This is a genomic window from Enterovirga sp. CN4-39, from assembly GCF_049446235.1.
Taxonomy (GTDB): Bacteria; Pseudomonadota; Alphaproteobacteria; order Rhizobiales; family Beijerinckiaceae; genus Enterovirga.
The window spans coordinates 1-92974 of sequence record NZ_JBMSEF010000019.1 but is presented as its reverse complement, the minus strand read 5'-3'; the positions used below and the strand labels follow the sequence as shown (position 1 = coordinate 92974).

General features: G+C 68.5%; 90 protein-coding genes and 1 pseudogene. 30 read left to right on the top strand and 61 right to left on the bottom strand.

Annotation, left to right across the window (positions count from 1 at the left end; genetic code table 11):
• The 3 genes from ACO2SS_RS23815 to ACO2SS_RS23805 all read left to right on the top strand — a co-directional run.
• Positions 1-972: biotin-dependent carboxyltransferase family protein (locus tag ACO2SS_RS23815; RefSeq protein WP_423280337.1), on the top strand; the 972-nt coding region annotated here is incomplete at its 5' end.
• An 86-nt stretch (positions 973-1058) separates the two neighbouring features.
• A complete protein-coding gene (locus ACO2SS_RS23810) occupies positions 1059-1922 on the top strand; it encodes a D-amino-acid transaminase (RefSeq protein WP_423280336.1) in 864 nt (287 codons plus the stop codon).
• Positions 1923-2027: 105 nt separating this feature from the next.
• Positions 2028-2369, top strand: a complete 342-nt coding sequence (locus ACO2SS_RS23805; protein WP_423280335.1) for a hypothetical protein — start codon at positions 2028-2030, stop codon at positions 2367-2369.
• A gap of 38 nt (positions 2370-2407) precedes the next feature.
• On the opposite strand, the gene ACO2SS_RS23800 is transcribed toward ACO2SS_RS23805, so the two are convergent.
• The 3 genes from ACO2SS_RS23800 to ACO2SS_RS23790 all read right to left on the bottom strand — a co-directional run bounded on the left by ACO2SS_RS23800 (position 2408) and on the right by ACO2SS_RS23790 (position 4247).
• The gene (locus ACO2SS_RS23800; protein ID WP_423280334.1) at positions 2408-3193 is read right to left on the bottom strand and encodes an SDR family oxidoreductase; all 786 of its coding nucleotides are present in this window, start codon (positions 3191-3193) and stop codon (positions 2408-2410) included.
• A gap of 90 nt (positions 3194-3283) precedes the next feature.
• Positions 3284-3595, bottom strand: a complete 312-nt coding sequence (locus ACO2SS_RS23795) for a hypothetical protein (protein ID WP_423280333.1) — start codon at positions 3593-3595, stop codon at positions 3284-3286.
• Between the two features lie 73 nt (positions 3596-3668).
• The gene (locus ACO2SS_RS23790; protein ID WP_423280332.1) at positions 3669-4247 is read right to left on the bottom strand and encodes a DUF1134 domain-containing protein; all 579 of its coding nucleotides are present in this window, start codon (positions 4245-4247) and stop codon (positions 3669-3671) included.
• 118 nt (positions 4248-4365) lie between these two features.
• On the opposite strand from ACO2SS_RS23790, the gene ACO2SS_RS23785 reads away from it, so the two are divergent.
• On the top strand, positions 4366-4872 hold the full coding sequence (locus tag ACO2SS_RS23785) for a YHS domain-containing (seleno)protein (protein WP_423280331.1): 507 nt from the start codon (positions 4366-4368) through the stop codon (positions 4870-4872).
• A gap of 6 nt (positions 4873-4878) precedes the next feature.
• Here ACO2SS_RS23785 and ACO2SS_RS23780 read toward each other — a convergent pair whose 3' ends face one another.
• Positions 4879-5700 carry a 3'(2'),5'-bisphosphate nucleotidase CysQ family protein gene (locus ACO2SS_RS23780; protein WP_423280330.1) on the bottom strand — a complete coding sequence of 274 codons (822 nt, stop codon included), beginning with the start codon at positions 5698-5700 and terminating at the stop codon, positions 4879-4881.
• Positions 5701-5820: 120 nt separating this feature from the next.
• Here ACO2SS_RS23780 and chpT point away from each other — a divergent pair, with 120 nt between their 5' ends.
• The 6 genes from chpT (at position 5821) to ACO2SS_RS23750 (ending at position 12020) form a co-directional block, all read left to right on the top strand.
• Positions 5821-6471, top strand: a complete 651-nt coding sequence (chpT, locus tag ACO2SS_RS23775; RefSeq protein ID WP_423280329.1) for a histidine phosphotransferase ChpT — start codon at positions 5821-5823, stop codon at positions 6469-6471.
• Between the two features lie 99 nt (positions 6472-6570).
• Positions 6571-9192 (top strand): hybrid sensor histidine kinase/response regulator, encoded by a 2622-nt coding sequence (locus ACO2SS_RS23770; protein WP_423280328.1) that lies wholly within the window; start codon positions 6571-6573, stop codon positions 9190-9192.
• Positions 9189-9698 carry a chemotaxis protein CheW gene (locus ACO2SS_RS23765; RefSeq protein ID WP_423280327.1) on the top strand — a complete coding sequence of 170 codons (510 nt, stop codon included), beginning with the start codon at positions 9189-9191 and terminating at the stop codon, positions 9696-9698. The genes ACO2SS_RS23770 and ACO2SS_RS23765 overlap by 4 nt, the downstream gene beginning before the upstream one ends.
• A complete protein-coding gene (locus tag ACO2SS_RS23760) occupies positions 9695-10060 on the top strand; it encodes a response regulator (RefSeq protein ID WP_423280326.1) in 366 nt (121 codons plus the stop codon). The genes ACO2SS_RS23765 and ACO2SS_RS23760 overlap by 4 nt, the downstream gene beginning before the upstream one ends.
• A 20-nt stretch (positions 10061-10080) precedes the next feature.
• On the top strand, positions 10081-11178 hold the full coding sequence (locus tag ACO2SS_RS23755; RefSeq protein ID WP_423280325.1) for a protein-glutamate methylesterase/protein-glutamine glutaminase: 1098 nt from the start codon (positions 10081-10083) through the stop codon (positions 11176-11178).
• Positions 11175-12020, top strand: coding sequence for a CheR family methyltransferase (locus tag ACO2SS_RS23750; RefSeq protein ID WP_423280340.1), 846 nt, complete (start codon positions 11175-11177; stop codon positions 12018-12020). The genes ACO2SS_RS23755 and ACO2SS_RS23750 overlap by 4 nt, the downstream gene beginning before the upstream one ends.
• A gap of 2 nt (positions 12021-12022) precedes the next feature.
• Here the strand turns inward: ACO2SS_RS23750 and ACO2SS_RS23745 are convergent, their stop codons facing one another.
• The 4 genes from ACO2SS_RS23745 to ACO2SS_RS23730 all read right to left on the bottom strand — a co-directional run bounded on the left by ACO2SS_RS23745 (position 12023) and on the right by ACO2SS_RS23730 (position 14782).
• Positions 12023-12487 carry a tRNA (cytidine(34)-2'-O)-methyltransferase gene (locus ACO2SS_RS23745; protein ID WP_423280324.1) on the bottom strand — a complete coding sequence of 155 codons (465 nt, stop codon included), beginning with the start codon at positions 12485-12487 and terminating at the stop codon, positions 12023-12025.
• A gap of 13 nt (positions 12488-12500) precedes the next feature.
• Complete coding sequence (locus ACO2SS_RS23740) at positions 12501-12914, bottom strand: hypothetical protein (protein ID WP_423280323.1); 414 nt, start codon at positions 12912-12914, stop codon at positions 12501-12503.
• Positions 12914-13360 carry a DUF4112 domain-containing protein gene (locus tag ACO2SS_RS23735; protein WP_423280322.1) on the bottom strand — a complete coding sequence of 149 codons (447 nt, stop codon included), beginning with the start codon at positions 13358-13360 and terminating at the stop codon, positions 12914-12916. Before ACO2SS_RS23735 ends, ACO2SS_RS23740 begins: the two co-directional genes overlap by 1 nt.
• A gap of 111 nt (positions 13361-13471) precedes the next feature.
• Positions 13472-14782, bottom strand: coding sequence for a TadE/TadG family type IV pilus assembly protein (locus ACO2SS_RS23730; protein ID WP_423280321.1), 1311 nt, complete (start codon positions 14780-14782; stop codon positions 13472-13474).
• A gap of 178 nt (positions 14783-14960) precedes the next feature.
• Here ACO2SS_RS23730 and purL point away from each other — a divergent pair, with 178 nt between their 5' ends.
• Together purL and ACO2SS_RS23720 are read left to right on the top strand one after the other, a co-directional pair.
• Positions 14961-17198, top strand: a complete 2238-nt coding sequence (purL, locus tag ACO2SS_RS23725) for a phosphoribosylformylglycinamidine synthase subunit PurL (RefSeq protein WP_423280320.1) — start codon at positions 14961-14963, stop codon at positions 17196-17198.
• A gap of 17 nt (positions 17199-17215) precedes the next feature.
• The gene (locus ACO2SS_RS23720) at positions 17216-17452 is read left to right on the top strand and encodes a BolA family protein (protein ID WP_423280319.1); all 237 of its coding nucleotides are present in this window, start codon (positions 17216-17218) and stop codon (positions 17450-17452) included.
• A 9-nt stretch (positions 17453-17461) separates the two neighbouring features.
• Here the strand turns inward: ACO2SS_RS23720 and ACO2SS_RS23715 are convergent, their stop codons facing one another.
• The 3 genes from ACO2SS_RS23715 to ACO2SS_RS23705 form a co-directional block, all read right to left on the bottom strand.
• Positions 17462-19039 (bottom strand): DHA2 family efflux MFS transporter permease subunit, encoded by a 1578-nt coding sequence (locus tag ACO2SS_RS23715; RefSeq protein WP_423280318.1) that lies wholly within the window; start codon positions 19037-19039, stop codon positions 17462-17464.
• Complete coding sequence (locus tag ACO2SS_RS23710) at positions 19036-20223, bottom strand: HlyD family secretion protein (protein ID WP_423280317.1); 1188 nt, start codon at positions 20221-20223, stop codon at positions 19036-19038. Before ACO2SS_RS23710 ends, ACO2SS_RS23715 begins: the two co-directional genes overlap by 4 nt.
• A gap of 146 nt (positions 20224-20369) precedes the next feature.
• On the bottom strand, positions 20370-22103 hold the full coding sequence (locus tag ACO2SS_RS23705; protein WP_423280316.1) for a carbamoyltransferase: 1734 nt from the start codon (positions 22101-22103) through the stop codon (positions 20370-20372).
• A gap of 123 nt (positions 22104-22226) precedes the next feature.
• On the opposite strand from ACO2SS_RS23705, the gene ACO2SS_RS23700 reads away from it, so the two are divergent.
• Together ACO2SS_RS23700 and grxD are read left to right on the top strand one after the other, a co-directional pair.
• Positions 22227-22736 (top strand): DUF29 family protein, encoded by a 510-nt coding sequence (locus tag ACO2SS_RS23700; protein WP_423280315.1) that lies wholly within the window; start codon positions 22227-22229, stop codon positions 22734-22736.
• Positions 22733-23068, top strand: a complete 336-nt coding sequence (gene grxD, locus ACO2SS_RS23695) for a Grx4 family monothiol glutaredoxin (RefSeq protein ID WP_423280314.1) — start codon at positions 22733-22735, stop codon at positions 23066-23068. Before ACO2SS_RS23700 ends, grxD begins: the two co-directional genes overlap by 4 nt.
• 9 nt (positions 23069-23077) lie before the next feature.
• On the opposite strand, the gene ACO2SS_RS23690 is transcribed toward grxD, so the two are convergent.
• Entirely contained in the window at positions 23078-24901 is a 1824-nt protein-coding gene (locus ACO2SS_RS23690) for an ABC transporter transmembrane domain-containing protein (protein ID WP_423280313.1), read from the bottom strand.
• Positions 24902-25067: 166 nt separating this feature from the next.
• On the opposite strand from ACO2SS_RS23690, the gene rpmE reads away from it, so the two are divergent.
• Positions 25068-25352 carry a 50S ribosomal protein L31 gene (gene rpmE, locus ACO2SS_RS23685; protein WP_423280312.1) on the top strand — a complete coding sequence of 95 codons (285 nt, stop codon included), beginning with the start codon at positions 25068-25070 and terminating at the stop codon, positions 25350-25352.
• A gap of 72 nt (positions 25353-25424) precedes the next feature.
• Here the strand turns inward: rpmE and ACO2SS_RS23680 are convergent, their stop codons facing one another.
• The 5 genes from ACO2SS_RS23680 to acs form a co-directional block, all read right to left on the bottom strand.
• The gene (locus ACO2SS_RS23680) at positions 25425-26402 is read right to left on the bottom strand and encodes a DUF1775 domain-containing protein (RefSeq protein WP_423280311.1); all 978 of its coding nucleotides are present in this window, start codon (positions 26400-26402) and stop codon (positions 25425-25427) included.
• A 37-nt stretch (positions 26403-26439) separates the two neighbouring features.
• On the bottom strand, positions 26440-26808 hold the full coding sequence (locus ACO2SS_RS23675; RefSeq protein WP_423280310.1) for a hypothetical protein: 369 nt from the start codon (positions 26806-26808) through the stop codon (positions 26440-26442).
• 79 nt (positions 26809-26887) lie between these two features.
• Entirely contained in the window at positions 26888-27469 is a 582-nt protein-coding gene (locus ACO2SS_RS23670) for a L,D-transpeptidase (protein WP_423280309.1), read from the bottom strand.
• A gap of 143 nt (positions 27470-27612) precedes the next feature.
• A complete protein-coding gene (locus ACO2SS_RS23665; RefSeq protein WP_423280308.1) occupies positions 27613-27918 on the bottom strand; it encodes a DUF6356 family protein in 306 nt (101 codons plus the stop codon).
• 188 nt (positions 27919-28106) lie between these two features.
• Complete coding sequence (acs, locus tag ACO2SS_RS23660; RefSeq protein ID WP_423280307.1) at positions 28107-30098, bottom strand: acetate--CoA ligase; 1992 nt, start codon at positions 30096-30098, stop codon at positions 28107-28109.
• Between the two features lie 158 nt (positions 30099-30256).
• On the opposite strand from acs, the gene ACO2SS_RS23655 reads away from it, so the two are divergent.
• A complete protein-coding gene (locus tag ACO2SS_RS23655; protein ID WP_423280306.1) occupies positions 30257-31459 on the top strand; it encodes a Zn-dependent hydrolase in 1203 nt (400 codons plus the stop codon).
• Positions 31460-31477: 18 nt separating this feature from the next.
• On the opposite strand, the gene ACO2SS_RS23650 is transcribed toward ACO2SS_RS23655, so the two are convergent.
• Positions 31478-31807 carry a hypothetical protein gene (locus tag ACO2SS_RS23650; protein ID WP_423280305.1) on the bottom strand — a complete coding sequence of 110 codons (330 nt, stop codon included), beginning with the start codon at positions 31805-31807 and terminating at the stop codon, positions 31478-31480.
• 70 nt (positions 31808-31877) lie between these two features.
• Positions 31878-32354 (bottom strand): DUF1036 domain-containing protein, encoded by a 477-nt coding sequence (locus tag ACO2SS_RS23645; RefSeq protein ID WP_423280339.1) that lies wholly within the window; start codon positions 32352-32354, stop codon positions 31878-31880.
• Between the two features lie 118 nt (positions 32355-32472).
• Here ACO2SS_RS23645 and ACO2SS_RS23640 point away from each other — a divergent pair, with 118 nt between their 5' ends.
• Positions 32473-32778, top strand: a complete 306-nt coding sequence (locus ACO2SS_RS23640; protein WP_423280304.1) for a DUF1244 domain-containing protein — start codon at positions 32473-32475, stop codon at positions 32776-32778.
• Positions 32779-32808: 30 nt separating this feature from the next.
• On the opposite strand, the gene ACO2SS_RS23635 is transcribed toward ACO2SS_RS23640, so the two are convergent.
• Positions 32809-33309 (bottom strand): hypothetical protein, encoded by a 501-nt coding sequence (locus tag ACO2SS_RS23635; protein WP_423280303.1) that lies wholly within the window; start codon positions 33307-33309, stop codon positions 32809-32811.
• 178 nt (positions 33310-33487) lie between these two features.
• Positions 33488-35167: an EAL domain-containing protein gene (locus tag ACO2SS_RS23630; RefSeq protein WP_423280302.1), complete on the bottom strand. Its 1680-nt coding sequence runs from the start codon at positions 35165-35167 to the stop codon at positions 33488-33490.
• Between the two features lie 172 nt (positions 35168-35339).
• Here ACO2SS_RS23630 and ACO2SS_RS23625 point away from each other — a divergent pair, with 172 nt between their 5' ends.
• On the top strand, positions 35340-35588 hold the full coding sequence (locus tag ACO2SS_RS23625; RefSeq protein ID WP_423280301.1) for a hypothetical protein: 249 nt from the start codon (positions 35340-35342) through the stop codon (positions 35586-35588).
• 42 nt (positions 35589-35630) lie between these two features.
• Here ACO2SS_RS23625 and rpmF read toward each other — a convergent pair whose 3' ends face one another.
• The 4 genes from rpmF to ispG form a co-directional block, all read right to left on the bottom strand.
• The gene (gene rpmF, locus ACO2SS_RS23620) at positions 35631-35816 is read right to left on the bottom strand and encodes a 50S ribosomal protein L32 (RefSeq protein WP_423280300.1); all 186 of its coding nucleotides are present in this window, start codon (positions 35814-35816) and stop codon (positions 35631-35633) included.
• 116 nt (positions 35817-35932) lie between these two features.
• Positions 35933-36586: a monofunctional biosynthetic peptidoglycan transglycosylase gene (gene mtgA / locus ACO2SS_RS23615; RefSeq protein WP_423280299.1), complete on the bottom strand. Its 654-nt coding sequence runs from the start codon at positions 36584-36586 to the stop codon at positions 35933-35935.
• 25 nt (positions 36587-36611) lie between these two features.
• Positions 36612-38543 (bottom strand): potassium transporter Kup, encoded by a 1932-nt coding sequence (locus ACO2SS_RS23610; RefSeq protein ID WP_423280298.1) that lies wholly within the window; start codon positions 38541-38543, stop codon positions 36612-36614.
• 149 nt (positions 38544-38692) lie between these two features.
• The gene (gene ispG / locus ACO2SS_RS23605) at positions 38693-39943 is read right to left on the bottom strand and encodes a flavodoxin-dependent (E)-4-hydroxy-3-methylbut-2-enyl-diphosphate synthase (RefSeq protein WP_423280297.1); all 1251 of its coding nucleotides are present in this window, start codon (positions 39941-39943) and stop codon (positions 38693-38695) included.
• 216 nt (positions 39944-40159) lie between these two features.
• On the opposite strand from ispG, the gene ACO2SS_RS23600 reads away from it, so the two are divergent.
• Positions 40160-41446: an amidohydrolase family protein gene (locus ACO2SS_RS23600; RefSeq protein WP_423280296.1), complete on the top strand. Its 1287-nt coding sequence runs from the start codon at positions 40160-40162 to the stop codon at positions 41444-41446.
• 48 nt (positions 41447-41494) lie between these two features.
• Here ACO2SS_RS23600 and ACO2SS_RS23595 read toward each other — a convergent pair whose 3' ends face one another.
• The gene (locus tag ACO2SS_RS23595) at positions 41495-41944 is read right to left on the bottom strand and encodes a DUF2852 domain-containing protein (RefSeq protein ID WP_423280295.1); all 450 of its coding nucleotides are present in this window, start codon (positions 41942-41944) and stop codon (positions 41495-41497) included.
• 175 nt (positions 41945-42119) lie between these two features.
• On the bottom strand, positions 42120-43013 hold the full coding sequence (locus tag ACO2SS_RS23590) for a LysR family transcriptional regulator (protein WP_423280294.1): 894 nt from the start codon (positions 43011-43013) through the stop codon (positions 42120-42122).
• 102 nt (positions 43014-43115) lie between these two features.
• On the opposite strand from ACO2SS_RS23590, the gene ACO2SS_RS23585 reads away from it, so the two are divergent.
• From ACO2SS_RS23585 to ACO2SS_RS23570, 4 genes are all read left to right on the top strand, one after another.
• Positions 43116-43931: an SDR family NAD(P)-dependent oxidoreductase gene (locus ACO2SS_RS23585; RefSeq protein ID WP_423280293.1), complete on the top strand. Its 816-nt coding sequence runs from the start codon at positions 43116-43118 to the stop codon at positions 43929-43931.
• A gap of 207 nt (positions 43932-44138) precedes the next feature.
• A complete protein-coding gene (locus ACO2SS_RS23580; RefSeq protein WP_423280292.1) occupies positions 44139-46337 on the top strand; it encodes a TonB-dependent receptor in 2199 nt (732 codons plus the stop codon).
• Between the two features lie 33 nt (positions 46338-46370).
• The gene (locus tag ACO2SS_RS23575) at positions 46371-46658 is read left to right on the top strand and encodes a hypothetical protein (protein WP_423280291.1); all 288 of its coding nucleotides are present in this window, start codon (positions 46371-46373) and stop codon (positions 46656-46658) included.
• 584 nt (positions 46659-47242) lie between these two features.
• Positions 47243-48886 carry an arylsulfatase gene (locus tag ACO2SS_RS23570; RefSeq protein WP_423280290.1) on the top strand — a complete coding sequence of 548 codons (1644 nt, stop codon included), beginning with the start codon at positions 47243-47245 and terminating at the stop codon, positions 48884-48886.
• 114 nt (positions 48887-49000) lie between these two features.
• Here ACO2SS_RS23570 and ACO2SS_RS23565 read toward each other — a convergent pair whose 3' ends face one another.
• Positions 49001-49510 carry an Lrp/AsnC family transcriptional regulator gene (locus ACO2SS_RS23565; protein WP_423280289.1) on the bottom strand — a complete coding sequence of 170 codons (510 nt, stop codon included), beginning with the start codon at positions 49508-49510 and terminating at the stop codon, positions 49001-49003.
• Positions 49511-49660: 150 nt separating this feature from the next.
• On the opposite strand from ACO2SS_RS23565, the gene ACO2SS_RS23560 reads away from it, so the two are divergent.
• From ACO2SS_RS23560 to ACO2SS_RS23550, 3 genes are all read left to right on the top strand, one after another.
• A complete protein-coding gene (locus ACO2SS_RS23560; RefSeq protein ID WP_423280288.1) occupies positions 49661-50599 on the top strand; it encodes a DMT family transporter in 939 nt (312 codons plus the stop codon).
• A gap of 194 nt (positions 50600-50793) precedes the next feature.
• On the top strand, positions 50794-51189 hold the full coding sequence (locus ACO2SS_RS23555; protein WP_423280287.1) for an EF-hand domain-containing protein: 396 nt from the start codon (positions 50794-50796) through the stop codon (positions 51187-51189).
• Between the two features lie 250 nt (positions 51190-51439).
• Positions 51440-51985: a GNAT family N-acetyltransferase gene (locus tag ACO2SS_RS23550; RefSeq protein WP_423280286.1), complete on the top strand. Its 546-nt coding sequence runs from the start codon at positions 51440-51442 to the stop codon at positions 51983-51985.
• A 160-nt stretch (positions 51986-52145) separates the two neighbouring features.
• On the opposite strand, the gene ACO2SS_RS23545 is transcribed toward ACO2SS_RS23550, so the two are convergent.
• The 4 genes from ACO2SS_RS23545 to ACO2SS_RS23530 all read right to left on the bottom strand — a co-directional run bounded on the left by ACO2SS_RS23545 (position 52146) and on the right by ACO2SS_RS23530 (position 56466).
• Complete coding sequence (locus tag ACO2SS_RS23545; RefSeq protein WP_423280285.1) at positions 52146-52457, bottom strand: c-type cytochrome; 312 nt, start codon at positions 52455-52457, stop codon at positions 52146-52148.
• A gap of 102 nt (positions 52458-52559) precedes the next feature.
• Complete coding sequence (locus ACO2SS_RS23540) at positions 52560-53840, bottom strand: PQQ-dependent sugar dehydrogenase (RefSeq protein ID WP_423280284.1); 1281 nt, start codon at positions 53838-53840, stop codon at positions 52560-52562.
• 855 nt (positions 53841-54695) lie between these two features.
• On the bottom strand, positions 54696-55322 hold the full coding sequence (locus ACO2SS_RS23535) for a TetR/AcrR family transcriptional regulator (protein WP_423280283.1): 627 nt from the start codon (positions 55320-55322) through the stop codon (positions 54696-54698).
• A 100-nt stretch (positions 55323-55422) separates the two neighbouring features.
• Positions 55423-56466 (bottom strand): GSCFA domain-containing protein, encoded by a 1044-nt coding sequence (locus tag ACO2SS_RS23530; protein WP_423280282.1) that lies wholly within the window; start codon positions 56464-56466, stop codon positions 55423-55425.
• Between the two features lie 34 nt (positions 56467-56500).
• Here ACO2SS_RS23530 and ACO2SS_RS23525 point away from each other — a divergent pair, with 34 nt between their 5' ends.
• Complete coding sequence (locus ACO2SS_RS23525; RefSeq protein WP_423280281.1) at positions 56501-57514, top strand: WcbI family polysaccharide biosynthesis putative acetyltransferase; 1014 nt, start codon at positions 56501-56503, stop codon at positions 57512-57514.
• A gap of 3 nt (positions 57515-57517) precedes the next feature.
• Here the strand turns inward: ACO2SS_RS23525 and ACO2SS_RS23520 are convergent, their stop codons facing one another.
• Both ACO2SS_RS23520 and ACO2SS_RS23515 read right to left on the bottom strand, forming a co-directional pair.
• Complete coding sequence (locus ACO2SS_RS23520) at positions 57518-58780, bottom strand: aminopeptidase (RefSeq protein WP_423280280.1); 1263 nt, start codon at positions 58778-58780, stop codon at positions 57518-57520.
• Positions 58781-58840: 60 nt separating this feature from the next.
• Positions 58841-59884: an MBL fold metallo-hydrolase gene (locus tag ACO2SS_RS23515; protein ID WP_423280279.1), complete on the bottom strand. Its 1044-nt coding sequence runs from the start codon at positions 59882-59884 to the stop codon at positions 58841-58843.
• A gap of 188 nt (positions 59885-60072) precedes the next feature.
• Between ACO2SS_RS23515 and ACO2SS_RS23510 the strand changes: the two genes are divergently transcribed.
• Positions 60073-62559, top strand: a complete 2487-nt coding sequence (locus ACO2SS_RS23510; protein WP_423280278.1) for a glycogen/starch/alpha-glucan phosphorylase — start codon at positions 60073-60075, stop codon at positions 62557-62559.
• Positions 62560-62568: 9 nt separating this feature from the next.
• Here ACO2SS_RS23510 and ACO2SS_RS23505 read toward each other — a convergent pair whose 3' ends face one another.
• From ACO2SS_RS23505 to ACO2SS_RS23375, 27 genes are all read right to left on the bottom strand, one after another.
• Positions 62569-63975 carry an adenylate/guanylate cyclase domain-containing protein gene (locus ACO2SS_RS23505; protein WP_423280277.1) on the bottom strand — a complete coding sequence of 469 codons (1407 nt, stop codon included), beginning with the start codon at positions 63973-63975 and terminating at the stop codon, positions 62569-62571.
• A 55-nt stretch (positions 63976-64030) separates the two neighbouring features.
• Positions 64031-64852 (bottom strand): alpha/beta fold hydrolase, encoded by an 822-nt coding sequence (locus ACO2SS_RS23500; RefSeq protein WP_423280276.1) that lies wholly within the window; start codon positions 64850-64852, stop codon positions 64031-64033.
• Between the two features lie 89 nt (positions 64853-64941).
• Positions 64942-65667, bottom strand: a complete 726-nt coding sequence (locus ACO2SS_RS23495; RefSeq protein WP_423280275.1) for a pyrimidine 5'-nucleotidase — start codon at positions 65665-65667, stop codon at positions 64942-64944.
• 81 nt (positions 65668-65748) lie between these two features.
• Positions 65749-66642 (bottom strand): acetylglutamate kinase, encoded by an 894-nt coding sequence (argB, locus tag ACO2SS_RS23490; protein WP_423280274.1) that lies wholly within the window; start codon positions 66640-66642, stop codon positions 65749-65751.
• A gap of 40 nt (positions 66643-66682) precedes the next feature.
• A complete protein-coding gene (locus ACO2SS_RS23485) occupies positions 66683-67768 on the bottom strand; it encodes a sensor histidine kinase (protein WP_423280273.1) in 1086 nt (361 codons plus the stop codon).
• Positions 67765-68202: a response regulator gene (locus ACO2SS_RS23480; RefSeq protein WP_423280272.1), complete on the bottom strand. Its 438-nt coding sequence runs from the start codon at positions 68200-68202 to the stop codon at positions 67765-67767. The genes ACO2SS_RS23485 and ACO2SS_RS23480 overlap by 4 nt, the downstream gene beginning before the upstream one ends.
• A complete protein-coding gene (locus ACO2SS_RS23475) occupies positions 68199-70004 on the bottom strand; it encodes a sensor histidine kinase (protein WP_423280271.1) in 1806 nt (601 codons plus the stop codon). Before ACO2SS_RS23475 ends, ACO2SS_RS23480 begins: the two co-directional genes overlap by 4 nt.
• A gap of 128 nt (positions 70005-70132) precedes the next feature.
• Complete coding sequence (locus tag ACO2SS_RS23470) at positions 70133-70423, bottom strand: hypothetical protein (RefSeq protein ID WP_423280270.1); 291 nt, start codon at positions 70421-70423, stop codon at positions 70133-70135.
• Positions 70424-70431: 8 nt separating this feature from the next.
• Complete coding sequence (locus ACO2SS_RS23465) at positions 70432-70626, bottom strand: hypothetical protein (protein WP_423280269.1); 195 nt, start codon at positions 70624-70626, stop codon at positions 70432-70434.
• Between the two features lie 175 nt (positions 70627-70801).
• On the bottom strand, positions 70802-71155 hold the full coding sequence (locus tag ACO2SS_RS23460; protein ID WP_423280268.1) for a DUF423 domain-containing protein: 354 nt from the start codon (positions 71153-71155) through the stop codon (positions 70802-70804).
• Positions 71156-71224: 69 nt separating this feature from the next.
• Entirely contained in the window at positions 71225-72952 is a 1728-nt protein-coding gene (ureC, locus tag ACO2SS_RS23455; RefSeq protein ID WP_423280267.1) for an urease subunit alpha, read from the bottom strand.
• A 13-nt stretch (positions 72953-72965) separates the two neighbouring features.
• A complete protein-coding gene (locus ACO2SS_RS23450; RefSeq protein WP_423280266.1) occupies positions 72966-73403 on the bottom strand; it encodes a PIN domain-containing protein in 438 nt (145 codons plus the stop codon).
• Positions 73382-73645 carry an AbrB/MazE/SpoVT family DNA-binding domain-containing protein gene (locus tag ACO2SS_RS23445; RefSeq protein WP_423280265.1) on the bottom strand — a complete coding sequence of 88 codons (264 nt, stop codon included), beginning with the start codon at positions 73643-73645 and terminating at the stop codon, positions 73382-73384. Before ACO2SS_RS23445 ends, ACO2SS_RS23450 begins: the two co-directional genes overlap by 22 nt.
• A 116-nt stretch (positions 73646-73761) precedes the next feature.
• Positions 73762-74520 (bottom strand): SDR family oxidoreductase, encoded by a 759-nt coding sequence (locus ACO2SS_RS23440; protein ID WP_423280264.1) that lies wholly within the window; start codon positions 74518-74520, stop codon positions 73762-73764.
• A 113-nt stretch (positions 74521-74633) separates the two neighbouring features.
• On the bottom strand, positions 74634-75653 hold the full coding sequence (locus ACO2SS_RS23435) for a lysozyme inhibitor LprI family protein (protein ID WP_423280263.1): 1020 nt from the start codon (positions 75651-75653) through the stop codon (positions 74634-74636).
• Between the two features lie 8 nt (positions 75654-75661).
• Positions 75662-76282 (bottom strand): urease subunit gamma, encoded by a 621-nt coding sequence (locus ACO2SS_RS23430; RefSeq protein ID WP_423280262.1) that lies wholly within the window; start codon positions 76280-76282, stop codon positions 75662-75664.
• 11 nt (positions 76283-76293) lie between these two features.
• Positions 76294-77163 (bottom strand): urease accessory protein UreD, encoded by an 870-nt coding sequence (locus ACO2SS_RS23425; RefSeq protein ID WP_423280261.1) that lies wholly within the window; start codon positions 77161-77163, stop codon positions 76294-76296.
• Positions 77164-77272: 109 nt separating this feature from the next.
• Complete coding sequence (gene urtE / locus ACO2SS_RS23420; protein WP_423280260.1) at positions 77273-77968, bottom strand: urea ABC transporter ATP-binding subunit UrtE; 696 nt, start codon at positions 77966-77968, stop codon at positions 77273-77275.
• 121 nt (positions 77969-78089) lie between these two features.
• A complete protein-coding gene (gene urtD, locus ACO2SS_RS23415; protein WP_423280259.1) occupies positions 78090-78845 on the bottom strand; it encodes an urea ABC transporter ATP-binding protein UrtD in 756 nt (251 codons plus the stop codon).
• A 5-nt stretch (positions 78846-78850) separates the two neighbouring features.
• On the bottom strand, positions 78851-80020 hold the full coding sequence (gene urtC / locus ACO2SS_RS23410; RefSeq protein WP_423280258.1) for an urea ABC transporter permease subunit UrtC: 1170 nt from the start codon (positions 80018-80020) through the stop codon (positions 78851-78853).
• Between the two features lie 190 nt (positions 80021-80210).
• On the bottom strand, positions 80211-81815 hold the full coding sequence (urtB, locus tag ACO2SS_RS23405; RefSeq protein ID WP_423280257.1) for an urea ABC transporter permease subunit UrtB: 1605 nt from the start codon (positions 81813-81815) through the stop codon (positions 80211-80213).
• A gap of 252 nt (positions 81816-82067) precedes the next feature.
• Positions 82068-83300: an urea ABC transporter substrate-binding protein gene (gene urtA, locus ACO2SS_RS23400; protein ID WP_423280338.1), complete on the bottom strand. Its 1233-nt coding sequence runs from the start codon at positions 83298-83300 to the stop codon at positions 82068-82070.
• A gap of 227 nt (positions 83301-83527) precedes the next feature.
• Positions 83528-84925, bottom strand: a complete 1398-nt coding sequence (locus ACO2SS_RS23395; RefSeq protein ID WP_423280256.1) for a M20 family metallopeptidase — start codon at positions 84923-84925, stop codon at positions 83528-83530.
• Complete coding sequence (locus tag ACO2SS_RS23390) at positions 84922-85818, bottom strand: ABC transporter permease (protein ID WP_423280254.1); 897 nt, start codon at positions 85816-85818, stop codon at positions 84922-84924. The genes ACO2SS_RS23395 and ACO2SS_RS23390 overlap by 4 nt, the downstream gene beginning before the upstream one ends.
• Positions 85815-86735 (bottom strand): ABC transporter permease, encoded by a 921-nt coding sequence (locus tag ACO2SS_RS23385; RefSeq protein ID WP_423280253.1) that lies wholly within the window; start codon positions 86733-86735, stop codon positions 85815-85817. Before ACO2SS_RS23385 ends, ACO2SS_RS23390 begins: the two co-directional genes overlap by 4 nt.
• Positions 86736-86829: 94 nt before the next feature.
• On the bottom strand, positions 86830-88344 hold the full coding sequence (locus tag ACO2SS_RS23380) for an ABC transporter substrate-binding protein (RefSeq protein WP_423280252.1): 1515 nt from the start codon (positions 88342-88344) through the stop codon (positions 86830-86832).
• A gap of 83 nt (positions 88345-88427) precedes the next feature.
• Positions 88428-89480, bottom strand: a complete 1053-nt coding sequence (locus tag ACO2SS_RS23375; RefSeq protein ID WP_423280250.1) for a YihY/virulence factor BrkB family protein — start codon at positions 89478-89480, stop codon at positions 88428-88430.
• A gap of 230 nt (positions 89481-89710) precedes the next feature.
• Between ACO2SS_RS23375 and ACO2SS_RS23370 the strand changes: the two genes are divergently transcribed.
• Positions 89711-91705: an autotransporter assembly complex protein TamA gene (locus ACO2SS_RS23370; RefSeq protein ID WP_423280249.1), complete on the top strand. Its 1995-nt coding sequence runs from the start codon at positions 89711-89713 to the stop codon at positions 91703-91705.
• Positions 91705-92974 (top strand): annotated as a pseudogene (locus ACO2SS_RS23365) (hypothetical protein); the annotation flags it as partial. The gene ACO2SS_RS23370 and the pseudogene ACO2SS_RS23365, both read left to right, overlap by 1 nt.

Sequence of the window (92974 nt, the reverse complement as noted above, 5' to 3'; positions counted from 1 at the left end):
GATGCCGGCCGGGTGGGCTGGCGGAGATTCGGCGTATCCGATTCCGGCGCCATGGACCGGCTCGCCCTCGCCCACGCGAACGTGCTCGTGGGCAACGGCCCGGGCGCAGCCGCGATCGAGTTCACGCTGATGGGCGGCACCTTCGAGGCCGCGGAAGGCCCCGTCCGGATCGCCGTGTCGGGCGCGCCGGCGAACGTGACCGTGGCTGGCCGGCCTCTCCCGTCCGGCCAATCGGCCACGCTGCAGCCCGGGGACGCCGTCACGGTCGGGCCGAGCCAGGCCGGCGTGTTCATGTACCTGGCGATCGCCGGCGGGTTCGCGGTCCCGCCCGCCCTCGGCAGCCTGTCCCTGCATCCCCGTGCCGGAATCGGCGGGCTCGGCGGCCGCCCCCTCCAGGCGGGAGACGAACTCCCCCTCCCCGGGATCGAGCCGGCCGGACCGGAACTCGCCCTCGAGCCTCCGCCGCTCCAGCCCGCCGCCCCGGTCCGGGTCGTGCTCGGGCCGCAGGCCGACCATTTCGGCGAGGAGGCGGTGGCGACCTTCCTGTCCTCGACCTACACGATCTCTCCCGAGGCCGACCGGATGGGCTACCGGCTCGCCGGCCCGGTCATCCCGCATCTGCACGGCTTCAACATCGTGTCGGACGGCATCGTGGCGGGCTCGGTCCAGGTGCCCGGATCGGGCGTGCCGATCGTCATGATGGCCGATCACCAGACGACGGGCGGCTACCCCAAGATCGCGACGGTCATCTCGCCGGACCTGCGCGTGCTCGCGCAGCGCCGGCCGGGCGAGACGGTCAGCTTCCAGGCCATCTCCATGGGCGAGGCGCATGAACTCGCGCGGGAGCGGGCGGCCCTCGTCCAGGGCCTGGCCGCCAAGGCTCGCCCCCTGAGCGGCGAGCCCGACCTGGAGACCCTGTTGGGCGCGAACCTCGCCGGCCACGCGACCGACGCGCTCGCGGCCGAGCACTGACGGGCGGCTTCGGGCTTGCGGCCGGACGCCGCTTTGGGCACCTCTCTTGCGTGGTCTCGCGCCTCCGCGCCTTCAGGAGTTTTGCAATGTCCCGCACCGTGTTCGTCGACGGGTCCTTCGTGCCTTTCGAGGATGCCAAGATCTCCGTGATGGACCGGGGCTTCCTGTTCGCGGACGGGATCTACGAGGTGGCTGCCGTCCTGAACGGTCGGCTCGTCGACAACGAGGCCCATCTGGCCCGGCTCGACCGATCGCTCGGCGAGATCCGGATCCCGAACCCCTACTCGGCCGCCGAATGGACGCGGCTGCAGGAGGAGCTCGTCCGCCGCAACAACCTGAACGAGGGCCTCGTCTACATGGAGGTCACCCGCGGCGTGGCGGAGCGCGACTTCGGCTTTCCGGTATCGGGCACCAGGCCGACCGTGGTGATGTTCACGCAGGCCAAGACCATCCGGCATGCGCCCCAGGCCGAGATCGGCATTGCCGTGGTCACGGTGCCGGACCTCCGCTGGAAACGCCGCGACATCAAGTCCGTCGGGCTCCTCGGCCAGGTCCTGGCCAAGCAGGCCGCCATCGAGGCGGGCGCCGGTGACGCCTGGATGATCGAGGACGGCTACGTGACCGAAGGTTCGTCCTCGACGGCCTTCATCATCACGGCCGACAAGCGCATCGTCACCCGCCCGCTCTCCAACTCGATCCTGCCCGGGATCACCCGGGTCGCCGTCATGAAGCTCGCCCGGGAGGCCGGGCTCACGGTCGAGGAGCGTCTCTTCACCATCGAGGAGGCACATGCGGCCGCCGAGGCCTTCATCACCAGCGCCTCGTCGATCGTGATGCCGGTCGTCCAGATCGACGGCAAGCCGCTCGGGTCGGGGAAGCCGGGGCCGCTCGCGCTGCGGCTGCGCGCCCTCTATTTCGAGCTGGCCGAGCTTCCGGCCGCCGCGGCATAGACGATCCTTCTCTGCCCGGAACCCGGCCGCCTCGCGGCCGGTTGACCCACCAACGCAATCGGTGCGCTACCGGACCTGCCGGTGCGCCCTGGCGAGGTGGATCACATGACCGCACGAGCCATCATCAGCATCGGCCTGGCGGCGGCATTCGCCGCCGGATTGGCGAATGCAGCCGCAGCCCAGACCACCGCACCGACGAACCCGGTGCAGCAGCAGCCGCGCGACCCCAACATGCCGGCGCCGCACAACACCGTGCCGGAGAAGCTCGATTCCACGGGCTCGACCAACAACCTGAGCGAGAAGCTCGACCGTACCGACGGCGTGATCAAGCCGCCGGATGTCGGCACGGGGATGACGGTCACGCCGCCCGTCCCGAATCCCGGGACGACGCCCGTCATCCCGCCGCCCGGGAGCCCGGGCGTGAACCCCCGCCTCGACCCCAAATAGCGGCGGGACAGCAGCGGGGGCGAGGATGTCAGGCGGCGTCAGACCGACTTGATGGCGCCGCCGTCCACGCGCACCAGGCTGCCGGTGACGTAGCTCGCGCGTTCGGACACGAGGAAGCACGCGACGTCGCCGAATTCCTCGACGCGGCCGTAGCGGCCGGCCGGGATCGCGGCGCGGGCATTCGCGGCGATCTCCTCGACAGTCTTCGACTGCTTCTTGGCGTTGGCGGCGTCGAGCTCGGCCGTGCGATCGGTCTCGATCCGGCCGGGCAGGATCATGTTCACGGTCACGCCGTCCGCCGCGACTTCGTTCGACATCGTCTTCGCCCAGCCCACCAGGGAGGAGCGCAGCGTGTTCGACATGACGAGGTTCGGGATCGGCTGGATCACGCCCGAGGAGGCGACGATCAGGATGCGGCCGAACTTCCGCTCGCGCATCCCCTCGATCACGAGGCCGGAGAGCTTGATGACCGGAAGGATCATCGCCTCGAACTGCGCCGTCCACTGGTCCGCCGCGACCCCGAGGGCGGTCCCGGCCGGCGGGCCGCCGGTATTGGCGACGAGGATGTCGATGGGGCCGCCGAGCACCTCCACGGCCTTCGCGTGGATGGTCTCGAGGTCCGTCTTGAGGTCGGCCGCCAGATAGGCGGCGCGTCCAGCCCCGCGCGCATTGATCGCCTCGGCGGCGGCCTTCAGCTTGTCCTCGCTGCGCGCCGTGAGGAACACGTTCGCGCCCTCGGCGGCGATCGCCTCCGCGATGCCCCGTCCGAGCCCCCGGCTCGACGACAGCACGAGCGCACGCTTGCCCTTCAGACCCAGATCCATCGCTTCCTCCGATTTGGTCAGCCCGCTTAGCGCATCATCGGCCGCGGTGGGAACCGCCCCGGCGCCGGGATCATGCGCGGGGGTTGCAGGTCAGGAGGGATCGGGCGTCGGGCCGGCCTGAGGCGGCGGCATCTCGCGCGCCAGGATCTGGTCGGCGAGTTCGTCCATGCGCCGGCGGAGCTCGGCGTTCTCGGCCGCGATGGCCGCGTCCTGCTCCTCCACGGCCCGCCTGGCGGTCTCGAGCTCGGCCGTCAGCCCATTCCTCTCGCTGCGCGCGGCAGCCAGTTCCGCCTCGATGACCTGGAGGGTCGCGCGTGCCTTCCGGAGCTTCGGAAGCAGGAAGGCGAGGGTTGCGAGGACGCCGGCCAGGAGGCCGGCCGTCAGCAGCAGGAGGTCGAACACGGGGCGGGATACCGGACGCGGAACTTCGGCGGCAATCCTGGCATCCGCGGCCGGCAGGTGCCAGCCCGCTCGCTCAGAACGGGTTCCAGGTCGGGCTATCGGTAAATTTCAGGTAGCCGACATTCACGCCGAGCCGCAGCCCGACGCCGGTCCGGATGGGCACGACGACCGTGTTGTCCGCGCGGGCGGCCGTGAGGCCGACGCCCGCCACCAGATAGGCCGAGCCGTCGATCTCGGCGAAGCGCTTGTAGAGATCCGGCACGCTGTCGAGGTTATAGACCAGCATCATCGTGCGGGCACCTTCCCCGCCCACGTCGAAGCCGAGCGTCGGGCCCTGCCAGAAGATGCGCTCGCCCGGGCCGCGGCGCCGGTAGAGGCGTCCCTCGCCGTAGCGCAGGCCGCCGAAGAAGGCGCCGGAGCCTTCCTGGCCGAGGATGTAGCCGTCCGGCTCGCCCCAGCGGCGGACCGCCTCCCGGATGGTGAGCGCGAGCCCGCGCGAGACGTTGCCGAAGAAATTGTGCCCTGAATCGAGCAGTTCGTTCGTCGAGAAGGTGTCCGGGCGTTCAGAACGGGGGCCGCGCGCGAGGGCAGGATCGGCCAGGACCATCAGGCAGAGTGCCAGGATCAATCCGGGGATAAGGCTGCGGCGCATGTCTTCTCTCCTCGGCGGCGACCGTTCGGTCGAGCGGGCCGCCTTTACGAGTCCTTGAATGGGGCTCCGGTAAGGGGAGCTTGGGTCAGGCGCCCGCGAAACTATTCCATCAACCTTAATGAAATCTGTTCCCATCCCGCCGGCGGCCCTCCTGGTGATCGCCGGGCTCCTGTCCGCCGCCGCGCAGGCGATGCCGGGCGATGCCGGGCTTCTTCCCGGCGCGATCGGGGTGACGCAGCTCCATGCGACGGATGCGAGATCCGGCCTCGCGCTCGGCGGGCGCGATCCCGTCAGCTACCAGATGGACGGGATCGCCCGGGCGGGCCATCCGGAGCACGAGACCCTGTGGGAGGGCGCAGGCTGGCGCTTCGCCAGCGCGGCGAACCGCGCCGCCTTTCTGCGCGCGCCGGACGCCTTCGCGCCGCGGATCGGCGGCCACGATGCGGTCGCGGCCGCCGAGGGCAGGCTGGTGGAGGCGGATCCGGAGATCTTCGCGGTCCGGTCGGGACGCCTGTACCTGTTCCGCACGCCAGAGGCCCGGGCGCGGTTCGAGGCCGATCCCGGCCTCGCGGCCCGCGCCGAGGCGGGCTGGGCCCGGTTGCGGGGCTCCGTCGTCAGGGGCTAGGCCGGCTCAGGCGCAGCTCTCGGGAAGCCTCAGCCGCGCCGCGACGCTGCGGTCCCCGCAGGCCGCGAAGGGGCCGTTGCGGAAGCCGCGGTCGGACCGCCCGTACCGGGGCATTCCGCCGGAAGCCTCCACCACGATCCCGCCCGCACGCTCGACCAGATGGTCGCCGGCGGCCGTGTCCCATTCCATGGTCGGCCCACAGCGCACGTAGATGTCGGCCTCCCCGGCCGCGATGAGGCAGAACTTGTAGGCCGAGGACGCGACGCGCCGCTCCGCGATCGGCAAGGCGGCGAGGCAGGCTTCCGTCGCGTCGTCGCCATGGCGGCGGCTCACCAGGGCGACGAGGCCGGATTCCGGCGCGGCGCGCGCCCTCGCGGGAGCCCATTGCCCGCAACCCTCGGACGACATGGACGCGATCCGCACGGCCGTTCCGGCCACGAATACGCGCGAGACGCTCGGGGCCGCGACCGCGGCGGCGATCGGGCGGGAGCCCGCGACCAGCGCAATGTTGACCGAGTATTCGCCGGCGCCGGTCAGGTAGTCCTTCGTCCCGTCGAGCGGATCCACCAGGAAGAACAGGTCCGAGGCAGGCGGCGCGCCGAAGCTCTCCTCGGCGATCACCGGGATGTCCGGCCAGCGCTCCGCCAGCCGCCGCAGGATCAGCTCCTCCGAGGCGAGATCGGCCCCCGTGGTGGGGGAGCCGTCATCCTTCAGCCGGCGGCCGCCCGCCCGGTCCGCCACCGCGGCCAGGAGGCATCCCGCCTCCGCCGCAATGGCGCCGAGCTGCTCGGCGGTCGCATTCGTGTCCTGTCGAGGGTCGCCACTCATCCACATATCGTGCGGGAGGGAGCGCAGCCGCTCGCCTCGGCCCGCTTTTCAAGCCGCAGGGCGGCGTTTATCCCAGGTTGGATTCGCGGCGGCAACCGCCGCTGCCCCTGGAGCCCGCTCATGGCAACGGTCACGCTCGACCCTCTCGACCTTGCAGCCCTGCTCTGCTCGCGCGTCTGTCACGACGTGATCAGCCCGGTCGGCGCCATCGTGAACGGGCTCGAGGTGCTGGAGGAGGACAACGACGCCTCCATGCAGGATTTCGCCCTCGACCTGATCCGCAAGAGCGCGGGCCAGGCCTCCGCGCGGCTGCAATTCGCCCGCCTCGCCTTCGGGGCCGCCGGCTCCGCAGGCGCGGCGATCGACCTCGGCGATGCCGAATCCGTCGCCAAGGGCATGTTCAACGACGACAAGATCTCGCTGACCTGGTCGGCGCCGCGCGTCCTCATGCCGAAGAACCAGGTGAAGCTTCTCCTGAACCTCGTCATGCTGGCCACCAACGCCATTCCGCGCGGCGGCTCCATCCATGTCGACGTGAAGGCGGGCGAGACCGAAGGGGACGTGCCGACCTTCATCCTGTCCGCCCGGGGGACGAACGCCCGCATCCCTGCCCATGCCGAAGCCCTCATCCGCGGCGAGCCGGAAAGCGGCACCGTGGACGCTCATGCGATCCAGCCCTTCTATACGGGGCTCGTCGCGCAGGCGGCCGGCATGGGCGTGAGCATGACGCTCGATGGCGACACGGTCGTGATCCGCGCCGAGAAGCCGTAGGCGCCGCCCGCGCCCCTGCCGGCGCAACGGATCGTCAACCTTCCGTGACCATGGTCGACGCTGCTCAACTTCCTGAGCGGCGTCGGGTCGCCGATCGTCATGGACGATCTTCTGCGAGAGTTCTTGGCCGAGGCCGGCGAACACCTGGACACGGTGGACGTCGAGCTCGTTCGCCTGGAGCGTGATCCCGGCGACGAGGCCATCCTCCGGAACATCTTCCGGCTCGTCCACACCATCAAGGGGACGTGCGGCTTCCTCGGCCTGCCGCGGCTCGAGGCGCTCGCCCACGCGGCCGAGACCCTGATGGGCCAGGTCCGCTCGGGCAAGCCGCTGACGAGCGATCTCGTCACCCTCATCCTGGCGACCATCGACCGGATCAAGCTCATCATCGCGGAGCTGGAGCGGCTCGGCGGCGAGCCGGTCGGCTCGGATTCGGAGCTGATCGTGGCGCTGGACCGGGCCGCGCGCGACGGCACCGGCGACGGCACGGCGATCCCACAGGACCGCCAGGAACCCGGGCTGGACCAGGTGCTGCTGCGGCCCCTGCGGTCCGACGAGGTGCCGCTCGACGTCCTGGAACAGGCCTTTCGGGATGCGCCCGGCCCCGGTGCCGAGCCGCAGGCGCCGCCTTTCCCGGTCCCTCCCGCCTCGGCGGAGCGCCGGGTCGAGCCGGACATCGAGGCCGTCCCGGCGCGCCAGCAATCGGTCCGGGTCGGGCTCGACACGCTCGAGCACCTCATGACCACGGTCTCGGAGCTCGTCCTCACCCGCAACCAGCTGCTCGAAGCCTCGCGCCGCCTCAGCCACGATGCCGCGCTGAAGATCCCGCTGCAGCGGCTCTCGCAGGTCACGGCCGAGCTGCAGGACGGGATCATGAAGACCCGGATGCAGCCGATCGGCTCGGCCTGGGCCAAGGTGCCGCGCCTGCTGCGCGACCTCGCGGCCGAGCTCGGCATCGGGATCGAGCTCGTGACCCGCGGCGCCGACACCGAGCTCGATCGCCACGTGCTCGAGGTCATGCGCGACCCGCTGATCCACATGGTGCGCAACTGCGCCGCGCATGGGATCGAGCCCCCGGCCGAGAGGCTCGCGGCCGGCAAGCCCGCCCACGGCACCATCACGCTCTCGGCCGCCCAGGAGGGCGGCGCGATCTCGATCGAGATCGCCGACGATGGCCGCGGCCTCGACATCGAGGCGATCCGCCGGCGTGCCGTCGAGACGGCGCTCCTCGCGCCCGCGGATGCCGCGCGCCTGAGCGACGCGGAGGTCGCCGACCTCATCTTCCACCCGGGCTTCTCGACCACGTCGGTGGCGAATGCGGTCTCCGGCCGTGGCGTCGGCATGGACGTGGTCCGGACGAATGTCGAGCTGATCGGCGGGAGCATCGAGATCCTGTCCGAACCGGGCCGCGGGGCGACGTTCAGGATCAAGCTGCCCCTCACGCTCGCCATCGCGGCGGCCCTGATCGTCGAGACCTCCAGCCAGCGCTTCGCGATTCCGCAAGTCGCCATCCAGGAGCTCGTCAAGGTCGGGGACGGCTCGGCGCATGTGCTGGAGCGGATCAGCGGAGCGCAGCTCCTGCGCCTGCGCGGCGGCCTCCTGCCCGTGATGGACCTCGCCTCCCTGCTCGGCCTTCCGACGCCCCGGCATGATGCAGGCGGCTACGTGGTGGTGGCCGAGAGCGGAAACCTGACATTCGGGATCCGGGTCGATGCCGTGCTCGAGACGGAGGAGATCGTCGTCAAGCCGATGTGCCGGCGGCTGAAGCATCTCCACGCCTTCGCGGGCAACACGATCCTGGGCGACGGCTCGGTCGCCCTGATCCTCGATCCCGGCGGAATCGCCCGCCAGGCCGGGGCGGAGTTCGCGCGCCCGCAGGAGGCGGCGACCGCCCCGCAGCCCGAGATCGAGGAGACCGCCGACCTCACGACGCTTCTCGTCTTCCGCGGCGGCGACGGCGCCTACAAGGCGGTGCCGCTCGGCCTCGTGGCCCGGCTGGAGGAGATCGAGGCGAGCGCGATCGAGCAGGCGGGCTCGCGCGCCCAGGTCCAGTATCGCGGCCGCCTGATGCCGCTCGTCTGCGTCGACGAGCGCACGCGGTTCCGGACCGAGGGCCTGCAGCCCGTGATCGTGCTGTCCGGCCAGGACCTGCTCCTCGGCCTCGCCGTGGAGGAGATCCTGGACGTCGTCGAGGAGCACCTGGACCTGCGGCAGGCACCCGGGCGGCCGGACCTCGTCGGCACGGCGATCGTGCGCGGCAGGGCGACGGAGATCATCGACGTCGCCGATTTCGTGCCGCGGGCGGCGGCCTGCTGGTCGGGCCAGCGCGATGCCGGCGGGGCAACGGTCCTGCTCGTCGAGCACAATGCGTTCTTCCGGGAGATGCTGATTCCCGTTCTGAAGGCCGCCGGCCATGGCGTGCGCACGGCTTCAAGCGCCGACGAGGCGCTTCGGACCCTCGTCGGGCGGCCCGTCGATGCCGTCGTGACGGATCTCGACGTTCCGGACCGGTCCGGCCTCGACTTCCTGGCCGAACTTCGCCGGCAGCCCGAGACGGCGGACATGCCGGTCATCGCAATCGCATCGCGACCGGACGGGGATCTCTCCCGCAAGGCGGCCGAGATGGGCGTGATCCGGACGGTATCGAAATTCGACCGGAGCAGCCTCCTGGCCTCGCTGTCGGGCATCGAGCGACGCGAATTCCGGGAGCTCGCCGCATGAGCGGGCTCGACGGCGCGAGCAGCGGCCTCGAACCCGAGGCGGCCCGCCTCGCCTTCGTGACGGCGACCATCGCCGGCCAGCTCTTCGGGCTCCCGATCCAGCGCGTGCACGACGTCTTCACGCTCGGCGCCTTGACGCCCGTCCCGCTCGCACCGCCCGACATCCGCGGCCTGATGAACCTGCGCGGCCGGATCGTCACGGCGATCGACCTGCGGCATCGGCTGGGCGTCGAGCCGGCCCCGATCGAGGCGGGCGGCATGGCGATCGGGCTCGACGCCGACGAGGACGGTTTCGGGCTCGTCGTCGACCAGATCGGCGAGATCGTCACCGTCGCCCCCGAGGCGGTCGCGGCCAATCCCATCCACCTCGACCCGGCCTGGGCCGAGCTCTCCCAGGGCGTCTGCCAGCTCGATGGCGATCTGCTCGTCATCCTGGACGCCGACACCATCCTCGATCCCCGGCCCGCACGGCCGCACCCATCGCGCTCACTGGAAAGCCCGCAATGAAGCACTGTCTCGTGGTCGACGATTCCGCCGTCATCCGGAAGGTCGCCTGCCGCATCATGGAAGGGCTGTCGCTCCGCACCAGCGAGGCCGAGGACGGCGAGCAGGCGCTCCTCGCCTGCCGCCGCGAGATGCCGGACATGATCCTCCTCGACTGGAACATGCCCGTCATGGACGGCTACGAGTTCCTGAAGGCGCTGAGGAAGATGCCGGGCGGGAAGGCCCCGAAGGTCGTGTTCTGCACGACCGAGAACGACGTCGCCTGCATCGCGCGCGCCATGCATGCCGGGGCGGACGAATACGTCATGAAGCCCTTCGACCGCGAGACGATGACGGCGAAGCTGCAGGAGGTCGGGGTCGTCTGAGGCGAGATTCCGCCAGCCCGATGGCCCTCCGTTCGGCCGCAGCCGCGATCGCCCCGGCCTTGCTCCGGGTGATGCTGGTCGAGGATTCGGCCGTCGTGCGGGGCGTGATGTCGCGCTGGATTGCGGCGGAGCCCGGCTTCAGCGTCGTCGGCGCGGCGGGCGACGGCCGCGAGGCGCTGGACCTCGTCGATGCACTGCGCCCCGACATCGTGCTCCTCGACCTCGAAATGCCCGTGCTCGACGGGCTCTCGGCCCTGCCGCAGCTTCTCGCCCGCCGCCCGGGCCTCTCCGTGATCGTTGTTTCCACGCTGACGCGGCGGAATGCCGGCCTGACGCTCGCCTGCATGGCGGCCGGGGCGGTCGAGTGCCTCACCAAGCCCGAGATGCGGCGCGATCCGTCGAGCCTCGCCGGGTTCCGGGACGAGCTGCTGCGCAAGCTGAGGGGGCTCGCGCCCCGCCATCTTGCCCGCCAGGCGCCGCCCCTCGCGATCCCATCGCCGCCGCCCCGGATGCGTCCGGCCGCCCTGCCGGCCATTCGGCCCCGTGCGATCGGGATCGGAGCCTCCACGGGAGGACCGACCGCGCTCGTCGAGCTCCTGCGCGATCTCGCGGCAGCGAACCGGCTGGTCCCGATCCTCGTCGTGCAGCACATGCCGGAGCTCTTCACGGCCGTCTTCGCCGACCAGCTCCGCGCGAAGACGGGCCTCGCCATCGCGGAAGGGCGCGACGGCGAGCCGCTGCGGCCCGGGCGCATCTACATCGCCCCGGGCGGCCGCCACATGGGGATCGCATCCCCGGACGGAACGCCGGCGATCCGCCTGGACGGCGGGCCGCCCGTGAATCATTGCCGCCCGGCCGTGGACGTCCTCTTCGCCGATCTCGCTCGGATCTACGGCCCGGCCTCGCTCGGCATCGTGCTGACCGGGATGGGCCACGACGGCACCGACGGGGCGGAGGCCCTCGGCCGCGCGGCCGCACGGGTCTTCGTTCAGGACGAGGCGACGAGCGTCATCTGGGGCATGCCCGGGAGCATCGCCCGGGCGGGCCTCGCCACGCAGGTCCTGCCGCTGGATCGCCTCGGGAAGGCCGTGTCCGAAGCCCTGGGGCTTCCATGCTGAGCGAGGCCGATTTCGCCTTCCTGCGTCGCTTCCTGAAAGGGCGCTCCGGCCTCGATCTCGGGGCGGAGAAACGCTACCTCGCAGAAAGCCGCCTGGGCCCCGTCTGGCGCGATGCGGGGCTGTCGTCCCTCGCCGAACTGATCGCGCGCCTGCGCACCGCCGAGGAGCGGGATCTCGCCGACGCGACCGTCTTCGCGATGGCGACGCACGAGACGATGTTCTTCCGCGACCGGCAGCCCTTCGAGGACCTTCGCACGACGATCCTCCCCCGCCTGCTCGAAGCGCGTGCGGACAGGCGGCGCCTGCGCATCTGGTCGGCGGCGGCCTCGACCGGCCAGGAGGCCTATTCGGTCGCCATGATCCTGCGGGAGATGGGCGCGGCGCTCGATGGCTGGACGGTGGAGATCCTGGGCACCGACATATCCCCGGCCGCGATCGAGCGGGCGCGCGCCGGGAGCTATTCGAGCTTCGAGGTGCAGCGCGGGCTTCCGGTGCGCTGCCTGCTCGCCCATTTCAGCCCCGACGGGCTCGCCTGGACGATCTCGCCGGAACTGCGGGAGGCGGTCCAGTTCCGCGTCCTGAACCTCCTGGGCTTCTTCGGGCATCTCGGCCGGTTCGACCTGATCCTCTGCCGGAACCTCGCCATCTATCTCGACGGGCCCACCAAGACCTCGCTGTTCGAGCGGCTGGCGGGCGCGCTCCTGCCCGGCGGGCTGCTCTGCCTCGGCGGGACCGAGACGATCCTCGGCTACACGCGTGCGCTCGAGCCCGACCCGAACCACCGCGGCTTCTTCGTCCTGCCCGGCACGGGGCGGACGGCCTCGGTCGCCCGGCAGGCGTGAGGTCAGCCCGCGCGGCCCGGAAACCCGGTCTGACGCAGGGCCTCGCCGAGAATCATGGCGGCCGATACCGCCACGTTGAGTGACCGCAGCCCCGCCCGCATCGGGATCGTAATGCCGGCATCGACGGCGGCGTGCACCGCATCCGGCACGCCTGCGGATTCCCGCCCGACCATGACGATGTCCGTCGGCCGATAGGCCAGCGCCGTGTAGGGCACGGCCGCGCGCGTCGTGGCCAGGATCAGCCGCGCGCCCGCGGCGCGGCGCGCCTCGTCGAAGGCCGCGAAGGACACGTGCCGGGTGAGTTCGAGCGCGTCGAGGTAGTCGAGCCCGGCGCGCCGGAGATTTCGGTCCGAGGCGTCGAAGCCGGCCGGCTCGATCAGGTCGACGGCGACGCCGAGGCACGCGGCGGTCCGCATCATGGTGCCGGCATTCTGCGGAATGTCCGGTTGGTAGAGCGCCAGCCGCATCGCGCGGTCCAGGTCAGGCGCGCGGGCCGATCCGCGGTGCCGGACCGGGCCGCCCGGCCTCGGGGTCACGGACCGTGTAGTCGTTCGGCCCGAGATCGATCACGCCGTCGCGCCGCGGTGGCGGCGGCGCGCTCTGGTACGGCCCCGCCTGGATGGTCGAGGAGGCCAGGCGATCGAACAGCCACGGCACGGCCAGGATGGCGAGCGAGACGAGACCCCAGATCACCAGGATCGCAGAGGTCGAGAAGCCGCGCAGCCAGCTGAAGACGTTGAACAGCCACTCCACGGTTCCAGGGTCGGCCGAGAACACGTCGGCGTTGCGCATGAAGGCGCCGCCGATCAGTTCCACGAGGCCGTAGGCGGCGAAGGCGAAGATCGACCAGAAGAAGACCCCGACCCAACCTGCCGCCCAAAGTAGGCGCCTCATCAACCTCTCCGCACCACCGTGTATTCGGCGTCGATCACGCCATCCGCGCCCGGGCGCCGCCGCTCCTGCTCGAGGTGATCGCGCAGGATCTTCAGGTTGCGGCGGTTGGACTTGTAGAACACGTCCAGGAAGTCGCCCACAACCGGGATGACGCCGATCGTCGTGTCGACCGCGACATTGCCCATCATGCGGGCGACCTTCCACCGGGGCAGCCCGAGCCGCCGCGCCTCCCAGACGATGTAGCTGGAGATCAGGGCGGAGGCGAGGTCGCCGATGCCCGGCACGAGGCCGATCACGGAATCGAGCCCGAGTCTCAATCGCGTACCCGGGACCGTGATGGCGCTGTCCATCAGGGTCGCGAGCGCATCCAGCCGGGCGAGCGTCTCGGCCCGGGTCGGCCCGGTCGCCTTGATCGCCTCGAACATCGCCGTGTGGGTGACCGCCATCTCCTCCTCCAGGGACGCCATGCGCCCGCACGGGAAATGTGGCCCCTGCTCAGCTCCACACAAGAAGGCCCGCCCCGCAAAGCGGAACGGGCCTTCCCGCGCGGTGCAACCTCAATGCGTCAGGCGCGTCCCGGAGATGGCGTCGAAGATCAGGCCGAAGACCTGGGACAGCTGGCCGGAATTCTGGACGTCGAAATAGTTGCCCGCCTGGGACGCGCAGCTCTTCAGCATGGTCTCGTTCCCCTTGAGGAGCTTGATCGTGAAGACCTCCACGCCGGCATCCTTCGCGGTCGAGCAGGCGGACAGCGTCTTGGAATCCATGGCGGCGACCATCTTGGTCCTCTTCGAGCCGCCTTCCCAATCGGCGTTCTCGAACTCGCCGTCGATGTGGCTCGCCGTGTTGTCGCCGTCCGTGAGGACGATCATGTACTTCTTGACGCCCCTGGTGCCGGCCTGGGCGCCTTCCGTGAAGGGCTCGGACCGCGACAGGGTGGCGGCACCCCAGATCGCGCCGAGCGCGATGTTGGTGTAGCCCCGCGGCTGCATCCCGTTCACGACGCCGACCAGCTGCGAATAGTCCGAATAGCTGTTGAGGGGTGTCAGGGCCCGGATCGGCTGGAGGTCCGTGCGCATGTAGCTCGCGAAGCGGCTGTCCGTCTTGTACTGCGTCTCCTTCTGGGCCGGGAACAGGCTGTTGCCGGAGGACGGAGGCGCATCCGAGGTCGCGAAGCTGCCGTAGCGGTCGACGACGTAGCCGGTCCAGGCCGGCTTGTCCTTCTTCTCGTTGCTCCAGCGGAACCAGGGCTTGTAGCGGTTCGTGTTGGCGTCGAGCCGGACCTCGGTGTCGAAGGGCACGATGGAGACCTTCACCGAATCCGGCTGGGTGGCGAGGGTGCGCAGGTTGTCCAGCAGGCCCTTCGCGGCCGACTTGAGCTCGTCCATCTTCCGCTTGCCGCCGATGCTGTCGTTCATCGACCAGGTGTTGTCGAGGACGAGCGCGACCTCGACCTTCTCCGTGCCGGTGCCCCAGACGGCCTCGGACCGGGCGCTGACCGGCACCGTCCTGATGCCCAGCACCTTCATGATCGACGTATCCATCGTGGCGGCCGTGGCGACCTTCACGGTGTTGCCGACGCGGGTGACGGAGACGGAGTCGAGCCGCGTCGCAGGCCCGCCCCGGAGGGTGGCGGCCAGGTACTGCTCGCCCTTCTGCTGGATCTCGCGGGCCGAAAGCGTCGCGGGCTCCCGCACGATGGCGAGGGCCGTCGCGTCGACCGCGCGCTGCATCTGGGTGTGGTAGTTCGCGGCCTGGCTGTAATCGACCGCCGCCCCGACCGCTCCCATGAGCGGGAGCGCAGCGAGACCGAACAGCATCGCGGTCGCACCGCGCTGATCCGCCTTGAAACGCCGAAGCACCTGCATCTGCCGCCTCCCGGGCCGTTTTCCGCCTGCGGGCCGGTAAGAGCGATGCGCGTGCCAGCCGATTCCGTGCCGTTTCGGCACAGATCCGGCATCGTGCCAGTTCGGGCCGCGCGGGAGGGCGCGTTGCCAGCCGGAGCTCTAGGCCTTAAGCGGCCGGGGAAAGGTCAGACGGAACTCCATGGCGGCCAAGACTGTGCGGATCACGCCCGAACTCGTTCGCGAGCACGGGCTGACCGAGGACGAGTACAAGCGATTCTGCGGCCTGATCGGGCGCGAGCCGACGATCGTCGAGCTCGGCATCGTGTCGGCGATGTGGAACGAGCACTGCTCGTACAAGTCGTCGCGCATGCATCTGCGCACGCTGCCGACCTCGGCCCCCTGGGTGATCCAGGGGCCGGGCGAGAATGCCGGCGTCATCGACATCGGGGACGGTCAGGCCTGCGTCTTCAAGATGGAGAGCCACAACCACCCGTCCTTCATCGAGCCCTACCAGGGCGCGGCGACGGGCGTGGGCGGCATCCTGCGCGACGTCTTCACCATGGGGGCGCGGCCGATCGCGGCCCTGAACGCGCTCCGCTTCGGCTCACCGGACAACCCGCGCACGCGCCATCTGGTGGCGGGCGTCGTGGCCGGCATCGGCGGCTACGGCAATTCCTTCGGCGTGCCGACCGTGGGCGGCTCGGTCGGCTTCCACTCCCGCTATGACGGCAACATCCTGGTCAACGCGATGGCGGTCGGCCTCGCGAAGACCGACGCGATCTTCTACGCGGCCGCGACGGGCGTCGGGAACCCGATCGTCTATCTCGGCTCTAAGACGGGGCGCGACGGCATCCACGGCGCCACGATGGCGTCCGCGGCCTTCGACGAATCCTCGGAAGAGAAGCGCCCGACCGTCCAGGTCGGCGATCCCTTTGCGGAAAAGCTGCTTCTCGAAGCCTGTCTCGAATTGATGCAGTCGGGATCCGTCATCGCGATCCAGGACATGGGCGCGGCGGGCCTCACCTGCTCGGCGGTCGAGATGGGCGCCAAGGGGAATCTGGGCGTCGAGCTCGACCTTGACGCCGTGCCGACCCGCGAGGCCGGCATGACGGCCTACGAGATGATGCTGTCGGAGAGCCAGGAGCGCATGCTCATGGTGCTCAAGCCCGGGATGGAGGAGGTCGCCGAGGGGATCTTCCGCAAGTGGGGCCTCGATTTCGCGATCATCGGGCAGACCACCGACACGCTGCGCTTCGTCGTGAAGCATGGCGGCGAGACGGTGGCGGACCTGCCGATCAAGGAACTCGGCGACGAGGCGCCGGTCTATGACCGCCCTCATCTCGCCAACACCTACCAGCCCGCGATCGCGCCCGAGAGCGTCGAGCCGCCCGTCTCGAATGCCGAGGCGCTGCGTCGGCTCATCGGCTCGCCCGACCTCTGCTCCAAGCGCTGGGTCTGGGAGCAGTATGACAGCCTGATCCTCGGCAACACCGTGGACGGCCCCGGCGGCGACGCCGCGCTCGTCCGGGTCGAGGACGGGCCGAAGGGCCTCGCGCTCACCACGGACGTGACGCCGCGCTATTGCGACGCGGATCCGGTCGAGGGCGGCCGGCAGGCCGTGGCGGAGGCCTGGCGCAACATCACGGCGGTCGGCGGGCTGCCGCTCGCGCTGACCGACAACCTGAACTTCGGCAATCCGGAGCGGCCCGAATATATGGGCCAGCTGGTCGGCTGCATCCGGGGCATCGGCGAGGCCGCGCGCGCGCTCGACTTCCCGATCGTGTCCGGGAACGTCTCCCTCTACAACGAGACCAACGGGACGGGCATCCTGCCGACCCCGACGATCGGCGGCGTGGGTGTCGTCGACGACGTGTCCGTCCGGGCCTCCATTCCCTTCAAGCGCGCCGGCGAGGCCGTGCTGCTGCTGGGGAGCACGGAGGGCTGGCTCGGGCAGTCGGTCTATCTGCGCGACATCTGCGGCCGCGAAGAGGGCGCCCCGCCGCCCGTCGACCTCGCGGCGGAGCGGAAGGTCGGCGATTTCGTTCGCGGCCTGATCCGGGCCGGACGGACCGACACGGTCCACGACCTCTCGGATGGCGGGCTCGCGGTGGCGCTGGCCGAGATGGCGATCGGCCTCGGGATCGGCATCGCCGTCCAGCCGAGGGACCTGCCCTCGACGCTGCCGGCCCATGCCTTCTTCTTCGGCGAGGACCAGGCCCGCTACCTCGTCACGCTCTCGACCGCCGAGCTTCACCAGGTCCGGCAGGAGGCGCATGGCCTCGGCATCCCGACCTGGTATCTCGGCACGACCGGCGGCGACGTGGTCTCGCTCGGCGACGAAGAGCAGATCGCGGTCGCGGACCTGAAGAGCGCACACGAATCCTGGCTGCCCACCTACATGGCCGGGCCCGCGCCCGAGCTCGAGATGGCGGCCTGACCCGGAGGACATGACCCATGGCCATGGATGCGGCCGAGATCGAGCGGATGATCAAGGAGGCGCTGCCCGACGCCGTGGTCGAGATCAAGGATCTGGCCGGCGACGGCGACCATTACGCGGCGAGCGTCACCTCCGCGGCCTTCCGCGGCAAGAGCCGGGTGCAGCAGCACCAGATGGTCTACGGGGCGCTGCAGGGCCGCATGGGCGGCGTCCTCCACGCTCTCGCCCTGACGACGAGCGCGCCGGCGGAATAAGGCTCGGCGTCAGCGTCCCCCCGCCGGGCTGCCGCCGACCGACGAGCGGAGCAGGAAGGCGAGCGGCACCATGGCGAGCGACATCAGGGCCAGCACGAAGAAGACGTCGATATAGCTCAGGAAGGCGGCCTGGAGCTGCACTTCCTTCGCGATCCAGGCGAAGGCCTGCGCCTTGGCCTCGGCGATGGAGCCGGCGTGCGAGAAGTACTCCGTCACCTGGCGGAGAGCCTCCTGGTATTGCGGGTTCGACGGGACGGCGTTCTCCACGAGCCGGCTCTGGTGGAATTGCTGCCGATCCGCGAGCACGTTCTGGGCGATGGCGACCCCGATGGAGCCGCCCGTGTTCCGGGCGACGTTGATCATCGCGGAGGCCTGGTCGGTCTTCTCGGGCGGGATGCCGTCGTATGACGCGCTGGTGATCGCCAGGAAGATCATCGGCAGGCCGACCCCGAGATAAACGCGCTGCCAGACGAACCAGTCGAAATCCAGCCCCCCATAGATCTTCGTCAGGTTGTACATGGCCCCCGCGACGATGAGCGCGCCGCCCGCGATCAGGTACTTGCCGGGCACGTAGCGGCTGATCCGCGCGATGACGGCCATCATGACGGCCGTCACGAGGCCGCCCGGCGAGAGCGCGAGGCCGGCCAGCATGGCCGTGTAGCCGTAATAATCCTGGAGGAGCTGCGGCATGAACTGGGTGGTGGCCATCAGGACCCCGCCCGTCGCCAGCATGATGACGAAGCAGGAGCCGAACTGGCGGGTCCCCAGCATGCGCATGTCGATCAGCGGCTTCTCGCGGCTCAGCTCCCACGGGATGGAGAGCACGAGGCAGGCCGCCGAAAGGGTTGCGAAGACGCGGATGAAGTCGGACGCGAACCAGGCCTTGCGCTGCCCCTCCGCCAGGCAGACCTGGAGGCACGCGAGAAAGCCGGCGACGAGGATGAACCCGATCCAGTCGAACCCGATGCCCTTCCGCCAGTGCTCCGCCCGCTGCCGCACCGCCTCCGGAGTTTCCTTCAGCAGAACCCAGATCAGCACGAAGCAGAGGATTCCGACCGGTCCGTTGATGAAGAAGCACCAGTGCCAGGAGAGCGAGTCGGTGAGCCACCCGCCCAGCGTCGGCCCGACGACCGGGGCGACCACCACCGCCACGCCGTAGAGGGCGAAGCCCTGGGCGCGCTTCTCCGGCGGGAAGGTCACGGCCAGGATCGACAGCGCGACCGGCGTCATGCCGCCGCCCGCCAGTCCCTGCACGATGCGGAAGAACAGGAGCGAGTTGAGGCTCCAGGACAGGCCGGACAGGATGGACGAGACGGTGAAGATCGCCACGCAGGTCAGGAAGAAGAGCCGGCGCCCGATCGCCTGCGAGATCCAGCTCGACGCACACAGGACGATCGCATTGGCCACGAGATACGACGTGACCACCCAGGACGCCTCGTCCGGTCCGACCGCGAGCCCTCCCGCGATGTAGCGCAGCGACACGTTCACGATCGTCGAATCGAGCACCTCCATGAAGGTCGCGATGGAGATGGCGACCGTGACGAGCCAGGGATTGCTGACCTGCAGAGCCTGCGGCTCGGAGCTCACCGGACCCGAACCCAGGGGACGACGGACATGCCCGGCCCGATCGTGACGTCCTGCGGCAGGTCGTCGAAGACGAGCTTCACGGGGACGCGCTGGACCACCTTGACGTAGTTGCCCGTCGCATTCTGGGCCGGGAGCAGGCTGAAGGCGGTTCCGGACCCGGGCTGGATCGACTGGACATGACCGTGGAAAGTCCGGCCCGGATAGGCGTCGATGGTCATCTCCGCCTTCTGGCCCGGGCGGATGAGGTCCAGCTGCGTCTCCTTGAAGTTCGCCGTGACCCACATGTCGTCCGGAACGAACATGGAGAGGGACTGCCCGGCCTGGGCGAGCTCTCCCTTCGCGGCGGTCAGGCGCGCGATGCGGCCGGCCTGCTGGGCGGTGACGTTCGTGTAGGCGAGGTTCAGCTTGGCTTGGTCGAGCTCCGCGCGGGCTTCCGCGAGGCTCGCCTCGGCCCGCTTGCGCTGCGCCTCGATCACGGCGACCTGCGTGGCGGCCGCGTTCAGGGCCGCCTGGGACCCCGCGAGGGTCGCCTGCGCCCGGATCAGCGTGGAGGCGGTCTGCTGGGCCCGTTCCACGGTGCCGACCCCGCGCCGGAGCAGATCCTGAGCGCGCTCGTTCTCGTCGCGCGCATAGGAGACCGCCGCGTCGCTCTGCTTCACCTGCGCCTGCGCTTCCCGGACCTGGCTTTCCTGCTCCTTGATCTGAGCGACCGCAGACTGGATCGCCGCCTCCGCGGACTGGATGTCGGCTTCGGCCTTGCTGACTCCCACCTTGAAGTCACGCTCGTCGATCCGGACGATCGGGGCACCCGCCGCGACGTGCTGGTTGTCCTGGACGTACACCTCGGCGATGTAGCCGGAGACTTTCGGCGCGACGGAGAACGAGCGCGCCGCGATGAAGGCGTCGTTCGTCGTCTCGAACTGACGCGCCTCCAGGTACCAGAGGCCGCCGCCCACGATGGCTGCCAGCAGGGCGAGGGCGCCGATCGCCACCCCGATCGGGTGCCGCCGCATGAAGCCGCGCGCCCGCTTCCCGGTGGATGTCTCGGCGGCCGCCTGGCCCGGCGCGCCCGATTTATCGTCCTTCGACCCGCCGGATCCTTCGAGACGCTGCTGCGGGGCTGGCCCGGGCGCAACCGGGGAAAGCCCCTGGTCTGCGGAGGCTGCCGCCCTCGCCGGGGTCATGCCCTCCGAGGCAGGATCTTCGATCGGCCCCGGCCTGGACGAGGACGAGAGATCGTTGGATCTCAGCATGGCGGGCCCAGCAGCGGAACATCCTGGCAACCGCGGGCTGCGGGCGGCTGTTCCTGGCGGGCCGGGCTTGGTGCGCTTTAGGTCTTTGTCAGGAGCCAGTCTTCCACGACGATGGCGTCGAGCCCGGTCGTGTAGAACATCAGGATCGCGTCCTCGGCCGTGTGCAGGATCGGCTTGCCCATCACGTTGAAGCTCGTGTTGAGCAGGATCGGCACCCCGCTGCGCTCCGCGAAGGCGCGGATCAGCGCCGCGTAGCGCGGGTTGCGCTCGGCCGTGACCGATTGCAGCCGGCCCGTCCCGTCCTCGTGCACGACGGCCGGCACCCGGGCGCGGACGTCCTCGCGCCAGACCAGCGTCCGCTCCATGTACGGGCTGTCCTGGTAATCCTCGAACCAGGCGGGCCCATGCTCGGCCAGGATTGAGGGCGCGAAGGGCCGGAAGGCCTCGCGATACTTTACCTTGGCGTTAAGGAGCTCCTTCGCGTCCGCCGGACGGGGATCGGCCAGGATGGAGCGGTTGCCGAGGGCGCGCGGACCGAACTCGGCGCGGCCCTGGACCCAGCCGACCAGCTTGCCGTCCGCCAGGATGTCGGCGGCCGCCTCCGTCACACCCTCGTGCCCAAGACGGCGGAGGCGCGGCTCCCAGGCCGTCATGCGCTCCAGCGGCTCCGTCGAGACGGTCGAGCCGAGATAGGGCGTCGCGGGACCTGGCGGGGCGCGCCAGGCCGGATCGTCCTGCGCCAGCGCGAGCCAGGCGGCCCCGATGGCATTGCCGTCATCGGCCGGCGCGGAGGGGACGTGCAGGTGGCCGAAGCCGTACCGGCCGGCGATCTTGCCGTTGAAGGAGGAATTCAGCGCGCACCCGCCCGCGAGGACGAGGTTCTGCGAGCCGGAGAGCGCCCGCGCCTCGGCCAGATAGGCGGCCATCATTTCCTCGAACGCGTCCTGGCCGCAGCGTGCGAGGTCTGCCCAGCCTTCTGTCGTCGCCTCAGGCGGGCGGCGGCCCAGGATCTCTGCCGCGACCGCCCGGATCGTGTCCGCATCCGCGAAGGTCAGCCGCTCGCCCTCGACGCGATAGAGCCGCCGCAGGAGCGCCATGAGGTCCGGGTCGCGCCGCCCATAGGGCGCCAGACCCATGATCTTCCATTCCTCGCCGGCCGCCTGGTCGAAACCCGCGAGATCCGTCACGAGCCCGAAGAAGAAGCCCACGGAGCCGCGGCCGCGATGGCGCTTCAGCTCGCGCAGCCGTCCGCCCTCATGGGCGAAGAGCGCCGCGGCGCCGGTCTCGCCCATGCCGTCCACGACGAGGCAGGCCGCCTCCTCGAACGGGCTCGTGCCGCAGGCATAGGCGGCATGGCTGAGATGGTGGCCGTAGCGGCGCAGCTCCGCGAAGCGGCGCCCGCCTCCGGCGCGATCGAGGCCGAGCAGCGTTCCGAGCCCGGCCCGGCGCTGCTGCAGGTGAAGCGAGGCGACCAGCGCCCGCTCGGAGCGCTCCGGCACGAAGGAGCGGTTCAGCTCCGGGGACAGCGCCGCGAGCGTCGCGAGGTCGAACGCGCCCGTCCGGGCCGAACCGTCGAGGAAGGCGGAAAAATCCTCGCCCCAGGAGGTCGCGACGACGACCTCCGCTCCGTCCGGCACCCAGCGCCGGAGCAGGGCACCCATGCGGGGCGCGAGGTCAGGCTCGCAATTCGGGGCGCGCTTGTATTGAAGGAAACGCTCGGCCGCTTCCGCGAACAGGACCTCGCCGTCCGGGGCCACAATGGCGATGGCCGGGTCATGGAAGGTGGTGGCGAGCCCGATATAGTAGCGCAAGACTGGTCCTTGTTGGCCGGTGCGGCTTAGCAATCCTGTCCGCCGCTGTCAGCCGATGTCGGCTTTCTCGGCTGACGCCTTGTGCTGGTCCGGATCCTGCCCGACATTCACCGGCGTAGCGCCATGACCGATACCTCGCTCTACGAGACCGACATCGTCGCCTGGGCGGACCGCCAGGTCGAGGAACTGCGTCGCCTGGCCGAGGCCGGCATCACCAACAGCGTCGACTGGGCCAACGTGATCGAGGAGATCGAAAGCGTGGGGCGGAGCGAATGGGGCGGCGTGCGGTCGCAACTGGTTCATGCGCTCGCACACATCATCAAGGGCGTCTGCGACCCGGACTCGCTGTCTAGCGAGGCGTGGGGCGGAGAAGTGAAGGTCGCCCTGGCCGAAGCCCGAGAGGATTACCGACGCTCCATGCGGCCGCACCTCGAGATGGACACGATCTGGCGCCGAGCCTTCGCCAGGGCAACGGCCGCATTGGAGGTTCACCACGTATCCGTTCCGCCGCGGATCCCCGCAACGAGCCCGTTCACGCTCGAGGAGGTCCTCGACCCCTCCTTTGATTACGAGCGCGGACGCCGTAGATTACGTGCCATCATCCTGGCACGAGACTCCGGAGATACACTTTGACCGACGCACACAGCCAGATCGACACCGAGGTGAAGTCGAACGACGTCGTCCTCTTCATGAAGGGCACGCCGCAATTCCCGCAATGCGGGTTCTCGGGCCAGGTCGTGCAGATCCTGAACTACCTCGGCGTCCCCTATAAGGGCGTCAACGTGCTCGAGGATCCCGCGCTCCGCGACGGCATCAAGGCCTATTCCAACTGGCCGACCATCCCGCAGCTCTACGTCAAGGGCGAGTTCGTCGGCGGCTGCGACATCACGCGCGAGATGTTCCAGGCCGGTGAGCTGCAGCAGCTCTTCACCGAGAAGGGCATCGCGGCGAAGAGCGCCGCGTAAGCACTCTCCCTACTCGGCCGCTTCGCTGCGGAGCGGCTCCGCGTCGAATTGCAGGGCGGCCAGCCTCGCATAGAGGCCGCCTTGCCGCACGAGCTGCTCGTGCGAGCCCTGCTCGACGATCCGTCCCGCCTCCATCACCAGGATGCGGTCCGCGCTGCGCACGGTCGCGAGCCGGTGCGCGATGACCAGCGTCGTGCGGTCGCGCATCAGCCTGTCGAGCGCCTCCTGCACGGCGCGCTCGCTCTCCGCGTCCAGCGCCGACGTCGCCTCGTCCAGCAGCAGGATCGGCGCATCCTTCAGGATGGCGCGCGCGATCGCGATGCGCTGGCGCTGGCCGCCCGACAGGGTCACCCCGCGCTCGCCGATCTGCGTCTCGTAGCCCTGCGGCATCGCCTCGATGAAGCCCGCCGCGGAGGCGAGGCCCGCGGCCCGCCGCACCTCGGCCTCGCTCGCCTCGGGGCGGCCGTAGCGGATGTTCTCGGCAACGGTGCCCATGAAGATCACCGGGTCCTGCGGCACGAGCGCGATGCGGCGCCTGAGCTCCGCGGGATCGATCTCGCGCAGGTCGTGCCCGTCGATGAGCACGCGCCCGGCCTGCGGGTCGTAGAAGCGCAGCAGCAGCTGGAACACCGTCGACTTGCCGCCGCCGGACGGGCCGACCAGCGCCACGCGCTCGCCCGCCCCGACCCGCAGCGTCACGCCCTGGAGCGACTGCGTGTCGCGCGTCGGGTAGGAGAAATGCACGTCTTCGAGGGCGATCGTGCCGGCATCGCGATCCGACATCGGAACGGGCGAGGCGGGCGCCGCGATGGCGGGCTTGGAGGCCAGGATCTCGCCGAGGCGCTCCGCCGCTCCGGCGGCGGCCGAGAGCTCGCCATAGACCTCGGAGAGCTGGCCGAGCGCGCTTGCCGCGAAGACCGCGTAGAGCACGAATTGCGACAGCCGGCCCGACGTCATGCGGCCGGCCAGCACGTCCTGCGCGCCCCACCAGAGGATTCCGACGATGGAGGCCGAGATCAGGAAGATGACGGCGCCCGTGAGCCAGGCCCGGGCGGCGCTCGAGGCTCGGGCGGCGTCATAGGCCTCCTCGGCCGCGTTCGCGAAGCGCTGCGCCGTGGCGCGCTCCATGCCGAAGGCCTGCATGGTCCTGACCGCCCCGACGGCCTCGGCCGCATAGGCCGAGGCATCCGCCAGACGGTCCTGCGCGGCCCGGGAGCGGCGCTGCACCGCCCGGCCGGAGAAGACGAGGGGCAGGACCACCAGGGGAATGGCCGCGATCACCAGACCCGAGAGCTTCGGGCTCGTGATCACCATCATGCCGAGCGCGCCGACGAAGAGCAGGCTGTTGCGCAGCGCCATCGAGACCGAGACCCCGAAGGCCGATTTCACCTGCGTGGCGTCGGCCGTCAGCCGGGAGACGATCTCGCCGGATTTCGACCGGTCGAAGAAGGCGGGGTCGAGCTCCGTCAGGTGGCGGAACACGGCGGCCCGGAGATCGGCCACGATGCGCTCGCCGAGCGTGACGACCGTGTAGAACCGGGCCGCGCTCGCCAGCGCGATGGTGGCCACCACGGCGATCATGACGCCGAAATAGGCGTCGATCAGGCCGCCATTCTGGTCGGAGAAGCCGTTGTCGATCACGCGGCGCGCCGCGACGGGCAGCGCCAGCGTCGCGGCCGAGGCGACCGTCAGGGCGATCAGCGCGGCCGCGATCCGGCCCTTGTAGCGCAGGGCGAATGGGATCAGCGGCTTCAGCGATCGCAGGGATGGGCGCGGGCCCGCGCTCTCCTCCGAGGACGGCCTGCCCCGCCTCGATCTTCTCATGCCCGCCATGCCAACCCGATCACAATGCAAAAACCCGCCGCCGCCGCGATGCGGCGTCGCTTGTTTAGAATGCCTCTCTGGGTTATAGCGCGCCGATCCGAGACATGAATATGGTCGGTTGTCGCCGCGGGCTGGTCACGCGGGCGCTCCGGCGCTGCACCGAGGAGCCTTTGAGATGGCCGAGAACGCCGCCCAGAACAATTCGAAGTCCGTCAAGGTCGAGAAGCGCGACAAGGGCCCGACGGTCCATCCCGATTATCACTTCATCCGCGTCGTGATGACGAACGGGACGGAGTTCCAGACCCGCTCGACGATGGGCAAGGCCGGCGACACGCTGAACCTCGACATCGACCCGAACACGCACCCGGCCTGGACGGGCGGCACGCAGCAGCTGATGGACCGCGGCGGTCGCCTGTCGCGCTTCAACTCGCGCTTCGGCAATCTCGGCCTGAAGAAGTAAGTCCCGGCCGCGCCGCGCGGCCGCAGAGTTTTCGAAAAGGGCGCAGGCCGGAAGGTCTGCGCCCTTTTTGCGTCAGTGGTGCTGATGGCCCGCAGGCGCGCCGCGCGAGCCGAGGCCGCCGACCCGGAAGGTCACGGGCACCGTGCCGGCCTTCTCGAAGACGAGCGTGCCGCGGACCGTGTCGCCCTCCTTGAGGCCGCCCTTCAGGTCCATGAACATCAGGTGCAGGCCGCCGGGCTTCAGCTCGACCGTCTGCCCGGGCCGGATCTCGATCCCGCTCGCGAGCTCGCGCATCTTCATGACGCCGTTCTCGACCGACATCTCGTGCACCTCGCCGCGGCCGGCGACCTCCGCCGATGCGCTGACGAGGCGGTCGGGCTCCGTGCCCGTGTTGGTGATCCGGACATAGCCGCCCGCGACCTTTGCGCCCGAGGGCGTCGCGCGCGCCCAGGGCGCCTCGATCCTGAGGGCGCCGGCCTGGATGGGCCCCTGGCCGGCGGGCTGCGCCTGCGCCTCCTTGGCGGCCGCGGCAATGATCCGCACGCCGGGCGCGGGGCTCTTCAGCGCATGCGCGTCCTGGCCGTCGGCCGGGATCTCGACCCAGCGATGCTCGCCCTGCTCGCATTCCTGCACCACCGGGAAGCGGAGGGTCGAGCCGGGCGCGTAGTCATCGGTGATCCGGGCGGAAAAGACGAACTCGTCGAACTGGTCGTCCGGCAGCGACCCGGCCGACCAGGCGATCTCGCGCACGCCCTCCGTCAGGGTCTTGCCGTGGTAGAACGGATAGGCCTTGGCGTAGGAGCCCTTCGTGGTCGCGAGCGTCCAGCCGGGCTTGGGCATCGGGCGGGCGGCGATCACGCCCTCCGGCACCGTCACCCGCACGGCCCTTGTGGGCGAGCCGTCGCAGCCGTGGTTGATCTGCACGACGGCCCGGTAGGTCGAATCCGGGGCGGCTTCGCGCACCGCCAGGGTGGCATGCGCGAAGGCGGGTGCGGACAGGCTCAGGAATGCGACGGCGCCCACGGCCGCGCTGGAGAAATGCGAATTCATCTTGTCCTCGTGTCTGACTGGAGTGCGGAAGCGGCAGTCAGGCGAGAGGCGGACCTCGCACGCGGGTGTCGCGGGGGATTGCCAGCGACGATCCCGCAGGGTTTCGCGGGACCCAGCCTACGGGCGAATGCGCGGGCGGAGACACCGTCTCGAACGCACCGCCGGGCGGCACCAGCGAGGCTCCGTTAAGGCACGCCGCCGTGCAGCAATCGCGATGCTCGGGCGCCGGGAGGGCCGGACCGGACGGGTCCGAGGCCTCCTGCGACGAGCAGAGGATATGCGTCGCCGGAAGGGCGGCCGGGCTCGGCGCGAGCGCGCCGAGATAGGTGCCGAGGACGAGCGCGTACAAAGCCGCCATGGCCAGGGCCGGGCGGCTGAGGCGGGCGATCTTGAGCCACGCGCGCATTGCGCGACGGGTCTAAGGCGGCATGGCGGCGCCCGTCAAACGACGACGAGGCGGCCTGCTCCTTATGAAGGGCGGCCGGTCAGCGCGTGACCAGGACCGGCGTTCCGACCCGCACCCGCTCGTAGAGGTCGATGATGTCGCGGTTGTGCATCCGGATGCAGCCATAGGACGCGAAGGTGCCGATCGAGCCCGGCCGGTTCGTCCCGTGGATGGCGATCTCGTCCCGGTCCAGCGTCAGGGCGCGCTTGCCCATCGGGTTGCGGGGCGATCCGCCCGGGATCACGTCCGGCAGGCGCGGGTTGTCGCGCCTCACCTCGGCGGGCGGCGACCAGGCCGGCTCGACATGCTTCCCGTCGATCCTGGCCCAGCCGTACCATTGCTTGCCGGGCTTCCCGACCGCGACCGGATAGCTGACCTGCGGGCCGTCCCAGCCCATCAGGTAGAGCCGACGCTGCGAGGTGGAGATGACGATGGTCCCGGGCTGCACGCCCGCAGGAACGTCGAACGCCGCAAAGGCGGGTCCGCGTCCGGCGAGATACAGCGCAAGGCCGATCAGGAACGCGATCGCCAGCCGGCGCAGATGACCTCCGCGCAACGGCTCCGCCTGGGCGATCGTAATCGTGATGGCCGCTGCGGCACGGCCACTCTGCTTGATGTCCATCCCGAGGTCCTTCTGTGTGAACCTTCGAGTGGAGATTGGCGCGCCAACCCTGACGAAGCGGTTGGCAAAGATGGCTGACGGGAGGTGAAAACCCGGCGGAGGCCGGGTCGCCTCGGGCGAGGGTTAAGGCTTAACCCGTGCGGTCAGATCACCGGGTCCCAGGCCAGCATGCGCTCGCGCGGGCCGGCCGGTGCGGCGCCGAGGAAGAGGTCCGGCCGATGGGACGGACCGGCCGCGCAGGAGGCGCAGCGGCGGGTCATGCGGTCGTAGAGCCCTTTCACGATCCCGCTCGCCGTGGTGGTGAACAGGAAGGGCAGGAAGGCGTGGACATAGGCGGCCGCCGCAGCGCGCGTCAGCGGCAACGCGAAGGAGAGGGCCACCTGCATGTGCTGGCCGTAGGTCTCCCCGACGGAAGCCGGATGGTCGGTGAAGCACCGTCTCAGGTCCATGACATCCCTCCTCTCGCTCCTCGCGAAGATGCATGTCGGGCAAGGCCCGCGATGTGACCTGCCTCACACGGCCCCAAGCACGTCCGGTGCCATCGCGCCGGCCGGAGCGGCGGGATCGTCTTGCCGGGGAAGACGGGATCCAGGCGGAGGGAGCCGGGCGGGACCGCCCGGCTCGGCCCGATAGGCGCTCAGAAGGCCTTGGCGACGCTCTCCTTCGAGCGGTTCTGCCGGTTCTCGATGAGGTCGTCGACGACGGCCGGATCGGCCAGGGTCGAGGTGTCGCCGAGCGCGGAGAACTCGTCCTCGGCGATCTTGCGCAGGATGCGGCGCATGATCTTGCCCGAGCGGGTCTTCGGCAGGCCCGGCGCGAACTGGATCAGGTCCGGGGACGCGATCGGGCCGATTTCCTTCCGGACCCAGGAGACGAGCTCCTTGCGCAGTTCCTCCGAGGAGGCCTCGCCCTGCATCAGGGTGACATAGGCGTAGATGCCCTGCCCCTTGATGTCGTGCGGGTAGCCGACGACGGCGGCCTCGGACACCTTCGGGTGCGCGACGAGCGCGGATTCGACTTCCGCCGTGCCCATGCGGTGGCCCGAGACGTTGATCACGTCGTCGACGCGCCCGGTGATCCAGTAATAGCCGTCCGCGTCACGCCGGCAGCCGTCGCCCGTGAAGTACTTGCCCTTGTAGGCCGAGAAATAGGTATCGACGAAGCGCTGGTGGTCGCCGAAGACGGTCCGCATCTGCCCGGGCCAGCTCTCCGCGATGACGAGGTTGCCCTCGCAGGCACCCTCCAGGACCTTGCCTTCCGCATCCACGATCTGCGGCACCACGCCGAAGAAGGGTCGGGTGGCCGAGCCCGGCTTCAGCTTGGTGGCGCCGGGCAGCGGCGTGATCATGATCCCGCCCGTCTCCGTCTGCCACCAGGTGTCGACGATCGGGCAGCGCCCGTCGCCGACGACCTGATGATACCACTCCCAGGCCTCCGGATTGATCGGCTCGCCGACCGAACCCAGGAGGCGGAGCGAGGCGCGGGAGGTCTTCTTCACGGCCTCGTTGCCGGCCCCCATCAGGGACCGGATCGCGGTCGGCGCCGTGTAGAAGGTATTGACCTTGTGCTTGTCGATCACCTCCCAAAAGCGGGAGATGGTCGGGTAGTTGGGCACGCCCTCGAACATCAGCGTGGTCGCGCCGTTAGCGAGCGGGCCGTACAGGATGTAGCTGTGGCCCGTCACCCAGCCGACATCGGCCGTGCACCAGTAGATGTCGCCCTCGTGGTAGTCGAAGACGTATTGGTGCGTCATCGACGCGAAGATGAGGTAGCCGGCGGTCGTGTGCAGCACGCCCTTCGGCTTGCCGGTCGAGCCTGACGTGTAGAGGATGAACAGCGGATCTTCCGCGTTCATGTGCTCCGCCGGGCACTCGTCCGTCACCTGCTCGGCCGCCGCGTGGTAGTAGACGTCGCGGCCCGCCTGCATGGCCACGGGCGCGCCCGTGCGGCGGACCACGACCACATGGTCGACCCCGCCGGCCTTGGCGATCGCGGCATCGACATTGGCCTTCAGGGGCACCTTGCGGCCGCCGCGCAGGCCCTCGTCCGCCGTGATCACCATCTTGGAGCCGCAGCCCTGGATGCGGTCGGCGAGCGAATCCGGCGAGAAGCCCCCGAACACGACCGAGTGGACTGCGCCGAGCCGCGCGCAGGCCAGCATCGCGTAGGCGGCCTCCGGTATCATCGGCATGTAGATCGTGACCGTGGAGCCCTTCTCGACCCCGCGGTTGCGCAGCACGTTCGCGAAGCGGCAGACCTCCGCATGGAGCTCGCGATAGGTGATGCGCTTGGACTCGGACGGGTCGTCGCCCTCCCAGATGATCGCGACCTGGTCGCCGCGCGTCTCGAGATGCCGGTCGACGCAATTGTAGGCGACATTGGTGACGCCGTCCTCGTACCAGCGGATATCCACCTCGCCGGACGTGCCCGGCCCGCCGAAGCTCGCGTTCTTGGCCAGCGTATAGGTCCGGAACCAGTCGATGCGGTTCCCCTGCTCGAACCAGAAGGCCTCGGGATCGCGGATCGAGCGCTCGTACATCTCCCGGTACTTCGCATCGTCCACATAGGCGCGCGCCGACCATTCGGGCGAGACGTCATGCAGGTGCGGGTTCTGGGTCATGTGCTCCATGGCGCGTCCTCGCAGGTCAGGTTCCGGCCGCTCCCGGCCCCCGTTTGAGGCGGACCATACGGGCTCGCGCCTCGGCCTCGCAAGAAATGTTCGCTCGGACTTTGGTCGCCGCCAGCATCGTTCCGCGCTAAGGATCGCCCGACCAGGAAGGGGCGAAGATGGCCAGGATCGACGGCGAGCGCGTGCTCAGGGACCTGCGGGAGCTTGCGACGTTCGGGGCGTACAAGACGGGCGTGCACCGCCCGACCTTCTCCGACGACGACATCGCCGCGCGCCGCTGGTTCGTCCGCAAGCTGGAGGAGGCCGGCCTGAACGGCGAGATCGACGGCATCGGCAACGTCTTCGGTACCTCCGATGCGCCCGGGCCGAAGATCCTGACCGGCTCGCATATCGAGAGCCAGAACCATGCGGGCTGGCTCGATGGCGCGCTCGGGATGATTTACGGGCTCGAGGCCGCGCGGACGGTCGGACGCGGCGTCGAGGTGGCCGGCTGGTGCGACGAGGAGGGCCATTTCGGCTCCTTCATCGGCTCGCGGTCCTTCACGGGCCTGCTCGACGAGGCCGAGATCGACCGTCTGGCCAACAAGTACGATGGCATCCCGCTGCGGCAGGCCCTGGACAGGGCGGGCCTCTCGGGCGTGCCGCGCCGGCAGGTCGAGCCCGGCCGCTACAAGGGCTTCGTCGAGGCGCATATCGAGCAGGGGGACACCCTGATCTCCTCCGGCCTCAAGATCGGGGTCGTCACGGCCATCGTGGCCATCTGGCAGTACCGCATCACGGCGACCGGCGAGCAGAACCACGCCGGCACCACCTCCATGGCACGGCGCCGCGACGCGGGCCTCGCGCTGGTGCGTCTCCTCGCGGAGATCGATCGCATCTTCCCCGAGATCTGCGGCCCGCGCACGGTCTGGACCACGGGCCGGATCGCGCTCGATCCCGGCGCCCCCTCCATCATCCCGGGGCGCGCCGAGGCGCTGTTCCAGTTCCGCGACGCCGACCAGGACGTGCTCGACCGGCTCGATGCCGAGTTGCGGCGCCTGGTGGACGAGGCGAACCGGACCGGACGCTGCCCGATGGAGATCGACGTGATGGGCCAGAGCCGGCCCGCCCTGATGGATGACGGCCTCCAGGCCGCGCTCGAAGCCGCCGGCGAGGCGCATGCGCCGGGGCAGGTGACGCGCCTGCCGAGCGGAGCCGGGCACGACGCCCAGTACCTGGCGCGCGTGATGCCCGCCGCCATGATGTTCGTGCCGTCCATCGGCGGCATCAGCCACCATTGGACGGAAAACACATCGGACGAGGACCTCGTGCTCGGCGCGCAGGTCTATTGCGACGCCGTCGAGCGGGCGCTCAACGCCTGAACGGGCGGCGCGCCTGCGCTAGCAGCCGGAGCAGATTCCCGTCCTGATCCGCCGGTCGATCTGCCGGCTCTTCACCTCGAGGTCGGGACGGGTGCCGTCCGCGGCCGCGCCCGGCGGCTTGGTGCGTCCGACCGAGCTGGTCGAGGCCGCCCGCGCGGCCGGAGCGCCCCCGACCGTGGACCCGACCGAGCCGCCCGGGGCGGCGCCCGGAACCGGCCCTGGCGTGGCAAGGCCCGGAGCGGCCATGCTGGGAGCCGTGCCCGGCGTGGTGGCGGTGCCCTGTGAGGCGGCCGGAAACGCCGCCCAGGATCCAGCGACGGCTAGGACGACAACGGAAAGGCGCGCCATCGCATATCTCCCCTGCTGACGGGGGACTAACGCCTCCGAATGGCCACGGTTGCGTCCGGGCCGCGCGAAGTCAGCGGGGCGTGGTGGCGGTCGGGGCAGCCGGCGCGGCCCTGCCGGGGTCGGTCAGCTGCACCGTCCAGCTCCGCTGTTCGCCCGTATCGATCTCGAAGAAGCTTGACCGGTCGAAGCCGCGGGCGAGGCAATCCTCCACGCCGCGGATCGTGAACTCGCGATCGCGCGTGCACATCAGCGAGCGGCCGCTCCAGTCGCCGCCGCGATCGTAGTCGACCGCATAGATGTAGTAGTAGCGCGCCGCGAGGTCGCCCCGGAGCAGGGTCTCGCAGCCGCGGGCCGCCAGGTTCCACCAGCCTTCCGTCACCCAGCCCCCGGCATCGCGATAGCCGAGCGAGACGCCCACCCGGCTGTCGGTGATGTTGCACAGGCGGAGATCCGCGCGGGCGGGGCTCGCCCCGGCGACCGCGGCGCAAACGACCGCGGCGGCCGAAAGCAGGGCGAGCGGGATGCGGAAGCGGCGGGGTGGTGGCATATCTGGGGAGGAGAGAGCGACGGGACGAGATCCGATGCTGAGCGGCCGAATGGGGCGATCCCGTGGCGCTTCGGCGACGGACAGCGTCCGGCCGGCCGCAACGGGGTTGGAACCGAACATGACCGAACTCGACGACACGACACGCACCGAACTCGAGGCGGCCGCCTTCCGCCGGCTCGTCTCGCATCTGAGGAACCGCACGGACGTGCAGAACCTCGACCTCATGAACCTCGCGGGGTTCTGCCGCAACTGCCTGTCGAACTGGCTGAAGGACGCAGCCGACGAGCGCGGCCTCGGCCTCTCGAAGGAGGACATGCGCCTTGCCGTCTACGGCATGCCCTACGAGGAGTGGAAGGCGCGCTACCAGACGGAGGCCCGCCCGGAGCAGCTCGCGGCCTTCGAAGCCGCGAAGCCGCAGCACTAGGCCCGGCGGCTCCCGGAGCCGTCCGCGGCATCACGCCTCCAGGCGCTCCCGGATCATCGTCTGCAGCGTGACGAGGTATTCCTCGGCGAGCGAGGCGCGCTTCTCGGAAGCCGTGAGCCGCTCGCTGGCGTCGCTGAGCATGGCCTGCGTACGGTCGAGCATCTCGGCCGAGCGGCGCTCGAGCTCCTCGTTGCGGCGGCGCTCGCGGTCGAGCTGATCGAGCGCGGCGGAGAGACGGTCCTCCGTGTCGATCAGGTGGCGCTTCAGGGCCTCGACCTTGTCCTCGGCATCCTGGGCCCGGCGCTCGGCGATCTGCACCTGCTCGCGCCGGGCGATCATCGACTCGCTCGCCTTCATGATGGCGTTGATGGCGGCCACCTGGTCGGGCCGCGGCACCGGCGTGCGGTGGAAATTCGGCCTCAGGATGTTCTCGGGCCCGCTCGGATCGTTCTTCAGCTGCGAGGCGATCTGTCGGGCGAGGTCCCCGAGCTCGTCCTGTCTTTCCTGGCGGGCTGTCGATTCGGAGCGCATGGCGATTCCTTTCGGGCGAATTAAGCCCGACCACACCGGATCGCAGTTAACGGAAGGTTAACCGCCACGCGCTCGACTTAAGAATTCGGTAACCACCGACAGAAAAATCTGAATTCGTGTCCCGTCGGCAAGTATCGCCGAGACGACTTCCCCCGTCCGCTTGGATTAGCGGGCTGAATCAGGCCACCTTGGCGGCCTTGTGGAGGGGTTCCTCGAGGAGGCGCGGGGTGCCGCAGCAATCTCCCTGGAGGAAGTCGACGCCCCAGCGGGTCAGAAGCTGGGCCGTCTCCTCGTCCTCGACCCATTCGGCGACCGTCGAGAGCCCGAGATGATGGGCGAGATCGATCAGGGTCTGGACGAAGAAGCGGTCGTTGGTGGACCGGGCGAGATTCTGGATGAACGCCCCGTCGAGCTTCACGATGTCGACCGGGAAGTTGCGCAGATGCCGGAAGGACGTGTGGCCCGCGCCGAAATCGTCGATCGCGATCGAGACGCCCAGCGCCTTCATGGCGTCGAGCTTCCGCCGCGCCATCTCGGGATCGCGGATCGCGAGCGTCTCCGTCACCTCCACGATGAGGCGCGACGCGATGTCCGACCGCCGGCCGAGATGGGCCGCCAGCGTCGCGAGCCAGTCGGGGCTCTCCAGCGTCAGGGGCGAGACGTTGATCGAGAGCCGCTCCTCGGGGTGGAGCGCGAGCTGCTCCGTCGCGAGTTCGAGGATGCGCATGTCGACGAGCGGCACGAGGCCGCTCCGCTCCATGGCCGGCACCACATCGGCCGCCGAGACGATCCGGCCGCCCTCCCCTGACACGCGCAGGAGCGCCTCGCTGAAGGCGACCTTGCGGCTGGCGGCCTCCACGACGGGCTGCCGTGCGAAGACGATGCGGCGGGCGTTGAGGAGGCCGATCACGTCGACCGCCCCCTGGCTGCCGACCGGGCGCTCGGTCGCGCGGAAGATCTCGGGATCGTAATGGACGAAGCCCGCGCCGTTGCGGCGCTTGGCCACGGCGAGGCTCTGCTCGGCGCGGCGCAGCAGCCCTGCCGGATCGAGCGCGTGGTCCGGTGCCGTCGCGGCCCCGATCAGGAGCCTGACCGTCACGGGCCCGCTCCCGGTCTCGATCGGGATGGAGGCCACCGCCTGCGACAGCCTCTCCGCGGCGATGCCCGCCTGCTCCGGCGGGCACGCGCGCAAGGCGAGGGCGAAGCGGTTGCCGGAATAGCGGGTGAAGCCGTCGCGGCGGCGCATGACGACCCGCATGCGCGACAGGACCTCCCCGACGACCCGGTCGGCTCCGTCGAAACCGAGCTCGTCGTTGAGGCTCTGCAGGTTCTCGATCGCGATGGCGAACAGGGTCAGGGGCCGCTTGGACCGGCCAGCCTCCGCGACCTCGCTCGCGATCTGGCGCAGGAAGGCGGTCCGCTCGCGCTGGCCCGGCCCCTCATGCGTCTGCCCCGCGGCGTCGCCGGGCGAGATCCGCAGCATCCCGTGGGCGATCGCGGGCTGCCCGTCGGCGCCCGCATACCAGCGGCCGGTATCCTCCACGAGGATCAGGCGGTCCGGCGTCGGCCGGATGGCATAGCGGGTGGAGTAGGGAACGCCGGAGCCTTCGTCGCGCGCCTGGCTGCCCAGGATCGCGTCGCTGCGGGTGGTGCCGGATCCCGGCTCGAGGACATTGGCGTAAGCCCGGCCGCTCCCCAGGGCGGCGAGATCCTTCAGGCCGATCACCTCGGCGGCGTTCGGAGCCCAGGAAAGCCGGTCGCCGCGGATGTCCCAGTCATAGACGGCGACCCCGATGGAGGTCAGGATCCCCCGCGGATCCGGCGGGCCATTGTCTCTCTGCGGGGAGAAGCCCGGCATCGCACGGTCCTGGGGTCAGGCCGGTCGAGGTCCTCGAGTCCGGAACGAATCGGACGAATCGGGGTTCGTTCGGCGTGGAAAACGTGCCGAAACGATGCGGTCTGCCCCGTTAAGGTCTCGTAAAACTTGGCAGAACGGTTGCTTAAAGAGGGTGGCAGTCGGAGAGCGTCCCATGACGGACCAGCACAAAGCCGAGCCCGTCACGTCCACCCCTCAGGGCCGGGCCCTGGCCGTCGTCGGGCCCAGGCGTCCCAATCCCGCGGCGGAGAGGCCCGAAGCCGTCTTTCTCGCCCAGCTCATCGCCTGCGAGCGCCGCCTCCCGGCCTATCGCCAGGCGCGCAACGCCGAGCCCGAGGCCGCGAGCGCAGCCTATTCACGCCTTCCGGGAGCCGAGCCGGCACGGCTCGACCGCGTCATCTGAAAAGGCGCGTCGCGCGGCTCCTGTGGGGCCGCGCGAGCCGTCTCAATCGTCGGACTTGACGTTCAGAACCTGACGGCCGCCATACATGCCGGTCTTCAGGTCGACGTGGTGCGGACGGCGCAGCTCGCCCGAATCCTTGTCCTCGACATAGGTCGGCGCCTTGAGGGCATCCGCCGAGCGGCGCATACCGCGCTTCATCGGCGACGTCTTTCGCTTCGGAACGGCCACGTGCTTGTCTCCAAACGCAAACGCCCCCGCGCAGGCAGGAGGCGTGCAACATCTCGTCGAGGTTTGCCGGGCTTATACCGTCGCGATGGCGACCTGGCTAGCCCCTCCTTCGCCAACTAGCCCAGGCAGTCGAGCGGGGTCCCGTCCATCCTGGCCTGGACGCGGCCCGCGAGGGCGCGAAGCCGCACCGAGGGCCGGCCGGGATTGCGCACGAGCGGGTTCGGGAGGCTCGCGGCCAGGAGCGCCGCCTCCCGGCGGGTCAGGTCGCGGGCGGATTTGTTGAAGTGGCGCCGGGCAGCCGCCTCCGCCCCGAAGGTCCCCTCGCCCCATTCGGCGATGTTGAGATAGATCTCGATCATGCGCCGCTTGGACCAGACGAGGTCGAGCACGAGCGCGAGCGGGATCTCGACCGCCTTCCGGACATAGGAGCGCGACGGCCAGAGGAAGAGGTTCTTGGCGACCTGCATGGAGATGGTCGAGGCGCCGCGGCTCGGGCCGTCGTCATCCGTGATCACCTGGTGCAGCGCCCCCCAATCGACGCCGCCGTGCTGGCAGAAGCGTGCATCCTCCGACGCGATCACGGCCGCGGGCAGCTGACGCGAGATCGCCGAGAGCGGGACATAGGTCCGGTCGACGCTCTCGCCGGTGAGCCAGCGGCCCAGCATCAGGGTCGAGACGGGCGGCACGGCGAGGTAGAGCAGCGCCAGCAGCAGGACCAGCGCCGGGTAGGCCAGCAGGAGCAGCACGACGAGACGGATCAGCCGCCTCATCGGCCCCCCTCTCCGCCCCGCGCGATCAGACGGTGACCTGCGTGCCGACCTCGACGACGCGGCCGGTCGGGATCTGGAAGAAGTCGGTCGCGTCGGACGCGCTGCGCGCCAGCGCGATGAACAGCTTGTCCTGCCAGAGCGGCATCGACGAGCGCAGGGCCGGGCGGATCGAGCGCCGCGACAGGAAGAACGACGTTCCCATGATGTCGAACTTGAAGCCGAGCTTGCGCAGAAGAGCCATGCTGCGTGGGATGTTGGGCGTTTCCATGTACCCGAACATCATCTGCACGCGCCAGAACCCGTCGCCCAGCGGCTCGAGCGTGATGCGCTCCTCGATCGGCACGCGGGGCGTGTCCATCGAGCGGATCGTGAGCACCACGTTGCGCTCGTGCAGGACCTTGTTGTGCTTGAGGTTGTGCAGGAGGGCGGAGGGCGCCGTCGCGGGGTCGCTCGTCAGGAAGACCGCCGTGCCCTTCACGCGGTGCGGCGGGCTCCGCTCCAGCATGCCGACGAGTTCGACGAGGGGCACGTCCGTCTTGCGTGTCTTCTCGAACAGGATGCGGGTGCCCTTCATCCAGGTCGCCATGAGGAGCACCAGGAAGGCCGCCAGGAGCAGGGGCACGTAGCCGCCGTCCAGCACCTTCAGGAGGTTCGCGCCCAGGAAGGTCAGCTCGATGACCAGGAAGGGCACGATGACGAGCACGGCCTTCCAGGTCGACCAGCCCCAGACCTGCCGCGCCACGATGAAGGCGAGCGTGCCGGTGATCAGCATCGTGCCCGTCACGGCCACCCCGTAAGCGTTGGCGAGCGACGTGGAGGAGCGGAAGCTGAGGACGAGGATCAGCACGCCCACGAGCAGCAGCGAGTTGATCTGCGGCAGGTAGATCTGGCCCGAATGCGCCTCGGAGGTGTGGCGGATCTCCAGCCGCGGCAGGAGGCCGAGCTGCACCGCCTGGCGCGAGAGCGAATAGGCGCCCGTGATGTTGGCCTGCCCGGCGATCACGGTGGCGCAGGTGGCCAGGATGACGAGCGGCAGCAGCCCCCATTCGGGCACGAGCTTGAAGAAGGGATCGGACGCCGCGTCGCCGTCATGCAGCACCAGCGCGCCCTGGCCGAGATAGTTGAGGGCGAGGCAGGGGAAGACGAGGAAGAGCCAGGCCCGCTGGATGGGCTTGCGGCCGAAATGGCCGAGATCGGCGAAGAGCGCCTCCGCGCCCGTCACCGCCAGGAACACGGCCCCGAGCGCGATCAGCGCCCCGTGCCCGTGCTCCACCAGGTACTCGATGGCGTAATAGGGGTTGAAGGCGTGGACGATCTTCGGCTCGACCGCGATATGCGGCAGCGCCGCGGCCGCGATCGTCAGGAAGAACAGCACCATGACGGGGCCGAAGAAGCTCGCGACCCGCGCGGTGCCATGGCTCTGGACGAGAAACATCGCGACCAGGATCGCGATGGTGATCGGCAGGATGTAGGGCTCGAAGGTGGGGGTGACGAGCTTCAGGCCCTCCACGGCCGAGAGGACCGAGATCGCCGGCGTGATGATGGCGTCGCCATAGAACAGGGCCGCGCCGATCACGCCGAGGCAGAGCACGATGAAGCTGCCGCCCGTCGCCTTCCGGGCGAGGGCCATCAGCGAAAGCGTGCCGCCCTCGCCGTTATTGTCCATCCGGAGCACGATCGTGACGTACTTGATCGTCACGATCAGGGTGAGCGTCCAGATGATCAGCGAGACGACGCCATAGACCTCGACGGGCGTGATGATCCCGTCCGAATTCGCGGTCCGCAGCGCCTCGCGGAAGGCGTAGAGCGGGCTCGTGCCGATGTCGCCATAGACGACCCCGACCGAGCCCAGCGCCAGCGTCCAGAAGCCCGCCTTGCCGTGCGCCCCCGGGAGGGCGCTCTCGGGCGGTGCGGGAGAATCCGGATGGCCGTTCGCGACCGTCGCCTCCTGCGCCATCGTCAGCCCCGACCGGCCCTGCGCGACGCCGCCCGCCCACCGGGCGCGCGCATGCCGCTTGCCCGCGCGCGAAGCCCGAGGCGGGCTTCACGGCCGGGCCTCACCACAAGACTCGGACGCATGGGGATGTTCCCGACGGGAGTGCCCGGTTATTCGGCCGCGTCTCTGGCCGGCGTACCGTAGCGCCGCTCGATGTAGTCCGCCACGAGGGTCTTGAACTCGCCGGCGATGCCGGCGCCGCGGAGCGTCATGGCCTTCTTGCCGTCGATGAAGACGGGAGCAGCCGGGCTCTCGCCCGTTCCGGGGAGGGAGATGCCGATATCGGCATGCTTCGATTCGCCCGGCCCGTTCACGATGCAGCCCATCACGGCGACGTTCAGGTTCTCGACGCCCGGATAGGTGCGCTTCCAGTCCGGCATCGAGACCTGGATCCAGTCCTGGATGTCGCGCGCAAGTTCCTGGAACACCGTGGAGGTGGTGCGGCCGCAGCCCGGGCAGGCCGCCACGAGCGGCACGAAGGTGCGGAAGCCCATGGTCTGCAGGATCTCCTGCGCGACCTTCACCTCGAGCGTGCGGTCGCCGCCCGGCTCGGGCGTGAGCGAGACGCGGATCGTGTCGCCGATACCCTGCTGCAGGAGGATGCCGAGCGCCGCCGAGGAGGCGACGATGCCCTTCGACCCCATGCCGGCCTCGGTGAGGCCGAGATGGATGGCGTAGTTCGAGCGCCGCGCGAGGTCCTGGTAGCAGGCGATCAGGTCCTGCACGTTCGAGACCTTGGCGGACAGGATGATGCGGTCGCGCGGAAGCCCCATCTCCTCGGCCCGGGCGGCCGAGATGAGCGCCGACTGGATCAGCGCCTCGCGGGTGATCGCGCGCGCATCGACCGGGTTCGGCAGCTTCGCGTTCTCGTCCATGAGATGCGTCAGCAGCTCCTGGTCGAGCGAGCCCCAGTTCGCGCCGATCCGCACCGCCTTGCCGTGCTTGGCGGCGAGCTCGATGATGGCGCCGAACTGCCGGTCCTTCTTCTCCTTGAAGCCGACATTGCCGGGATTGATCCGGTACTTCGCCAGCGCCTCGGCGCAGGCCGGATGGTCGGCCAGCAGCTTGTGCCCGATATAGTGGAAGTCGCCGACCAGCGGCACGTTGATGCCGAGGCGATCGAGCCGCTCGCGAATCTTCGGGACGCCGGCCGCGGCCTCGTCCCGGTCGACCGTGATGCGGACGATTTCCGACCCGGCGCGCGCCAGCGCCGAAACCTGGGCGACGGTGGAATCGACATCCGCCGTGTCGGTGTTCGTCATCGACTGCACGACGATCGGAGCGCCGCCGCCCACCATGACGGAGCCGACCCGAACACCGATTGTGGGATGACGCGTCGCGGGACCCGCGATTTCGGACATGAGCGACCCTTGACCGGGGGGACCTTGGGCCCGCCGAGAGGAGGCGATTTATCGCCGAAGCGGGGAAGGCGTCAAATGTGACGGGCGCATGGCGGTCAGCCTGAAGCCGGCCGTCCGGGAAAGCCCCGGCTCGACCGCGTTCCCGACGGGTGCAATCATCCGGTCGGCCCGACAGGGGTGCGGGGACAGCACCCGAGAGGCCACCGGAGGAACGCGATGGGAGATGTCTCGAGGCGGGACCTGCTCTGCGGGGCGGGAGCGGCTGCGCTGGCGGTGGGCTTGGGCGGGCGCCCTGCGGGCGCCGCCATGGGCCCGAACGACAAGTTCGACCTCGTGCTGCGCGGCGGCGAGGTGCTGGACCCGAGCCAGTCGCTCAGGGCGCGGCGCGACATCGGCATCCGGTTCGGCCGGATCGAGGCGATCGAGGCGGAGATCCCTGCGGCACAGGCGATCCAGAGCATCGATGCCGGCGGCCGCCTGGTCCTGCCGGGCCTCATCGACCTCCATGCCCACGTCTACCCCTACGGCTCCGCGATCGGCCTTCCGGCGGACGAATCGGTCGCCCTGACGGGCGTGACGACCGTGGTCTCCGCCGGGGATGCGGGCGCGAACAACATCGCGGCGCTCGCCCGGCACGTCGCAGCCCAGACCCGCACGCGCATGTACGCCTTCGTGCACATCGCCAATATGGGCCTTGCGGCCTTCCCGGTCCCCGAGCTCTACAACATCGACTTCGCCCAGGTTCAGGCCTGCGCGAAGGCGATCGCCGAGAACCCGGACTTCGTGCTCGGCGCCAAGGTGCGGATGTCCGAGAACGTCATCGCCAAGCACGGAATCGAGCCGCTGCGGCGCGCCATCCAGGCCTGCGAGATGTCCGGCCGGCCCGCCAAGGTGATGGCGCATATCGGCGGGGTGGAGACCCCGGCCCTGATGAGCCAGATCCTCGATACGCTACGGCCGGGAGACATCCTGACCCACGCCTATTCGGGCGCGCCGAACCTCGCGGGCGCCTTCACGAACATCGTCCAGGACGGGAAGCTCCTCCCCGCCGCGCTCGCCGCGAAGCAGCGGGGCGTCGTCTTCGATGTCGGCCATGGCGGCGGCAGCTTCGACTTCACGGTGCTGGAGGCCGCGACCGAGCAGGGCTGCCCGCCGGACGTGATCTCGTCCGATCTCCATGCCGTGTCGGGGAATACGCCGGGCATGCCGTTCCTGCCCTGGGTGATGAGCAAGTTCCTGGCCAAGGGCGTGCCGCTGGAGCGCGTGGTCGCGATGGCGACGGAGGTGCCCGCGCGGGTGATCGGGCGCGACCCGAAGCTCGGCACCCTGCAGGTGGGTGCGCCCGCCGACATCTCGATCGTGGAGATGGCCGAGGGCCCGGTCGAGTTCGTCGACACCCGCGGCAACAAGCGGAGCGGCACGCAGGTACTCAAGCCCGTGCAGACCGTCACGGCGGGCGTGCCCTTCGGGCGTCCCTATCCGACGCCCTTCGCGGTCCGATAACAAAAAAGGCCGGGCGGATGCCGCCCGGCCCTGTCGTCCGGTGGTTGCTTACGCGACCGTCGGGCCGGAATTCCGGCGCCGCGCCATATAGGCGTCGAACTCCTCGCGATCCTTGGCGCGCTTCAGCTCCTCGACGAAGTCGCGGAACTCGCGGGCCTCGTCGTCGAGCTTGCGGCGCTCGCGCTCGAGGCGCTCGAGCTCGGAGCGGCGGTACTCGTCGAAGGCGAGGTTGCCCGTGCCCGCGAAGCCCGTCGGCGCACCCCAGCGCATGTTGCGCATCGGGTTCAGGACGTTCTCCTCCACGGCCCGGCGCAGCTCGTGCGGGACCGGGTAGCCCATGAACTTCCAGACCAGGTAGGTCACGGCCAGGGGCCAGAAGTAGAGGAACAGGAACACGACCCCGATGATCTCCAGCGGTCGGCGCGACGAGCACGAACGCGATGGAGCCTGGGCGGCGGCCTCACCGGCATTCCAGCCGGAGGACTTGGCACACGACATGGAAATCTCCCGATGTGAATGTCAACTACATTTACATGCGCATGGCCCTGGGCTTTTGCAAGGTGCCAGACTGCGGCAACGCGGTCGCGCCTGCGCGTCGCAGCGGATCGGCGTGACGCCGCTCGCCGCCCCTTCTCAGCCCCCCAATCGGGATCGCGTTCGCGAAACGAAACCCTCATGCGGGCCTGCTTGCCAGAAGCGCCTCCTTGAACAGGTCGAAGGCCGCCGTGCCCCGGCGATCGGGGTAATATACGTGGTAGCCGGCGAACGGCTCGCACCACGGCTCCAGCAGGCGGGTGAGGCGGCCATCGGCGATCGGCGCCGCCACCAGATCCTCCAGGATGTAGAGGATGCCAAAACCCTCGAGGGCGGCGGCCACCAGCAGGTCGCCGTCGTTGAACACCGGCCCGCGGCCTGGCTTGACCGTCACGGCATGGCCGTCGCGCTCGAACGACCAGGGCGACAGGTCGCCATGCGCGTCGCCGTAGGCGATGCAGCGATGATGCGTGAGATCGGCAGGCGCCGTCGGCACCGGATGTCCGCCCAGATAGCCGGGAGCCGCCACCACGGCGACGCGGAGCGGAGGCCCGACCGGCAGCGCGATCATGTCCTTCTCCAGCCGTTCGCCGAGCCGGATGCCCGCATCGAAGCGGCCCGCCACGACGTCGGTCATTCCGCCCTCCACGGACACCTCCACGTCGATGCCGGGATGGCGGCGCATGAAGGAGGGGAGCATCGGCCACAGCAGCGTGTCGGCGGCGTGCTTGCCCGTCGTGATCCGGACGGCGCCGATCGCTGCCCCGCGCGCCTGGGACAGCGCCGCGATCTCGTCGCCCAGCGTGGCCAGGGCTGGCGAGAGGGTGGCGAGCAGGCGCTCGCCGGCGGCCGTCGGGGCGACGCTGCGCGTCGTGCGGGAGAGGAGCCGGAAGCCCAGCTGGCCTTCCAGCCGCTTCATGGTCTGGCTCAACGCCGACTGCGTGACTCCGAGCCGCCTCGCGGCACGCGTGAAGCTGCGTTCGGAAGCGATCGCCGCGAAGACGGCAAGATCGCCGAGCTGATCCGGACGCATCGATGATCCCCGCTACTGAGGCCTATAACTGATTAGGCGATTATCCCGATCAATTAGCAGGACTACCTAGCCCCTGGCCGCGGATGGCGCGAGGAGCAGGCGATGGGCAAGGTTTGGCTGGTGACGGGCGCAAGCCGGGGGCTTGGACGCGAGATCGCGCTCAGGGCGCTCGATGCGGGCGCGACGGTCGTGGCGGCGGCGCGGTCCGCCGACGCGGTACGCGATGCCTGCGGGGGCGAACAGGATCGCCTCCACGCCCTCGCGCTCGATATCACCGACGCCGAAGCCGCGAATGCGGTCGCCGCCGAGACGGTCGAGCGGTTCGGCGCGATCGACGTGCTCGTCAACAATGCCGGCTATGCCGAACTCGGCTTCTTCGAGACCTTCACGGATGCCGCGGTGCGGCGCCAGTTCGAGGTCAACCTGTTCGGCACGATGAACGTCGCGCGCGCGGTCGTCCCCCACATGCGTCGGCGTCGCTCGGGCCTCGTCGTCACCATCTCGTCCGTCAGCGGGCTGGTCTCCAGCGGCGGCGGGGCGGTCTACTCGGCCTCGAAATTCGCCGTCGAGGGATGGATGGAGGGCTTTGCGCAGGAGCTGGCCCCCTTGGGAATCCGCTCGCTGCTCGTCGAGCCGGGGATGCTGCGCACCGACTTCATGGACGCGAAATCGGCGAGCTTCGGCAGCATCGACATCCCGGATTATGCCGAGGCGATGGCGCAGTATCGCGCCTTCGTGGACGGGGCCAACGGCAACCAGCCGGGCGATCCGAAGCTGCTCGCGGCGCGGATCGTGGCGCTTGCCTCACAGGGCGAGGCGCCATCGCGGCTCGTATTCGGCGATGACGCCCGGCAATGGGCCGGCGCGAAGGTCGACCAGTTGCGGCAGGAGATCGCCCGGTCGGCCGATCTCGGCTGAGACGGTTGACGAACGCCCCGGCCGAGAAGGCGATCGCTCGGCCCAGCCGTGACCCTCGGGCGCGGGAAAGCGCGCGTTTGATCGCGGTCTTGTTTGCCGTGGCGGACCTTAGGACGAACGACTTCCACTCCGAGGGTGAGGCGGGAAGAGGCTTGTGCAATCAATGTAACTGTATAACGTACCATTTCGCTCATGGACGCCTCTTTGATGATCCCACGCGCTGTCGCTCTGCTCGGTACGACCGCTCTCGCCATCCCGCTTCAGCCGATCCGGGATGCCGTGGCGCAAACCACCACCCTGCCCGCCATCGTGGTGACCTCGCCGTCGCCGATCCTGACCCGGCCGGAAACGCAGCAACCAGGGTCAGGAGGCGAGTTTCCGGCAGGCATCCTGCCGGTCGTGACGAACACGTTTTCGCCCGTGACGGTGATTCAGCGGAGCGAGATCGTGCGGGAGCAGCCGCGGACGCTGGGCGATACGCTCTTTGAGCGTCCTGGCATCTCGGGCACGACCTATGCGCCCGGCGCCGCGAACCGGCCGATCATCCGCGGCCAGGACAACTTCCGCGTACGGATCCAGGAGAACGGGATCGGCGCGCACGACGTCTCGGCGCTCGGCGAGGATCACGCGGTTCCGATCAGCCCGCTCGTTCAGGACCGTGTCGAGGTGATCCGGGGCCCCGCGACCCTGCGCTATGGCAGCCAAGCCATAGGCGGTGTGGTCTCGGCGGAGAACAACCGCATCCCGAGCTTCGTCCCCCAGGGCAGCGTCACGGGCCAGGTCCTGTCCGGCTACTCGAGCGTCGACAATGGCGGCCTCGGGGCCGTGACGGTGGACGCCGGAGCGCTGGGCCAGAACGGCATCGGGGGCGCCGTCCACGCGGACGGGTTCTATACGAAGTCGGACGATTACCGGACGCCCCAGGGCCGCCAGTTCAACTCGGCGAGCCGGACCCAGGGCGGATCGGTCGGCTATTCGTTCATCGGCCCGAACGGCTTCATCGGGCTCGCCTACGAGCATTACGATGCGATCTACCAGGTGCCGGGCGGCGAGGCGGCCGCTTCGCGCACGCGGCTCGATCCGACGCAGGACAGGGTCGTCGCACGAGGCGAGTACCGCTTCGACGGCGGTCCGTTCGCGGCGCTCCGGTTCTCGCTCGGCGTGTCGAACTACAAGCACAACGAAAGCGGGTTGGACGAGGAGGGCGTGGACGGCGTCCGCGCAACCTTCCGGAACCGCGAGGCGGAGGCCCGGGTCGAGCTCCAGCACGTCCCCATCTTTACCGCCATCGGCACGATCACGGGCGCGGCCGGGTTCCAGGCGAGCAACGCCCGCATCCGCACCTCCGGGGAGGCTGGCGGGCTGCTCCTTCCGACGAACACCCACTCCTATGCGGGCTACCTGTTCGAGGAACTCGACCTCGGGCAGGGAACGCGGTTCCAGCTCGCCGGCCGGTTGGAGAACGCGATCGTGCGAGGGACGCCGGCGCTGTTCCCGGCTGGATTCCAGCCGACCTTCTCGCGGACCGGCGAGATCGACGCGGACGGAAACCCGGTGCTCGGTCCCGACGACGTGCTGTCGCAGAAGCGCCGGCGCAGCTTCACGCCGCTGAGCGCCGCCTTCGGCGTGCTCCAGGACCTGCCGGATGGGTTCGTGGCAAGCCTGACCGGTCAATATGTCGAGCGCGCCCCGGCTGCCCCGGAGCTCTACTCGCGCGGCGCCCATGACGCGACGGCGACCTTCGAGATCGGCAACCCGGACATGAAGCTCGAACGGGCCCGCTCGATCGAGCTCGGCATCCGCCGTGCGCAGGGGCCGCTCCGGTTCGACGCGACCGGCTACTACACGCGCTACACCGGCTTCATCTACAAGCAGCTGACGGGCATCGGCTGCGGCGACACCTTCGACACCTGCGGGTCCGAGGACGAGCTGCAGCAGGTCGTCTACGCGCAGCGAAACGCGACCTTCTACGGCGCCGAGATCGGCGCGCAGCTGGACATCATCCCGATCCGTTCGGGCTTCATCGGGGTCGACGCGCAATACGACTTCGTCCGGGCCCGCTTCGACGATGGCACCTACGTGCCGCGCATCCCGCCGCATCGGGTCGGCGGCGGCCTGTTCTGGCGCGAGGCGGGCTGGTTCGCCCGCATCGGCGTACTGCATGCCTTCGACCAGGCGCAGGTCGCGCCCTACGAGACGGCCACGCCGGGCTGGACCAACCTGAAGGCGGAACTCAGCTACACGAAGCCGGTGGACCGCCCGGTCTTCGGCATCAGCGAGTTCACGCTCGGCATCAGGGGCGACAACCTTCTCGACGACGACATCCGCAACTCGGCGTCGTTCAAGAAGGACGAGGTCCTGCTGCCAGGCCGCAGCGCGAGGCTCTTCATGAGCGTGAAGTTCTGAGGGGCTTCGAGCTGAAGGCGCGCGAGGTCGGACGTGTTCAGGTTTAGCAAGAAGCGCGCGCAATCTCCTCGTGACGAGGCGCTCCGCTTCGAACTCAAAGCCCGGATCGAGCGCATCCTCGAACTCGGCGCCGGCGATGTCGTTACGGTCAGTCAAATAGCCTGCTTCGAGCCGGGATGCCCCGATGTCGAGACAGTGATCCTCCTGATGCGAGTGGGGCAGCCCACCCGCGCATTGAAGCTCTTGGGTGCGATGGAGGATATCGCGGACGAGGAGCTTGCCCGCTTGGCGGTCCCCGAAAAAGCCGCGGGCGACGAGTGAGACGAACCAGGCAGTCACTTGGCGCAATGCGAAGTCTTCCGTGCGCACAAGGACGGAGGGCCCTCAAGGTCCGGCGTCGGCCTCATGAGCGGCTCCGAGCCGACTTCTCCAACGGTATCAAGGTCGAAGCGGACCTTCGCGCCCCGGAACCCGCTTGATCAGTTTGCGCCCATCCCGGTCGTTGGCGGCGGGGGCGACAATACTCGGGAGCAGACGAAAAGCTCCTGCGCCCGCCTGTTCTCGACCTGAATGACGATGTCCTGATCGAGCCGGGACTGATTGGTGCCTCCTCATGATCTGGCACTCCATGTGCTACGACCTTTGTCACGGATCGGAGGCGCACGCGTATAATTCACAGCGCGGTTCTACTTCGGCGGGATCCGTCCCCTTCCAATCCGTGCCCGTCAGATCGTCCGCTGAGACTGAGGGCTGGACGGGCCCGTGAAGGCTCGGCATCGCGCTCCCCCTCGATCGGCCGGGTTGCAGTCCCGTTTCGTCAAGCAGCCGGCCGACGACCTTCACATGGTCGCCGGACGCCCCGCTCGAAGTCGGCTGTCGGCGCGCCCCGCGGCAGGAGGAATGCGATGATGAAGCATCGAGCTGTACTCGCTGGAGCCGCCTCCCTGATCTCGGCGGCAACGGCTTTCCCGGCCGTCGCGCAGGCGCCCCAGTCCAAGCCCAACATCATCATGATCGTGTCCGACGATTTCGGCTACGGCGATTCAGGCGTTTACGGGGGCGGCCCTGGTCGTGGAATGGCCACCCCGACCCTCGACCGTCTGGCGAATGAAGGCATGACGTTCTTTTCGTTCTATGCCCAGCCGAGCTGCACGCCGGGCCGGGCAGCGATGCAGACGGGCCGCATTCCCAACCGCAGCGGGATGACCACGGTGGCCTTTCAGGGCGAGGGTGGCGGCCTGCCGGCAGCGGAGTGGACGCTGGGTTCGGTCATGAAAACGGCTGGCTACAAGACCTTCTTCACAGGCAAGTGGCACCTCGGCGAAGCCGATTACGCGCTACCCAATGCGCACGGCTACGATGAGATGAAGTACGCGTTTCTCTACCACCTCAATGCCTACACCTATGGGGATCCGAAGTGGTTTCCCGACATGCCCGACGAATTACGGGCCATGTTCCAGCGGGTGACGAAGGGTGCGCTTTCCGGCAATGCGGGCGAGCCCGTCCGCGAAGAATTCAAGGTGAACGGGGAATACGTCGACACGCCGCAGCAGGGCGTCGTCGGCATTCCCTTCCTCGATGTTTATGTCGAGCGGGCGGCGCTCGACTATCTCGACCGCAACGCTCAATCCACTCAGCCGTTCTTCATGAGCATCAACTTCATGAAGGTGCATCAACCGAACCTGCCCCATCCCGATTTCGTCCACAAGTCGCCATCCAAGAGCAAATACGCGGACTCGATTGTCGAAGCCGACGCGCGCATCGGACGCGTCTTGGACAAGGTTCGTGCTTTGGGTCTGGACAAGAACACTTATGTATTCTGGACCACGGACAATGGCGCCTGGCAGGACGTGTATCCTGACGCGGGCTACACGCCGTTCCGCGGCACCAAGGGGACCGTCCGCGAGGGCGGCAACCGCGTTCCTGCCATGGCCTGGGGGCCGAGGATCAAGGCCAACACCAAGAACTACGATATCGTCGGGGGCCTCGACTTGATGGCCACCTTTGCATCCCTCGGCGGCGCCAAGCTCCCGGACAAGGACCGGGACGGCCAACCCATGATGTTCGACAGCTACGACATGTCGCCGGTTCTGTTCGACACGGGGAAATCGGCGCGCCAAAGCTGGTACTATTTCACCGAGGACGAACTGAGCCCCGGCGCATTCCGCTGGCATCACTGGAAGTTCGTCTTCAACCTGCGTGGCGACGATGGTGCTTCGACCGGCGGCCTCGCCGTTGACACTAACCTGGGCTGGAAAGGCGCTGCGAAGTATGTGGCGACTGCACCGCAGATCTTCGACCTGTGGCAGGACCCCCAGGAGCGCTATGACGTCTTCATGAACAACTTCACCGAGAGCACCTGGATAGCACCCGTCATGGTGGAAGAGGTGAAGAAGCTTATGCAAACCTACGTCGACTATCCGCCGCGCAAACTCCAAGGCATGGGCTACACTGGCCCTATCACGCTGTCGAACTACCAGAAGTTCCAGTGGGTCCGCGAGGAGCTCAAGAGGGAAGGGATCGGCCTGCCGATGCCGTCCGGTAACTGAAAACACATAGGCCGGCAGCGAAGTCACGCTGCCGGAACTCGGCATAGCTCGCCTCCCTAGGCGCGAGCACCGCCCCCGCCCCGGCAGGCAGGCATTCGGCGGGGCCGCGATCTCTCAACTCCCGTCCATCGGGAGTTCGGTCGTAGCCTTGCTGACCGCCAGGACGATCTCGCTGGTGTAGGAGCGAATGCCGGGAGCGGCCGCCAGAACGCGACGCGCGAAGTCCTGGTAGTGCCCGACATCGCGGCTGCGGACGAGCAGGACGTAATCGTAGTCGCCCGCGACGGTCATGCATTGCACGACGCGCGGGAGCTTCGACATGCGCTCCTCGAACTCCCGCGTGGCGGCTTCGGTCGGCAGTTCGAGCTTGACCCGGACCACCGACATCATGGGGTAGCCGAGCGCTTCGGGAGACAGGATCGCGACGGTGCGCTGGATGACCCCTGCTTCCCGCAAGCGCCGCACCCGCTTGAGGCAGGCCGGGGGCGACAGGCCGATCCTGTCCGCGAGCTCTTGGTTCGGGATCAAGCCATCCTGCTGAACGATCCGCAGAATGCGCCTGTCCAGATCGTCGAGCGGGTGGTCACCCACGACGACCGGCTTTTCCTTTCGAAAGCGGGGCATGGATTCGAGGCGCTGCGATTTCTTGGCCATAGCCGAGAATAGTGCGAGAGCCGAGAAATCGCGCCCAGAAAAGAAATCGCGGCTTTGGCGAGTTGCGCTACTTTCCACGCCCCGTCGCATCGGGGCGCGAGGACAGGTCGAGGGATCGAGATGAGCGTTGAAGCCACCCGCATGGGCGGGCTTCCAGGTGGTCTGTCCGCGCGGAGCGTTGCCGCCATGCTCCTGCTCGCCGTCATGTGGGGCCTGTCGATCCCGGTGACGAAGCTCGGGCTGGAGACGATGCCGCCGCTCACATTGACGGCCCTCCGCTTCGTGGTCGCGGTCCCCCTCCTGTTCCTGCTCGTCGTCGGACGGCAGCGGCTGCCCTGGCGCGCATTCCCCAGCGTCGCGGCGCTCGGGATCCTCGGTATCAGCGTCGGCCAGGTCGCGCAGTCGTTCGGCGTGCAGGGCACGTCCGCGTCGGCCGGCACGATCATCTCGGCCACGATCCCGGTCTTCGTCGTGATCTTCGCTGCGTTCCGCCTGAAGCAGGCCGTGACGGCGCGGCAGCAGGTCGGATTGGTCGCCGCCTTCGCCGGAATCGCGCTCGTCGCGATCGGCAACGGCCCCGAAGGCGCGCAGGCGGCCAGCACCAGCCTGAGCGGGGCGGTCTGGCTGCTGCTCTCGGCCGTCGCGGTCGCTTTCTATTACGTCTGGAGCGTCGAGCTGACCGACGAGTTCGGCACCACGACGGTGGCGGCCTGGAGCACGCTCGTCGGCTTCCTGGCCATGCTGCCCTTCGCGGCCTGGGAGGCGTCCCACACGCCATTCCACGTCACCGCTCAAGCGCTGTGGGCCGGGGCCTATCTGGGTGTCGCGGTGACGGTCGCCGGCCTGTTCCTCTGGCTGCACCTTCTGCGGACCGTGCCGGCCCGCGTGGCGGCGAGCGTCCAGTATCTTCAGCCTGTCGTGGGCATCCTGGCCGCCTCGCTCATGTTCGGCGACCGCCTCGGCCTGTTCTTCGCCCTAGGCGTGCTCCTCATTCTGGGCGGCCTCGGGCTGGCCGTTGCGACCCGGCAAGCGCCCGAGATGGCGGTGCCGCACGAGTGAGAGCGGCACCGTCGCGCCGGCGACGCGCGGGGCCCGCTTGCGGCCCGGAGGAGACATCCCGAAGCAGAACGAATTGAGCGAGGTCAACAACGTCACCTTGTTTCACCTCTAGGATAGCGGAGAGCTGATGGTGTCGTCGTGCCATCACCGCACGGTCTCAGACCTTGGCTCAACTCTTCCTGAGGGAGGCGCTCATGTCCTTGACTCGATTTGCCGGCACGGCGGTCGCTCTTTCCATCATTGCCGCAACCCCCGTTACCGCGATCGCGCAAACCGGTGGGATGCCGAGCACACCCGGTCAAAACCCACCCTCTGCTCAGCAGGGCATGCCTGGAGCCGCCATGATGGGCAGCATGGCCGGTGGTGGGATGTGCGGAATGATGAGCCGTATGGGGCAGTCGGACGGCGCAGGCATGATGGGGGGCGGGCATATGATGAAGGTCATGTTCGCCATCGCGGACACCAACGCTGACGGCGCGCTGTCCTTCGAAGAAGTATCGGCCATCCACAAGCGGATCTTCGAGGCGGTCGATGCGAACAAGGATGGCAAGGTGATACCTGAGGAGCTTCAGGCCTTTCTGCGACCGTAGACCTCACCGTGCATGATCATGCCGGTAGACGGAGGCGCGGGCCAGAACGGTGGTCGCTCGGCCCAGCCGTGACCCTCGGGCGCTCTCCAGGCCGCACCTGCAGCGACTGAAGCGCGCCACGTTCAAGACGTGATCTCCGGCTCAACCTCCGCCGCGTTCCGGGCAGACCTCGGGACGAATGACTTCCGCTGCCGATCCCGAGCGGGTGCGCCGCCTGAATTCCTCCGCCCTGGAGGCATAGAAGCGCCGCATGACGAACAAAGCGGTGACCCTCGAAAACACTCACCCGGACGACATCGCAGCCTTCAAGAAGGAGCTGCAGGACGCCTTCGCATTGGCTGTCGTCGATGAATTCGGAAACCTGCCAGACGGGCCGATTCCGTCCGACGAGGTTTTGGATCGAGCGGTCGAGGCACCCGGGGCCGTGGTTCTGCGCGTTCTGTGCAACGGCCGGAAGGTTGGCGGTGCGGTCGTGACGATCGACGGCAAGACCCATCACAACTCGCTCGATCTATTTTTCCTCAAGGTCGGGGAGCACGGTCGCGGCCTGGGTCTCGAGGCTTGGCTCGCCATCGAGCGGCGATTTCCCGAGACGATCACCTGGCAGACGCATACCCCATACTTCGAGAAGCGAAACATCCACTTCTACGTCAACAAGTGCGGCTTCAAGATCGTCGAGTTCTTCAACAAGCATCACCCGGACACCAGCCACCCGGGAGGCCAGGACGACCTCCCCGGAGATGGAGAGGCGTTCCGGTTCGAGATGGTCATGAAACCGTCCAAGCCGGGGCCCTGACTAAGCTGGAATGATCTCTCGGGACCCGTTGCGGACCTCTCACGCCCGCCCGTCTGGGTCGGCTTCCGGGGCCGAGCCGGAGTCAGGTCTCACAATCTTCGATGGGCCGGTTTAGTCCATTCCAGCCGTCCGAGTTGCCTCGCGATGTGCTCGAGACAGGCTATTGCTGTGACAGAATCCATTTCACCAGCGTTTCGGCTTCGTCCGGCGATACATTCGACTGCGGCGGCATGGGTGTCTGGCCCCAATTACCTGCGCCGCCTTTGATCACCTTTTCGCTCAGTGTTCCGGGGGCAGTCTCGTCCTTGGCGTAGCGCTCGGCGATCTGCTTGTATGCTGGGCCGATCATTTTTCGTTCCACATGATGGCACGCCACGCAATTCTTGCTCCGGGCCAGCTCCGGGCTTGCGAAAGCCGGCGAGCACACAAGCAAGGCAAGCGCGGTCGCGCCGAGATGACGAGCGTCGATCATCAGCAGAAGTCCCGATGTGAGCGGTGGGGGCCCTCGCGAGGGGCCCAGGTCGGCCTGTGACCGCGCCGCCAATCCGGCGGCGCGGCCGAGCTTCAGCCAGCTTCAGTTGGCCTTGAGCTGATAGAGTTCACCCGTGTCGGTCGAGACGTACAGGCTCCCATCCGGGCCCTGCACGGCCGAGCGGAAGCGGCCCGCCGGCATCGGGAGCGCCGCGGTCGTGCGGGTGGCGGACGAACCATCGGGACTGATGTCGAGCACGTCGAGCCGGTTGCCGACCGGCGTTCCGTGGATGCCGATGCCCGTCAGGGTCACGACCATCCGGCCGTTCCAGTCCTTCCATTGAGCGCCGCTCAGGAACGTGCACCCCATCGTTCCTTGCGAAAGGCCCTCATTGTTCCAGGCCGGCTTCATGGCATTGGGATAGGTCTTCGTATCCGTCATCGGCATGAAAGCCGCACGCTCTTTGGGGTCCATGGCACCCATCTGGTTCGGCGAGTAGCCGCAGTACTTGTCCGGGCAGTCGCCGCGCCCCGCCATGTTGGGACGAGGGTCCCATCCCGCGTTCCCGCCCGCCACGAGGGCCGTCACCTCGTCGCTGTGCCAGGGCCCGTTCTCCGACGTGAAGGGCTGATTGTTCCCGGGCCGGAAGCAGATGCCCTGAGGGTTGCGGTGTCCGTAGGTGAAGATGCGGGCATCGAAGCCCTGGGGCGGGTTGTTCCCGGGCGCAGCCTTGCCGTCCCGGTCGATGCGCAGCACCTTGCCGCCGATGCGCGTCGGGCTTTGCGGCACCTCGCCGTTGTGCGTGTCCCCTGTGGTCACATACAGGAACCCGTCCGCCGGACCGAAGCGGAGACGGCCGCCGTTATGCGCGCCAGGATCGCCGAAGGGATGGTCGCTCTTGAGCGGCTTGTAGGCGATGTCGGTGACGATGTCCTGCCGGTTCGAGACGCTGGTGAGATCGGGACTGACCGTCAGGCGCAGGACGCGGTTGGTTCCGGGCGCAGTCATGCTCGAGGCCGAGTAGACGTAGATGAACCGGTTGGAGGCGAAATCGGGATCGATCGCGACCCCGGCCACGCCCGCCTGTCCGCCGCAGAACAGGTCAGAAGCGACCTGGGGATAGCCCTTGGAATCCTTGATCCCAAGCAGCGGGACGATCGTGCCGGACGGCTGCCGCAGCGAAAGGCCACCGCATCTTTCGGTAAAGAACATCGCGCCGTCAGGCAGGAAGGCCATGTCCCAGATGACCTGATCCCGGTCCTTGAGGATTGTCGCGCTGGTCAGGGTAGGCGTTCCGCCTGCCGTTTGGGCCGGCGCCACGCCCGACATGCCGAGAAAAGCCAGTAACGCACAAGGCAACACGTAGCCGATCGCTCGCGTCATCGATGTTTCCTCCCAATTTAAGTGTTTATTGAGAAAGGCCGAAACAGCGCCGCGCCATGGTTCTCCTTGCTTCGATCGGCGCCTTCATCTTTGTAGGGTCCTCAGACAAGCTTACGCAAGCGTTCTTCCGGAAGCGTTCTCCCTGATGTCGGCGGACTGAGAGTAGCGAGGGCGCTGCAGCCGCTCTTGAATTTGTTGAACGAACTCTGGATCTTCGCTGTCTGCGGTGGCCGGTCGATGTAGCCGCGTCCTGCGAACGGATCTCCGCCCGATGCGGTGGCGACGCGCGCCGGACCGGTGCGCGAGGCGATACCCGCTCGGCCCACTAAACGATCGCGCAGCACCTCCCGCCACCGACGACCAGGCGGGGCTTGACAATTCTTGCTTTTATTCCTATACGGCAGTTACTCGTCTCCGGCGAGGGAACGGCGGTCGACACCGGGCACCGTTGTCGGAGAGGAGGGCGGGTCCCGAGGTCGCGGTTCCGGTAACCGGGGCATTCGGGCGGCTGACCGGGCGTGTGCCCATGGGGCCGAAAAGACCGTCGCGGGATGCTGGGAGGGACCTGAGCACCCACCCGACATAGCGCTCTACAAATCGAAGGCCGGTGAACCGGCATCCCGCTCCCTCACAGGATCAGGACCGCTCTTTGAACCACCGCTGGACCAGACCCCGGGCCGGGGACGGACGGCGCGTGCCTGCTGACGAAGGAGCCGCCCGATCCCTCCCCTCCAGGGGAGGGCCGAGTCGCGCCGCAGGCGCGAACCGGGGTGGGGTTGCGGCCAGGCAGGGAGCCCCACCCGGCCCTCCGCTCCGCTCGGGCCACCCTCCCCTGCAGGGAGGGATCAGACCCCGCTACCGCTTCGGCCCGGTCGCCCCGTGGACGATGGCGAGGACGCCGGCGCGGAGGAGGTCGTGCTTGTCCGGCAGGCCCGGGCCGCGCGGCAGCTGGCCGGCGGCGTCGAGCATGGCGATGCCGTGCGACAGCGCCCAGACCTCCAGCGCGACGAAGCGGGGATCGACCGTGCCGAACCCGTCCGGAAAGGTCTTTTTCAGCGCCTCGACCAGGAGGCCGAAGGCGCTGTCCGGCGGGGCCTGGCCGCCCGGCGCACCCTCCTCCGAGGAGCGGGCCGCGAACATGGCCGCGTAATAGCCGGGCTCCTTCTCGGCGAAGTCGAGATAGGCCTCCCCCATGCGGGTGAAGCGCTCCAGCGGCGTGCCGGACCCGGCCAGCGCCCGGGCGAGGCGCTCGGCGAGCTGGGTGAAGCCCCGGAACGCGACCTCGGCGACCAGGTCCTCCCGCCCGCGGAAATGGCGATAGAGCGCGGCCGGCGTGACGCCCACGAGCTTGGCGGCATCGACCAGCGTGAAGCCGAGGAGGCCGCGCTCCGCGATGAAGCGGCGCGCCGCATCGATCAGCGCTTCCTTCAGATTGCCGTGATGGTAGCCCCGCCTGTCCGACGGGTCGCCCCAATGTCGCATAGACCCCGCCCGGACCAACCATCCTGCTCTAGAGCATAAAGGGCTCCGGCGGGAACTCCTTCCGCAAGGCCGAAGGGAGGGACGAGCGGATCGGCGCCCTTCAGCCGTCGAGAAGCTCCTCGTCGCAGATCACGGTCGCGACCTGCTCGCTCTCGAACCGGGCGTCGAATGCGCCGGAGGGCAGGGCCGCCCCATCTTCCAGATGGGACATGAAGAGCCGCATCACGTGCTGCTTGCCGGCCTCCGTCACGGCCCGGAGGTTGTCGCTGTAATAGCGCCCCGCCGTCGCGGGCGAGGTCACGACCTCGTAGGCCGGGAAGTAGAACGTGTCCGGGCGCGCCGCCACGACCTCGTCCGCCACGACCCGCAGGGCCGATTTCGAATAGGCGTTCGAGACGAGCACGTGCCGGTCCGAATAGGTGGCCGCGATGGGCACCGGCGAGACCGTGAGGATGATGCGGGCGCGGGGGTTCACGCCGCGCAGCCGGTCGACGAAGCCGAGCATGTCGGCCGTCATCTCGCCGACGCCGGCATTGGCCCAGACATGGATGGAGGGGTCCCATTCCCCGCCCGCCACGCCCGGCGGCATCTGGAACGCGGCGCCGTCCCGGGCATCCCGCCATCCCTCGGTCAGGCCGAGCGTGAAGATGAAGGTGTCGAGCGTCTCGAACATGGCCCGGACGCAGGCGAGATGGCCGTCCCGCGCCGCGACCACCTCCGCCTCGCTCGCGTAACCGTCCGGCTCCATGCGGGGCCGGAAGGGATCGACGAAGCGCCCGTCCTCCCGCCGCCACGCCGTCGCGAGCGGCTGGAAATGCCCGAAGGCCCGGTCGAAGAGCTGGATGAGCTGGCGCGTCGTGTAGATGTTGCCGTAGCGGGCGGAGAAGTTGGCCTCGAGCTCCGGATCGGCACCGTCGCCTCGCTCGGGCGGCGTCTCGGTGGCGTAGAAGTTGAAGCCGGCCCGGCGGATCACCCGCGCGACCTCCTGGGCGAAGCAGCTGCCGGCCGTCGCGATGCGCTCCGTCCTGGACAGCCGGAAGCTTTCGCGGCGGGTCGGATCGAGCATGAAGGGCGGCACGGAGGCGACCGCCCGGCGCCAGTAGCGCTCGGCCGGCAGGTTCGCGTAAGGGTTCTGGACTGTCATTCGGTCTCGCCCGGGGAGAGTTCCTGCATACACGATGAGCGTGTTCCGCATCGACAAGCGCGCGGTCCTGGACCGGCTGCCGGGCTGGCTCACGCCCTCCGCCCCGCGCCCCGGCCGCGGCGGCTCGCCCCGCATCGCCATCCTGGGCCATTGCCAGGGCGCCGCCATCGCGACCGCCATGCGGCTCCTCTTGCCCGAGGCGGAGATCAGCTTCATCTCCACGCACACGGTCCTGCGCCGCTTCGCCGGGCAGAAGGACCTCGTCTCCGCCCTGTCGGACCGCGACGTCGTGTTCGGCACGCCCTTTCCGCACGGCTTCCGGGCCGGGGGCGATTATGCGGGCCTGCGGGAGGAGACGGGGCTCATCCCCTACCCGGCCATCGTGTTCTCGGCCTTCCACCCCGACGCCATCTATGTCGGGGACGTGTGGAACCCCGCGACCTTCGTGCGGACCCCGCTCGGCGACTACAATTCTGCCCTCGGCCTGTTCGGGTTCCTCAAGGGCCTCTCGGTCGATGAGACGCTCCGGCTGTTCGACGAGGCCGTCTACCGCCAGCTCGGCTACCTGGAGGCCTGGGATGGCGCCGCGGCCTCGCTCCTGCAGATCGGCCGGGATGCCGGCTACGACCTCGCGGCGGATCTGGTCCGCTGGTCCCGCCGGGGCGCCTTCATGCACGTGATCAACCATCCGCGCATGTTCGTGACCAACGACCTCGCCCGCGGCCTGCTGCGCCGCGCCGGGATCCCGTTCGAGGATTGCGACCTCGATTCCTTCGCGGCGGACGAGATCGCCCGGCGCGGGGCCTGGCCCGTCTATCCGCCCGTGGCGGCGCGGCTCGGGATCGAGGGTGGCGGCTACGCCTTCCTGAAGCCGGCCGAGGGATGCCGCCCACCCGCCACGACGGGCCTTCGGGCCTTCATCGCGGAGAGCTTTCGAACCTACCAGGCCCATGACCGGGCGCGGCTTCGCTCCGAGCGCGTGGAGGCATGGCTCGCCAACCCGGCCCTGGCGGACGACCTGGCCCGGAGAGCCCGATCCTCGGCCTGAGGGTCAGTTCGCCCACTCGCCCCGGCGCATGACGGGCTCCGCCGCGCGGTCGGCCGTGATGCCGTCGACGTCGATCTCGGCGGAGCCGATCATCCAGTCGATATGGATGAGCGAGCGGTTGCAGCCGCGCTCGACGAGCGCCTCCTCCGACATGGAGAGGCCGCCCCGGATGCATTTCGAATAGGCCTGCCCGAGCGCGATGTGGCTGGCGGCGTTCTCGTCGAACAGCGTGTTGTAGAAGAGCAGCCCCGATTGCGAGATCGGCGAGGAGTTGGGCACGAGCGCCACTTCCCCGAGCCGGCGCGCACCCTCGTCCGTGTCGAGAACCTTGCCGAGCACCTCCTGGCCGGTGCGGGAGGTGGCGTCGACGATCCGCCCCTCCTCGAAGCGCACGCGGATCTCCTCGATCACGGTGCCCTGGTAGGAGAGCGGCTTGGTCGACGTGACCGTGCCCGAGACCCGCAGCTTGTGCGGCGTCGTGAAGACCTCCTCGGTCGGGATGTTGGCATTGCAGATCACGCCGTTGCCCGCTCTCGTCGCGCCGCCGTGCCATTCGTGCTCGTCCGCGAGGCCGACCTCGAGATCGGTGCCGGGGCCGCGGAAGCGCAGGGCGCGATACGCCTTGGCGTTCAGGTATTCGGTCCGGGCGCGCAGCTGCGAATTGTGCTGCCGCCAGGCCTCGATGGGATCCTCGCGGTCCACGCGGGACGCGTTGAAGATCGCCTCCCACAGCTTCGGGACGGCCACTTCGTCCGGCTCGCCGGGGAAGACCGCCCGCGCCCAGGCCGGCGTCGACGCCGACACGATGGTCCAGTTGACGGCAAAGCCCGCGATCAGCTCCAGCGCCGGCATATACGCCTTCGAGCGAGCCCGGTTGGCGCGCGCCACCTTGTCCGCATCCTGGCCGGCAAGCAGCGAAGGGTCGTCGCCCGCGATGGCGAGCCGTGCCGCGCCGGACCGGAAGGCGGCCGCCATACCCTCGTAGAGCCAGGACGGGGCGTGGTCGAAGGCCTCCTCCGGGGCATGGGTGAAGCGCATCAGGGCGGCGAGTTCGTCGGTGTAGAACGTCGTCACCAGGGACGCACCGGCCCGATAGGCCTGCTCCGTGATCGCCCGGGCGAGCGGCACCGCGTCGAGCGGCGCCGTCATCACGAGCTCCTGCCCCTTCTGCAGGCCGAGCCCGACCTTCACGGCGACCTCCGCGAGGCGCTCGAGGCGCACGTCGTGCCCGATCTCCGAAAACGGCTTCGTGTCGTGGAAGGTCATCGCCTCACGCCTCCTTGAACCGGCAGCATCCGTCCGCCGGGGTTCCGCACCCGCAACCCCTCACGCCGAGAAGCGTCGGATGCCGTCCTTGCTCTCAGCCAGGCGCAGCCGATCGCGGCGCGCCAGATAATTCACATGGGCCAGGGTCTCGCCGAAGGCGAACCCGGTCTGGTGCGCATCGAGCGCCCGGTGGAAGATCTTCGGGATGAGCTCCGCCGCCGAATGTGGCTCCTCCCGGCAGGCCGCGATCAAGGTGGCGCAGCGATCCTCATGGTGCTGCAGCATGGCTTCGATGCGCCTGTGGAGGCCGTAGAACGGCAGATCGTGGCCCGGCAGGACCAGCACGTCATCCGCGATCCGCTTGCGGAGGGCCCGGAGCGAGCGGAGGAAGATCCCGAGGGGATCGCCCTCCGGGTCACGCGCAAGCACGGCGACGTTCGGCGAGATGCGGGGCAGCACCTGGTCGGCCGAAAGAAAGACCTTGTCCTCGACGAGATGCAGCATGATCTGCTCGGGCGCATGGCCACCGCCCGTCAGAACGTGGAAGTCGCGGCCTCCGATCCGAAGCCGCTCGCCCGCGATGATGCGGCGGAAGGTGGCAGGCAGGCCGGAGACCATTTTGAGGTAGCCGTGCCCCCGGGTCATGACGGCCTGGGTCGTCTCCTCGTCCAGGCCGTTCGACTCGTAGAAGTTCCGATAGGGCTCCGCCTCCAGGGCACCCGGGTCGAGGTGGATGATGAGCGCGGTAAGATACTCGGCCTCGCTCGTCTCGAGCGTCAGGCCCGTCCTGTCGGCCAGCCATTTGGCCAGGCCGACATGGTCCGGGTGGCAATGGGTAACGATCAGCCGCGTGATGCGCTGCCCGGCGAGCGGACCGGCCAGGAGCTTCGCCCAGGCGCCCCGGCAGGCGCGGTCGTCGATACCCGTATCGAGGATCGCAACTCCGCCGTCATCGTCGATTAGGTAGACGTTGACGTGATCGAGTCGAAACGGGAGCGGAAGCCTAGCCCACCGAATTCCGGGCGCCACCTCGATGGCTTCGCCCGGTCCTGGCGGCGCCTGGAAGGGATGCTGGAGATCGAGGTCTGGGGGAGGAAGAGGCATGTCCTCCGGGGGTAGCCCGCGACGCGGGATGGCTCAAGCCCGCGGGACAATGCTGCACCCATGAAGGGTTCGGTTTCAGACGGCGTTCAGTTACTGGGGCCGAAAGGACGGACGACTTGCGCTGACCGCCGGATGGCGGCCCACGGGACGGCTCGGCGGTTCAAGACGGCTCAATCGAGTAGATTCCTATGCTGAAGGACGTCAATTTCCGGGACGAGACGCCGGCGGGAGGGTCGCAGCGGACGGGCACGCCGGCGGCGAGCCCGGACCTTCGCGAGGCGATCCTCGCCAAGCTTCGCTTCGCGGTCGGCCGCGAGCTTTCCGCAGCGCGCGATCACGACTGGTACGTGGCGACGGCACTGGCCGTGCGGGACCGGGTCGTCGAGCGCTGGCTCGAGTCGATCGCCCGCACGGGGCCGGAGACGAAGAACGTCTACTACTTCTCGCTCGAGTTCCTGATCGGGCGGCTGTTCTTCGACACGATCTCCAACCTGAACATTGCCGGCGAGGTGAGGCAGGCGCTGGCTGGGCTCGGCGTCGATCTCGACCGCCTGCGGACGATCGAACCCGATGCCGCGCTCGGGAATGGCGGGCTCGGCAGGCTCGCGGCCTGCTTCATGGAATCGCTCGCGACGCTCGACATCCCGGCCTTCGGCTACGGGATCCGGTATGATTACGGGCTTTTCCGCCAGGCGATCGCGGATGGCTGGCAGCAGGAGATCCCCGAGGACTGGCTGTCGTTCGGCAACCCTTGGGAGTTCGAGCGGCCCGACATCCGGTATCACATCCAGTTCGGCGGATCGGTCGAGATGGTCGGGCGGCCCGACGGGACCATCGCCCACATCTGGCATTCGGCCGAGACCGTGAACGCCGTCGCCTTCGACACCCCGATGGTGGGCTGGCGGGGCCGCCGCATCAACACGCTGCGCCTCTGGTCCGCCCGCGCCACGGACCCGCTGGAACTCGAGACGTTCAACCGCGGCGACTATGTCGGGGCGGTCGCCGACCGGATGCGCGTGGAGGCGATCTCGCGCGTGCTCTATCCCAGCGACGCCACCCCGGCCGGCCAGGAGCTGAGGCTTCGGCAGGAATACTTCTTCACCTCCGCGTCGCTGCAGGATCTCCTGCGGCGGCATCGCGAGCGCCATCCGGACTTCTCGAACCTGCACGAGCACGCCGCGATCCAGCTCAACGATACCCATCCGGCCATTGCCGTCCCCGAGCTGATGCGGCTCCTGGTCGACGAGCACGTGGTTCCCTGGGACGAGGCGTGGCGGATTACGACCTCGACGTTGAACTATACCAACCACACGCTGATGCCGGAGGCGCTGGAGACCTGGCCCGTCGAGCTGATGGAGCGCGTCCTCCCGCGCCACATCCAGATCATCTACCTGATCAACTTCCTGCACCTCGAAAGCCTCGCCAAGGACGGCGAGATCTCAGCCGACCTCGTGCGGCGCATCTCCCTGATCGACGAGACGCACGGACGCCGCGTCCGCATGGGGCCGCTCGCCTTCATCGGCTCGCACCGGGTGAACGGGGTCTCGGCCCTTCACACCGAGCTGATGCGCAAGACGGTCTTCAGCGACCTCCACGCGCTCTATCCCGACCGGATCACGAACAAGACGAACGGCGTGACGTTCCGGCGCTGGCTGCAGCAGGCAAATCCCGACCTGACCCGGCTTCTCGTCGAGGCGGTCGGCCCGGAGGTGCTGGACGATCCGGAGAGCCTGACGCGGGTCGAACGGCTCGTCGGGGATCCGGGCTTTCGCGAGCGCTTCATCGCCGTTCGGCGCAAGAACAAGGAACGGCTGGCGCGCGAGATCACGGACCGGCTCGGCATCCGGGTCGACCCGGCCGCCATGTTCGACGTCCAGATCAAGCGCATCCACGAATACAAGCGGCAGCATCTGAACCTGATCGAGACCGCCGCCCTCTACCAGGCGATCAAGGCCGAGCCGAACCGCGACTGGGCGCCCCGTGTGAAGATCTTCGCCGGAAAGGCGGCCTCGAGCTACGTGGTAGCCAAGCTGATCATCAAGCTGGCCTTCGACCTGGCGAAGACGATCAACAACGACCCCGACATGCGCGGGCGTCTCTCCGTCGCGTTCCTGCCGAACTACAACGTGAGCCTCGCCGAGATCATCATCCCGGGCGCGGACCTCTCCGAGCAGATCTCCACGGCGGGGCTCGAAGCCTCCGGCACCGGCAACATGAAGCTGGCGCTGAACGGGGCCATCACGATCGGCACGCTCGACGGCGCGAATGTCGAGATCCGCGAACGGGTCGGGCCGGAGAACATCGCAATCTTCGGCCTCACCGCCGAGGAGGCGCTGGAGCGCAAGGCCGATCCCGAGCATGCCCGGAAGGCGATCGAAGCCTCGCCGCGGCTCGCACACGCGCTCGAAGGCATCGCCTCGGGGGTCTTCTCGCCCGACGATCCGGAACGGTTCGCAGGGCTGGTCGCCGGTTTGCGCGACCACGACCCGTTCCTGGTCACGGACGATTTCGACTCCTACTGGGACGCGCAGCGCGGCCTGGACGGCCTCTGGCGCCGCCCCGAGGAGTGGTGGCGCGAGAGCATCCTCAACGTAGCGCGGGTGGGCTGGTTCTCGTCCGACCGCACGATCCGGGAATACGCCGACGAGATCTGGCACGTGCCGGTCGGCAAGTAGGAGTTCGGGTCAGGGAATCTCGTAGAGGGCGACCTCCGCGGCCACGCCCCTGAGGGCGGCCCGGAGGGGCGTCGGCTCGATCCCGCTCTCGGCCAGGATCTGCCGGGTCTCGCTGTTTTCGACCACGCGGTCGGTGGCGAAGATCGCGCGCGACAATGCGAGGTTCTGCACCCGCGAGGCGATGTTCACGGTCTGCCCGAAGAAGTCCTGGCGGTCGTTCAGGCTCACCGCGAGGCAGGGTCCCTCGTGCATGCCGATCTTGAGGAGCAGATCCTCGCTGCCGCGCTCCCGGTTGAGTGCCGCCATGGCATCGCGCATGCGCAGCGCCGCCGCGACCGCGCGGTCGGGCGTCGGGAAGGTCGCCATCACGGCGTCGCCGATCGTCTTCACGACGGCCCCGGCCTCCTCCCCGACGATGTCGTGCAGCACCGCGAAATGGCTTCGGACGATGTCGTAAGCGGCAAGGTCCCCGACGCGTTCGTACAGCTCGGTCGAGCCCTTCAGGTCCGTGAACAGGAAGGTCAGGCTGGTAATCTTCAGCCGCTGGTCCACGTCCAGCGTGTCCGTCCGGTGGATGTCCCGGAACGTCTGGTTCGCCAGGAGGCGCTTCGCCGTCAGGAAGGGGCGGCGCCGGCCGAGCAGATCGTGCAGCCCCTTGCCGGCTACCCAGACGCCGGGGAGGGCGCGGGAGGGCGAGCGGTTCTCGATGGAAAGTCGCAATGGGCCGGGCCGCAACGTGATCGGCTCCGTGTGGCCTGCGACGTCGTCGATCACGAAGGTTACCTGCTGACGCTCGCGCGTCGGCTCACCCTTCACGTCAAGAAACTGCGTCGAATGCGTCACCGGATCGAAGACAATCACGAATTCGGACGGCAATTGCAGGGACAGCAGCGCCCGATCGCCGGGTGGCAGCTCGACATGTTCAAGGACGATGTCGTCGATCAGGTCCGTGAAGTCGGCCGGCAGGTCGACCCCCGAGCTCCAGAAGAGCTGGCGGCAATATTCCCCCATCGAGAGACTTTCGGGATCGTGCGCCGCGATCCTCCGCAGGCGCGGGCTGACCGTGAAGGTCACCTCGACCATCTCGTCCAGCGTCGGCTCGTAGCCGGCGGCGCACAGCTCGCAATGGTAGGCTTCGCTCCTCACCATCTTGAGCGTGGCGCTAGCCTGCATGACGCCGCCGCACCCTGGACAGAGCACGTTCCAGGAGAGGTCGAACAAGCCGAGGCGCGCCGCATGGAGCAGCGCACTGATCGCCTCGTCCTCGCCAAGGCCCTTGTGCCGGGCCAGATGAAGAGGGTTGATCCGACTCAGCTCGTGGTCCGCGCCGGAGCGCACGAGCTCCTCGATGACGGCGGCGGCCTGTTGAGCCGTCGCTTGTCTCAGGGCCAGGAACCCTGCATCAGCCTCGCTCATGCCGGAAGGCTACTCCGATCAACCCGGCAGCACCAGAGACTGCCGGCGAACCGGTTCAGCCCCGGAGGAAGGCCAGCAGATCCGCGTTGAGCCGGTCCTGATGCGTCTGGGCGAGGCCGTGCGGCGCACCCTCGTAGATCTTCAGCGTGGCGCCTTTCACGATCTCGGAGGACATCAAGGCCGAGGCGCCGATCGGAACGATCTGGTCGTCGTCGCCGTGGACGATGAGGGTCGGCACGTCGATGCGCTTCAAATCCTGGGTGTAGTCGACTTCCGAGAACTCGCGGACGCAGTCGTACTGGCCCTTGTGGCCGCCCATCATGCCCTGCAGCCAGAACGAGTCGCGAATGCCTTCCGAAAGCTTCGCGCCATCCCGGTTGTAGCCGTAGAAGGGCATCGCAAGGTCCTTGTAGAACTGGGCTCGATTGTCGGCGAGACCCTTGCGGATTCCATCGAAGACCTCGATCGGCAGGCCGCCCGGATTGTTTTCGGTCTTCAGCATGAGGGGCGGCACCGCCCCGATCAGTACGACCTTGGCAACACGGCTCGTGCCATGCCGGCCGATATAGTGCGCGACCTCGCCTCCCCCCGTGGAATGTCCGACCAGGACGGCGCCGGTGATGTCGAGCTTGTCGAGCAGCTCGTCGAGATCGTCCGCGTATTGGTCCATGGTGTTGCCGTCCCAGGTCTGGGACGAGCGGCCATGCGAGCGGCGGTCATGCGCGATGACGCGGAAGCCGTTCTGGCCGAGAAACAGCATCTGCGCGTCCCAGGCATCGGCCGAAAGCGGCCAGCCGTGGCAGAAGACGACCGCCTGCCCCGAGCCCTGGTCCTTGTAGAAGATGCTTGTGCCGTCGCGGGTGGTGATCGTGCTCACGTGGCTGCTCCCCAGTCGTGTCGGCGTTCTACCGTGCGGCGCAACGTCTCAACCCTGCAGGAAATCACAGGTCGGCGGACGCCCGAGCTTCACAGAGTTCCGCAGACCGGTCCGGACAGGAAGCCGGCGAGATCGGTGGTGACGTGGTCGATATGCGGCGCCTCGACGACCTCCTGCTCGAAGGCGTCCCGGAACGGGTCCACGGTCTTTGGCAACACGAGGCAGGTGGTCATGCCAAGGTCATGCGGAACCAGGAGGTTCCTGGCGATGTCCTCAAACATCGCGGCCCGCGCCGGTTCGACCCCGTGCCTCTCCAGGAAGAGATCGTAGGCCCGCCGGTCGGGCTTGGGCGTGAAACCGGCGGCCTCGATATCGAAGACATCCTCGAAATGGTCGAAGATGCCCAGCTTCATCGCCACGTTCTGGGCGTGCTTGCGCGAGCCGTTCGTCAGGATGAGCTTGCGGCCGGGGAGCTTCTCGATGGCGTCCCCGAGCAGCGGGTTCAGCTCGATCGCCGAATGGTCGATGTCGTGAGCGAAATCGAGGAAGTCGGCCGCATCGATGCCCTCCTCCTCCATCAGCCCCCGCAGGGTCGTGCCGTAGCGGTGGTAATAGTGCTTCTGCAGCGCGCGGGCCGAGAGCCCGTCGATCTCGAAATGCTGCATCAGGTAGAGGGTGATGCGCTCGTCGACCTGCGGCCAGACCCGCGCCTCGTGCGGATAGAGCGTGTTGTCGAGATCGAAGATCCAGGTCTCGACATGCTCGAACCCGCGGGCCTGCGCCGCGGATTTGTGGGGTAAGGACAATGCGCCCATCGCGAGACGAAAAGGGGGCCATACGGCCCCGCCAATTCCGAAGATAGGAGCGACTGGAACCGGGGGGAAGCCCCGGCCGGATCAGGCCCTGACGAGCGTCCCTGCCCCGTAATCGGTGAAGAGCTCGAGCAGGACCGCATGCGGGACCTTTCCGTCGAGGATCACGACGGCCTCGACCCCGCGCTCGATCGCGTAGATGCAGGTCTCGATCTTCGGGATCATGCCGCCCGTGATGGTGCCGTCCGCGATGAGCCGCCGGCAATCCTCGACCGTGAGCTCGGGGATCAGGTTCTTGTCCTTGTCGAGCACGCCCGGCACGTCGGTCAGGAGCAGGAAGCGCTTCGCCCCCATGGCGCCTGCGATCGCACCAGCGAAGGTGTCTGCGTTGACGTTGTAGGTCTGGCCGTCGGCACCGGACGCGACCGGCGCGATGACCGGGATGAGCTCCGATTTGAGCACCGCGTCCAGCACGGCGCGGTCGACGCGCTCCGGCTCGCCGACGAAGCCGAGATCGAGCTCCCGCTCCTCCTTCGAGGCCGGATCGACCGCCGTGCGCACCGCCTTGCGGGCGACGACCATATTGCCGTCCTTGCCGCAGAGGCCGATGGCGCGCCCGCCTTCCGTCGAGATCCAGCCCACGATCTGCTTGTTGATCGAGCCGGCCAGGACCATCTCGACGACCTCGACCGTGGCTTCGTCGGTAACGCGAAGCCCGCCCTCGAAGGTCGACTTGATGCCGAGCTTGTCCAGCATGCGGCCGATCTGTGGGCCGCCGCCATGCACCACGATCGGCCGCAGGCCCGATTGCTCCAGGAGGACGATGTCCTCGGCGAAGTCCTCGGCCGCGGCCGGATCGCCCATGGCGTGTCCGCCGTACTTGATGACGACCACCTGCTGGTCGTAGCGCTGCATATGCGGCAGCGCCTGGACGAGCACCTCGGCCCGCACAGGTGCGGAGGGCAGCGTGTCGGTCATCGGAAACTCCGGTCGGGACTTCGTGTGAGGTTGGGCGCGCTCAGGCGGCGTGCTGCCGCGGCCTGGATTGGCCGGAAAAGCCGAAGGTCACGCGCATGCCCTTATGGGATTGGTCCTGCCCCCACTCGGCATCGAGCTTGGTCGCCATGGCCTTGACGATCATCCGGCCGAGCCCCTTGGCCGAGCGGGGAGCGGGAGGTGTCTCATCTCGGCCCACGCCGTCGTCCTCCACGACCAGCATCACGCGGCCCGTGGGCTCCTTGTGCAGCTTCACCCGGATCGGCCCCTTCCCGTCCGGATAGGCGTACTTCATGGCGTTCAGCACGAGTTCGGTCACCACGACGCCGACCGCGACCGCCTTGTCGGGGTCGACTTCGACGGCTTCCGCCTCGAGCAGGATGCGGTGTGCCTCGCCGTCCTCGGCCGAGTTCCGCAGGTCCTCGACCAAGCCCTTCAGGTACTGGTCGAGCGCGACCGACTGGACGTCGTCGGACGTGTAGAGGCGACGGTGCACCTGGGCGACGGCCATTACGCGCCGGTTCGCACCGGCGAGAGCGGATTTCACATCCTCGTTCTGGCTGGCCGAGGCCTGTAGATGCAGGAGTGCCGCGATGATCTGGAGCGAGTTCCCGACGCGGTGGTTCACCTCCCGCATCAGGAGCGCGCGCTCGGCCGCAAGGGCCTCGAAGCGGTCCCGTGCCTCGCGCACCTCCGCCTCGGCGGCCTCCTTGGCGCGGCGCAGCCCGACCGCATGAATAGCCTGCTCGATCGCGGCGGTCAGAAGCGGGAGGAACTCCTCACCGATCGTCTTCACGACATAATCGGAGGCGCCGGCCTTGAGGGCGGCAACGGCGACGCTGCTCTCCTGCGTGCCGGTCACATAGACGACGGGAGGCGGATCGGGCAGCGCTCGGATGCGCGCCAGCGTCTCGAGCCCGTCCTGGCCCGGCATGTAGTGATCGAGCGCCACGACATCGATGCCGCCCTGCTCGATCCGGCGGAGGCCGCTGTCGCCATTCTGCGCGATCTCGACCGTATAGCCGCGCCGCTCCAGCCCCTTCTGGACGAGGCGGGCCAGACCAGGGTCGTCATCGACATACAGGACGCGGAGCGACCGGTCGGTCATGCGGCCTCGGGCACCTGAATCACGGAGAAGAAGAGCCCAAGCTGGCGGATCGCGTTGGCGAAGCCTTCGTAGTTCACCGGCTTGGTGATGTAGACGTTGCAGCCCAGGTCGTAGCAGCGCTGGATTTCGCGCTGATCGTCCGTGGTGGTGAGGATCACGACCGGCGCACGGCGCAGATGCTCGTTGTCCTTCACGATCTTCAGGATGTCGACGCCCGTCATGTCGGGCAGGTTCAGGTCGAGCAGGATGAGGAGCGGCCTGCCGGCATTGTCGCGGCCGCTTCCATCGGGGCCGAGGAGATGAGCGAGGGCGCTGGTCCCGTTCGCGAAGGGCAGGATTTCGTTGGTGACGCCCGCACGGCGGATGTTCTTCTCGATCAGACGGGCGTGACCCTCGTCGTCCTCGACCATGATGATGGTCACGGGCATCGTCATGCTGCCTTCCTTTGCGTCTCGGCCGACCACCGCTTAGGCAAGACGACGGAGAAAGTCGAACCCTGGCCGGGCTTCGACGTCAAGGTAATCGTGCCGCCGAGGCGTCGAACCAGCGCGCGCACATGCGCGAGCCCGATCCCCTCGCCTGGCCGGTCCTGCGTACCCGCACGACGAAACAGTTCGAAGACACGGTCTCGATCCTTGGGGTCGATGCCGCGGCCGTTATCGCGAACTTCATAGACGACATTCGGGCCTCTGACCCGCCCCGTCACCTCGATCTCGCCCGGCACGCCGGGACGGAGATACTTGATCGCATTCTCCACGAGATTGGAGAAGATCTGCTCGAGCGCAAGGCGGTCGCTCGCGATCGGCGGGAGGCGGGAGACCTCGATCGTGGCGTTCGCGGCCTCTGCCTGGACGGTGGCGTTCTTCCTGATCGCCTCGATCAGGGCCGTCATGTCGACGCGCTCCGGCCGGAAATCGCGGCGTCCTTCACGCGACAGCTTCAGGATCGCGTTGATGAGGCGGTCCATCTTGCTGATGGATGTCCGGATGAAGCTGATCGCCTCGTCGAAGTCCTCGCCGAGCTGCTTGTCGGCCTTCTGATCCGCCGGGGAGACGTCCGGTCCCCGCAACGCTTCCAGCCGCCGGAACGTATCCTCGCGCAGGGCTTCCAGCTCGGACGTGAACCCCATGATGTTCACGAGCGGCGAGCGCAGGTCGTGGCTGACGATGTAGGCGAAGCGCTGCGCCTCCTCGTTCGCCTCGCGGAGATCGGCCTCGCGCTCCTGCAGGGATTGCGAGGCGTAGGCGAGGCGCGCGCCGACCTGGTTCGCCTCTGCGAGGCGGGTGTGGAGCGGTTCGACGGGTTCGCCGCGCCCGAGCGCCTCGGCCCGTTCCGAAAGCTGCCGGATGGGCGCCGTGATGCGCTGGCCGAAAAGGAGCCCGAGCACGACCGAGAGGGCGACGATCACGATCCCGATAGCGGCAAAGAGCGAGAGCGACCGCCAAAGCGGCTCGTTGAGCTCGGCGTACCGGATGCCGACGGCCGCCACGAAGCCCGTCAGCCGCGAGCGTGAATAGGCTCCGAAAATCGGAATCCCGTCAGCCGTAGTACCGGCCCAGGTGCCTTCGAGCCCCACCGTGCTGTCCCGAAGATCCTGCGTGGCGAGCTTGCCGACGAAATCCTCCGGCCGAGGGGTGCGGGCCATGATGACGCCGGCGCGGTCCACGATCGAGACCGTATAGCTGGCCGGATGTTCTGCCCGCGCGATGATGCTCTGGAGGCGGCTCTGGCTCAGGCTGAAGGCGAGCACATAGGCGGGTGCGCCGCCCCGGCGGACGAGCGTCGTTATCCCGAAGACAAGTTCGCTGGACACTCGGCCCTTGAAGAGATCGGTCACTACGGCGCGCCCGGGCTCGCGAATGGCTCCCTGGATGGGCATGTTTCCGCTCGGCAGCGGCTCCCCCCAGGGTACGCGCACGTTGACGAGCTGCTGGCCGTTCAGGTCGAAGAGGACCGGGGCGATCCCTTCCTGGCGCTCGGCGAACTGCTTCGCCTGGTTGTAGAAGGCCTGAAAGTCTCCACTCTGCAGGTTTGTGGAAAGCGCCAGGACGTCCAGCGACGCAGCCAGGCCCGCGATCTCCTGGTCGAGAGCGACGGCCACATTGCGCGCCACATCGCCCGCCTCGTCCTCCAGGCGCGTCCGCTCGTTTGCGGCGATCTGCCACAACAGGAAGCCGACGAAGACCAGGATCGGGGCGGCGAGGACGGCCGTGAAGATACCGAGATGCCCGCGCACCGAAATCGCGCGGATCGGTGCGGGCTCAGGCGCCGCGTCGGATGGATCGAGCGTATCTGGCATGGGGCGAGTGGCTGGCCGGGCGGGCGGTGCTGCAGTCGGACGCCGAGGCGTCCTTCACAAGCGGATCAAGGCCTGTGTTCGAGCCGACCCCAGGCCGGTTGCCACAATCCGCTCTTGTCGATCACGACCACCTCCCGACTGAGTTCGTTGGCGAGGTGGCACCCGACCGCGAGGGCCTGATGTGCTCCGAGGGACCCGTCGCGGCCGAAACTGATCGGAGGAACGTCGCTTCCGGGCACCAGTATGGGACCCTCCACCTCGCCGACAGCATCCTTGCCGCCTCGTCGGATGGTCACAGTGACGGCATCGGGGTCGGGGTCCTCGACTTGGGCGAAGCTGTTGGCGGGGGTAGCCATCCTGCCCGTCAGCCCGCGGGTGCGAGTTCGGTCTCCGCGACGGCCCGCTCCTGCCCGTTCGGGCTCTTGATGCGGTAATGGTAATCACCGTTCGGGGTCGCCGGCAGCTGGCGAACCACCTCGTAGACCCCGTCGCCCGAACGGTCGAGAAACCGAGTCCTGACCTTCACGCGCTGCCCCACGATGAAGCGATGCTCCGCCATATCGGTACTCCTTGCTGCACAAGGCCGAGCGCGTCGCCGGGCTGGCGCCTCAAGGGCCTTCTCGGACGGCAACCAATAGTCGAGAGGGCGCCGTAAGGCGCGCAAGATGGCGGGTCGGCGCAGATCGGCCGATGTCCCCACCTTTATATTGCTGAGCTTGGGGAAAGGGCAAGTTTTACGCTGGGTTTCGTCCGACGATAACGGCCGAGGCCGCGACGAGCGCCCAGCCGGCTATGAGCAGGATGCCGCCTGCCGGCGCCGCCATGGGGAACAGCGCCGCGCCCTGGAATGCGCGGGAGGCGAGATCTCCCGAGAAGAGCGCCAGTCCAACCGCAAGAAGGCTCCCGGCCGCGAGAGCCGTCGGACGATGGACGAGATACGTCGCGATCGCTGCCGCAAGCCCGATCAGCGCTGGCGCATGCGCCAGAAGGAAGCGGGCCGACACATCCAGCGTGCCGCCGCCCGTGACGTGGGAGGCCGCCGCCGAGAGCGCGACGCCAAGGCAACCTGCGATGGCGCCGAGTGCCACCAAGACGCGTTCGGGCCAACCGCTCGCAGAACCCACCCCCGGCATCGCCGCCTCGAAATCTCCGGCGCCTCAGAACAGAAAGTAGCGCTGGGCCATGGGTAGCACCTCGGCCGGCTCGCAGACCAGAAGCTCGCCGTCGGCACGAACGTCGTAGGTCTCCGGGTCGACCTCGATCACGGGGGTCGCGTCGTTGTTGACCATGCTCTTCTTGGAGATGCCGCCCCGCACATTTTCGACCGCCACGAGCTGCTTTCCGACCCCGAGCCGGTGCGCGAGCCCGTCCTCGACCGCGGCGCCGGACACGAAGGTCAGGGACGTTTGCATCCGGGCCCGCCCGAATGCCCCGAACATCGGGCGGTAATGCACGGGCTGCGGGGTTGGGATGGAGGCGTTCGGATCGCCCATCGGGGCGGCCGCGATCGCCCCGCCCTTGATGATGCAATCCGGCTTCACGCCGAAGAAGGCCGGCGACCAGACGACGAGATCCGCAAGCTTCCCAACCTCGACCGAGCCGATATGCCTCGAGACGCCGTGCGCGATGGCGGGGTTGATCGTGTACTTCGCCACGTAGCGGCGGGCGCGCAGGTTGTCGTTGTCGCCCGTCTCGCCGGGAAGCGGGCCGCGCTGGCGCTTCATCTTGTCGGCCGTCTGCCAGGTCCGGATGATCACCTCGCCGACGCGGCCCATGGCCTGGCTGTCCGAGGACATCATCGAGAGCGCGCCGATATCGTGGAGGATGTCCTCGGCCGCGATCGTCTCCTTGCGGATGCGGCTTTCCGCGAATGCGAGGTCCTCGGGGATCGAGGGCGACAGGTGATGGCACACCATCAGCATGTCGAGATGCTCGTCGATGGTGTTCTTCGTGTAGGGCCGCGTGGGGTTCGTGGAGGACGGCAGCACGTTCGGCAGGCCCGCGACCTTGATGATGTCCGGCGCATGCCCGCCGCCCGCGCCCTCGGTGTGGAAGGCATGGATGGTGCGGCCCTTGAAGGCCGCGATCGTGTCCTCGACGAAGCCCGACTCGTTCAGCGTATCGGTATGGATCATCACCTGGATGTCGAACCGGTCGGCGACGTCCAGGCAGCAATCGATCGCGCCGGGCGTCGTTCCCCAATCCTCGTGCAGCTTCATGGCGCAGGCGCCCGCCCGCACCATTTCCTCGAGCGCCGCCGGCTGCGACGCGTTCCCCTTGCCGGCAAAGCCGATGTTCATCGGAAAGGCATCCGCCGCTTCGATCATGCGGGCGAGGTGCCACGGGCCGGGCGTGCAGGTGGTGGCGAAGGTGCCGTGCGCCGGGCCGGTGCCGCCCCCGAGCATCGACGTGACGCCCGACATCAACGCCTCCTCGATCTGCTGCGGGCAGATGAAGTGGATGTGGCTGTCGAAGCCGCCCGCCGTGACGATCTTGCCCTCGCCGGCGATGACCTCGGTGCCAGGGCCCACGATGATGTCGACGTTCGACTGCACGTCGGGATTGCCGGCCTTGCCGATCGCTACGATCCGCCCGGCGGAGATGCCGATATCGGCCTTCACGATGCCCCAGTGATCGAGGATCACGGCGTTGGTGATCACGGTGTCGACGGCGCCCGCGAAGTTGGGCGCTTGGCTCTGCCCCATCCCGTCCCGGATGACCTTGCCACCGCCGAACTTCACCTCCTCGCCATAGGTCGTGTGATCGCGCTCGACCTCGATCACCAGCGATGTGTCGGCCAGCCTGATGCGGTCGCCCGTGGTCGGGCCGAACATGTCGGCATAGGCCGAACGGGGGAGGGACGCGGGCGGTCGGGAGTTGGTCACTTCGGAGCCTCGCTCATCGGGTCTTCGGCTTGAGTTGGCGGAACAGCTCGCTTCGCCGCATGCGTGCGTCGAAGGTCACGGTCGCCTCGCATCCCGCGTGCCGGTTTACCTGTCCAAGCAGGTGATCCGTAAAGCCAGGCTTTCCACGTCGGAAGCCGTCGAGCGCTGCTGCGACGGCTTCGCGATGATCAAGGACGACGTTTGCGGCCGACAGGAGCTTCTCCAGGATGTCGATCAACACCGGCTTCGGCTGCGCCAGTGGATTCTCAAGCACCCACACGCTCTCCACGAGCACGACCAAATTGACGTAGAAGGTCTCGCCGCTCGTAAGGACTAGGTCCCGTGCCGCGCGCATATGGCCGGGACTGTCGTCTGGCCAGACACTCTTATCGATCAGCGCCCGAAGAAGGACGTTCGTATCAAGCCCGATCACGGCCGTCCGGACCGCCATCGAGCGGTCCGGCTCTGTTCAATCCAGCGTGCGATCTGATCCCCGTCGACGGTGGTCGGCGCCTGCGAGACGATGCCGATCAGATCACCAAGGGAGGCCGACAAGGCTTCTACCTCGACCCTTCCCTCCTCGCTGCGGCGGAAGACGAGCTTGTCGCCGCTTTTCAGGCCGAGCGCGGAGCGGAGCTTCGCCGGGATCGTCACCTGGCCCTTCGAGGTCACGGTCGCTTCGAAGGTTTTCATCGCTTCGCCTTACTTTACGCCCCGAACGTAAGGGGAGCGCGCTGCGGCAGCAACTGGAGCATCGGAAGCGAAGCTTCGGCCCCGTGTGGACAGCGGACGAGGAGGGTGCCGTCCCCTTACAGCTTCACGCCCTCGAGATAACCGCGGTTCCAGGTCGGGCTGATCAGGATCTCGTTCACGCAGACGGTCGCCGGCATGCGGGCGACGAAGAGGATCGTCTCCGCCATGTCCTCCATCTGCAGCATGCGGGCCTTGTCCTCGGCCGTGACCGGGATCGGGCGCTTATCGATGATCGGCGTCGCGACCTCGCCCGGGCAGATGCAGCAGGACCGGATGCCGTTCCCGCATTCTTCCTGGTTGATGCTTTCGGACAGGGCGACGAGCGCGTGCTTCGCGGCCGAATAGGCCGGCCCGGTCAGGCGGGAAACGTAGCGGCCCGCCCAAGACGAGATCTGGATGATGAGGCCAGACCGTCGCTCTCGCATCATCGGCAGGACGGCTCGGGATGAATAGAAGGGGCCGTTGAGGTCGGCCCCGATCACGGCATCGATACCGGCAGCCTCGATCTCCTCCCAGCTCCGCTTGGGCACGTTCAGGCCCGCCGAGTTCACCAGGATGTCGCAGCGCCCGAAGCGCTCCCGGATCGTGCCGGCCACCCTTTCCACATCCTCGGACCGGCTCATATCGGCTGCCGCGACGAAAGCCTCTCCGCCGCTCTGACGAATTGCTGCGGCCGTTTCCTCCAGAGCCTCTGGCCTTCTGCCGCTGAGCACCAGCTTTGCGCCTGCCGACGCGAGCGAAGTTGCAGCGGCGGCGCCGATGCCTGATCCGGCGCCCGTGACCCAGGCGACCTCGCCCTCGATAGACCGCTGCATGTTTTCTCCCTTTCGGCTCCAGCCTCTGCGGGCCTGATTTCACCAACATCCCGGCGGGCTTCAGCCCGCCTCAGGCGCGTGGCGCCCGCCCGAAAACTCTGCTCCGATCGACCCTATGGCAAGGGAAAGCCAGGCTTCGCGAGCCGCCGCAGCTCTCCATAGGAGATCGTGCAGGTGAACGCCCCGAGCGCGTAGGGAGCGACCGAATAGGGCATGAAGGTCACCTCCACCGAGCTCCCGCCGAAGGTCCAGTTCGCGAGGTCACCCAGCGTCTCTGCGACGCCCTTCTTCGCGTCGCCGGCAAGATCCTGCAGCATTGCCTTCCCTTCGGGGCCATCCGGATCGTCGCCGCCTTCCCTGATCTTCTCGCGCAGCTGCCTGCCGACCTGCTCCTCGCACATCGACACGATCGCGTTCCGGTTCGCGCCATCGACCAAGTCGCCGATCGACAGTTCGCGTCCCGACTTCATGTCGATGTTGATCGTCGCGAGGGAGGGGTTCGGATGCGCCCCGCCGCTCATCTCGTAGCCATCGATACGGATCGAGAGCAGGCGATCCGACGCATATGCGATCCGGGCCTTCCGTTCCCACTCGTAGGGCGTGGCGCTTGCAGGATCGCCTGTCTTGGTCGGCGCCTCGGCCACGATCTTGCGAACCTTCCCGTTCAGCAGGTTCTCGGCCGGGGATTTCGGCGCCGGGAAGCGGAACAGGAACAGGTTCACAGCGTAGGTGTACTTGCCGCCGGGGCGATCGACGATCACGGGCGTGAGCGGGTTCGGAGTACCGGGGCCGGAATCCGGCTCCGCCGAGAGCGCGCGGGCCCGGACGAGATTGCGCTCGCGGAGGCAGGACGCGAGGGCGCTGTCGCTCTGGCAACGCAGGTCCCTCATCTTCAGCCAGGCCCGCTGGTTCCGGACCAGAGCCGTCAGCTCCGCGCCGGAGAGAGTGCCCCGGAGTTTGTCGAAGGCGGCGCTCATCGCGTCATCGGCGGCCTTTGCGGCCGGGTCGCCGCAGATCGCTCGCTCGACCTTGCTCTTCGCCTGGGCGCAGTCGAACGCGAGCGCCGGCGCCGCGACCCCGACGCCGAAGGCAGAAAGACCAGCAAGGCTGGCTCGTCGGAGGGACCCTGCCATGGCGCGGCCTATACCTGCCCCATCACGTCCTGGCGGAAGCCATAGACCTCGCGCTTTCCACCATACGGGACAAGCACGACTTCGCGCGTCGAGCCCGGCTCGAACCGCACCGCGGTTCCTGGGGCGATGTCGAGCCGCTTTCCGCGCGCCAACTCACGGTCGAAGCGCAATGCCGGGTTCGATTCGAAGAAGTGGTAGTGGGACCCAACCTGGATCGGCCGGTCGCCCGTATTGGCGACGGTCACGATCGTGCGCTCCGCGCCCTCGTTGAAGACGATCTCGCCCGGCTGCGTCGTCACCTTCCCGGGCACGTCCTCGGACGCGGCTCCGCGGATCGGATGATGGACGGTGACGAGCTTGGTGCCGTCCGGGAACGTGGCCTCGACCTGGATGTCGTGGATCATCTCGGGCACGCCCGGCATCACCTGATCGGCCGTGAGCACATGTGCGCCCGCCTCCATCAGTTCCGCGACCGAGCGGCCGTCCCGCGCGCCCTCGACAACGAAATCGGTGATGAGGGCGATCGCCTCGGGGTGGTTCAACTTCACGCCCCGCTGCAGCCGGTTGCGGGCCACCATCGCGGCCATGGCGACGAGCAGCTTGTCCTTTTCGCGCGGCGTGAGGTTCACGAACGGCTCCGTCAGAGATGCCAGACACGCGGCAGCTTCTGGCCGCGGAACAGAGTCATGAAGCGTGCGGCGTCCCGCCGCAACGTCTCGATATCCGGCGCGAGGAAGCGAACGGCAAGCAGTCCGTCCCAGGCGCTCGCGCCACGCTCGCTCTCACCGTCCTCGAGAGCCGCACGGGCCTCCTCGATCCGGCTCTCCGCATCCGACGCCACATAGACGATGGTTGCAAGCGCGCGGCGGCCGAAGGCCGTCGTGCGCTTCGCGAGCTGGTCGGCGATGACGCCCGTGATGCGGAGCGTGTCCGCATAGACGAGGCGGTCGCCGCGGCGGATGCGCCAGCGATCCGCATAGGCCCCGCTGCGCATCGTCTCGCCGAAGGCGGCCCGGCCGAAAACGGTCGCCTCGAACAGGAGTGCCGATGCGCCCGGCTCCAGCGCGACCTCCAGCGAGCGCCGAAGCCGCGCTGCGTCGTAGAGGATGGTTTCCTGCGGCACCCAGTCGAGGCGCCCCTCATTCGCGACTCGGATCGTCGTCGCGATTTCGGCCGTGTCGCCCTCGGAGCGGTAGATCTTCTCGGCCGCGGCCGTCGTGACGACCAGTTGGGCGCCGCCTCCCACCTCGATATGCGTTGCGAAGCGGTCGCCGGCCGCAATGCCGCCGCCCGTGTTGATGGTGACCGCCTCCAGCGCCGGCCCCTCGGTCTTGGGCAATCTCAGGCGCGCCGAGCCGGTCTCGGCGATGCGCACGACGCGCGTCGCAGCCCCGAGCCGCTCGACGCCGAGCGCGATGCGGGCATCGGCCCGCTGGCGGCGGGTTGATTGCTGAACGGTGTCTTGGCCGAGCTTGTCCCGGCCACCCCGTTCGGAAAAATGCGAGATCAATCGAGCCGTCGGCGCAGAGGAGGGGCCGATCGCGGATCGGCTCGGGGGTGCAAACAATATCGGGGTGGCCGGGACAAGCCCGGCTATGACTCTGGCCCGCTCGCGACCGTCAGATCGCCATGCGACGCCGGACATCGTCGCCTGCGAGTTCGGCCCTGCCGCCGGACACGACCACCTCGCCGCGCTCCATCAGGATGAAGCGGTCCGCGAGGTCGCGCGCGAACTCGAAATACTGCTCGACCAGGAGGATCGCCATGTCGCCGCGCTCGCGCAGGTACGAGATCGCCCGGCCGATATCCTTGATGATCGACGGCTGGATGCCCTCGGTCGGCTCGTCGAGCACGAGCAGTTTCGGGCGGGTCGTCAGGGCGCGCCCGATGGCGAGCTGCTGCTGCTGACCGCCTGATAAGTCGCCGCCGCGCCGGTTCATCATCGATTTCAGAATCGGGAAGATCTCGAACACTTCGTCCGGCACGCTGCGCTGACCCCGCTTGAGAGGCGCGTAGCCGGTCTCGAGGTTCTCGCGCACGGTCAGCAGGGGGAAAATCTCTCGGCCCTGCGGGACATACGCGATGCCATTGCGGGCGCGATCATAGGGCTTCATGCGGGCGATATCCCGCCCCTCGAGCGTGATCGACCCGCCCGCGATCGGCCGGTGGCCGACGATGGCGCGCATCAGCGACGACTTGCCGACGCCGTTGCGGCCAAGCACGCAGGTCACCTGGCCGGGCCTCGCCTCGACGGAGACGCCGCGCAGCGCCTGTGCGGCGCCGTAGAAGAGGGTGACGTTTTCGACGTTCAGCATCTGCTGTCATTCCGGCCGAAGCGCAGCGGAGAGCCGGAACCCACGATGGGGCTCCGGAGTCTGGATGTGGGTTCCCGGTTCGATGCTGCGCATCGCCCCGGAATGACGGCGCGAGCCACCCTCACCGTCCCAGATACACTTCGATCACGCGCTCGTTAGCGCTGACCTGGTCGAGCGGGCCCTCGGCGAGGACCGAGCCCTCGTGCAGGCAGGTGACCTTCACGCCGAGGTCGCGCACGAACACCATGTCGTGCTCGACCACGACCACGGCACGCGTCTTGGCGATCTCGCGCAGGAGGTCGGCCGTGTCGGCCGTCTCCTGGTCGGTCATGCCGGCAGCCGGCTCGTCGACGAGGAGCAGCTTCGGCTCCTGGGCCAGCAGCATGCCGATTTCCAGCCACTGCTTCTGGCCGTGACTGAGTTCGGCGGCCCTGCGGGCGCGATGATCCTTGAGCCGGACGCGCTCGAGCAGCGACTCCACCCGCTCGCGCTCCGCGCGGCTCTCGCGCCAGAACAGGGTCGGGAAGGCGCGGCGATCCGCCTTCAGGGCAAGGCGCAGGTTGTCCTCGACCGTATGCATGTCGAACACGGTCGGGGTCTGGAATTTTCGACCGATGCCCAGCTGCGCGATCGAGGCCTCGTCGAGCTTGGTCAGGTCGTACTTGCCGCCCCCGAAACTCGCCTGGCCGGAGGTCGGCCGCGTCTTGCCCGTGATGACGTCCATCATGGTTGTCTTGCCCGCGCCGTTCGGGCCGATGATGGCGCGCATCTCGTGCTCGTCGATGGCGAGCGACAGGTTGTTCAACGCCCGAAAGCCGTCGAACACGACCGAGACCGCGTCGAGATAGAGCAGGGAGGGCGTGGTGGTGGTCTGCATGGCGGCTACTCGGCCGGCACCGGGGCGCCGCGCGCATCGACGGGGCGGACCACGCCGTCCTCGTCCTCGATCTCGGCAACCGCAGCCCTCCGCCGGCCGGTCCACCATTCCGTGAAGGTGCCGAGGATGCCCTTGGGCAGGAACAGGGTCACCAGCACGAAGAGCGCACCGAGCGCGAACAGCCAGAGCTCGGGCAGCATCCCGGTGAACCAGGTCTTGCCGGCATTGACGACGAGCGCGCCGAGCGCGGCGCCGGCGAGCGTGCCGCGGCCGCCGACCGCGACCCAAATCACCGTCTCGATGCTGTTGGCGGGCGCGAACTCGGACGGGTTGATGATGCCGACCTGCGGCACGTAAAGCGCGCCCGCGACGCCGGCCAGCATGGCCGAGACGGTCCAGACGAAGAGCTTGTAGTTCTCCACCCGGTACCCGATGAACCGCGTCCGGCTCTCGGCATCGCGGATCGCGACCAGCACCTTGCCCAGCTTGGACGTCACGATGAAGCGGCAGAGGAGGAAGCCGCCCGCCAGCGCCAGCGCCGAGAGCGCAAAGAGCGCCGCGCGCGTCGTCTGCGCCTGCACGGGCGCGCCCAGGATGTCCTTGAAGTCGGTCAGCCCGTTATTGCCGCCGAACCCCATGTCGTTGCGGAAGAAGGCGAGCAGCAACGCATAGGTCATCGCCTGGGTGATGATCGACAGATACACGCCCGTGACGCGCGAGCGGAACGCGAACCAGCCGAACACTAAGGCGAGGAGGCCAGGTGCCAACAGCACCATGAGGGCCGCGAAGGGGAAGTGCTCGAAGCCCCACCAATACCAGGGAAGCTCCTTCCAGTTCAGGAACACCATGAAGTCCGGCAGCGTCGGATGCGCATAGACGCCGCGCGTCCCGATCTGCCGCATCAGGTACATGCCCATGGCGTAGCCGCCGAGCGCGAAGAACGCGCCGTGGCCGAGCGACAGGATGCCGGCGTAGCCCCAGACGAGGTCCACCGAAAGCGCGAGCAGCGCGTAGCAGAGATACTTGCCGAGAAGCGGGACCAGATAGTCGGGCACGTGGAGCGGCGAGCCGGCCGGCAGCGCGAGGTTCGACAGCGGCACGAGCACCGCGACGGCGAGCACGATCGCGAGGAAGACGTACCCGGTGCGGCCGAGAAGGAGGCGGGGGGAGGTCATGAGGAAACGCCTTCTCTTCTCCCCGTCCCGGACGGGGAGAAGTCGAGTCGCGCGCAAGCGCGACCGGATGAGGGGCCTCGATCGTAGGGCCGCGGCTCCCTGCCCCTCACCCGGGCGCCCGCTGGCGCGGGCTGCTCGACCGATCCCCGCGTCGGCGGGGAGAGGAGAGGCGCGACGATCAGAGCCACCCTCACGCCTCCACGAACCGGCCCTTGAGCGCGAACAGGCCGCGCGGGCGCTTCTGGATGAAGAGGATCACGGCGACGAGCAGCAGGATCTTGCCCAGCACCGCCCCGGCGACCGGCTCGAGGAGCTTGTTCGCGATGCCGATCGCCATGGCGCCGACCAGCGTCCCCCAGAGGTTGCCGACCCCGCCGAACACGACCACCAGGAAGCTGTCGATGATGTAGCCCTGGCCGAGATTGGGCGAGACGTTGTCGATCTGGCTGAGCGCCACGCCCGCGATGCCCGCGACCCCGGAGCCGAGCCCGAACGTCATGGCGTCGACCCAGTCGGTCTTGATGCCCATCGCGCCCGCCATGCGGCGGTTCTGGGTGACGGCGCGGATCTGCAGGCCGAGGCTCGTGCGCTTCAGGGCCAGCAGCAGCGCGACGAAGACGCCCATCGCGAAGACCACGATGGCGATGCGGTTCCAGGTGAGCGTCAGGCCCCAGAGGTCGACCGAGCCCGACATCCAGGCGGGCGTGCCGACCTCGCGGTTCTGCGCACCGAAGATCGACCGCACCGCCTGCTGCAGGATCAGCGAAATGCCCCAGGTCGCAAGCAGGGTCTCCAGCGGGCGGCCGTAGAGAAAGCGGATCACCGTGCGCTCGATCAGGACCCCGACCGCGCCTGCGACAAGGAAGGCCAGGGGAAGCGCGATGAAGAGCGATGCCCCGAACAGTTCAGGAAAGCGGGTGCGGATCACCTCCTGCACGACAAAGGTCGTGTAGGCGCCGAGCATGACCATCTCGCCATGCGCCATGTTGATGACGCCCATGACGCCGAACGTGATGGCGAGGCCGATCGCGGCGAGCAGCAGCACGGAGCCGAGGCTGATCCCGTAGGCGACATCCTGCGCGCGCTGCAGCAGGGCGAGCCGGTTCTCGATGGAGCTGGCGGCGGAGTTGGCGAGTCCTTTCACGTCTTCCGGGGCATTGGCCGGAATCTGCCGCAGCAGCGCCAACGCCTCCCGGTCCCCCTTGGCACGGAGGACCTCGACCGCGCCGACCTGGTCGGCCATGGAGGCGTCGGGCTTGGCGAGCGTGATGGAGGCGCGCGCCTCACGGAAGGCGCGAAGCACGTCGGGATCCTGCTCGGCCGCGATGGCGCCGTCGATCGCGGACAGCGCCCCCACATCCCGCGACTTGAACACCGCGGCCGCGGCATCGATCCGGCGGCGAGGGTCGGGCGCACGCAATGTCAGCTGCCCCATCGCCGCGTCGATGGCGCGCCGCACGCGGTTGTTGACGCGCACCGCCTTCAGGTCCGCAGCATTCACGTCCGAGGACTGGCCGGTGCGGGCGTCCTTCAGGGCGCCGGATGGGTCGCGAAGGAAAACCGCCTTGTCGGAGGCACGAACCAGGAGGCGGCCTGCCTGGAGGGCGGACACAACCTCGACGGCGAGCGGGTTGCCGCTCGCCGCGACGCCCTCGATCCCGGCCTCCGTGTCGGAATAGCTGTCCGCCGCGAAGCGCGCGAGCGCGTCCGTATAGGGATCCGCGCGGGCGGGGGCGATAGGGCCGACCAGGACCGCAAACAGGCAGAGGAGAATGGTCGCGAGAAGGCCTCGCATCGAAAACTCCGGCAGCCCCGAAGGCTGCGACGCGTTCCCTCTCCGAGCGGGAGAGGGCTGGGTGAAGGTTTGAAGCTCAGACCAGCTGCCCGGCCGACCGCGCGGCCGGGCTCGACACGCCCCCTCCCCGGCGGGGAGAGGTTTGGGTGAGACGGCACGCCCCTCACCCGGTGGCCCGCTACCGCGGGCGCCTCGACCCGCGGGTCAGCCCCGAGGGCAGGCTCCCTCAAACGGGAGAGGCGGGCGCTCGCGTTACGCGCCGCACTTTCCCGTCTTCGCGTTGAAGTTGCCGCACTTCTTCTCGACCCAATCGGCCACGAGGTCCTTCGAGCCCTCGAGTTCCTTCGACCAGGCGTCGCCCGGGACGAGGCCGTCGGTCTTCCACACGACGTCGAACTGGCCGTTGTCCTTGATCTCGCCGATGAAGACCGGCTTGGTGATGTGGTGGTTGGCGAGCATCTTCGAGGTCCCGCCGGTCAGGTTCGGCGCCTCGATGCCGGGCAGCGCGTCAATGACCTTGTCGGGATCGGTCGTCTTCGCCTTCTCGACCGCCTTCACCCACATGTTGAAGCCGATCACATGAGCTTCCATCGGGTCGTTGGTCACCGCCTTCGGGTTCTTCTTGAAGGCCTGCCACTTGGCGATGAAATCCTTGTTGGCCGGCGTGTCGATCGACTGGAAGTAGTTCCAGGCCGCGAGGTGGCCGAGGAGCGGCTTCGTGTCGATGCCCGCGAGCTCTTCCTCGCCGACCGAGAAGGCGACGACCGGGATGTCGGTCGCCTTGATGCCCTGGTTGCCAAGCTCCTTGTAGAACGGCACGTTGGCATCGCCGTTGATCGTCGAGACGACGGCGGTCTTCTTGCCCGCCGAGCCGAACTTCTTGATGTCCGCCACGATCGTCTGCCAGTCGGCATGGCCGAATGGCGTGTAGTTGATCATGATGTCCTCGTCCTTGACGCCCTTGGATTTCAGGTACGCCTCAAGGATCTTGTTGGTCGTGCGCGGGTAGACGTAGTCGGTGCCGGCCAGGACCCAGCGCTGCACCTTCTCTTCTTTCGCGAGATAATCGACGGCCGGGATTGCCTGCTGGTTCGGGGCAGCGCCCGTGTAGAACACGTTCCGCTCGCTCTCTTCACCCTCGTATTGGACGGGATAGAAGAGGATGTTGTTCAGCTCCTTGAAGACCGGCAGAACCGACTTGCGGGACACGGAGGTCCAGCAGCCGAACACGGCCGCGACCTTGTGCTGCGAGATCAGCTCGCGCGCCTTCTCGGCGAAGAGTGGCCAGTTGGAAGCCGGGTCGACGACGACCGCCTCGAGCTTCTTGCCGAGCAGCCCGCCCTTCTTGTTCTGCTCGTCGATGAGGAAGAGCATCGTGTCCTTCAGCGTGGTCTCGCTGATGGCCATCGTGCCCGAAAGCGAGTGGAGGACTCCCACCTTGATGGTGTCCTGCGCGAAGGCTGCCCCAGCCGAGCCCGCCAGCATGGCGGCGCCCGCAAGCGCGCCGAATGCTCCCCTTCTCGTGATTGTCATTGCGTGAGTCTCCGATGCTCAACTCTGGCTGGCCTGCAGCCCACAAGAGGAGCGCAAGCGCTGTGCCAGAAGAGGAACAAAGGAGCAGGCAGGCGGCGGCCTCCTGCCTAAGAAGCAGGCGCGCTGCGCCTGCCTAGAATTTGTTCAGACCTTGAAGCGCTGGAGTCGAACTAGGCAGACTACGCCGGAGCCTTGCCGATGCCGCTCTCGGCGATATCCCAGTAGAGGCCGGCCATGAGGCCGAGCGCCTCGCGCACGAGGCCGACGGGCACATGCTCGTTCGGCGCATGCTGGGAGCAGCCTGGATAGGAGTGCGGCACCCAGATCGTCGGCAGGCCCAGGATCTCGGAGAAGGCATCGTTCGGGAGCGATCCGCCGAGATTTGGCAGGAGCGCGGGCTTCTTGCCCGTCGTGGCCTGGATGGATCCCAGCGCCCAGGTGACCCAGGGATTCTCAGGATCGAGGCGGGTGGCGGGGAAAACCTCTTCGCGCGCCGGAGCGACCTGGACGTAAGCAAAGCCATGACGGTCGAGGTGGCGACGCACCGCCGGCACGATATCCGCCATGTCGACATCGACCACGAAGCGAAGCTGCAGCCGGGCCCAGGCGCGCGGGGGAATGGCGTTGACGGGCGTCTTGGGCGTCCCGGCCTCCATGGCCAGGATCTCGAGCGCGCACCAGCCGAAGACCTTTTCCGGACCGGTCAGGCCCGGCTCGCCCCAGGTCGGGTCGATCTCCGGCGCGCCCGGCCCCGTCTCGAGCTCGCAATCGGCGAGCGCCCGCCGGACGGCCTCCGGCAGACCGTGCTTCGGTACGAGCTCGTGGATGCGGATCTGACCCGTAGGGCCCACCATCGAGGCGATGGCGTGCGAGAGCTGGACGGCCGGGTTGGACAGCAATCCGCCCCAGTTGCCGGAATGATGGCCGCCCTCCCGGGCGTCGATCCACAGGTCGAAGGAGGCGCCGCCCCGCGAGCCGAGGAAGATCGTCGGCCGCTCGGCGTTGAGCCGGGGACCGTCCGAGGCGATCAGCACGTCAGAGGAGAGGAGGTCGCGGTGGCGGGCGCAAACCTCCCTCAGACCCGGCGACCCGGTTTCCTCGCCCATCTCGATCAGCCATTTGGCATTGAAGCCGAGGCTGCCACGCTCGGCCAGCACCGCGGCCTGCGCGGCGAGGTTGATCGCGTGCTGGCCCTTGTTGTCGACGACGCCACGGCCGTACCAACGGTCGCCGCGCTCGGTTACCGTCCAGGGGGAAAGGCCCGGCTCCCATGCATCGTCCAGCCCGCGGATCACGTCGCCGTGGCCGTAGCCGAAGATGGTCGGCAGCGAGGGATCCTCGATCCGCTCGGCGAACAGGAACGGCCCCTTGGCCTTCGGCTCCTCCAGGATCCGGCAGGTGAAGCCCAGCCTCTCGAAGGCGGGCTCCATCTCCTCCTTGAGGTAGCGCAGGAGCTCCGGCGCGCGCTCCGGGTTCTGGCTCTCCGTCGGGATCGCGACGCGGCGCTTCAGGTCGGCGAGGAACTCGCCCTCGTCGAAATGCGCATGAGCGCGGGCGATGGCGGCTTGGCGGGTCATGATTTGTCACCAGCGTCGGGCGAGATGGCGTCACGCAGACCGTCGCCGAGCATGTTCACGGCGAAGATCAGGATGGCCAGGCAGGTGCCCGGGATCGCGATCATCCAGAAGGAGAAGAACATGTACGGCTTCGCCTCGGAGATCATGAGCCCCCAGGAGGGAAGCGGCGGCTGGACGCCGAGCCCCAGGAACGACAGCGCCGCCTCGAGGAGGATCGCGCTCGCGGCCTCCAGGGTCGCCGTGACGATCAGGAAGGGCACGACGTTCGGCAGAACCTCGCGCCAGATGATCCTAGGGGTCGAGGCGCCCGCCGAACGGGCGGCCGATACGAAGTCGAACGAGCGGACCTTCTGCGTGGCGCTGCGCATCACGACGACGAAGCGGTCCCACTTGAGAAGGCCAAGGACCAGGATGACGAGAGGCAGCGAGCCACCCAGCACGGCGACGGCCGCGAGCGCGACGAGGATCACGGGCAGCGCGAGCCGCACCGTGATCAGGAAGGTCACGACGAGGTCGACCCGGCCGCCGAAATAGCCGGCCGCGACTCCGAGTGCCGTCCCGATCAGGCCGGAGAGAAGCGCCACCGCTCCGCCGATGAGGAGCGAGATGCGGGCGCCGTAGATGGTCCGGGACAGGTAGTCCCGACCGAGCGCGTCCGTGCCGAGCGGATGCTCCCAGGTGCCCTTCGCGTACCAGACGGGGGGCACCGTCCGCCTCGCAAGGTTCTGCGCGTAGGGATCGTGCGGCGAGATCAGCGGCGCAAGCAGAGCGACCAGGATGATGGCGGCGAGGATCCCGCCGCCTATGACGAGGCTGCGATGCCTGAGCCAGCTCCGTTTCCGGCCCCCGGCAGGAGGCGCGGCATCTTGGGGCGAGGCGATCTCCGCGCTCACATCCCGGCCCTCAGGCGGGGATCGAGATAGGCGTTCAGGACGTCGGCAAACAGGGTCAGCAGAACGTAGAGCATCGAGAGGAAGAGAACGACGACCTGCATCACGGGCAGGTCCTTGTGAGTGATGGACTGGTAGGCGAGATAGCCCAGCCCATCGAGCGCGAAGACAGTTTCGATCACGACCGATCCGCCGAGCAGGTAGCCGAGTTGCACCACGGCCAGCGCCACGATCGGCGTCAGCGCATTGCGCAGGCCGTGACGGAGCACGACGCGGGGGCGCGACACGCCCTTCGCCCGCGCGGTCCGGATGAAGTCCGAGTTCAACGTCTCGATCATCCCCGCCCGGATCAGCCGCATGAAGGCCGGCGTCACGTAATAGCCGAGCGCGATCGTCGGCATCACGAAGTGCAGCCAGGTCCCGGAGCCCGATACGGGCAGCCAGCGCAGCGTGATCGACAGCAGCATGATCAGCAGCAGGGCAAAGAAGAAGTTCGGCATCGCCTGGCCGAGCACCGCGATCCCGAGCGCGAAGCGGTCGATCCAGCTGTTGGGCCGAAGCGCCGCGATCACGCCGAGCGGCACCGCCACCACGAGGGCGAACAGCAAGGACAGGAGCCCCAGGATGAGCGTCGTGGGAAGCTTGTCGAGGACGAGATCGATGACCGGCGACTTGAAGAAGTACGACGTCCCGAACTCGCCTCGCACCAGGCCCGCAAGCCAGTCGAGATATTGAACGATGACGGGGCGGTCGAGCCCGTAGGTCTCGCGCACGAGGCGAATGTCTTCGTCGCGTGCGCCTTCGCCCGCGATCGCGGTGGCAACGTCACCCGTGAGCCGGACGAGCGCGAAGGACAGGATCGATACCGCGAGCCCGACAAGGATTGCGACCGCGAGACGGCGGACGATGAAACCGATCAAATTTTGCCTCGTCTCGCCGATGCACCGGGCGCGATGGATTTGCTCTGGGCCGCCTCAAGGGCACGGGAGAGGCCGCGGGCCCCTCCCGAGGGCCTCACTTCCAGCTCATTTCCCAGAAGCGGGGCGTCTCGTCCGGATAGACCCTGAAGGTCAGGTTCGCAGACGCGACATAGTGGTTCGGCACCGTATAGAGCGGCACCGTGTAGGCACGTTCGGTGATTCGCGCCAGCGCCTTCTTGTACGCGGCCTTGCGGGCCTCCGGATCGACGGAGGTGTCGCCCGTGCGCAGGAAGCCCTGGATCTCCGCGTCGCGGCTCACGTCGTCGGCTCCGCCGCCGAAATAGACCGGCGTCGAGGCCGAGACGTCGTTGACCGAGTTCGAGCCCCAGGTCTGGAACGCGAGCCCGACCTTGTTGGCCCGCATCTGGTCGCGCATGGCGGCATATTGGAGGAAGCGCAGGTTGGCCTTGATGCCGACCGCCTGCAGATCGTTGATGATAGCTTCTGCCTGCTGGCGCTCGCGATAGGCGTAGAAGTCGAAGGACAGGCCGTTCGCGAAACCGGCCTCCTTCAGCAGGGCCTTTGCCTTGGCGGGATCGTAGTCGTAGCGGGTCGCGCCGTCCGCGGTGCAGCCGAACTGACCGTAGAAGCACGGCGTGACGAGCGCGCGCGAGCCGCCGCCCACCAGCTCCTTGGTCAGCGCGTCCTTGTTGATCGCGTGGTTGATGGCCCGCCTGACGCGCTCGTCCCGGAATGCCTCGACCGGGCCGTCCGGGAGCGTGTTGAAATGCAGGAAGGCGACCCGCATCGTCTCGCCCGATTTGGCTTGGAAACCCGGCACGGCGCCGATCTGCTCGGCCTGGTCCTTTGGCACGTTCATGATGAAATCGAGGCCGCCGGCCATCACCTCGGCCATCTGCGTCTGCCGGTCGGGAATGAACCGGATCTCGAGCTTGCCGACCTTGGCCGATGGCTTCGGGGAATCCTTGAAGTAGTCCGGATTGCGCTCCAGCATCAGCGACTTGCCGATGACGTGGCTCGTCACGCGGAACGGCCCCGACCCTACCGGCTTCTCGTTCATGCCCTTCGGACCGACCTTCTCGTAGTACTTGGCCGGATGCATGACGAGCGGGCCGGAGAGATAGTCGATCGCGGCCGGGAACGGCTGCTTGGTGTAGATGCGGACCTTCTGCGGATTCACCGCCTCGACCCGCTCGATCCAATTGACGTTGGCCTGCGTGGTTGCCCTATTCTCGGGCTTGGACGCGTAGGTCAGGGTGAAGACGACATCCTCGGCTGTGAACTCGCTCCCGTCGTGGAACTTCACGCCTGTGCGGAGGTCGATCTCCAGAGTCTTGTCGTCGATATACTTCCAGGCCGTCGCGAGCTGGCCCTTGTACTCACCGTTGACAGGGTCACGGTAGATCAACGTATCCCAGACATGCTGGCTGATGATGACCCCGGCCCGCAGGTTGTTGAAATAGGGATCGATGTTCTCAGGCACCTGATCGTAGGCAAAGCGGATCGAGTTGGAGGCCTTGTCGGCCCAGGCTGGGCCTGCCGCAAAAAAGGCCGTCAAAAAGCAGGCGGCGAGTGCGCGTCGCATCATATCCCCATGTCGCGGTCGGAATGTCGTGGTCGGAACGGAGTGTCGCGGTCCCGGAGGACGAGAGTCAAGGCGGCTGAGCGGATCTATGCCTGCGCCGGCCCGACATGGTCCGCCATCGTGGCGCCGCGCGCGCCGAGCGGTTTCTCGGGCCCCTCGGTCGTGTCCTGCGCGGTCTGGTGCTCCATCTCGGCGTTGATCTCGCCCCCGACGAGCACGATCACGACCGAGAGCCAGATCCAGATCATGAAGCCGACGCCGGCACCGAGCGAGCCATAGGTCTTGTTGTAGGAATCGAAGCTCGCGACGTACCAGGAAAAGATCATCGAGCCGCCAATCCAGAGCAGCGCAGCCGCGATCGACCCGATGGACACCCACTGCCATTGCGGCGACCTGCGGCTCGGCCCGAAGCGGTAGACCACCGCGAGGCCGAGCATCACGACCAGGAGAAGCACCGGCCAGCGCGCGACCGACAGGATCAGTTCCGCCGATCCGGCATAGCCGATGAGCTTGAGCATGACGGGCAGCACGACGACGCCGCCGATCGCCGCGAGGGCGAAGAATGCAGCCCCGAGCGTGAACAGGAAGGTCGTGCCGTAGAACCGGACCAGGCTGCGCCGCTCCCGCTCGCCATAGACGACGTTCAGCGCATCGAAGAGCGCCGCCATGCCGGAATTCGCGCTCCAGAAGGCCACCACGAAGCTGATCCCGAAGGCCAGGGACAGGGCTGGGGTCTGCTTCGTCGTGACCTCGATGACCTGGCCCCGGATCAGGTCGAGCACGCCCGCCGGCAGGATGCCGGCGAGGAGGACGAGATGATCGCCGATCGTCCGCGCGTCGGCGAAGAGGCCGTAGAGCGACACCACCACGGCGATTGCCGGAAAAACTGCGAGCAGGGTGAAGAAAGCCACGCTCCCGCCCGTCGCCAGCACACGATCCTCGGGGATCGCCTTGGCGACGCGCCAGAGGACGTCCTGCCAGCCGAGGGGCGGGATGTCCCGCGGCTCCTGGGCCTGCCGTCCCCTTCCCTTCTCGTTGGCGCGCGCGAAATCCTCCGGCATCGGGCCGGCCGCATCGCCCTCATCGACGCGGGTCCGCCAGTCCTCGCTGGGCGGCGCCGTATCCGATCTGTTGCTCAAACTCGACATCACCGAGACCGCCGGCTCGCCCCTCAGCCGGTGATCAATATTACGCGAGACCCGGACGGATTGTGTGGTGCGCGGGTGACATCCCGGACCGGGAATGCGAACGGACAGCCCGCGCGGCGTGGCCTTCTCGCGCGATGAGCGCTAGCCTCCGCTGGCAACCCGGGGTGAAGAGATCGACCCGCCGAGCAGGCATCCAGGCCTGTGCGGCGGCGGGAGGGTGAATGGCTTTTGCGTACCGGCCTTGGCGAAGGAGCATCGCCGCGGCCTTTGTACTTTCAGCGTTTTCGGTCATCCCTCCGTCGGGCCCGGCACTGGCCTTCGACTTCTTCGGCCTGTTCGGATCGGACGAGCCGCCGGCCCCGTCGGCGTCCACGCTTCCCTACGAAGTCACCTTCGAGGTGCGCGGCGACGACGGTGTCGAGAACCGGCTTCAGGACGCCTCGAACCTCTACCGCCTGCGCCAGGACGCCCCGCCGGAGGGCGAGACCCTGCTCCAGCGCGCCACGGCCGATTTCGCCCCGCTGATCGATGCCCTCTGGGGCGCGGGTTATTACGATGCCACGGTCGCCATCGACATCGCGGGCGTGCCGGTCCGGATCGGGGAATTCCAGAGCCCGGCCGCCGTGCGTGCCGCCAATGCACTCCGCAACCGCGCCCGGGTGCCCGTCAAGATCGTGGCCGAGACGGGCCCGCTCTTCCGCATGCGGAACGTCCAGGTGCTGGACCAGCGCACCCGCCAGCCTTTCCCGCCCGAGGAACTCCCCTCGTATGTCGCTCGGCTGGAGGCAGGCGATCCGGCCGAGGCGTCGCGCGTCCGCGCCGCGAGCGCGAGGCTGATCGACCATTTCCGCCGGCGATCCTATCCGCTCGTGAAGTCGCCGCCCCCGGCCCCCGTGGTCGACCACGCGGCGGACACGATGGATGTCACCTTCCTGGTCGATCCGGGGCCACAGGCCGGAATCGGCCCGGTATCGCTCCACGGTCCCCAGAACTTCGACCCGGAGATCGTACGCTCCTTCATCTATCTGGAAGAGGGCGAGCCCTATTCGCCGGAGCGGCTCGACTCGATGCGCAAGTCGATCGCCTCCATTCCGGCCGCGGGGTCGGTCCGGATCCGCGAGAGCGACCACCTCGATCGCAACGGGAACCTGCCGATCTTCGTCGACGTGACGGATCGGGCCGTGAACGCCGCCGGGTACGCGCTCGGCTATTCCACCATCGATGGGCCCACCGGTCGGGTCTATTACGAGAACCGCAATCTGTTCGGAGGCGCGGAACGGCTGCGGCTCCAGGCGGACGCCTTCCTGGCCCCGCGCAACAACGGGACGCGCATCAAGGATATTGGGGACTGGAAGCTCTCGGACCTGGGCGCCCGCTTCACGGTGAGCTTCCTGAAGCCGGCCCTCGACGGTTCTCGCTTCGACCTCCTCGTGGACGGCCTCGCCGAGCGTTACCGCACGGGCGGCGGGCGCTTCGGCGGCTACACGGCCCGGCTCGCCGGCGGAACGGGCGCGCTTCGCTACCGCGTCGACGAGACCCTGTCCGCCACCGTGGGCATCAAGGGCGAGCGCGGCCGCACGAGCGACGTCATCTCGAATGTCGACTACACGCTGATCGGCGTCCCGCTCACGATGCAGTTCGACAACACGAACAATCCCCTCGACCCGACGCACGGCTATCGCGTCTCTGCCGCGATCACGCCCTACCCGGCCTTCATGGGTTCGTCGGTTGCCTTCACGCAGGCGACCGCATCCGCCTCGGCCTATTACTCGCTCGACGAGGAAGGACGGTTCGTCCTCGCCGGTCGGATCCGGGGCGGCGGCTTCCTGGACGCCCCGAACGAGATCCAGCTGATCCCGTCCAACTACCGCTTCTATGCGGGCGGGGCGGGATCGATCCGTGGCTACCGCTTCCAGAGCGTGGGCCCGTTCGGCCCGTTCGGGTTCACCATCGGCGGACGCTCGATGTTCGATTCCTCGATCGAGGCCCGCATCAAGGTGACCGACAGCATCGGCATCGTGCCCTTCTTCGATGCCGGCGGCGCCTACGCGTCGCAGTTCCCGGAATTCTTCGGCGATACCCGCATGGCGGCCGGTCTCGGCGTCTTCTACGTGACGGCGATTGGCCCCGTGCGCCTCGACGTCGCCTTCCCGCTGAACCCGCGGAAGGGCGATAAGGAGGCGGTGCTCTACGTCAGCATCGGCCAGGCCTTCTGATGCCCTTCCGCCGGACGCTTCTCGCTCTCCTCTGCCTCGTCCTCGTTTTGCTGGGCGGCCTGACGCTCGTCACCCGGGCGGCCGACGAGGAGAAGGGCATCCTGGCGAGCCTGATCTCCCGGGCCCTCTCGACGCCGACCACCCGCGTGTCGATCGGAGCGATCGATGGCGCGCTCTCGTCCGATGCAACGATCCGGGACATCCAGATTTCCGACCGGGATGGCGTGTGGCTCAAGCTCGACCGGGCGCGCATCGTGTGGCGGCGATTGGCCCTGCTGTCCCGACGCCTCGAGATCGACCGGCTCGAGATCGGCATCCTCGACATTGCCCGCCGCCCGCTCCCGGCCGAGACGCCCGTCGAGGGCGAGGACCAGCCGCTCCTGCCCGAGCTGCCGGTGCGGGTCGAGATCAAGGAATTCGCCCTCGCGGAGCTCGTTCTCGGCGAGCCCGTCCTGGGCGCGGCGGCGCGACTGACGGCGACGGGAGCCGCGCGCCTCGGCAATCCGTCCGAGGGGCTCGATCTGCGGTTCGATGCCCGCCGCCTCGATGCGGGCGGGGAGTTCGTCGCCCGGCTGGGGCTCGTGCCCCAGGGCGAACGGCTGGACCTCGAGCTCAAGCTGGACGAGCCCGCGGGCGGTCTCCTCGCACGCGCGATCAACATCCCGGGCCTGCCGCCAGTCCGCCTCGACCTGACCGGCTCGGGAACGCTGGACTCGTTCGATTCCCGCCTCGCCTTCGATGCCGGGCCCGGCATCGGCGCACGAGGCGGCGCAACCGTGCGCCGGCAGGGCCCTGCACGCCAGCTCGCGCTCGACATGACGGCCGAGATCTCGGGGCTCCTGCCGGGCGTCGTGGCGCCCGTCTTCGCGGGCACAACCCGCCTGACCGGGGGCGCCACCTACGGGGACGACGGGGCCGTGACCGTCCCGGGAATCACGCTGACCGCCGCCGCGGCGCGGCTCGACATCAGCGGGAGCATGAACGCGGACCAGATGGCCGACCTCCGGATCACGGCGGGCAACCTGCCGAATTCCGAGACCCGGACCTCCGTGTCCGGTGCCGAGATCCGGCGGCTCGCCGTCGACGCCCGTGTCACGGGGCCGGTCACCTCGCCGCGCGTCAACGCGACGGTGAGCGCCGAGGATGCACGCCTTCCGGCCGGGCGGCTCGCCCGGCTCGACGCGACCCTGTCGGCCGTCCCGTCGGGCACGGTAACGAGCGCCGCAACGCGGATCGACGTCACGGCCGATGCCCGCGCCACAGGTGTCG

Bases quoted from the DNA above. Each gene is read 5' to 3' on its own strand.
- ACO2SS_RS23810 (WP_423280336.1), top strand. From the start codon at position 1,059: ATGTCCCGCACCGTGTTCGTCGACGGGTCCTTCGTGCCTTTCGAGGAT.
- ACO2SS_RS23595 (WP_423280295.1), bottom strand. From the start codon at position 41,944: ATGTCGTGTGCCAAGTCCTCCGGCTGGAATGCCGGTGAGGCCGCCGCC.
- ACO2SS_RS23630 (WP_423280302.1), bottom strand. From the start codon at position 35,167: ATGCCGGGCTTCTCCCCGCAGAGAGACAATGGCCCGCCGGATCCGCGG.
- ACO2SS_RS23640 (WP_423280304.1), top strand. From the start codon at position 32,473: ATGACCGAACTCGACGACACGACACGCACCGAACTCGAGGCGGCCGCC.
- ACO2SS_RS23805 (WP_423280335.1), top strand. From the start codon at position 2,028: ATGACCGCACGAGCCATCATCAGCATCGGCCTGGCGGCGGCATTCGCC.
- ACO2SS_RS23505 (WP_423280277.1), bottom strand. From the start codon at position 63,975: ATGAGCGAGGCTGATGCAGGGTTCCTGGCCCTGAGACAAGCGACGGCT.
- rpmE (WP_423280312.1), top strand. From the start codon at position 25,068: ATGGCCGAGAACGCCGCCCAGAACAATTCGAAGTCCGTCAAGGTCGAG.
- ACO2SS_RS23700 (WP_423280315.1), top strand. From the start codon at position 22,227: ATGACCGATACCTCGCTCTACGAGACCGACATCGTCGCCTGGGCGGAC.
- urtB (WP_423280257.1), bottom strand. From the start codon at position 81,815: ATGCGAGGCCTTCTCGCGACCATTCTCCTCTGCCTGTTTGCGGTCCTG.
- ACO2SS_RS23540 (WP_423280284.1), bottom strand. From the start codon at position 53,840: ATGACGCGAGCGATCGGCTACGTGTTGCCTTGTGCGTTACTGGCTTTT.
- ACO2SS_RS23760 (WP_423280326.1), top strand. From the start codon at position 9,695: ATGAAGCACTGTCTCGTGGTCGACGATTCCGCCGTCATCCGGAAGGTC.
- urtA (WP_423280338.1), bottom strand. From the start codon at position 83,300: ATGCTGGCGGGCTCGGCTGGGGCAGCCTTCGCGCAGGACACCATCAAG.
- ACO2SS_RS23655 (WP_423280306.1), top strand. From the start codon at position 30,257: ATGGCCAGGATCGACGGCGAGCGCGTGCTCAGGGACCTGCGGGAGCTT.
- ACO2SS_RS23770 (WP_423280328.1), top strand. From the start codon at position 6,571: ATGGACGATCTTCTGCGAGAGTTCTTGGCCGAGGCCGGCGAACACCTG.
- ACO2SS_RS23625 (WP_423280301.1), top strand. From the start codon at position 35,340: ATGACGGACCAGCACAAAGCCGAGCCCGTCACGTCCACCCCTCAGGGC.
- ACO2SS_RS23450 (WP_423280266.1), bottom strand. From the start codon at position 73,403: ATGGCGGTCCGGACGGCCGTGATCGGGCTTGATACGAACGTCCTTCTT.
- ACO2SS_RS23515 (WP_423280279.1), bottom strand. From the start codon at position 59,884: ATGCCTCTTCCTCCCCCAGACCTCGATCTCCAGCATCCCTTCCAGGCG.
- ACO2SS_RS23510 (WP_423280278.1), top strand. From the start codon at position 60,073: ATGCTGAAGGACGTCAATTTCCGGGACGAGACGCCGGCGGGAGGGTCG.
- ACO2SS_RS23785 (WP_423280331.1), top strand. From the start codon at position 4,366: ATGAAATCTGTTCCCATCCCGCCGGCGGCCCTCCTGGTGATCGCCGGG.
- ACO2SS_RS23480 (WP_423280272.1), bottom strand. From the start codon at position 68,202: ATGACGATGCCCGTGACCATCATCATGGTCGAGGACGACGAGGGTCAC.
- ACO2SS_RS23570 (WP_423280290.1), top strand. From the start codon at position 47,243: ATGATGAAGCATCGAGCTGTACTCGCTGGAGCCGCCTCCCTGATCTCG.
- ACO2SS_RS23380 (WP_423280252.1), bottom strand. From the start codon at position 88,344: ATGATGCGACGCGCACTCGCCGCCTGCTTTTTGACGGCCTTTTTTGCG.
- ACO2SS_RS23530 (WP_423280282.1), bottom strand. From the start codon at position 56,466: ATGACAGTCCAGAACCCTTACGCGAACCTGCCGGCCGAGCGCTACTGG.
- ispG (WP_423280297.1), bottom strand. From the start codon at position 39,943: ATGTCCGAAATCGCGGGTCCCGCGACGCGTCATCCCACAATCGGTGTT.
- ACO2SS_RS23675 (WP_423280310.1), bottom strand. From the start codon at position 26,808: ATGCGCGCGTGGCTCAAGATCGCCCGCCTCAGCCGCCCGGCCCTGGCC.
- ACO2SS_RS23645 (WP_423280339.1), bottom strand. From the start codon at position 32,354: ATGCCACCACCCCGCCGCTTCCGCATCCCGCTCGCCCTGCTTTCGGCC.
- ACO2SS_RS23395 (WP_423280256.1), bottom strand. From the start codon at position 84,925: ATGACCCGCCAAGCCGCCATCGCCCGCGCTCATGCGCATTTCGACGAG.
- ACO2SS_RS23790 (WP_423280332.1), bottom strand. From the start codon at position 4,247: ATGCGCCGCAGCCTTATCCCCGGATTGATCCTGGCACTCTGCCTGATG.
- ACO2SS_RS23680 (WP_423280311.1), bottom strand. From the start codon at position 26,402: ATGAATTCGCATTTCTCCAGCGCGGCCGTGGGCGCCGTCGCATTCCTG.
- ACO2SS_RS23555 (WP_423280287.1), top strand. From the start codon at position 50,794: ATGTCCTTGACTCGATTTGCCGGCACGGCGGTCGCTCTTTCCATCATT.
- ACO2SS_RS23440 (WP_423280264.1), bottom strand. From the start codon at position 74,520: ATGCAGCGGTCTATCGAGGGCGAGGTCGCCTGGGTCACGGGCGCCGGA.
- ACO2SS_RS23370 (WP_423280249.1), top strand. From the start codon at position 89,711: ATGGCTTTTGCGTACCGGCCTTGGCGAAGGAGCATCGCCGCGGCCTTT.
- acs (WP_423280307.1), bottom strand. From the start codon at position 30,098: ATGGAGCACATGACCCAGAACCCGCACCTGCATGACGTCTCGCCCGAA.
- purL (WP_423280320.1), top strand. From the start codon at position 14,961: ATGGCGGCCAAGACTGTGCGGATCACGCCCGAACTCGTTCGCGAGCAC.
- ACO2SS_RS23495 (WP_423280275.1), bottom strand. From the start codon at position 65,667: ATGGGCGCATTGTCCTTACCCCACAAATCCGCGGCGCAGGCCCGCGGG.
- ACO2SS_RS23690 (WP_423280313.1), bottom strand. From the start codon at position 24,901: ATGGCGGGCATGAGAAGATCGAGGCGGGGCAGGCCGTCCTCGGAGGAG.
- ACO2SS_RS23560 (WP_423280288.1), top strand. From the start codon at position 49,661: ATGAGCGTTGAAGCCACCCGCATGGGCGGGCTTCCAGGTGGTCTGTCC.
- ACO2SS_RS23445 (WP_423280265.1), bottom strand. From the start codon at position 73,645: ATGAAAACCTTCGAAGCGACCGTGACCTCGAAGGGCCAGGTGACGATC.
- ACO2SS_RS23665 (WP_423280308.1), bottom strand. From the start codon at position 27,918: ATGGACCTGAGACGGTGCTTCACCGACCATCCGGCTTCCGTCGGGGAG.
- mtgA (WP_423280299.1), bottom strand. From the start codon at position 36,586: ATGAGGCGGCTGATCCGTCTCGTCGTGCTGCTCCTGCTGGCCTACCCG.
- urtE (WP_423280260.1), bottom strand. From the start codon at position 77,968: ATGCTGAACGTCGAAAACGTCACCCTCTTCTACGGCGCCGCACAGGCG.
- ACO2SS_RS23565 (WP_423280289.1), bottom strand. From the start codon at position 49,510: ATGCCCCGCTTTCGAAAGGAAAAGCCGGTCGTCGTGGGTGACCACCCG.
- ACO2SS_RS23735 (WP_423280322.1), bottom strand. From the start codon at position 13,360: ATGGCGGTCACCCACACGGCGATGTTCGAGGCGATCAAGGCGACCGGG.
- ACO2SS_RS23525 (WP_423280281.1), top strand. From the start codon at position 56,501: ATGAGCGTGTTCCGCATCGACAAGCGCGCGGTCCTGGACCGGCTGCCG.
- ACO2SS_RS23635 (WP_423280303.1), bottom strand. From the start codon at position 33,309: ATGCGCTCCGAATCGACAGCCCGCCAGGAAAGACAGGACGAGCTCGGG.
- ACO2SS_RS23590 (WP_423280294.1), bottom strand. From the start codon at position 43,013: ATGCGTCCGGATCAGCTCGGCGATCTTGCCGTCTTCGCGGCGATCGCT.
- ACO2SS_RS23720 (WP_423280319.1), top strand. From the start codon at position 17,216: ATGGCCATGGATGCGGCCGAGATCGAGCGGATGATCAAGGAGGCGCTG.
- ACO2SS_RS23465 (WP_423280269.1), bottom strand. From the start codon at position 70,626: ATGGCGGAGCATCGCTTCATCGTGGGGCAGCGCGTGAAGGTCAGGACT.
- ACO2SS_RS23485 (WP_423280273.1), bottom strand. From the start codon at position 67,768: ATGACCGACCGGTCGCTCCGCGTCCTGTATGTCGATGACGACCCTGGT.
- ACO2SS_RS23580 (WP_423280292.1), top strand. From the start codon at position 44,139: ATGATCCCACGCGCTGTCGCTCTGCTCGGTACGACCGCTCTCGCCATC.
- urtD (WP_423280259.1), bottom strand. From the start codon at position 78,845: ATGCAGACCACCACCACGCCCTCCCTGCTCTATCTCGACGCGGTCTCG.
- ACO2SS_RS23765 (WP_423280327.1), top strand. From the start codon at position 9,189: ATGAGCGGGCTCGACGGCGCGAGCAGCGGCCTCGAACCCGAGGCGGCC.
- ACO2SS_RS23755 (WP_423280325.1), top strand. From the start codon at position 10,081: ATGGCCCTCCGTTCGGCCGCAGCCGCGATCGCCCCGGCCTTGCTCCGG.
- ACO2SS_RS23650 (WP_423280305.1), bottom strand. From the start codon at position 31,807: ATGGCGCGCCTTTCCGTTGTCGTCCTAGCCGTCGCTGGATCCTGGGCG.
- ACO2SS_RS23800 (WP_423280334.1), bottom strand. From the start codon at position 3,193: ATGGATCTGGGTCTGAAGGGCAAGCGTGCGCTCGTGCTGTCGTCGAGC.
- ACO2SS_RS23740 (WP_423280323.1), bottom strand. From the start codon at position 12,914: ATGAGGCGCCTACTTTGGGCGGCAGGTTGGGTCGGGGTCTTCTTCTGG.
- ACO2SS_RS23780 (WP_423280330.1), bottom strand. From the start codon at position 5,700: ATGAGTGGCGACCCTCGACAGGACACGAATGCGACCGCCGAGCAGCTC.
- ACO2SS_RS23670 (WP_423280309.1), bottom strand. From the start codon at position 27,469: ATGGACATCAAGCAGAGTGGCCGTGCCGCAGCGGCCATCACGATTACG.
- ACO2SS_RS23435 (WP_423280263.1), bottom strand. From the start codon at position 75,653: ATGGCAGGGTCCCTCCGACGAGCCAGCCTTGCTGGTCTTTCTGCCTTC.
- argB (WP_423280274.1), bottom strand. From the start codon at position 66,642: ATGACCGACACGCTGCCCTCCGCACCTGTGCGGGCCGAGGTGCTCGTC.
- ACO2SS_RS23745 (WP_423280324.1), bottom strand. From the start codon at position 12,487: ATGCGGCTGGCGCTCTACCAACCGGACATTCCGCAGAATGCCGGCACC.
- ACO2SS_RS23470 (WP_423280270.1), bottom strand. From the start codon at position 70,423: ATGGCTACCCCCGCCAACAGCTTCGCCCAAGTCGAGGACCCCGACCCC.
- ACO2SS_RS23600 (WP_423280296.1), top strand. From the start codon at position 40,160: ATGGGAGATGTCTCGAGGCGGGACCTGCTCTGCGGGGCGGGAGCGGCT.
- ACO2SS_RS23535 (WP_423280283.1), bottom strand. From the start codon at position 55,322: ATGCGACATTGGGGCGACCCGTCGGACAGGCGGGGCTACCATCACGGC.
- ACO2SS_RS23610 (WP_423280298.1), bottom strand. From the start codon at position 38,543: ATGGCGCAGGAGGCGACGGTCGCGAACGGCCATCCGGATTCTCCCGCA.
- ACO2SS_RS23520 (WP_423280280.1), bottom strand. From the start codon at position 58,780: ATGACCTTCCACGACACGAAGCCGTTTTCGGAGATCGGGCACGACGTG.
- ACO2SS_RS23710 (WP_423280317.1), bottom strand. From the start codon at position 20,223: ATGACCCCGGCGAGGGCGGCAGCCTCCGCAGACCAGGGGCTTTCCCCG.
- ACO2SS_RS23585 (WP_423280293.1), top strand. From the start codon at position 43,116: ATGGGCAAGGTTTGGCTGGTGACGGGCGCAAGCCGGGGGCTTGGACGC.
- ACO2SS_RS23550 (WP_423280286.1), top strand. From the start codon at position 51,440: ATGACGAACAAAGCGGTGACCCTCGAAAACACTCACCCGGACGACATC.
- urtC (WP_423280258.1), bottom strand. From the start codon at position 80,020: ATGACCTCCCCCCGCCTCCTTCTCGGCCGCACCGGGTACGTCTTCCTC.
- chpT (WP_423280329.1), top strand. From the start codon at position 5,821: ATGGCAACGGTCACGCTCGACCCTCTCGACCTTGCAGCCCTGCTCTGC.
- ACO2SS_RS23730 (WP_423280321.1), bottom strand. From the start codon at position 14,782: ATGCAGGTGCTTCGGCGTTTCAAGGCGGATCAGCGCGGTGCGACCGCG.
- ACO2SS_RS23545 (WP_423280285.1), bottom strand. From the start codon at position 52,457: ATGATCGACGCTCGTCATCTCGGCGCGACCGCGCTTGCCTTGCTTGTG.